We start from the raw sequence: 110,946 nt of genomic DNA on the forward strand, positions 1-110,946 counted from the left end.
CCGGCAGTTCGCCGGCCAGCATCATCGCCAGTACTTCGTGCCCGGCAAGCCCCGCCAGCCGCTCGCGCGGCAGCGGCTGCGGCATCTGGACGGCGGCCTGTGCGCTCATCGGATCATCCCTTTGTTGTATATACACATAATGGATTGCGGATCGGCGTCGCGATACCCCGCCCTACGCCGCCGGCCTGACCGCGCGCGCCGCCCGGCGCAGGGAACGGAAGTCCTCGCGGATCATGTCGCTCTGTTCGCGCTTGAGCTGCGCCTGCAGCGCGTCCTGCGCCTGCTGCCAGAGCGGCAGTGCCGCGGCGATCCGCTCCTCGCCTGCGGCGGTCAGGCTGTGGATGACGCGCCGCCCTTCGCCTGCCTCGGCGCGGACGAGACCCGCAGCCGTGAGCCGGTCGAGGTTGCGCGCCAGCGTCGAGCGCTCGACGCCCACCATCTCCGCCAGCTCGGAGGCCGAGCCCGCCTGGGCGCTGGCGATGGTGCAGAGGATGGAGAACTGGGTCACCTCGATGCCGACCGGCGCCAGGAAGGCGTTGTAGGTGCGGGTGAGCAGGTTGGCGGTGCGGCGGACCGCGCGGCCGAAGCACGAGCCGCCGATTTCCAGCAGCTTCTGACGGTCGACCCTTGTGCCTTCTCCGCTCATGATTGTGTATCTACAACATGAACGGAGCCTTGCCAAGTCCAATGCCGCGTCAGGCCTTGAAGATGAACGTCGCCCCCACCGCGATCAGCGCGAAGCCGATCGCATGGTTCCAGGTCAGCGCCTCCTTCAGGTAGAGTACCGAGAAGCCGGCGAAGACGAGGAGCGTGATCACCTCCTGCATCGTTTTCAGTTCCGCCGCCGAATAGACCTGGTGGCCGATGCGGTTGGCAGGCACCGCGAGCCAGTATTCGAAGAAGGCGATGCCCCACGAGGCCGTCACCGCCATCCACAGCGGCGAGCCGGTGAACTTGAGGTGCCCGTGCACCAGGCGAAGGTCATGAAGACGTTGGAGGCGACGAGAAGCAGGACCGGCAGGACGTAGGGAGAGACCAGCATCGACATTCGGAGGAAACCTTGTGGGGGGAAGAGCGCGAGATGTCGTGCAGCGGTCGGTGACTGTCAATCGCCGGGGTCTTGCATCCGCGCAAAATCGGCTATGGTCGCGCGAGGAGGCCTGCGATGCGGCGCATAAGCGACAAGGACTGGGACCTGGCTCTCTCGCCGGACACGATCCGCGAGTTGATCCTCAAGGCGCGCGCGGTCAGCGCCGGCATGAACGCCGACTACGAGGACGGCGCCGAGCACGAGGTCGAACTCGACGATCGCGGCCACGACACCCACCACCACGACGGCCTCGCCGAAGAGGAGATCGAGGACCTGACCGCCCGCGAACTGCGCGCCGCGATCCGCGAGCTGAACGAGGACGAGGCGGCCGAGCTCGTCGCGCTGATGTGGATCGGCCGCGGCGACTTCGAGCCCGCCGAATTCAAGCTGGCCGTCGAGGAAGCCAAGGGCCGCGCCGACATCAAACCCTGGCGCTACCTCCTCGACCGCCCCCTGCTCGGCGAATGGCTGGAGGACGGCCTGCAGGCGATCGGGGCGTAGGTGTGCCTGACTATTCGTTCTTCAAAGGCAGCCGGTACGGCGTTGGGATCATAGAGCGCGACGGCGCGACCTACCTTCGGAATCTTCTGCGGGACGAGCCGAACGGGGAGACGATTGCGGAATCCCTCCTTGCCCGGATTGATCGAAATGAGCCCGTTGACGTTCCGGCAGAGTTCTTCGCCGCTGGCATCGGCTGGCCGCAGATGATCAAGACCCTGCGAACGATCTACGGGGTCTCCATTCCGCAGGCGCAGGACATGGCTCTACGACACGCCGGCTGGCTGCGCTGGGTCAAAGTCCGCTGCGCAACGGATCGATCCTGCATGAAACAGGCGCACTTTGCGGCGCTGAACGGGTCGCTTCCGGGCTGGCTTACGCTCGAGAACGGCAAGCCGACCTTTATCCGATAGCCGCTGCATCCCCTGGCCTGCCGGCCAGACGAGGGTCCATTGGCAGGGCGGATACCTCGGACGCACCACCGCCCCGTCGCTTTTCTCACACACCATGCCGGAACGGCCGGCTCCTCCGCTCGCCGCGCAGCGCTAGTCTGTCCCAATCAAGGGGCGGCCATGCAGGTGTTCGACTTCATCATCGTCGGTTCGGGATCGGCAGGCTCGGTCGTCGCCGAGCGGCTGTCGGCCAGCGGGCGGTTCAGCGTGCTGGTGCTGGAGGCCGGCGGCACCGACCGGCGCTTCTACGTGCAGATGCCGCTCGGCTACGGCAAGACCTTCTTCGATCCGGCGGTGAACTGGAACTACAAGGCCGAGCCCGACCCGGGGCTGGCGGGTGCCGCCGACCACTGGCCGCGTGGAAAACTCCTCGGCGGGTCGAGCTCGATCAATGCGATGGTCTGGATCCGCGGCGCGCGCGAGGACTTCGACGACTGGCGCGACGCCGGCAATCCCGGCTGGGGCTATGACGACCTTTTGCCCGCCTTCAAGGCGATCGAGGACAACGAGGCCGGCGCCGACAAGTGGCGCGGCACCGGCGGCCCGGTCCACGTCACCGACATGAGCCCGGCCGTCCATCCACTCACCCACCGCTACATCGAGGCAGGCAGGCAGGCCGGCCTGCCCTTCAATCCGGATTTCAACGGTGCCGCCCAGGAAGGCGTGGGCATCTACCAGATCACCACCAAGGGCGGCCGGCGCATGTCCGCGGCCCGCGCGTTCCTGCGCCCGGCGATGAAACGCGGCAATGTCCGCGTCGAGACCAGCGCGCTCGCCACCCGCATCCTGTTCGAGGGCGCTCGCGCCGTCGGCATCGAGTACGAGCAGAACGGACGCAAGCAACAGGCCCGCGCCGGCCGCGAGGTCATCCTCTCCGCCGGCTCGGTCAATTCCCCGCAGCTGCTGCAGCTCTCGGGCGTCGGCCCCGGCCCGCTGCTCCAGTCGCTCGGCATCCCGGTGATACGCGCCAACGCCAATGTCGGCGCCAACCTGCAGGACCATGTCGGCATCAACTACACGTTCAGGGCCAAGGTGCCGACGCTGAACTCGATCCTGCGGCCGTGGTGGGGCAAGGGCCTGGTCGGCGCGCGCTATCTGTTGACGGGCAGCGGCCCGCTGTCGCTGTCGATCAACAATGGCGGCGGCTTCTTCCGCACCGACCCGGCCCGCACGCGGCCGAACATGCAGCTCTATTTCCAGGCCTTTTCGACCGTCATCCCCCGCGCCGGCGAACGCCCCATCCTCGCACCCGACCCGTGGCCCGGCTTCTCCATCGGCCTCTCCAATGCGCGGCCCTCCTCGCGCGGCGAGATCATGATCCGCTCGGCCGACCCGCGCGACTATCCTAGGATCGTCGCCAACGCCTATTCGACCGACGACGACGTCGCCGAGATGCTGGCGGCGGTGAAGTTCGTGCGGACAATCGCCACGCAGCCGGCCATCGCCGAAGTGATCGCCGAGGAAGTCCTGCCCGGCCCGTCGGTTCAGTCGGACGCCGACCTGACCGACGATTTCCGCAAGCGTTCCGGCACGGTCTACCACCCCTGCTCCACCTGCCGCATGGGCCCGGACCCGGCCACTTCGGTGGTCGACCCCCGCCTGCGCGTCCACGGCATCTCAGGCCTGCGCGTCATCGACGCCTCGATCTTCCCCGGCAACATCACCGGCAACACCAATGCCGCGTCGATCATGACGGGGTGGAAGGGCGCGGGGATGGTGCTGGAGGATCAGGGATAATTGTAGAGCAGCAAGATGGAACCGCCCCCTCACCTGGCCGAGCGAAGCGGAGGCCGGGTGAGGGGGAGCGCCGCCAGAAGAGAGGAACAGCCATGAAACTCACCGACGTCAAAACCTGGGTTGTCGGCAACCCTCCCCCGGCATCGGCGGCAAGTATTTCATCTTCGTCCGCCTCACCACCAACAGCGGCGTCACCGGCTATGGCGAGGCCTACAACGCCACCTTCGGCCCGCATGTCACCGCGCGGATGATCGAGGACATGGCCGAGCGCTATTTCATCGGCCAGGACCCGCACGACATCGAGCTGTTCTTCCGCCGCTGCTATTCCTCCGGCTTCACCCAGCGGCCCGACGTCTCCGGCATGGGCTGCTTCTCGGCGCTGGAGATGGCCTGCTGGGACATCATCGGCAAGGAGGCCAACAAGCCGGTCTACAAGCTGCTCGGCGGCCAGGTGCACGAGACACTGCGCTCCTACACCTACCTCTACCCGCATTCCGGCAGCGTGCACTCAGAGGATGCGGTCGGCAAAAACGTCTACAACGACCCCGACATGGCGGCGGAATGCGCGCTCGAATATGTCGAGCAGGGCTTCACCGCGGTGAAATTCGATCCCGCCGGCCCCTACACCGCCTTCGATGGCCACCAGCCGCGCCTGGTCGACATCGACCTCTCCGCCCGTATGGTCAAGGCGGTGCGCGAGGCGGTCGGCACCCGCGCCGACATCCTCTTCGGCACGCACGGCCAGTTTACCGCCTCCGGCGCGTTGCGGCTGGCCAAGGCGATCGAGCCCTACGACCCGCTCTGGTTCGAGGAGCCGGTGCCGCCCGACATGCCCGAAGTGATGGCGCAGGTTGCCCGCGGCACCTCGATCCCGATCGCCACCGGCGAGCGGCTCACCACGCGCTTCGAGTTCGCCCGCGTCATCGAAAACCGCGCCGCGACCATCCTCCAGCCCGACCTCGGCCGCTCCGGCGGCATCCTCGAGACCAAGAAGATCGCCGCCATGGCCGAGGCGTATCACATCCAGGTCGCGCCGCACTGCTATTGCGGCCCGATCGTCGGCGCGGCCAACATCCAGCTCGCCGTCACGCTGCCCAACTTCCTCATCCTCGAATCGCTGAAGCAATGGGACGGCTTCCACGCCACGCTCCTGAAGAAGAAGATCGAGTGGCAGGACGGCAACGTCATCCCGTCAAGGGAGCCTGGGCTCGGCGTCGAACTGAACGAGGCCGTCTGCGAGGCGCACCCCTATGACGGCCCGCACCTCCACCTGCAGATGATGCAGACGCCGCTGATGCCATGAGATACGCCTTCGTCGGTCTCGGCCATCTCGGCGGCCACCTCGCCGCCAGCCTCCTGCGCAACGGTTTCGACGTAACGGTCTTCGACCGCGGCCCGGAGGCGGTGGCGCGGCTGGTCGCTCTCGGCGCGACGGCAGCGACAAGCCCCGCCGACGCGGCGCGCCGGGCCGGCAACGCCATCACCTGCCTGCCCTCGCCCAAGGTGAGCGAGGCGGTGCTCGCCGGGCCGGAGGGTCTGCTGGACGGACTCCCCGCCGGCGGCACCTGGATCGAGATGTCGACGAACGGCCGCGAGGAGATCCTGCGGCTGGCGAAACTGGCCGAAGCGAAGGGCGTGCATACGCTCGAATGTCCGGTCACCGGCGGCGTCCATCTCGCCGCCGCCGGCAAGATCACCGCGCTGGTCGGCGGCGATGCCGGTCTCTACGAACGGCACCGCGCGGCGATCGAGGCGATGTGCGCGAGATCTTTCCTGATGGGGCCGGTCGGTTCCGCGGCCGTCATCAAGGTCATCACCAACATGCTGGCCTTCATCCATTTGGTCGCCGCCGGCGAGGCGCTGATGCTGGCAAAGCAGGGCGGGCTCGACCTCGCCCAGGCCTATCACGCCATCTGCGCCTCGTCCGGCACCAGCTTCGTCCACGAAACCGAGAGCCAGCTCATCCTGAACGGCAGCTACGACATCGCCTTCACGATGGATCTCGCGCTCAAGGATCTGGGGTTTGCAACCGGCATGGGACGCGAGTTCGGCGTCCCGCTCGAACTAGCATCGAAGGTTGAGGATATCTTCCGCGACGGGAAGGCCGCCTTCGGCGGCGATGCGTGGTCGACCAAGATCGTGAAGTTGCTCGAGGACAAGGTCGGCACAGATCTGCGCGCGCCGGGCTTCCCTGCAAGACTTGTGTAGCTTTTCCAATCGCTTGTGCCGACAGCCGGAATCACCCCGGCAGCGATTTGATTCACTGCGTGAGAAGCGGGGATTGATGTTTTCCCGTTTCGTCCACCGCGCCGTCCGGCACAGCCACGTTACGCGGGCAGGTGAATCGTCTATCCTGCATCGATCGCAAGAGGACGCCCGCCCATGACCCTCATCCAGAAACTCGGCATCGCCTATGCCGTGATGTTTTTCGCCGTCGTCGGCCTGAACTACCTGCCCTTCATCCACGACGAAAACGGCATGATGTTCGGTCTGTTCTCGCTGCAATGGTACGACGACCTGCTGCACGGCTTCTCGGGCCTGTGGGTGCTGATCGCCGCCATCGTCTCGCACCGCGCGGCCGTGCTGTTCTTCAAGATCTTCGGCTCGATCTACCTGTTCGACGGCATTCTCGGCCTGGTCACCGGCTCGGGCTGCCTCGACGGCGGCATCTTCATCGACGGCTTCCGCTCCTTCTCCGACGTCGAGTTCCCCACCCGCTTCTTCGCCAACCTGCCGCATCTCCTGATCGGCGGCATCGCGGTCTATATCGGCTTCGTGCTCGCCAGCCGCGTGTCGCAGAAGCTCGCGGCGGCCTGAGCCTCCATGCTGCGCATTCTCTGGCGCGTCGTCCGCGCGGTCCTCATCCTGCTTGCGGTGATCGTGGCGATCCCCTTGCTCGGCCTCGCCTATGGCTGGCTCTCGACCGACGCGCCGCAGCGCGACTCGATCGTCACCCGCTCGCCCGAGGTCGCGGCGGTGTCGCAGCGCCTCGCCACCGAGATCGCCGGCTACAAGCGGCCGGAGGAATCCACCTTCCTCACCTATCCCGAATGGTCGATCGTCTATTCGGCGCGCGAATATGCCGACTTCGTCCAAGACCACAATCCGGCGGACTTCCCCTACCTCGCCCATGTCGGGCGCTTCTGGAAGGACTACGCCGCGATGATACGCGCCAGCGCGGACTATCCGTTCAACTTCCAGAACCATCTGATGCTGATGGTCATCGGCACCAGCCATACCATCGAGCACATCATCCAGTCCGTCTACGAGAACACGATCGGACGGCTGAGCTGGTCGTTTGGCCACGCGATCGGCGAGGACGCGGTGCTGGCGGGCATCGCGGCCGACTATGCCGATTTCCTCGACCAGACGCCATGGGCCGCTTCCCCTATGCCGAGCGCCGCCGCGAGCTCAACGCCCTACCCGCTGCACCTGGCTGGGCCGCCGTGCGCTCGTGGGAGCGAAAGATCAGCTACGGCTTTGCACTGACGATCAAGCAGGCCTATGCCGACCTGATCGCGTCGGGCCTCTCCGCAACATCCGACCCCGCTTTCCTCGACATCCACGTCTGGGCGCAGGGACCGGTGGCGGAGGCGATCGAGGGCGAGCCGGACACGACGCTGGAGCGCGATCTTGGCGCCGACGGCGCGGTGTTCGTGACCAGGCGCTATCAGGTCTTCACCGACATGATCCCCCGCCTGATCGAACGCGGCGTGAGCTTCGTCGAGATCGGCGGCAACGACGACATCCTGGTGACGGTCCTGTCCAACGAAGACATCGACGCGCCGGACGGGGCCTCGACGCTGTTCTCCTACCAGCTCCCGACCGACCCGACGACGATCCGCACGGGCATGGCGGTCCCTGTCGGCGACCTGCACGAGACGATCCAGGACCTCGTCAACGCCGGCGCCCGGCTGGAGCACGTCTACGACTACTGACGCGGCGCCGAGCTTGGCGCGTATCGACGCGGCGCAATCACCCTCTCACCGTCCCGGCCTGCGGCCGATCCACCTCTCCCCCTGCTCGGGGAAAGGAGACGCCAATCGCCGACGCTGCCACTCCTCGCCCCCTGCAAGGGGGAGAGGTGGATCGGGCGAAGCCCGAGACGGTGAGGGGGGCTGCGGCGCTCCGTCGAAGGCTCCAGAACCAGGACAACCATCCGTTGTCCTTGGAGCAGCATGACCTGTCATGCTAAGCTGCCAACATGAACACGCCCGAGCGCGATTTCCCGAAGGCGGTCCTGACCGCGCCGATGACCGGCGAGGAAATCGACGCCATCCAGGCGGTTGAAGGCCTGCACCTTTCCCCCGCATGAAGGCGCTCTTCGAACAGGCAGAGCGCGAAAGCTGGTCGTCCGAGAAGCGGCGTCGGCGCATTCTCGAAATACTCGGCGTCACATTGTCCTGACGTGCGCTACGGTTCGGGAACAGACCCCTACTGCTATCCCGGCACGACCGTCCTCAAGAACAGAGCCGGAATCCGCGACCGGGATGCCTTGGCCGAGTTCGAGACGACGATGGTTCGCGACCGCATGGAGAGCGGTCCTCCCCCCGGCAAGCTCGACAAGGCCCACGACTATGCCCTTCACCGCCACGTCTTCCAGGACGTCTACGACTGGGCCGGCAAGCCGCGCACCATCCGCATCGGCAAGGGCGGCAACTGGTTCTGCTATCCCGCCTTTATCGAGGGGGAGCTGGACCGCCTGTTCGGCGATCTGAAGAAGAAGAAACACCTCGTCGGCCTGCCGCTCGACGGCTTCGCGCGCGAGGCCGCCCACTTCATCGCCGAGGTCAACGCCATCCACCCCTTTCGCGAGGGCAACGGCCGCACCCAGCTTGCCTTCCTGCGCCTGCTTTGCCTCAATGCCAGCTGGCGCTTCGATGCGTCCGTGCTGGAGCGCGAGCGCGTCATCGGCGCGATGATCGCAAGCTTCGACGGCAAGCCCGACGCGCTGACCGAACTCGTCCGCGACATCGCGTCGCCAGAACCATAAGCCCGGGAGGCACCATGTTCGAAACCACCATCGCCGGAAGCCTGCCGAAACCGTCCTGGCTCGCCGAACCCGAGAAGCTGTGGGCGCCGTGGAAACTCGAAGGTGCGGAGCTCGAGCAGGGCAAGCGAGATGCCGCACTGATCTGGCTGAAGGAGCAGGAGGATGCCGGCATCGACATCGTCACCGAAGGCGAGCAGTTCCGCATCCATTTCGTGCACGGCTTTGTCGAGCATGTCGGCGGCATCGACTGGCAGAAGAAGACCAAGATGGGCATCCGCAACAACCGCTACGTCGTCGACGTGCCGACTGTCACCGGCCCCCTGACGCGCAAGCGCCCCGTTCACAAGGCGGAAGCCGAATTCGCCCGTGCTCATACGAAGCACAAGCTGAAGTTCACCCTGCCCGGCCCGATGACGATCTGCGACACGGTGGCGGACGAGCATTACGGCCGCCGCGCCGACATGGCGATGGCCTTCGCTGACCTGCTCAACGCCGAGGCGAAGGAACTGGAAGCGGCGGGCTGCGACGTGATCCAGTTCGACGAGCCGGCCTTCAACGCCTTCACCGAGGAGGCGGTCGAATGGGGCATCGCGGCGCTGGAGCGTGCCGCGGCGGGCCTGAAATGTAAGACCGCCGTCCACATCTGCTACGGCTACGGCATCAAGGCCAATATCGACTGGAAAGCGACGCTGGGCGGTGAGTGGCGCCAGTACGAAGCCTTCTTCCCCTCGCTCAACGCCAGCCGCATCGACCAGGTCTCGCTCGAATGCGCCAATTCCCGCGTCCCGCCGGACCTGATGGCGCTGTTGAAGGACAAGACGATCCTCGTCGGCGTCATCGACGTGGCCACGAACGAGGTCGAGACGCCGGAACAGGTCGCCGCCACGATCGCGACCGCGCTGAAGTTCGTCGACCCCGAACGCCTGCAGCCCTGCACCAACTGCGGCCTGGCGCCCCTGCCCCGCAACATCGCCGCCGAAAAACTCCGCGCACTCGGCGCCGGCGCAGACCTAGCGCGGAAGCGGCTTTAGCTAGGCGCCAAACAGCCTTCGGTCCCAATAGACCGGCTGGTGGAGGCTCGTTGTAATTGTGGCAAACTCTGGATGAGCGGGATTGATCAGGATATTGCGCTCGATGCGCGCGATCACAGAGGGGACCAGCAATACGAGGCTGCGCCCCTCCAGGCACCACGTCGCCCCGAAGCTTCGACTGACGGTAGGCAACATCTCATCCCAGCCCGGAAGCGAAGGTTCTGATAGAACTTCGTAGCTCGCGCCCCTGGGTATCGTGACCTCGATGTAGTGCTGATTAGGTGGCAACACGCCACTGCCGTGCACGAGCTTTTCGAGCAATGCTGTCGAGAAATGCTCGCTCGTATAAATCACCGGTGTCGGACGAATATTCCAGCGGCCCGGCGCAATCGTCGAACCCGTGGCGTCGAAAATCGGATAGGTTCCCGTCGGATCCCCGATCCGGAACGCCGTCAGCGTCCGGTCGAGACGCTGCGCCATCACGCGGCGGTTCCGTATTTCAAACCTCCCAGGACGTCGATAACCAACTCAGCGCCGAACTCGCTTTGGATGATCAGATCGACGGGCCGTCTATCGCCCAGCATCGCGTGCGGCCGGAAGAGGAATTCGCGTGCGCCTTCTTCTGTTTGCCAGACATCCAATGCGAGCGCCCAAATTCGCGCTATCCGAGCCAGACGCGTCCCCTCGTCAAACGAAAGCCGGCGCGACGCCTTTCGTCGCTCGTAGGTGGCCTTCGGCACGAGACGATACTTGAATTGCGCGTCATATGGGGCGAGCAGTTGTGCGATGCGCTCGACCGAATTGGGAGGCAATCCGTCTTCGATCCTTGAGATCAGAACATAGGGCGACGTAGGCCTCTTGTCCGGCAGACCCAATATCTTTGCGACGCTCTCGACCGACAACATGCCGTCAACCTCATTTGAGACTAAAGATAGCCCCAAATGAGACAGGTATCAAGCAGAAAGAAGCCCTTCCCTCAGCGCGATCGACACCGCGTCGGTGCGGTTGCGGGCCTTGAGCTTGGCGCAGACCGAGGCGACGTGGAACTTGGCCGTGTGCACCGAGATGTCGAGCCTGCGCGCGATCACCTTGTTCGACGCGCCCTCGGCCAGGAGTTCCAGCACCTCGCGCTCGCGCTGGCTGATCGGCGCCTGCGGCTCGAAGGCCGGCGGCGTGTCGGCGCGCCGCTCCGCGCTGTCGGCCTTCCTGATGGTGTAGCCCGCCGCAGCCAGCCGCGTCGCCGCCGCCACGAGATCGGCCGAGGCGTCGTTGGCCAGCACGGCGCGGGCGCTGGAGCCAGCGTCACGCGCGGGGTCCTCGCTCAGCATCACGAGCGCCAGGCCGCTCTGCGAGCGGCGCACGATCCGGCCGGGCGCCGGCGCGCGGAAATAACGGGAGCCGTCGACCGCGGTGACGGCGTCTTCGGCGAGATCTGGGGGTGCGTAGTCGAGAAGCATGGGATGTCCTTCTTCGCGGAGGGCGACCGCGGCAGCGGACGCGAGAGGATCGTAGGCTCCAATGTAGGTCGGATAGCCGGTTATGTAAGGGTGGGGAAGAGGCGGCGCGACAGCGGAGGAGCGAAGCACCAGTCTTGCGCAGCCGGAACGGATGCGAAACTGCCCGTTCGGGCAGGTCGCCCGGGCCTAGAACATCGCCCGCACGGTGCGGTCGAGCAGGTCCCTTCCGCCCGGCTGCCAGCCAAGCGAGCGCAGCAGGGCGCAGTCCATCGCGTTGACCGGCTCGCTGGAGCGCGGCGGCAGCTGATGCGGCGAGCCGGTCGCGGCCTGCACGATCGCCAGAAGGTCATTCCGGTCGAGCAATATGTCCGACACGTTGAGCACGGGCGGCGGCTCCGGCGCGTCGAGTGCCGCGAGAACCGCGGCCGCGACGTCGTCGCCATGCACTTCCGTTGCGCGGCGCGGCTCGACTGGCCAGCCAGTCAAGTAGTCATCGAAGAGATCGGACCATTTGTGCGGCCGCCCTGCCGCGTCAGGCCCGTAGACGCCGGTGACGCGCAGGCTGACGCCGCGAAAGCCGTCGTCCGACATCGCCGCGAGCGCCCGTTCCGCCGCGAGCTTCACCTCGCCGTAGAGCGTGTCCGGATGCGGTTCCATCTGTTCGGTGAGGTTCGCGCCCGGCGGCTGGACGCCGTAGACCGCGCGGCTCGACAGGAACACCGCGCGCTCCACGCCGGCCCGCTTCGCCGCCTGGAACAATGCGACCGATCCATCGAGATTGCGGTGGCGGAAGGTTTTCGGATCGTCGCCCTCCCCGCCCCGGTAGCGGCCCGGCACATGGTCGAAGGCCGCATGGACAAGCCGCGTCACGCCGTCGAAGGCGGCGGACATATCCCTGCCGGGATCGAGGCTGCCCCGCACGAACCCGACCGGCGCGGAGAAGCAGCCCGGCGCCCGCCCCATCACGCGCACATCGTCACCCCGCCGCAGCAGCGCCTCGACGACGAAGCCTCCGACGAAGCCCGTTCCGCCGGTGACGAGGACTGTCATGCGGACCCGGTCGATGGGGCCGCAAGTGAAACCAAGTCCGGTATCCCCCGTCCCTCGAAATACGCCCGCCACAGCTCGATCAGCGGCTTGAGCTTCTCCGCCTTGTCGTGGTCCTCCCACGGCTTCTCGTATTGATAGTGCACCACGCGCACCGAGTTCCAGTCCCACAGACCGGGCAGGTTGAACCAGACGTACTGCAGCATGTTGAACGTCACCGGCAGCCCGTGCCAGTCGGGGAAGAAGGTCTCCAGAAACGTCTGGTCCGTCCGCCGCCAGAACGCCTCCGGCGCATCCAGCCGTTCGAGCATCGCCTCGAACGTCGCCCGCGACGGCCTGGCCACGAACACGCCCGAGTTCAGCCGGTGGAAATCGGCCAGGCTCTCATAGACGTTCGGCGCGGCCGAGAATTCGGGATATCCGAACAGCTTGTCGATCGAACGCAGCGCCAGCGTGTCGGCGTCGAGGAAGACGATGCGCTCGTACTCCTCCATCTGCCACAGCCTCAGCTTGGCGAAATTGTCGAGCAGCGTGTGGAATGCGGGCTTCGTTCCCTTGGTGAAGGGTGCCGCGCCATGCAGCTTCGCCCGCTGATGCCGTTCGTTGAACGCATCGGAGGTCGCCAGCAGCTCGACCGGCACCAGCCGCGCGCCCAGCCGCGCCACCGGCTCCAGCGACTCACCCGCCACGCCGCCCGTGTGCAGCACGAGAATGTCGGCCTCGGTGCCGGTCAGCTTCAGCGAGCGGACGAGCGCCGTCGCGCCCATCGCATAGTCGGCATTGGTGACGAGGGTGGCATAGGCGTAGCGGGTCATGGGCGGCCGCGCCTACCCCACGCTCCTCAACCTCTTCCCTTCCGGATCCCGCTCCAGCGTCGGCGCGATGTCCTTGGTCCAGGCCGACACCGCCGGGATGCGGCTGCGGTCGACCCGGTAGGCGAACTTCTTCGCCACGTCGACCACTTCGCTCAGCAGCCCTGCCTCCAGCGTGATCGGGTCGAGCCCCAGCGCCAGGAACTGGTCGTTCTTCACCACCAGATCGTTCTCCGCCGCCTCCTTGCGCGGGTTGGGGAGATAGGCCACCCGCCCGCCGCCGATCCGCGCCACCATTTCCGCGAGGTCGCGCACCCGGTGCGTCTCGGTCATCTGGTTAAAGATCTTCACCCGCTCGCCGCGCTTCGGCGCGTTCTTCAGCGCCAGCTCGATGCAACGCACCGAATCCTGGATGTGGATAAACGCCCGCGTCTGCCCGCCCGTGCCATGCACCGTCAGCGGATAGCCGATCGCCGCCTGGATCAGGAACCGGTTCAGCACCGTGCCGTAGTCGCCGTCATAGTCGAACCGGTTGACGAGCTGCGCATGCCTGCGCGTCTGGTCGGTATGCGTGCCCCAGACGATGCCCTGGTGCAGGTCGGTGATCCGCACCCCGTCGTTCTTGGCGTAGAACTGGAACAAGAGCTGATCCAGGCACTTGGTCATGTGGTAGATCGAGCCGGGATTGGCCGGGTAGAGGATGTCCTGCTTCACCGTCTCGCCGGCCATCGTGTCGATGCCGACCGGCAGGTAGCCTTCCGGAATAGCCGCGCCCACCGTCGAATAGCCGTAGACGCCCATCGTGCCCAGATGCACCAGATGCGCGTCGAGCCCGGTCTCCACCAGCGCGTTGAGCAGGTTGTGCGTGGCGTTGACGTTGTTGTTGACCGTGTAGTTCTTGTGCCGGTCGCTCTTCATCGAATAGGGCGCGGCGCGCTGCTCGGCGAAATGAATCACCGCATCCGGCCGGTTCTCCGCCAGCCACTGCTTCAGGATCTCGTAGTCGCCGGCGAGGTCGATCAGGTGGAAATGGATGCGCCGCCCCGTCTCCTGGTGCCAGATGCGGGTGCGCTCCTGGATCGAATCCATCGGCGTCAGCGACTGCACGCCGAGCTCGGTGTCGATCCAGCGCCGCGAGAGATTGTCGAGGATGTGGATGTCGTGTCCGGCAGCGGACAGGTGAAGCGAGGTGGGCCAGCCGACGAAACCGTCGCCACCGAGGACCGCAATTTTCATCGAATCGTCCCTCTCTAGCAATCCATGCCGGTTAGCAGCGGAATGTGACAAAAAGTATGTCGGCGTATGTCAGCCGATCCGCAGCGCCACGACGCCGGCGACGATCAGCAGCGCGGCAACGATGCGCCAACCGGTGACCGCCTCGCGCAGCACCACGACCGAGATCAGCATCGCGAAGAGGATGGAGGATTCGCGCAGTGCCGCCACCGCCGCGATCGGCGCCTGGGTAAACGCCCATGCCGCGACCCAGTACGAACCGGCCGCGAGCCCTCCTGCCAGCGCGCCCGTCCGCCATTCCGGCGCCATCACCGTCAGGATGCGCTTGCCGCGCAGCATCAGTGCCAGCGTCAGGCACCACAGCCCGTCGAGCACGTAGAGCCAGGCGATGTAGCTGGTGGCTGACGCGGCACTGCGCGCGCCGGCCCCGTCCGACAGCGTGTAGGAGGCGACGAACAGCGAGGTGATCAGCGCGTAGGTCACCGCGCGGCGACTGAATCCGGCCGTCGGGTCGCCGCCCTTGAACGACATCGCCAGCGTGCCGAGCGACAACAGCCCGATGCCGAGCATCGCCACCGCCCCCGGCCGTTCCGCCAGCAGCAGCGCCGCCCCCAGCGTGGTGATCAGCGGCGCCGTGCCGCGCGCCAGCGGATAGGCCTGCGCCAGATCGCCGGTCTCGTAGGCCTTCACCAGGAACCAGCGATAGCCGGTGTGGAAGGCCATCGAGGCGAGGATGTAGAGCCAGGTCACGCCCTGCGGCACCGGCACGAGAAACAGCACCGGCAGCGCGAACACCCCCCATACCGATGAACATCAGCGTCATCGAGGCGAAGCGGTCGAGCCTCACCTTCACCATCGCATTCCACGACGCATGCGCGGCGGCGGCGGCGAGAACAGCGAGGAAGACAGTGAGGGACATGCGCTGATCCGGTCACGCCGAACGCACCGACGCGCGCGCTGTTTAGCAGCCGGCTACGGAATTGGGTATGCGCCAGAGGACGTGGCGATGGGGGTAGTTTATGTTAGCCCAGATCGAACAGGACAATCTTTCTCAAGGATCAAAGGCGGGACGTCGGCAATCAACTAAACGTTGTTTCGTGTGAGCGGCATCAAGCTGATTGTCCTTATTCAATTTCGCTGGATTCCAAGCTAGGTCCTGATCGGCCTTCACCGAGCGATAACAAATACCACATGCACCGAACAATACGTTCCTCATCTCGCTGGTCAGGCATGCGAGCGTAGTCTCCACCCATTGCGGCAAATCCTCGCGAAATCCGGAAGTGGCAACGCACCTCAAATTGCTATGAACGGTGTAGCTGCCACGCGGATGGCCATCCGATCGCCTAATGTTCACGCGGACGAGTTGGTCTACCATCTCCTATCGCAGATAAGTTAGCGTCCTAAATTTGCCTGGTCCGACTTGCTCAAAAAGGCCGGTCGTGTTGCCAGGATTGCCGACACGATGTTTTGGCAGGAAAACGCTGTAAGTGTTGCTAGCCCAACCAGGGCAAGCCTCCTTAACATCAGCAGGACCGAATGGCTCTCTCAATCGACCAGAGGCCACTGCAGCATAAATCTCTGTGGCAAATTGCTTCATACTCATTAATACCACAAATATTGATACTTGTCACGTATTTACTGTCGATCCACGCACGCTGCCTCTCTCTGATTACCCGATCCTTCTACCTTAATCCGCTCTCACCCCTCCATCTCCACCCGCACCGGAAAATGGTCCGACGCGCGGTTCTGCACATCCGCCGATACCGCCCGCACCTTCCCCGCCAGGCCTTGCGTGACGAAGCAATAGTCCAGCCGCCGGAACTGCATCGCCCCGTCGAACATCCGTTCATGCGTGTGGAACGCGTCCGGCGCATGGCCCGCCGCCACGGCCGCATCGACAAACCCCGCCGCGACGATCCGCCGGTATTCCTCGCTCCCCGGCAGCATGTTGAAATCGCCCATCCAGATCGCGTCCGCCGGCGCGTCCGGCTCGTTCTCGCCGTTCGACCATGCCCGTTCCGGCTCGTCGTCGCGCCCGCTCCACGGCCCGCCCTCCTCCGGCACCCGGCGATGGCGGGTGACCAGCCAGTCGATCTGGTCCAGCCGCTCGTCGGCCGAAATATGCGCCAGATGCAGCGAGAAGACGCGCAGCGGCCCGGCCGGCGTGCGGATCAGCCCCTCCAGCGCCGGGTTCTGCGTGTTGAGCCGATGCGTCATCCGTCGCATCGGCAACAGGTGCAGCCGCGACCACACGATCGGCCAGCGCGAGACCAGCATCGTGCCGAACTGCCGGCGGCGGTTGACGACGCACCCGCCTTCCACCGTGCTCGCATCCATGTCGAAGGCCGGCCCGTAGACCCAGTAACGGTCGGGCAACAGCCGTGAAATCAGCTCCGGCTGGTCGTCCTGGCCTGTGCGCGGCCAGTTCCGCTCCACCTCCTGCAGCGCGATGATGTCGCCGTCTGCAACGCTCGGCACCGCGCGCGACAGGTCGTAGCGGCCGTCGAGGCCGAAGCCATACTGGATGTTGTAGGAAATGAGCTTCAAGACGAACGCCTGCACTGCCGGACCACGATCAGTATCCCGCCCCGATCAGCCCGCACAAGGGCGACTGATCCTTCCAAGGAGTCGAAAGAAGCAATGTGGCTCCGGCGCCCGGCACAATGTTCCGCATGGTCGGGCATGCCGCCTGTCTCGCTCGCCCGCGCAACGCCCATCGGACGCGATCGTCATCCCGGCGACCGGAGGTCAGCCGGGATCCATTCCTCTCTCCGGTTACACGCCGAAAACGCCCCACAGTCGCAGAAGGGGTCAGCGCCAACCCGCCAAGGCCAATCGATCCCGGCTGACCTCCGGTCGCCGGGATGACGATCGCGCGAGGGGCGAGCGCCGACTTGGGAAAGCCTCGGCGGTCGGTTCCGGGACATCCATTCGATGGATCGATTTCCGCCCGTTTCCCGCTAACCCCTTGTTCCCGTTGGCCCGCCGAATCTTTTCATCCACCCTTTTCCAGCATACCCGAAACTGTGTCCGGTGAAACGGGAGCCGGCGATGGGCTGGAGGGCGAAGGCAGGGAGGGAACAGGCGTTAAAGGCGCGGATCGTCATGCGCCTGTTCTCGATCGCCGACATGGCCGAGCAGGCCGCCGGCCGCTCGTTCTGGGTCCGCTGGTGCGTCCTGTGGGCCGCCTGGCAGGCGAATGAGCTGCTCAGGGGCTATGTCGAAGGCTCGCTCCGGAGCCCCGCACGCGGCACCTGGACGCCTGTCCCGATGCCGGCCGGCTTCGGCAGCAATCCCTTCGATGCCGAGGACATCGCCGATTCGCTCAGGGCATTCGGACTCTACATGCAGGCCATCGCGGAGCAGCTGTGCCGGCTGTCGTTCCTGCACCGTGGGCTGGCCTCCGACGAGGCCGGCAATGAGGGTGGCGCGTCCCAAGTCCTCAATGCACCCGTCCAGAGGCTTGCCATAGCCGCCTCCATCCCGGTCGAGCTGCACGACACCTCCTGAGAAGCACTTGTCCTGCACCCGTGCAGGACAGGTGAGTGCCTCAGACCAATCCTGCCTTCTTCCGCGAAAAAACACGCCGCGGTCGACGATCCCGCACGTCCGCGCCTATGCGATTTGACCTCCGGCACTTGCCCCTTTATACGCCCCCGACCCGTGCGCCTTAGCGGCGCCAATCGAAAGCCTCGACATGACTGCCTCCCTCGACATCGCTCCGGCGCTGGGCGCCGCCCTTTCGGCGCGCGGCTATGACACCCTCACCCCGGTCCAGGCCGCGATGCTTGAGCCACGCGCCAAAGGCCGCGACCTGCTGGTCTCGGCCCAGACCGGCTCCGGCAAGACGGTCGCCTTCGGCATCGCCATGGCGTCGGAGCTGCTCGGCGGCACGGAGCGCTTCGGCGAGGCGGCCGCTCCCCTCGGCCTCGTCATCGCGCCGACCCGCGAGCTCGCCATGCAGGTGCGCCGCGAGCTAGAATGGCTCTATGCCGAGGCCGGCGCCAGGATCGCCTCCTGCGTCGGCGGCATGGACATGCGCACCGAGCGTCGTGCCCTTGAACAGGGCGCGCACATCGTCGTCGGCACGCCCGGCCGTCTGCGCGACCACATCACCCGCGGCGCGCTCGACCTGTCGTCGCTGCGCGCGGTCGTGCTGGACGAGGCCGACGAGATGCTCGACCTCGGGTTCAAGGAAGACCTCGAATTCATTCTGTCGGAATCGCCGGACGACCGCCGCACATTGCTGTTCTCGGCCACCGTCCCGGCCCCCATCGAGGCGCTCGCGCGAAAGTTCCAGAAAAAGGCGGAACGACTCGAAATCGCTTCGGAAGGCGACCAGCACGAGGACATCGAATACCGCACCATCCTGGTCTCTCCGTCGGAGCGCGACGCGGCCGTGGTCAACACGCTGCTCCATTTCGACGCCACCAACGCGCTGGTGTTCTGCTCTACCCGCGAGGCGGTGAAGCGGCTCGCCGCCCGTCTCGGCAATCGCGGCTTCCGCGTCGTCTCGCTGTCGGGCGAGCTGTCCCAGGCCGAGCGCTCCAACGCGCTGCAATGGATGCGCGACGGCCGGGCCCGCGTCTGTGTCGCCACCGACGTCGCCGCGCGCGGCATCGACCTGCCGAACCTCGACCTCGTCATCCACGCCGACCTGCCGTCCAATCCCGAAACCCTGCTGCACCGCTCGGGCCGCACCGGCCGCGCGGGCCGCAAGGGTGTGTGCGCGCTGATCGTGCCGCATCACCGCCGCGGCAGCGCCAACCGCCTGCTCAAGATGGCCGGCCTCAAGGCCGAGCCGATGCAGGCGCCGGGCGCCGCCGACATCGACGTCTTGATCCGCGCGCGGGTTCTCGACAACCCCGCTCTCGGTGACGAGGCAACACCGGAAGAGCTCTCGCTCGGCGCCGATCTCGTCGCCCGCTACGGCGCGGAGCGCATCGCGGCGGCACTCGTGAAGCAGCTGCTCGCGCAATACCCCTCGCCCGAAGAGCTCTCCGACGGTGCGCCCGCCCCCTACGATCCAAAGACCGGCGAACGGCCGCAGACGCGCTTTGAGAGCGGCACCTGGTTCGTCGTCTCGATCGGGCGCAGGAAGCGCGCCGAGCCGCGCTGGCTGCTGCCGCTGATCTGCAAGGCCGGCAACGTCACCAAGGCCGCGATCGGCTCGATCCGCATCCTCGAGGACGAGACCCGCTTCGAGGTAGCGCCCGACAAGGCGGACGCCTATGCGCAGGCGATCGCCCGGCCCGGCGCCGTCGAGAAGGGCGTGACGATCGCGCCGTTGTCGGACGACGCGCCCCCTGCCCCGCCGCGCGAGAAACGCACCTCCTTCAGCGACAAGCCGCGCCCGAAGAAGCACTTCGACAAGAAGCCTCCCGCCTCCGCCCCGGGAGCCGCCCGCGCCGAAAAGCGCAAGCTCAAGAAGGCGCGCAAGAAGCTGAAGGCGGAGTAGCGTCGGCCTCCCACGGACAACGGCAATATTACTTTACACGTCGCCGCGAACTCGCCGCGATTGCATCGAAATCCCGCCGCCATCCTTGGCCATCCCTTCCTTGAAGAGAAGGGACTGAGGCCATGATCAAGGAAAGTCTGGTCGCAATGGCGCTGATCGGCTGCGATTGCGACGCCAAGATGTGCGAATACATCCGCACGACGGACCAGCAGTGGGCGACCGTCGCGGAATGTGAGTCCGACATCCAGAAGCGGGTGGTGCGCCAGCAGGACAATTATCCGCTGGTGATCGCGGTCTGCCGCGACTCGTCCGAGACGCCCACGATGGCCTCCGCCCAGCCCTCGCCCACCGAGCAGGTGCAGCTGGCAGCAAGCTCGATCGTGGCCGAAGGGCGGCAGGGCGAGGTCTCGACCGACCCGCTCGGCCGCGTCACGACCGTGTTCAAGACGCTCAACGGCTATGTCTCGGTGCGCGACACGGTCGGCAGCACCTGGTCCAGCGCCTCGCAGCACGCGCTCGACACGATGTCCTGGCTGAAGGCGTCGGTGACGCCGGAGTGGTTTTAGGCCAACCCCGCCGCCGCCTTGAGCCCCCGATAGAAGGTCGACGTGAACAGCTCGCGCGGATCGTATTCGCGCTTCTTCGCCAGGAAGGCCGGCAGCTCCGGATAGGCCGCCATCAGTTGCGCGCGGGTGTAATGCAACTGGTAGGGCAGGAAGAAGCGGCCGCGATGCTTGAGGGTCAGGTCGACGAGCTCGCGCGTCAGTGCCCGCATCTTCGCATTGCCGTCCTCGTCGGTCCGCTGGTTGACGTAGAGCACCAGCGAGAACGCGTCCTCCTTCGCATAGGTCAGCGCCGTATCCTCCGCATGCACGACGCGGATCGACGCGTTGAGCAGCGGCAGGTCCGACGTGCGCAGGATCTCGCGGGCGCCGGCGATGAAGGCGTTATACTCCGCCCGAGGGAAGAAATACTCGTGCAGGATGTCTGTCTCTTCCGGCAGGTCGTTGAAGAGATAGGGCACGCTGTCGTGCATCGGGTTGTTGCGCGAGACCAGGCACGCCTCGCCCTCCGCCATCGCCGCCGTGCGCGGCACGGTGCAGCTCTCGAACTCCGGCTCGAGCTCCTTTTCCATATACCATTTGAACGACTGGAAGATTTCGCCGCGCTTGGCGAGGTTCATGATCAGCCGCTTGACGCCAACCATGCCCGGCTCGCCGAGCGGCCCCATGTCGGCGGGTGCGGTGTTGGCCACCTTGTCGTAGCGATAGACGATCATGTCCTCGAGGAAGTTCGATCGCGCCGTCGACAGGTGCCCGTAGAACAGGCCGAGGTCAGGATCGCCGATCATCTCGCTCTCGAACAGTTTCGGGAAATCCTCCGAGCGGATGATCGCGCGCGAGGTCTGGTAGACCGCGTTCGGGTACGATCTCCAGCACCGCCTTCAGCACCACGCCAAACAGACCGTAGCCGCCGACGACGTGGCGGAAGAGGTCGGCGTTCTCGGTTCGCGAACAGGTGAGCTTCGTGCCGTCCGCCAGCATCACCTCCAGCGCCTTGACCGACCCGACGATCGAGCCGGCCTGGTGGTCCATGCCGTGCGCATTGACCGAGATCGAGCCCCCGACGGAGAAGATGTCGGTCGACTGCATCGCCTTCACCGCGAAGCGCGGATGCAGCACATTCTGGATCTCGTGCCAGGTAGCGCCCGGGCCGACCGTCACGGTCATCGCGGCCTCATCGACCTCGATCGCGTTCAGCCCCATCATGTCGAGCACGATCGCATGATCGTCGAACGCCTGCCCGCCCATCGAGTGGCGGACCGCGGCAAGCGAGATGGAGAGATTGTTGTTGCGTGCGAAGGCGAGCGCATCGGCGACGTGCTTCTCCTCGCTCACCTTGACCACGCCGTAGACCGGCGTGCGCGACAGGGCGCTGACGTCGTTGATCGTGCCGCCCTCGGAGGCCCAGGGCAGCGACGGGTCGTAATAGGGATTGTCGAAGTCCGGCTCCTGCGGCAGCGGCATGCCGTCGAGGTCGGCGATGCGCCCCGCATCCTTCGCGCCCGACGGCGCCCGCATCAGCCGCGCCGCCGTAGCGCCCGCCCACACCGCGCCGCCGCCGACGATCGCAAGACCGAGAAGTGCGCGCCTGGAGAACCGGAAACGTCTCGCTTGTTCCGCCATGAACTCTCCCCGCAGATCGATCGAGCCGATGTCGCAGCGCGATGTAACCGGGAAATGGCGGTACGCAAAGCCGGCGCAACGATCGGACCCGTTCGCGGCATGTTGCGCGAGGCAAGCCTGATGGAATAGGCATGAGGTATAGAGTTCATGGAGGAGAATTCGGAATGAACCCATCAGGACAGGTCGCGATCGTCACCGGCGGCGGCTCCGGTCTCGGCGAGGCGACGGCGCGCGCGCTTGCAGCCAAGGGCGCGAAAGTCGCGATCTTCGACGTCGGCATGGAGCGTGCCGAGAAGGTCGCCAAGGACATCGGCGGCATCGCGGTGAAGTGCGACGTCTCCAGCGCCGAGGGAGGCGAGAAGGCCTTCGCCGAGGTGAAGGAGAAGCTCGGATCCCCGCGCATCCTCGTCAACTGCGCCGGCATCGGCATCGCCGCCAAGACCACTTCGAAGGACGGCGCCCACTCGCTCGACCTCTACCGGAAGGTGATCGAGGTCAACCTGATCGGGTACCTTCAACATGATCCGCCTGCTCGCGGTCGGCGCCGAGACGCTCGACCCGCTGGAGGGCGGCGAGCGCGGCGTCATCATCAACACCGCATCGGTCGCAGCCTATGACGGCCAGATCGGCCAGGCGGCCTATTCGTCCTCCAAGGGCGGCGTGGTCGGCATGACGCTGCCGGTGGCGCGCGACCTGTCCCGCGCCGGCATCCGCGTTATGACCATCGCTCCGGGCATCTTCAAGACGCCGATGCTTGCCGGTCTGCCGCAGGACGCGCAGGATTCGCTGGGCAAGCAGGTGCCCTTCCCGCCACGCCTCGGCGAGCCGGCCGAATACGGCGCGCTGGCGGTCCACATCGTCGAGAACCAGATGCTCAACGGCGAGGTGATCCGCCTCGACGGTGCGATCCGCATGGCGCCGAAATAGGACGGCTTGCAGGTCCGCCCGGTTGTGAAATAAGAGGAGCGTATCACTCAGGATTTCTTGCGAGGCGACATGGACGACAAGCCGAAAGACGTGGTCCGGGAAACGGACGCCGACGCCATCCGCCTCGCGAAGACCCTGCTGCGTGCCTCGCGCTACGGCGCTCTTGCCGCCATCGACCCCAAGGACGGCGCACCGCTGGCGAGTCGCGTCGGTGTGGCGACTGACACGGACGGCAGCCCGCTGATCCTCGTCTCGGGCCTGTCGGCCCACACCGCCGCGATCGTCGCCGATCCGCGCTGCTCGTTGCTGCTCGGCGAGACCGGCAAGGGCGATCCGCTGGCGCATCCGCGCATCTCGATCTCCTGCCGCGCCCGCCGCTTCGACCGCGACACGGCGGAATGGGCACAGGCCGAGCGTCGCTATCTGAACAAAAACCCGAAGGCGAAGCTCTATGTCGGCCTCGGCGACTTCGCCTTCTTCCGGCTGGAGATCGAGAAGGCGAGCCTCAACGGCGGCTTCGGCAAGGCCTATCTCCTGACCCGCGAGGATCTTCTATCCTCCGGCCCGATCGAGGATTTCTCGAAGTCGGAGCAGTCGGCCGTCGATCATATGAACGAGGACCACGCGGACGCCATCGCCAACTACGCAATGCACTATGCCCGCGAAGAGAACGGCGACTGGCGCATGACCGGTTATGATCCGGACGGCTTCGACCTCACTCTGGGCGACAAGGTGTTGAGAATCTTCTTTCCGCAACCCTTGTCGATCCCGCGCGACGCGCACATGAAGCTGGTCGAGATGGCCAAGGAAGCCCGCATGGCTCTCGGCGAAAAAGCAGCAAAAGCGGAACACGTGCATTCACACTCTTGACCTTCCATCTACTGGAAGCCCTATCTCCTGACCATCAGGAGAAAAGACCATGCAATTCACGTTGAAGATCGAAGGCATGACCTGCGGCGGCTGCGTCCGCTCGGTCGAGAAGGCTTTGGGCAGCGTCGGCGGCCTGAAGGCGGCCAAGGTTGACCTCGCTAAGGGCGAGGCGGTGGTGGAGACGGAGGGGGCCGCGGATCCGGCGCGCTTCGTCACGGCCGTCGAGGACGCCGGCTACGACGCCCGGCTGGCCGGCTGACCAACGCCTGAGAGAAATGCCATGACCAAGGTAGCGCTCGACATCACGGGCATGACCTGTGCCGCCTGCTCGGCCCGTGTCGAGAAGGTGCTCTCGCGCGTCAACGGCGTCAGCCGTGCCGACGTGAACCTGCCGCTCGAACGCGCCAGTCTCGAGATCGACGGCGAGATCGATGCGGCAAAGCTGATCGCGGCGGTCGAGCGCGCCGGCTACGGCGCGACGCTGCGCCCGGACGACCGGGCCGCGCAGCGCAAGGCTGACGAGGCGCGCGAGGCGGCGCGCCGGGCGGACGAGCGGCTGACGCTCATCCGCTTCGCGGTCTCCGCCCTGCTGTCGATCCCCCTATTGATCGGCACGCTGCCGATGATGCTCGGCACAGGCCATTCATGGCTCGACCCCTGGACCCAGGCCGTACTGGCCACCGGCGTCATGCTGATCTCCGGCATCCGTTTCTACCGCGAGGCCTGGTCGGCGCTGCGCGGCGGCGGCGCGAACATGGCCGTGCTCGTCTCGCTCGGCACATCGGCCGCCTATTTCTATTCGCTCTGGATGGTCTGGTCCGGCAATGTGCACGGCCATCTCTATTTCGAGGCAGCGGCAGTCGTGCTGACGCTGATCATGCTCGGCAAGTATCTGGAGGCGCGTGCCAAGCAAGGCGCGTCGGCCGCCCTTGCCGCGCTCGGCAAGCTGCAGCCGCCGCAGGCGGAGCGTAAGACCGCTTCGGGCACGGAGGTCGTCGCCTCGGCGAGCCTATCGCCCGGCGACGTGGTGATCGTGCGGCCGGGCACCCGCGTGCCGGCCGACGGCCTGATCGTGGCAGGTGCTTCCAGCCTCGACGAATCGCTGGTCACCGGCGAGAGCCTGCCGGTCGAGAAGAGCGAGGGCGCGGCCGTCGTCACCGGCACCGTCAACGGCGACGGCGTGCTTGAAGTGCGTGTCTCGGCGGTCGGCGCCGATACGCGGCTGGCGCGGATGGCACAGCTCGTCGAGGACGCGCAGCTGTCCGAAGCGCCGGTGCAGCGCCTGGTCGACCGCATATCGGCGGTCTTCGTTCCCGTCATCATCGCGGTCGCGGCGCTGACCTTTATTGGCTGGTGGATCGCCGGCGACATGGCCGCCGGCTTCGACGCGGCGATCGCCGTTCTCGTCATCGCTTGTCCCTGTGCGCTCGGCCTCGCCACGCCGACGGCCCTGGTGGCCGGAACGGGCGCCGCGGCCAAGGCCGGCATACTGATCCGCGACATCGGCACGCTGGAGAGGGCCGAGGCGATCAAGGTCGTCGCCTTCGACAAGACCGGCACGCTGACACTTGGCCACCCCGAAGTGGTCGAGGTCGTCGCCGCAGACGGCGACACCGCTGCCCTGCTGCGCAAGGCGGCGGCCGTCGAGACCCGCAGCGAACACCCCCTCGCCCGCGCCCTCGTAGCACGGGCAGCCTCCGAAGCCGGCGACGGCCTCGCGGCCACGGGTGTATCCGCCACGCGCGGCAAGGGCATGAGCGGCACCGTCGCCGGCGCGTCGATCGCCGTCGGCAATGCAAGGATGATGACCGAGCTTGGCATCGCGCCGGATCGGCTCGATGCGCTCAAGGCGCGGTTCGCGAAGACGGGGACGCTGTCCTTCGTCGCGGTGGACGGAGCGCTCACAGGGGGCATCCTGTTCGCGGACCGGCCGCGCCCGGAAGCAGCGACGGCGCTGCGCGCGCTGGCCGGGGAAGATGTCCGCACCGTCATGCTCACCGGCGACAACGAGGAGGCCGCGCGTGCCATCGCAGCCGACATCGGTCTCGCCGACTTCCGCGCCTCGCTGCTGCCGGAGGACAAGACCGAGGCGCTGCGCGGCCTGACGGACGATCCGAAGTCGATCGCCTTCGTCGGCGACGGCCTGAACGACGCGCCGGCCTTGGCCGCCGCCGGGCTCGGCATCGCCATGTCGTCCGGCACCGACGTCGCACGCGAGGCGGCGGCCATCACGCTGATGCGGCCGGACCTGAGGCTGGTGCCGGCCTCGCTCGACATCGCGCGGCGCACGCGCCGGACGATCATGCACAACCTCGCCTGGGCCTTCCTCTACAACGTGATCGGCATACCGCTTGCCGCACTCGGCATGCTGTCGCCGATCCTCGCGGGCGCGGCGATGGCGTTCTCGTCGGTCTCCGTGGTAACGAACTCCGCGCTTCTCGCGCGCTGGAAGCCCCACGACCTCGACTGACCCGCAGTGCAACGCCTGATCCGCATTTCCGACCCCGGCGATCCGCGCATCGCCGCCTTCCGCGACATCCGCGAGCGCGACCTCGTCGGCCGCGAGGGGCGTTTCGTCGCCGAGGGGCGCGTCGTGCTCAACGTGCTTCTCTCGGCGGCGCGCTACGAGACGGAGGCGGTGTTGCTGCTCGAAAACCGGGTGGGCGGGCTGGACGAGTTGCTGCCGATGATCCCCGACCGTGTTCCGGTCTACGTCGCGGACGCGGCGACCATGGACGGCATCGCCGGCTTCCACATCCATCGCGGCATTCTGGCGATCGGCAGGCGGCCGATGCCACAACCCGTCGCCGACCTCCTGTGCGGCCTGCCGGAGAATGCGCTGGTGGTGGCGCTCGCCGGCATCTCCAACCACGACAACATGGGGTCGATCTTCCGCAACGCCGCCGCCTTCGGCGCCGATGCGGTGGTGCTGGACCCGACGTCTTGCGATCCGTTCTACCGCAAGGCGATCCGCGTCTCCGTGGGCGCGATCCTCAAGACGCCCTTTGCGACCGCAACAAGCCTGGACGACATGATCGGCGGGCTGAGTGCGGCGGGGTTCCAGGTTCTGGCGCTCTCGCCGCGCGGGGGGATGGACATCGACGAGGTTCCGGGGTCGGGGCGCACCGCGCTCCTGCTTGGCAGCGAGGGCCACGGCCTGCCTGACGCTCTCATGTCACGCTTAACGACGGTGCGCATCCCGATTGCGGAAGACTTCGACAGCCTGAACGTGGCTGCAGCGTCAGCGGTTGCCCTGCACCGTCTCTGGCGCGGCTGAACCGGCGGCGGAGGCCGCCTTCTGCAAGGCCTTGACGCGATCGGCCAGGCTGACGATCCGCGATGCGCCGCCGTCCTGGCCCGCATCGGCGGTGTCAAGGATCTGCGCGATCGGCGAACCGGGGCCGTCGAGCATCGCGGTCAGGTGCACGACCTCGGCCGCCAGATCGTTGATCTGTTCGCGCAGCAGCGCGCTGTCGCGCCTTTCCGCATCCCAGTCCTGTGTCTTTGATCGTTCGAACGCCTCGACCTCGGAGCGCAGTCTCTTGTTCTCGCGCGTCAACAGGCCAAGCCTGTCGGCCTGGCGGTCGCGCTCCCGTTGCAGGCTGCCGATCGCCTTGTCGATGTCGCTGCCTGTGCCGCCGGAGAGCAGCGTCGAGAGCTGGAGCTGCAGTTCAGCCACCTCCGCCTCCAGCTTCACACGATCGGCCTGCGCCTGGGTCAGCTTCGCATCGAGGTCGCTTCCACCCTGGGAGGCGGACTTGATCTCGTCGCGCAGCCGCGCCAGTTCCTTCTCGCGGCGCGCCAGCTTCTCCTCGCGATCGGATACCGTGGACATCAGGCGCTCCAGCTTGCTGTCGAGCTCGGCCGAGCGCCTGCGCTCGTCCTTCAAGGCTTCCTGCGCCGCCTTGCTCTCGGCGGCGATCTCGCGCAGGCGCTTCTCGGCATCCTTGCGCTCGCTCTGCAGCAGGCCGACATTGCCGGCCAGCCGGTCGAATTCGGTTTCGCGGGCCACCAGTTCGACCTGGCGGTTGCTGGCGGTCAGCGTCGCCTCGTCATAGAGCTGACCGAGCCTGTCGATCTCATGAGCCCTGTCCTCCAGCAGATCCTCGGCCTCCGCGAGCCGTGCCGTCAGGCGCTGCAGCTGTTCCTCGCGGTTGCGCAGCTCCGCGCGAAGCTCCCCTGCCCGCGCATCAAGTTCGGTGATCGTCCTGTCGCGGTCCGTGCGTTCCTCGGCGAGCCGCCTCAGTTCGTCGCGGTTGCGGTTGATCTCGATGATCTGCGCCGAAGCCTTGTCGCGGAAGTTCTTGATGCTCATCTCGAGCCGGCGCGTCGACATGGCGAACTCTGCGCGCATGCGGTCCTTGTCGGCCTGGATCTCGTTGACGGTCAGCGGCAGCGACGCTTCCAGCCGCCTCCGGGTGAGGCTGACGGCCCGTCGCCAGATCGCCGGCGCGACCATCAGGGCGAGAAATCCTGCGGTCAGAAAGCCCAGCGAAAAGAACAGGATGGACTGGATCAAGAGGTTCGTTCCGGGCGGTTCGGCCGTGTCCCCAGGCGCCCGATCCTTCAGGAAGACGCGCCTCTCCGCTCCCTTCGGACCGGCAGCGTAGATGTGCCACATCGGGACCGGACGAATCCAGCCCCGATGCGATTTACTTTCGCTTAACCCTAACGCGGCAGCTCAGAAGGGATTCCAGGTCGGCCGGTCTGTAACCTTGAGATAGCCGACATTGACGCCGAGCCGGGCACCTACGCCAGTGCGCACCGGCACGAGTAGCACGCGGCCGTTCTTCATCACGTTGAAGCCGAGGCCGGCGACCATGTAGGCCGACCCCGCCACGCCGCCGAAGCGGCCGTAGACCGCATCGATCGAGTCGAGATTGTAGACGAGGATCATCGTCATCGCGAGCCCTGCCCGCCGAAATCCCAGCCAACCGACGGACCCTGCCAGAACACGCGGTGGTCGCCGGCATTCTTCGTGTAGAGCGTGCCTTCGCCATAGGTCAGCCCGCCGACCAGCGCGCCCGACCCTTCTTCGCCGAGCACATAGCCGTTCGGCAGTCCGTAGGAGGCGAAAATCTTCTCGACGACGGTAGCGAGGCCACCCGACGTCGCGCCGAAGAACTTGTGTCCGGAATCGACGATCTCCTGAGCCGTGTATTCGTTGGCGCGCGCACTCGCGGCGAAGGCCACGGCAAGCACCGCGAACGCAGCAGCGATGGACAGGGCGCGCATGCCGCGCGCGAGGATCTTAACAAGCATTACAACCATTCTCCCTTCTGGGAGCACCCTGTTCCGACGCCTGGCTGCCGCGGCTCTTCCGGCCGCATGGCAACGATCCGGCAACCCTAGTCGCTAATCCTTTTTCAACCATTAATCCCTCAAATGATCATGTTTCTTTCATGACCTCCGGCGGCACACGCAGCCGTTTGTTGCCGAGTTTCGGGTCTCCGGTATATCCGGAACATGCGGGTTTCATTGTTGATTCGCGGTCCGCGGCGGCGTGGGCATTGATTGTTTCGCACGTTGGCGCATCAGGGGAATTTTCGAGAATGGCGGACCTCTTCACCCTTTCGGCTCCGGAACTCGCCGCGCTTCTGTGCAGTCGGGTGTGCCACGACATCATCTCGCCGGTCGGCGCGATCAACAACGGCCTGGAACTGCTGGACGAAGGGGGAGCGGACGAGGACGCGATGAGCCTCATTCGCACGAGCGCACGCAACGCCTCGGCGCGGCTGCAGTTCGCCCGCATCGCCTTCGGTGCTGCCGGTTCGGCCGGCATGCAGATCGACACCGGCGACGCCGAGGCCGTCGCGCTCGCCTACGTCAAGAACGAGAAGCCCGACCTCGAATGGATCGGCAAGCGGGCGCTGCTGCCGAAGAACAAGGTCAAGCTGATCCTCAACCTGATCCTCGTCTCGATCGGCGCCATTCCGCGCGGCGGCAAGATCCGTGTCAACCTGGACGACCTCGACACCGCGCCCGTGTTCACCATTACAGCCGCGGGGCCGATGGTGCGGGTGCCACCGAAGTTCCTCGAACTGCATTCGGGCGCCAAGCCCTCCGAGCCGATCGACGCGCATTCGGTGCAGCCGTATTACACGCTGCTGCTCGCCCGCGAGGCCGGAATGGAAATCTCGATCCGCGCAGGCGCAGAAGAAATCGTCTTCAGCGCCCGTTGAGGACGGCTGGAGAATATTTCTCCGCCAGACAAGTATATTTTTAAGCATCGCCTTTGACGGTTTTTTACCGTCGGCCGTCTAGCATGCCTGCGGATCATCCCGGAACGGCGCCGCTCCGGGAAGAGCAAGCCAGGGACGGACCGATGAAGCGCTGCATGATCGTCGATGACTCCAGTGTGATCCGCAAGGTCGCCAAGCGCATCCTGACCGGGCCGGAGATGGTCGTGGTCGAGGCGGGCACCGGCGCCCAGGCCCTCGACATGTGTGCAGCTCAGATGCCCGACATCATTGTCGTCGACGGCGGCCTGCCGGACATGCCGACCGTGGAGTTCATCCGTTCGGCCATGGCGATTCCGTCAGCCGTGCGGCCGCGCATCATGATCTGCATCCCGCAATTCGACCTCGGCGCAATCATGCGCGCAAAGAGGGCCGGAGCCGCCGGCTATCTAATGAAGCCGTTCAACCGCCCGCAGTTGCTCGAACGTTTCCGCCAGATTCAGCAGGCAGCGTAAGGGAGCACGGGGAAAATAAAGCGGCCGGCCGCGTCAACCGCAACCGGCGCAAGGGGATCTATCTCCCCTGTTCGCTACTCAGCATTTCGCCAGTTTATGCGGTGGCGCGCAGTTCTTCAGGCTCGCGCAGAACATAGCCGCGGCCCCAGACAGTCTCGATGAAGTTCTGTCCGCCCGATGCCGCGTCGAGCTTCTTGCGAAGCTTGCAGATGAACACGTCAATGATCTTGAGTTCCGGCTCATCCATCCCGCCATAGAGATGATTGAGGAACATCTCCTTGGTGAGCGTCGTGCCCTTGCGGAGCGAGAGGAGCTCCAGCATCTGGTATTCCTTGCCCGTCAGGTGAACGCGCTGGCCACCCACTTCGACGGTCTTGGCGTCGAGATTGACTATCAGGTCGCCGGTGGCGATGACCGACTGGGCATGCCCCTTTGAACGGCGGACGATGGCGTGGATGCGCGCCACGAGCTCGTCCTTGTGGAAAGGTTTGGTCATGTAGTCGTCGGCGCCGAAGCCGAGCCCGCGCACCTTGTCCTCGATTCCGGCCATTCCGGACAGGATCAGGATCGGGGTCTTCACCTTGGAGAGGCGCAGCGTCCGGAGCACCTCGTAGCCCGACATATCCGGGAGATTCAGGTCCAGTAGGATGATGTCGTAGTCGTAGAGTTTGCCGAGATCGACGCCCTCTTCACCGAGATCCGTCGTGTAGACATTGAAGCTTTCCGACTTGAGCATCAGCTCGATGCTCTGGGCCGTTGCACTGTCATCTTCAATCAGCAGGACGCGCATTTCATTCCCCTTCTCCGCCGCCGTGCCGGAGCACCAACCGGCCCAGGACAGTGATTGCCTGATTCAGAGGCTGCCATCGAATGGTTAACAAAATCTGATTCCATTATGCAAGTGCAATCAGACGCTGGGAACTTTTCACGGCACGCTTTTGAATCCAATCGTGAATCACCAACCGAACTTGTTAAACCGACACATTAGGAAATCGACCGAACCTGGTGTTTCGGATTCGCTGTTGCGAATATCGGTCCCCACCGATCGATTTTTACCGGCCCTTAAGCCATGGACCGTATGATTAACAATGCGCGTAAACGAAAGGTTACCAGGATCGTCCTGCCTTAAGATTTTGTTTGGCACGATGGTTCAACCTGTCGGAGGAAGCGCACGGGCCGCCCGCTCGGGAGGTTCGAGCGTGTGGTTGAGTTGTGTACGTGTTTCTGGAGTTCACCATGATTAAGTCACGCGAGAATCTCGTCCGACTGAAGAAATTCCAGGCCAGCGAAAAACGCCGCCAGCTTCTTCAGATCGAGATGATGGTGGCCGACTTCGAGCGGATGGCAAACGAGCTCGAGGCGCAGATCGCCTCCGAAGAGCGCAAGGCTGGCATCACCGACGTCAATCACTTCGCTTACCCCACTTTCGCGAAGGCGGCGCGCCTGCGCCGCGACAATCTCAAGACGTCGCAGCACGATCTCCTCCAGCAGAAGGCTGGTGCCGAAGCCGCCCTCGCCGAGGCCGAGGCCGAACTCGCCAAGGCCGAGATGCTGGAAAACCGCGATACGCGCCAGCGCGAACTCGAGGCCGATGCGCGCCGCGCCGTCGGCTGAATCGCCCTTGGGCTGATCTATCGCGCGAGCCGCTTGCGCGAACCTTACGCCCGGAGCGCCGTTCCGCTATAGGGACCGGATGCGGTTTCTGCTCCCGGCCGTCCTGTGCGGCGCAACCTTTTCCTTCGCGCTGGGCATCACCCTGCCGCTGATCCGGGTAGACCGTTTCCTGATCCTCTCCGACGAACCGTCCCTCGTCGCCATGGTCGCAAGCCTGTGGAACGCCGGCGAATGGGCGATTGCCAGCCTGATCCTCGCCTTCTCGATCGTCTTCCCGGCAATGAAACTTTACCTGCTGCACGCGGCCGCCTTTTCGGCGGCAGACGACGGCCACCGGCTGCCCGGGTGGTTCCGCAGCCTGTCGAACTGGTCGATGCTGGATGTCGTGCTGGTGGCGCTGGTGATCTTCGCGGCGAAGACGAGCGGCTTGGCGACGGCTATTACGCAGCCCGGCCTGTGGTTCTTCGCCGGATCGGTGGTGCTGACGGTCCTGGCCGCGGCGCTGGTGAAGTCACGAGCCGCGGCGAATTGAGTCCGGGGATCAGTGCCGGTATTGCTGGATACGCGTAGTGCGCAGCCCCGCGAGGCCGTATTCGTCGATCGAGGCCTGCCAGGACAGGAATTCCTCGGTGGTGAGCTTGTAGCGCTGGCACGCCTCTTCGAGGCTGAGGAGACCGCCGCGGACAGCGGCCACGACTTCGGCCTTGCGGCGGATGACCCAGCGACGCGTGTTCGACGGGGGCAGGTCGGCAATGGTGAGGGGACTGCCGTCCGGCCCGATGACATACTTGACGCGCGGTCTGATCAGATCGGTCATCATACTCTCTAAACAACGCACTTACACTCGATCCAGAACACAATACCGCCACAGGTTTAAAATTTGCCTAAGCGGAAAGATCGAATTAGATCACTTCCAACATGTTGTTTTTATTGATTTTTCGAATTTTACAGCATCCCGGGACGACAGTCGCGTGGCACATTGCGGGGGCTTGACCTATATTGTCGCCAGCGGCAAACCGGCGTCTCCACGGCCATGCAGCGATGACAAAGAACAGCCTCGACCTACCCGGACGTCCCGAAGACACGCGCGTCGTCGTCGCGATGTCGGGCGGCGTGGATTCTTCCGTCGTGGCGGGGCTGCTCAAGCGCCAGGGCTATGACGTGGTCGGCGTAACGCTGCAGCTCTACGACCACGGCGCTGCGACCCACAGGCCGGGCTCCTGCTGCGCCGGGCGCGATATTGACGATGCGCGCCGCGTCTCCGAGACGCTCGGCATCCCGCATTACGTGCTGAACTACGAGCAGCGCTTCCGCGAGGCGGTGATCGACCCGTTTACAGCGAGCTACGCCGCCGGCGAGACGCCGATTCCCTGCGTCGCCTGCAACCAGACGGTCAAGTTCGCCGACCTGCTGGCGACCGCGCGCGACCTCGGCGCGGACGCGCTCGCCACCGGCCACTATATTCGCTCGCGTGCGAACGGAGCCCATCGCGCGCTCTACCGGCCGGTCGATGCCGACCGCGACCAGAGTTATTTCCTCTTCGCCACGACGCAGGAGCAGATCGATTTCCTGCGCTTCCCCCTCGGCGACCTGCCGAAGCCGCAGGTGCGCGAGCTCGCCGCCGAAATGGGCCTGTCGGTGGCCCAGAAGCAGGACAGCCAGGACATCTGCTTCGTGCCGCAGGGGCGCTATTCGGACATCATCGCCAAGCTGAGGCCCGACGCCGCCGCGCCGGGTGACATCGTGCATCTCGATGGCCGCGTGCTCGGCCGCCACGAAGGCATCCTGCACTACACGATCGGCCAGCGGCGCGGCATCGGCGTGGCGACCGGCGACCCGCTCTATGTCGTGCATATCGACGCAGCGCATGCGCGCGTCGTCGTCGGTCCGCGCGAGGCGCTGGAGACGCGCAAGGTGATTTTGCGCGACATGAACTGGCTGGGTGACGCACCGCTCGAGAATTTGCCCGCCGAGGGCGTCGAGCTCTTCGCCAGGGTGCGCTCGACTCGGCGTCCCGCGCCCGCTATCCTGCGCTGGACGGAGGGACGGGCGGAGGTAGAGCTTTCCGCCGGCGAGCAGGGCGTGGCCGCGGGCCAGGCCTGCGTGCTCTACGACGGCGAGAGAGATGGCGCGCGTGTGTTCGGCGGCGGCTTCATCGCCCGCTCGCAGCGCGCGCCCGAGGCCGAGGCCATGCTGCGCAGAATGGGCGTGGAAGGCTCGCGCCTGTCCGCCTGAGGCTACTCGGCCGCGATCGCGGCGTTGTGCCCGACATAGCCGGCGATCTCCTCGCAGATGCGATCCTGGTCGGCTTCCGTGAGATAGGGGTGCATTGGCAGGCACAGGATGCGCTGCGGCAGCGCCTCCGACACCGGCAGGCCGCCAGGCGCGCGCGGGAACTTCTCATACGCCACCTGCAGGTGCAGCGGCTTGACGTAGTAGATGACCGACGGAATGCCCTGCGACTGGAGATGCGCCTTCAGCCCGTCGCGCACCGGAGTCTCGATCGCATACTGCGCCCAGGCCGAGCGGTTGTCCGCCGGCATCCGCGCCGGCTTGACGATGCCGGCGAGACGCTCGGCATAGCGCTTCGCGACGGCCTCGCGCGCGACCATCTCGTCTTCCAGGATGGCGAGCTTCTCGATCAGGATGGCGGCCTGGATGGTGTCGAGGCGGGAATTGAGGCCGACATGGACGTTGTCGTACTGCGTCTCGCCCTTGCCATGGAAGGCGAAGGAGCGCAGCCGCTCGGCAAGCGCGTCGTCATTGGTGAACATCGCCCCGCCGTCGCCGTAGCAGCCCAGCGGCTTGGCCGGATAGAAGCTGGTGGAGGCCACGTCGCCGAAGGCGCCGCACTTCACGCCCTTGCGCACGCCGCCGACGGCCTGCGCCGCATCCTCGATGACCATAAGGTTCTCGCGCGCGGCGATCGCGCCGATCGCGTCGTAGTCGGCGGCGAGCCCGAACAGGTCGACCGGGATGATCGCACGAGGCTTCAGGCGCCCCTCCGCCTTGACCATGGCGATCGCCGCCTCGAGGCTTTCGATGTCCATGTTGTAGGTGTCGGGATCGATATCGACGAAGACCGGCTCGGCCTTGGCCAGCGCCACCACCTCGGCCGTCGCTGCGAAAGTGAAGCTCGGCACGAAGACGGCGTCGCCGGGGCCGATTCCACTGGCATAGAGCGGCAGGAGCAGCGCATCCGTGCCGTTGGCGCAGGCGATCACGTTCTTCACCCCGACATAGTCGGCGAGCTGCTTTTCGAAGGCGGCAACCTCCGGCCCGAGGATGTATTTGCCTTCGTTCACCACTTTGTCGATCGCGGCCTTGAGACGGTCGTTGATACGTGCGCGCTGGGCTGCGAGATCGATGAACTGCATGGGTCGCCTTTGTCGGGTCGTGTGGCGGGGCAGCCGAAGGCTGCCGGCGAAGATGCCGTCATAGTTCGATCCGCCCGCATGCGCCAGTGGGGCGGTTTCACACACGTCCCTGCCCTGTAAGGCTGGGTGATCGCGTCAGTCGTGCGTTACGGTGCCGGCGGTGAGAATCCTCAGCACGCCGATCGCCTCCTCGCCGCTGGTGCGCGGCTCCGCCCGGGTCTCGATGCAGGAGAGGAAGTGCTGCAGCTCGCGCGTCAGCGGCATGCCCTCGCCCACCGGCACATAGGTCGGCTCGTTGGCCGTGAAAGCCCAGTGGCCGCTGTCCTGCCAGACTGCGTGGCGGTAGACGGCGAGCTTGCGCTCCCACGGCTCGACGTCGTCGAACACCGCCATCGACTTGGTGCCCACCACCGTCAGCCGGCGCTCGCGATAGGGGTTGAGCCGCGAGGTGAAGAGATGGCTCCTCAGCCCGTTGGGAAAGCGCATGTGCAGATGCGCGAAATCGGAGAGATGGTCGAGCAGCGCCGCTCCCTCCCCGCGCACCTCGACAGGGGCCGCCCCGGTGATGGCGAGGATCATCGACAGGTCGTGTGGCGCGAGGTCCCACAGCGCGTCGTTCTCGGTGTGGAACTTGCCGAGGCCGAGGCGGTGGGAGTGGATGTATTTGATCTCGCCGAGGTCGCCGCGGTCGATCAGGTCCTTCAGCGTCTCGAAGGCGGGGTGGAAGCGCAGAACGTGGCCGGTCATGAAGATGCGCCCCGCCGCCTTGGCGGCGGCAACGGAGCGCTCGGCGTCCGGCACGGTGAGCGCGATCGGCTTCTCGACCAGCACATCCTTGCCCGCCTCGACGGCGCGGATCGCCATCTCGGCGTGGAACTGCGGCGGCAGCGCCATCACGATGGCGTCGATGTCGTCGCGGGCGAACAGGTCGTCGGGCGCGATCGCCAGCACCTCCTGCTCGACGGCGAATCCCTCGGCGCGGGCCGGATTGGCGTCGGAGACGGCATGAAGGGCGCCGAGCGACTTCAGGGTGCGGATATGGTTGCTGCCCCAATATCCGCAGCCAAGGACTGCTATGCGCGGCGCCATGCGTATCGTTCCTGGAAAATGCCGGCAGACACATAGCCAGCGAATGGGGCGAACTCAACCCCGCGCCCGAGAAGACGTTACGTCAGCGGCTGTGCACCGCACGGTCGGCAGGCGGCATTGTCCGGGAGACACTGTCTCGCAGGGTTTTGCCCAGCCTTCCGGCAGCGCTCCGATCCGGCGTGCAATTGGCTGGAGCCGCGCGCCTTGGAATGCTTGACATCCCGTTCCGGCCCACACTATATCCCGCCCGTCCCAGCAAGGCCCCGCGCCCTGCCGCATGCGACCTGGGGCGGAGTAGCTCAGTTGGTTAGAGCAGAGGAATCATAATCCTTGTGTCGGGGGTTCAAATCCCTCCTCCGCTACCATCGATTTCTTGATTGAAATTCACATATCAAGCGAAACACGGGGCGCAGTTTCCGGCCGATATGTCGCATCCTTATCGCTGTCGGGCGGGTTCCTGTCCTTGTCGCACCGGCGCGGCAAGCGCACGAACACATCGAGCGTCACTGGCTAATCAGCCGCTGCCATCATCGACATCGCCGACCTTCGATCGGTCGGCACCCCATGATTTCTGATGAAACACTTCATCGGACACATCGCCGATCTCGCGCTGCCATCCACCCTCATCGCCTAGACAGAAGTTTATACTACTGTAGTATTGTCATACACGTTATAGGTAGATTTGGGCTATGGATTCCTGGGACTACATCATCGTGGGGGCGGGATCGGCGGGCTGTGTGGTTGCGAACAGACTCAGCGCTGATCCTTCCGTCAGGGTGCTGCTGCTGGAGGCTGGCGGAAAAGACGACGCGATGCGCTACAAGGAGCTACGACGACCTGGTTCCCTCTTCCACAGGATCGAGAGCAATGTCGCTGGCACATCCGATGTCTACGGCAAGGACGGCGCGATCCCGATTTCACAGACGCGCGGCCGCCATCCGCTTGCAAAGGTCTTTCTCGCGGCAATGGCCGAGCTCGGCACGCCCACGAATCCCGACTACAATGGTGAGGAGCAGACCGGCGCTCGATCACCCATGTGAACCAGTCGGGCGCTGGCGTGTGAGCGCGGCGAGCGGCTACCTTAAGCCTGCCGCCAACCGGCCAAACCTGGAGGTGCTGACCGGGGCGGCAGCACGGCGCATCGTCGTGGACGGCAAGCGTGCGGCGGGCGTGGAATACGAGCGCGCCAGCCGGGTCGAGGTCGCGCATGTGCGCGGCGAAGTCATCGTCAGTGCCAGCGCGATCAACTCGCCGAAGCTGCTGATGCTGTCGGGCATCGGTCCCGGCGCGCTCTTGCAACGCCACGGTATCGAGGTGATCCGCGACAGCGCCGGCGTTGGACGCAACCTCTAGGAGCACGCCTGCACCCATATCGTCGGGCTGGTCAACATGCGGAACGCCAACATGGACGTGGGCAAGCTTTCGAGCCTGCGCCACGTAGCCCAGTTTGCCTTCTTCCGTTCCGGCCAGGTCAAAGCGGTCGTCGATCCAGAATTCAGGGGGCACGGCATCGAGGCGTTGAGGTGATCGATTCCTCGATCATCCCTCAGATACCCAGCGGCAACATCAATGCGGTCAGTTCAGTCGTAAGCCTTCATCTCGGTCAGAACCTCGTTCGCAGCCTTGAAGGCATCGAGGCCGGCAGGGATGCCGCAATAGACCGTGGCGTGCAGCAGAACTTCCTTGATCTCCTCGACGCTCACGCCATTGTTGATGGCACCACGCACGTGAAGTTTGACTTCGGCGGCGCGATTGAGTGCCGTGAGCATGGCGAGGTTCAACATGCTGCGCGTCTTGAGATCCAGCGTGTCGCGACCCCAGGCATAGCCCCAGCACCATTCGGTTGTGATGTGCTGGAAGGCCATCATGAAATCGTTCGCCGCATTGATCGAGCGATCGACATATTCGGGGCCGAGAACCTGCCGGCGCAGGGCAAGCCCCTCGGTAAACAGATCTCCGACCGTCTTGTCCTGCGTTGTCATTGGGATCCTCTTGTTCTTTGACATACAAAATTACAGTATGGCGAAATCCGGATTCGCAGCGGATTGCCGGCGAAGGTTCGATGTCGACCCGTAGGGCGATATCGACGCTGCCCCGAAGGAGCGTGTGAATGGCACTGACGACAATCGCGACCGACGACATGTCGATGAAGGTCCAGACTCTGCCTGGCCTGCGGGAGCAGGTGGCGGAGCGGCTTCGCCTGGCGATCGCGACAGGAAAGTTCCCTGCCGGTGCGCGCCTCATAGAGCGTGAACTGTGCGAGATGATGGGCGTGTCGCGCACTTCGCTGCGCGAGGCGCTGCGCGAACTCCAGGCCGACGGCCTGATCACGCTGCAGCCGAACAAGGGGCTGAGCGTGAGCGTCGTCAGCGCGGAGACCGCTCGCTCGATCTACGAAGTCCGTGCGATGCTCGAAGGTCTCGCCGCCCGTCTGTTCGCGCGCAATGCCACCGAGGAGCAGCTCGCCGACCTCAGGAACAGCGTCGACCGTCTCGCCGAGGTCTACGACAATTTCTCGTCCGAGGCCTTCATCGCGGCCAAGACCCGCTTTTACGACATCCTGCTCGAGGGTGCCGGCAATCCCGTTGCCGCCGACATGCTGCGTCGCATCCATACAAGGGTGTCGCAGTTGCGGGTCGTGTCCCTCTCGAGCTCGGAACGCGCCCAGCAATCCATTCGCGAACTGCGGGAATTCCTCGACGCCCTCGAGAAGAGGGACGAGGAGCGTGCTTGGCAGGTGTGCGTGGCGCATGTCGAAGCGGCGGCGAAGGCCGCGCTGAAGACAATCGGCGCGGCAGCGTCCTGATACGTCCGTTCGCGCGGGGGTCGCGGAAAGCATCTCGGCCTACATCGACTTGACGGTGATGCCGCCGTCCGCGTGCAGCACTTCGCCGGTGATGAAACTGGCGTCGGGTCCGAGCAGGAACGCGATCGCCTTGGCGATCTCATCCTCCTCGCCGAGGCGTCCGAGCGGTGTTTGCGCCCGACGCTTGGCGTAGCCCGCCTCGTCGACGATCGCACGCGCGCCGGGTGTGGGCACCGCACCGGGGGCGACGGCGTTGACCCGCACGCCCTTCGGGCCGAGCTCGACCGCGAGCTGACGGGTAAGCGCCACGATCGCCCCCTTCACCGACGTGTAGGACGACGTGTTGGCAGTGCCGAGATCGGCGACCGGCGAAGCGAGGTTGACGACGGACACCGGCTTGTCGCCGCGATGGGCGAGCAGCGCCTGGACACCCCAGAAGGCACCCTTAATGCCGACGGCGAACATCCGGTCGAGCACGTCCTCGGTCACGTCCTCGACCGGTCCATAGCGAATGAAGATCGCATCGTTGACGATGCCCGTCAGCGGGCCGAACGTCGCCGCGAGCGAGGCGGCCGCGTCGAACACGGCCTTGCGGTCGGATGCGTCGGCGACGATGGCCAGCGCCTTGCCGCCAGCGGCCTTGATCGCATCCGCCGTCTCGTTGGCGAGATCGGGGGCGATGTCGAATACACCGACAGCGGCCCCACGAGACGCCAGAAGCCGCGCCGTGGCGCCCCCGATACCGCGGCCTGCGCCTGTGACCAGAATGACCTGACCGCTCAGATTCTCGGACATCTTGTTCCTCCCCTTCCGATCAGGATTGTGCCGGGCCCGGCACGCCGCCGTAGAGACCCCAGAGCTGGGTTGCGAGCGTGCCGGCGTCGACCGGAAGCTCGATGCCGGTGATGGCGCCGGCATCGTCGGACAAAAGGAAGCCGATCGCGTTCGCTACCTGCTCGGGCTTCACGAGCCTCCCGAGCGCCGTCTGGCGGATCATGGTATCTGGGTTGCGCTCGCCGCGCGCGTAACTCGCCTCGACGGCCGGCGTGCGGGTGGGACCCGGGCAAACGCAGTTGACGCGCACACCCTGGCGACCCCATGCGACCGCAAAGTTGCGCGTCATGTTGATGATGGCGGCCTTGGTCGGGCCGTAGGCCTGCAGCGGGCTTGAATTGAAGGCAGTGATCGAGCCGACGGTGACGATGGAGCCGTTGCCGCGTTCCAGCATGCCGGCGCCAAAGGTGGTGAGTGTGCGGAATGTCCCCGTCAGATTGACGCGCAGGATCGCCTCCCACTCTGCGAAGTCCTGCGCCTGCGGCATATGCGGATTCTCGAGGTGAGCGGCGACAGCGGCAAGCGCCGAGCAGGGGCCGACCTCGTTCTCCACCCAGCGCGCGGCATCGGCGATCGAGCCGGCATCGGCGAGGTCGATCTCATGGGCGACCGCGCCATGACGGGCGGCGACCTCGCGGGCGAGATCCATGTTGCGATCGAGCACGACGACACGCCAGCCGTCACGCCGCATCCGGGCGACGCAAGCCTCGCCAATGCCGCCTGCGCCGCCCGTAATGGCCGCTACGCGTTCCTGGGAGGACGCGGCCATGGTCAGATCACCTCGTAGAGGGCTTCGATGATGCGGCGCGCGCGTGGACCGTTGTCGCCGCGCGCATGCATCTTGTTGCAGGCGTAAGAGAAACCGATCTTCGCGTCGGGATCGCCCATGCCGATCGAGCCGCCGAAGCCATGATGGCCGAACGAGCGCATGTTCGGGCCCATCCAGACCGACACCGGGGTGTTGAGCAGCACGCCTCGCGCCTGATGGTAAGGGCGCTGCTGCATCTTCTCCGTCTGATTATGTTGCTCGACCAGCATGTCGTCGCGCGTCTCCGTCGACATCAACTTGACGCCGTCCAGTTCGCCACCGCGGGCGAAAGCCGCGTAGATGCGCGAGACAGCACGCGGATTGCCATGGCCGGAGGCGCTGGTGATCTCGGCGCGCCGCCAGGCAGTGGAATTGAGCGTCACAGGAAGAGGCTCATCAGGAAACTGCGTGAAGCCCTTCGCGACAAGCACATCCGGATCGGTGTCGCGCTTGGCGAGCAGCGTGCCCTCGACCGTCGGCATCAGCGTCGCGCAGCGCACGAGGTCCGCATCGGAGAGGTTGCCATATTGGTAATCGGCGCCGAGCGGGCCTGTCACCTCATCCTTGATGAACTGCGGAAACCGCTTGCCGGTAACACGCCGGACGATCTCGCCCAGCAGGTTGCCTTGGGTATGGATGTGGTAGGCCGCAACCGTGCCGGGCTCCCACAGCGGCGCCTGCTTCTCCAGTGCCCCGACGATGGCGTCGCAGTCGAACACTGCGCCCTTCCACATCGGATCGAGCACCACCGGCAAGCCGGCGGTGTGGTCGAGAAGATGACGGACAAGGACACCTTCCTTGCCGTTCTGGGCGAATTCCGGCCAGTAGTGCGCAACAGGCTTGTCGGGATCGACCAGGCCGCGATCGATCAGGATGTTAAACGCCATCCCGGCGATACCCTTGGCGACCGACATCATGCAGACGATCGTGTCTTCTTCCCAGGGCTTGGAATAGTCAGCATCGCGGTAGCCGCCCCACACATCGACGACCTTGCGGCCGTCGACATACACGGCCGTGGCAGCGCCGATCTCTTCCTCGACCGCGAAATTCTCCACGAACGCCTCCGCGACCTTGGCAAAAGCCTCATCATAGGTGCCATGCAGCCGAAATTCATGGCCGCGCGCCGATACCGACTTCTCGAACTGCATATTTCCTCCCGGAGCTTTCGGTCGAGCGGATATCAGTTTGTATGACAGTATGTCAACACTACAGTCAGCTTGACTTGGGCTCGAGATCGAGCCGCACGATGTCCGGGAAGCCCGGAATGAGCTCCGGCCAGCGCTCTCTCACCTCAGGATCGTGCCCGGCCACGAGCAGGCTCTCATCCCCGCCTGCCAGTTCCTCGCAACGGATGAATCCCTCGAGCATCTCGCCGACATGATGGACCAGCGGAAACGGTGCCCGCCGCCTTCTGTTTTCGGTGAAATGAAAGGCATCGGACGCGAGCACCAGCGGACCACGCGCCGTTGCCACCCGCACGACCTGAAGCCCGCCGGTGTGCCCGCCGACTCGATGCAGCGTGATGCCAGGGAACAGTTCGACGTCGCCGTCGTGGAAGCGGACGCGCCCTGTGTGGACGAGCCCAACAGCCTCGAGAACATCCTTCAGGTTGAACGGGGCGCGCAGACAGGCGTGGCACATGGGCCGCCCCGTCGCATAGCGCATCTCCTCGTCCTGCAGATGAAAGGTTGCGGCCGGAAAGGCATCCAGTGATCCGGCGTGATCGTAATGGAGGTGGGTCAGCACGACGTGTTCCACCGCTGCACTGTCTACCCCTGCCCGCGCCAAGAGTGCCGCCGGTTCGTGGATGAGTTCGCGTCTGCGCTCGTTCGCGGCCGCCTGGCCGAAGCCGGTATCGACGACGACGAGTCGGCCGTGTCCACGGATCACCCAGACGTAATAATCGAGCGGCATCGGTCCTTCGTGCAGATCCATGCCGGGCATGAAGTTCTCGGCGCGTGGGCGGTCCTGTGCGGTCTGCGCAAACCGCAGCGCCAACACCTCATAGGTCGGTTTCACGCTCTCCTCCGTCATCTCAGCATCCTCGCTTGAATTATCATACCGTCATGTTGTATGACAGCCTGCCATTGTGGCAAGTCGCCGCAAAGGTAGTATCATTGCTGCGCGTCGCGCGGCCCGATCCGTGGGAGGACTCCGATGAAATTTTCACGCCTGATGGCGCCTGTCGTCGCATTCTGCGCAATCGGCGCAAGTGCCGTCTTCGCGCAAGACTATCCTGAAATGACGCTCCGCTATTCGTCCAACATCCCGGAGGTGGTGAACACGTCGAAGGTCGACACCTACTTCTCGTCGGAGATTGAGAAGCGCAGCGGCGGCAAGATCAAGATCCAGCATTTCTGGGCCAACACGCTCGGCGGCGAATCGGAAATCGTCGACCTGGTCGGCTCCGGCGCGGTCGATCTCGGCCTGATCGTCACCGGCAACCAGTTCTCGCGCATGCCCTTCACGGCGGTGACGAACGCCTTGCCATTCACCTATACGGACGGGCCGAAGCTCAACACGCTAACGCGCGACATCTTCACCACCAACGCGACGATCAAGGCGGAACTCGACGCAGCGAACCTGCACCCGATCCTCTACCGTTACCTGCCCGACTACCGTTTCTACTGCACCAAGCCGATCAAGTCGCTGGCCGAGATGCAGAACAAGAAGATCCGGTCCTACGGTTCGTTCGTTCCGATCATGTTTGAATCAATAGGCGTGATCCCGGTGAACGTTGCTCCCGTTGACATGATCCAGTCGATGCAGTCCGGCGCCATGGACTGCACCTACATGTTCAACTCGTCTGCCACGGCCTTTAAGGTCGACCAGGTCGCGAAATTCGGCACCGATCTGTCCTTCGGCGTGATCAGCGCCCATACGCTCTTCATCTCCAAGACCAAGTGGGAAGGCTGGCCGGAGAATGTGCGCAAGCTGTTCGAGGACGTCGCGGCGGATGCAGAGAAGTTTGGTAACGAGCTGATCGCGGGTGACGAAGCGAAGGCGGCAGAGAAGCTTGCTGCGGCCGGTATGGAAATCGTCCACTTCGAGGATCCGGACGCACTCAAGGCAAAGGTTCCGGATATGCTCGATGTCTGGACAAAGAAGATGGAAGAGATGGGCAAGGGTGCCGAGGCGAAGGAACTCGCTGACTACATCCGCGCCAATCGCTAGTCGTTCTTAACGGCCGTGGCGATTCCGGTCGCCGCGGCCTTCTACGTCACCGGATGTTTCGAATGAAATCCTTCTTCATGTGGATCGACGCAATGCTGCGTCGACTGTCGCTCCTCGGCTTTATCGTCGCCTCGGCACTGCTGCTCATCGTCGGCATCATGGGCGCGGCCGATGTTGTTTCGACGAACATCTTCATGAAGCCGATCCCCGGCATGGTGGAACTATCCGGCGCGATTCTCGGCGTCATCGTCTTCCTCGGGCTGGCCGAAGCCCAAGCGCGCGGCGCCAACATCATGATCGACGTTTCGACCCAGAAGATGAGCCCGCGCATGCTGCGCATCTCGACGATCTTCTCGCTCGGGCTCGGCGTGATCTTCATGGTCATGATGGCCTGGCTCACCACGCGGCTGGCGATCTCCGCCTGGACCTATCGCGAGGTGGCGCTCGGGGCACTCGCTTTCCCGATGACCCCATTCAAGGCCGTCGCGGCCTTCGGAGCGTGGCTCGCGGCCGCAGAATTCATCCGTCAGTTCGTGCGCACCATCTTCGTGGGCGTCGAGATCCGGGAAGTGAAATCCGATGTTTGATCCCCTGACACTCGGCCTCCTCGCCATCGTGCTCATGCTGGTGCTGGCGCTGCTCGGCGCCCCGGTGGGCATCGCCATGGGCATCGTCGGCGTGGCCGGTCTGTGGATGACCGGCGGCTCTGCATTTGCGCTGAACACCATGATGAACCTGCCGTTCTCTATGGCCTCCGACTATGCCTTCATCGTCATCCCGATGTTCGTGCTGATGGGTGCGATCGCTTCGTCCTCAGGCATCACCCAGGAACTGTTCGGCTTCTCCAATCTGCTGCTACGCTCGCGCAAGGGCGCGCTCTACCAGGCGACGATCTTGGCCTCCGCGGGTTTTGCGGCGATCTCGGGCTCGACGCTGGTCAACGCCGCGCTATTCACCCGCATCGCGCTCGGTGAGATGATCAAGCTTGGCTACGACAAGGCGTTCGCGGCCGGCGCCATCGCCGCCGCCGGAACCATTGCCGCGCTCATCCCGCCGTCGATCGCATTCATCATCTACGGACTGCTGACCGGCGAATCCGTCGCCGAGCTTTTGATTGCGGGCATCGTTCCCGGCATCCTGACGACGGTCGCCTACATGGTCGGCGTATCGTTCATGGTTCGCACGAAGCCGCATCTCGCCCCCGAGCCGCAGCCCAGAGCCTCGGCCGCCGAGATCGGCAAGAGCTTCCTGAACCTGTGGGCGACCTTCCTGCTGGCGGGCGTCGTCATCGGTGGCATCTATCTCGGCTTTACGACGCCATCGGGCGCGGCCGCGCTGGGCGCCATCGGCGCACTGGTGATCTCCCTGGCGCGTCGTCGCGTGACGGGTGAAAGCCTTGCCGACAACCTGCGCGCGGCCGCCGCGATCACGGCGGCCCTGTTCATGGTCATCATCGGCGGGCTGATCTACTCCCGCTTCTTCCTCGTGGCGGGCACGGTGACGGCGTCGACCGATCTTCTGAAGTCGTTCGAACTGTCCCCGATGATGTTCATGCTGCTTCTGGTCGTCATCTTCGTCGTTCTAGGCACCTTCATGGACGCGCTTGCCATGCAGGTGATGACCCTGCCCTTCGTCTATCCGCTGGTGCTGGCGCACGGCTTCGACGGCGTCTGGTTTGGCGTCATCATGGTCAAGCTCGTGGAGCTCGCGGTTCTCAGCCCGCCCGTGGGAATGAACCTATTCGCTGTCATTGGCGCGTCCGAAGGCAAGGTGAGCCTGCACGACATTCACCGGGGCATCGTGCCGTTCATCATCATCGAACTCATCGTGCTGGCTATCCTGATCGCCTTCCCTGACCTGTCGCTCTGGCTGCCTCGCCAGATGTTCAACTGACCGTTCCGAAAGCTAACGCAATGACTGCCAACACCCGCATCGGTTTTATCGGCCTCGGCGCCATGGGCGAACCCATGGCTGCACGGCTCACTGCCGCCGGCTTCGCGCTCTCCGTCAACGATGCCGACGCAGCGCGAACCTCTCGCGTTGCTGTGGAAACCGGCGCGACGGCGGCGGCCTCGCCGGCAGAACTGGCGGCGAATTCCGACATCCTCGTCACCATGCTGCCGTCGAGCGCAATCGTCTCGGCGGTGCTCGAAGGACCATCGGGCGCATTTGCCGGACTGGCGAGGGGCAGCCTGATCGTCGACATGTCGAGCGGTGTCCCGGAGATGACCCATGCTCTGTCGGAGGCGGCCGCAGCGAAGGGCATCGCCATGATCGACGCCCCGGTATCGGGCGGCGTGTCTCGCGCCAAGACGGGCGACCTGGCGATCATGGCCGGCGGCGACGCCGCGGCGATCGACCGTGCCGAGCCGGTGCTCAAGGCAATGGGAAGCTCGATCATCCGCACCGGCCCGATCGGCAGCGCGCATGCGATGAAGGCGCTGAACAACCTCGTCAGCGCCGGCGGCTTCCTGATCGGCATCGAAGCGCTGCTCATCGGCCAGCGCTTCGGCCTCGACCCGGCACTGATGGTCGACGTGCTCAACGTCTCGACCGGCATGAACAACTCGACCCAGAAGAAATTCAAGCAGTTCGTGCTGTCGCGCAAGTTCGACGCCGGTTTCGGTCTCGACCTGATGGTCAAGGATCTCGGCATTGCGCTTGGCGTCGCCAATGCCACCGCCACCCCCGCCCCCTTCTCCGGCCTCTGCCGCGACGTCTGGGCCGGTGCGCAGAAATATCTCGGACCGGGCCAGGATCACACGGCGGTCGCGAAGTTCAGCGAGCTGATCGCCGGCTCGACGCTCGGCGAAGACGATCGATGAACACTGCGCCGCTCGCGGGACAGACGGTCGCGGTGTTCGGCGGCTCCTCGGGCATCGGTCTCGCCACCGCTGAGGCCGCTCACGCGCTCGGCGCCAAGGTGACGATCGCTTCGAGAACGGAAGCAAGGCTGCGCGAAGCCGCATCGCGGATCGGCGGCGCGCAGATCGCCGCGCTGGACATCCGCGAAGCCGACGCGGTCCGCCGCTTCTTCGGTGAGCGCGAGCCTTTCCATCATGTCGTGGTATCGGCGGCGGAGCTCGCGGTCGGCCCGCTGCGCAAGCGCAGCCTTGCGGAGGAACGTGCGGCATTCGAAAGCAAGTTCTGGGGCGCGGCGAACGTGGCGCATGCGGCGCGCATCCGCAGCGACGGCAGCCTGACGCTCGTTTCCGGCATGATCGGGGTGCGGCCAACGGGCGGCGCCACCATTCTCAGCGCCATCAACGCCGCCATCGACGCGCTGGCGAAGGCGCTGGCTACCGAGATGGCGCCTGTGAGGGTCAACTGCGTTTCTCCGGGCCGGATCGAGACGCCGTGGTGGGATTTCCTGCCGGCGGACGAGCGCCAGGCGCTGTTCGACCGCACTGCCGCGGGCCTTCCCCTGAAGCGGATAGGTCGCCCGCAGGAAATCGCGGCGCAGATCGTCCACCTGATGCAGAACGGCTTCATGACCGGCAGCGTCGTCCTGGTCGACGGCGGCGGCGCCCTGTAATATTGGACGGGCCGTAGCGAGGCTCCGGAAGCCGATCGGCCTATTGGAGCCGTCGACTATCTGTCGGGGAACCGGGCCGCGCGCTTTTCCTTGAAGGCGAGCATCGCCTCCTGGACGTGCTCGGTGGCTGCGAGGCTGGCTTGGGCATCGCGTTCAAGATCGAGTTGCTGATCGAAGTCGTTGTCGAATGCCGCATCGACAAGCCGGCGCGCGGCAAGCTGTGCCGTGTTCGGTCCGGCGGCCAGTTGTTCGGCGATACGGCCCGCTTCGGCGGCAAGCTCCTCGTCAGGGACGCATTTCCAGATCAGACCGAGCGCAGCGGCCCGTTCGCCATCCAGCACCTCGCCGGACAGCACCAGGCCCAGGGCGCGCGCACGACCGAGATGACGCGCGAGGTGCCAGGTCGAGCCAAGATCGGGCACCAGGGCAAGCTTCGGCGTGAAGGTCTGGACGAAACGCCCAGACTTCCCGGCCACGACGATGTCCGCCGCGAGCGCCAGGCCCGCGCCGCCGCCGGCGGCGACGCCATTGACCGCCGCGACCGTCGGGAACGGTGCGTTGCGGATCGCGCGAATAGTGCGGTTCATGAGCGTATCGAGCACCGCGGCGCAGGCGGCAGGCCGTTCCTCGAGAGGCAGGTGGTTCCCCATCATCGGATCGGAGAGATCCGCACCCGAGCAGAAGGCACGACCTGACCCTGTGAGCACCATCGCGCGCACGCTCCGGTCCGCCGCGAGCGTGGCGATTGCATCGGTCAGTTCCTCGAATGTCTGGCGGCGGAGCGCATTCAGCGTCTCCGGACGGTTGAGCGTGATATGAGCAACCGGTCCGGCAATGCTGAGGTCGATATCGGACATTCTACTCCTCGATTTCCTGCACCGGCTGGCGCCGGCGCGACTTCCCGAAGGCGATGGCGGCGAGTTCCGGGCTCAGTTCCGCGCCGGTGTAGGTAATGGGAGGCAGCGCGTTCAACGTCTCCGTCAGTTCCTTGAGGAGCTGCTGGAGCAAATCCATGCGTTCCTTGCCGAAGGCGTTGTAGATCTCCCCGTAGATCCCTTCCGAATACGGTGCGACCGCATCGATCAGGGTGAGTCCCTGGGGACTGATCGAGATCAGCGCGCGGCGCATGTCATCCGGGGCGGGACGGCGGATGATATAGCCGCGCGACTCTATATCCTTGAGGATACGCGACAGCGAAGGCGTCAGAAGGTACGTGACCTTGGCCAGCGCCGTGACCTCGATCTCGTTGATGGAACTCAGGGCGCGCAGCACACGCCACTGCTGTTCGGTGATATTGAAGAGGTGAAGCGAAGTACGGAACCGCTGCATCACCGCTTCGCGCGCCAGAAGCAGCGACATCGGCAGCGATTTGGAGAAGCTTCTCAACTTGACGTTGGCCGGTCGATCCCAGGTTTTCTTATTCATTTACGTTCCCGTAGCTCCCGGCTCTTTATGCCAGGCCGTCTGCACTGCACCGATGCCTGCCTGAATGTGGCAGGCTAGCATACTCGCTCCCTTAGGAAAGCGGCCGCCTGTATTGTACGCTGGCGACCTCAAAGCTTCGTCGGCTTCATGCGGTTCTCCAGCATGCCGAGGGGAACCATGATGACCGAACTCAGGACGAGGAGAACGACGACGGCCGCAAACACGCCGGCGGCGTTGAACTGGACTGCGGCGTGTTCGATCAGGAAGCCCAATCCCCGATTGGAGGAGAGTGCCTCGGACACCACGGTGGTGGTGAGCGCATAGCCTATCGAGGTGCGGAATCCGGTATAGATCCAAGGAAGGATGGCGGGCAGCCGCACCTTGCGCACGATCTCGCCTTCCGTGGCCCCCATCAGCCTCAGCCCGTCCATCGTGTCCCGGTCCACGTCGGCCATGCCGCCGAGCGTGGCGTAGAGGAGGAGGAAAAACACGACCGAAGCCACCAGCACGACCTTCGACAGGAGGCCGATGCCGAAAAGGATGACAAGCAGCGGCAGGAGCGCCACCTTAGGCAGACCGTAGAGCGCCGCTATGAACGGCGACAAAAGCCGTTCGATGCGCGGCGAAAGGCCCAGAATTAGCCCGCAGACGATCCCCAGCGACGCGCCGAGCGCGTAGCCCAGGAAGAGCGTCAGCATCGTCGAGCCGATGTGGATCCAGACCGACCCGCTCGCGAACCAGTCGACGATGACCCTGGAGATGCTGAGCGGATCGCTGATGTAGAAGGCAGGGATCAGCGTGCCCGAGGCGAAGTGCCATGCGACCAGCACGACCGCGAGGACGGCCGCCTGCTGGCCGATCGTCGACAGCCGCATCTCTGTCCCGTGAACAGCCCTACTTGCCAAGGCCGGTCTCCGTCCCGAGCGCGACCTCGTCCTTGAGCTCGTTCCAGAGGTCCTCGTAGAGCTTTCCGAATTCGGGCCTGAAGCGCAGGTTCACCGGATCGCGTGGTCGCTCGAACGGAATCGTCCGCGTAGCCCTGATCCGACCGGGGCGTGAGGTGAATACCAGCACCCGGTCTGCCATGGCGATCGCCTCCTCCAGGTCATGCGTGACCAGGATGACCGTCATGCGACGGCGCTCGACGAGGCGCAGCAGTTCCTGTTGCATGATCAGCCTGAGCTGGGCGTCGAGCGCTCCGAAAGGTTCATCGAGAAGCAGCGTCTCCGGCTCGTAGATCAGCATGCGTGCGAAAGCGGCGCGCTTTCGCATGCCGCCAGACAGTTCCGACGGATAGTGACGCTCGAAGCCCTTGAGCCCGACGAGTTCGATGATCTCGCGCACCCGGTCGACCTGCTCGGCCTTGGGAATACGGCGGCAGGCAAGCTCGAAGGCAATGCCAACATTGTCCTCGACCGTGCGCCAGGGCAGCAGCGTATCCTTCTGGGTCATGTAGCCGACCCGCACGTTCGGGCCGCTCACCGGCTTGCCGTCATAGGTGACGACGCCTTCGGTCGGCTTGAGAAGACCCGCAACCATGTTGAGCACCGTCGACTTGCCGCAGCCGCTTGGCCCGACGAGCGCCGTGAAGGACTGCGACGGCACCTCAATGTCGATGCCGTCGACGGCCCGCACGCGCATGTCGCGCGAAGCGAACTCCACGACCACGTCCCTGAGGCTGATCTTCTCGGCCAGCTGGCGTCCGGCGGGCGCGAGCCCGCGCGTATCAGTCATTGCATTCATCCGTTCACCTGTTGTCTGCCGGCACGCGCCAACGCATCAGCCACCGCTCCAGACGCGCCAAGAGGTCGTTGACCAGCGCACCGAGCACCATCATCAGAAGCAGGACCGTATAGACACCGGTCATGTCGAACTGCTGCGCCGAGCGGGTGATCAGGTGCCCCAGGCCCGCCTGCGAAAGCATCATCTCCCCGATCACCGCGGCGATGAAGGCATAGGGCAGCGCGTTCTTGAGCGCCGCCATGATCCAGCTCGTGCTGCCGGGCAGGACAACCTTCCTGAAACGCTCCCAGCGCGTTGCACCCATCAGCGTCAGCGAATCGAGCAGGTCGTTATCCACCGCGCGCGCGCCCGAAAACGTGTTGAAGAACAGGAGCAGGAAGGACACGAAGGCGACCAGCACGATCTTCGGCTGCATGCCGAGGCCGAACCACATGATCAGCAGCGGCGTCATCGCGACGATCGGCAGTGAGTTGAGCAGCACGATGAAGGGACGGAACACCGCGCCGGCACGTGGCGACCGGCCGACGACGAGGCCCACGACGACGCCAAGCGGCACGCCGATGGCGAGCCCGGCGCCGATCTCGGCGAACGTGACGCCGATGTGCCGGGCGAGATCGTTCGACGCCCACTCTGCCAGCCGCACCATCATGGCGCTCGGACGGCTGGTCCAGCGATCGGAAACGAGCCGCCCCCACGCCTCCCAGACGGCGAGAAGCGCAAGGGCAAGCGCTGCCCTCTGAAGCCAGAGCTCCCGCTCCTCGCTCCTTCGTTCGCTTCGGCGCGCGGGGGTCGCCGCCGTCATTTCAGCACTTCGGCCGCCGCCTTGTCGGCGAACTGGTTGTCGACAAACTGCTCGAAGGTCACGGTCACCGGTTTGTCCGAGGTGATCGAGATCCAGTCGAGAAGCTTCTGGTATTCCTCCTTTGAGATTACGGGCGTGGCGGAGGACTTGCCGCGGTAGCGCGGCTCGAAAGCCTTGTAGATCGCCTCATCGGTGTCGGGGAAATACGATTTCAGCATCTCCCCCACCTTGTCCGGCTCCGCCGCCGTGAGCTTCATGGCCTCGGTCAGGGCATGGACGACCGATCCCACGACTTCGGGCTTCTCCTTGACCAGCGAGCCGGCGGCGATGATCGCCGTATAGGGAACGCCTTCGAGCTCGGGGATGCCGCCTTTGAGCGGATCGACGATGATCGTGCCCACGCCGTCGGCCTCGGCCTTCTCCGGCCAGGGTGCGCCAAGCATGACGCCGTCGATCGCGCCCTGCTCGAAGGCCGCAAACATCGCGCCCGGATTGCCGAGGGGCTGGATCGTGATCGCCTCGTCCGGCTTGACGCCGCGCTTGACCAGCCAGCTGCGCAGCAGCACGTCGGTGGTGCTGCCGATGCCGGTGACGGCGATCGTCACGTTCTTGAGGCGCGACACGACGTCGTCGATCCCCATCCCGGCGGTGATTCCGGTCTTCTCCATGGCCGCCTTGGAAAGGACGAGCTGGATCGGATAGGCATTGAATAGACCGCTGACGGCGACGAGATCGGCGCCGTTCTCCCGGGCGCTGATCGACGGCTGCATGCCGACGACGGCGAAATCCGCGCTGCGGCTGGCGACCGCCGCGATCTGGCGTGAGCCGGCGCCCACATCAACCCACTGGATCGCTATGCCGTCCTTCTTGAACAGGCCCGCCGCCTCGGCGACATAGAACGGATAGAAATGCAGCGCAGCGCCTGGCGTCGCCACCGTGATCGTCTGCTCTTCAGCCGCAGCCTGCCAACCTCCCAGGCTTGAAGAAAGCACCAGGGCCGCCCCTATCGCGGCCATCTTCAATTTCACGAACATAAAGACCTTCCTCCCTAGACGGTCACCTGTCGAAGGTAGCTACTTAACCTGTTATTGATCTACCGGCAAGGCAGCGGCGCAACCAAACTTCGCTTACTCCGCGTCGCCCACGACGATCCCGCCGCCCCAGGCCTCGAACACCTTGATCGTGTTGCTGTAGTCTGCGTCCGGCCCGAGCTGGTCTGCGACGAGGGCGAAGAGATTGGCGACCGTCGAGCCGACGAAGGCCGGCATCTGGGTAGACCGCGCCAGCTTGAGGAAGAGCTGGCTGTCCTTGACGCCGATCGAGAGCGGACCGCCATATTTGAACGTGCGCGGCAGGATCGCGGCGGGAAACTTGTCGACGGTCGCGGAGTTCCGGCCGGTGCTGGCATTGATCACGTCGATCATGGTGCGCGCATCGAGCCCCGCCTTGACGCCGATCGAGACCGCTTCGCAACTCGCGACGAAAGCCGTGATCGACAGCATGTTGTTGACCAGCTTCACGACCTGCGCCTGGCCGGGCACATCTCCAACCTCGAAGACATGCTCGGCAAGCAGGTTCAGTGTTTCCATCGCCGATGCGCGGGTCTCCGGCCTGCCCGCCACGATGGCGGTCAGCGTTCCCTGGTGCGCCCGCTTCGGACCGCCGCTGATCGGCGAGTCGAGGAAGCCAACGCCGCTTGCCTCAAGCTTCCCGGCAATGTGCTCCATCGCCTCCTTGCCGAGGGTCGACATCTCGACATAGGTGCGCAGCGCCGCTCCGCCCGCCGCACCGTCGGCGCCGAAGGCGGCCGCGAAACTCGCCGCCTCGGACGGCAGGCAGGCAATCGCCAGGCTGGCGCGATCCGCCACGTCGCGGGCGCTCGTGGCCGGCTCGCCGCCGAGCGCCGTGAAGGCGGCCATCCGTTCAGCACTGATGTCGTAGCCGGTGACGCTCCTGCCAAGCCCGAGCAGCCGAGCGGCCATGCCGCCGCCCATGCCGCCCAACCCGATGATTCCAATCATCAATTCACCCTCCGCTATGGTTCGGCGTGCCAGGCGCCAGTTTCGTAGAGACACCCCATGCCGGGCGAAATCCCGCTTGATCCGGCCAGCCTGACAGCTGCCCAGCTTCCGACCATGGCGCTGGAAATGACTGGCTTTCCCAGTTCGCGCTCAAGTGCTGCCGTGACCGGTGTGGTGCGCATGCCGGCGCAGGACAACACTACTGCCTCCGCATCGGGAGCATCCATCGCGACCTTCCGGGCGAGGTCCGCGATCGTCTCCGGCGCCACCGCCTCCACCTCCGTCAAGGCGGTGATGCCCAGGCCCGAGATTCGTTCGATCTCGAAGCCGCAGGCTTCGAAATAGCGGCGGAACATTGCGTCGACCTCACCAGTATAGGCCGTCGCCACGGCAATGCGCCGCACGCGCAGCAGTTCGAGAGCCTGGATCATGGCGCTGGTCAGCGTCAGGGCGGGGACGCCGGATGCCTCGCGCATCGTCGCCTCCAGTTCGCCATTGAAGGCCGGCCCCTTGAAGAAGCTCAGCGATGTGCCGAACAGGAGGATCGCCGAGACGCCGCGTGAGGCAAGCACGCGCGCGGTATCCTCGACGCGGCCGACGGCCTCGCCATAGCCTGCAGCCGTGAGCCCGCGCACGCCGAGCCCGGCAACCTCGAACGCGACATCCGGATACATCGCCGCCGCATCCGGCGGGACGCTGCCGTCGAGCGGGGGCACGATGAGTCCCACCTTTATCACGTCATCCGCTCTCGTCATCCGCCGAGCCGCGCCGCAACCGCCTTCGCCGCCCTCACCACCTGGGCACGCAGCCACCGGTTGATTGGTGTCTGGTGCGCACGACCGCTCCAGAACAGATGGACGTCGAAGCTGCGGTCGAACGGCGCGGCGATGCGCACGCAACTCTCAGCCATCGCCGGCGCAAGCGCGGAGGGGGCGGTCAGCACAAGATCGGTTCCTTCAATCAGCCTGTGGATCATCCCGAAACTCGGCAGTTCCAGCTTGGGTATAATGTCTATGTTAAGCGACTTCAGCGTCTCGTGATAGAACGGTTTCCATCCTCCGTCATAATTAACCGTCACATGCTCCGCGCGCGCATATTCTTCCAGCGAGATGCCCTCCCGCGCGGCACGGCTGTTACGATCGACGAAACATGCATAGCGCTCGGTGAACAGAACACGGGTGTAGAGGCCGGCCGTGTCCGCGAGCAGCGGCGAGATCAGAATGTCGCATTCGTTGGCGAGGAGCTGGCGGTGCCCCTGCGTGTGCGACTGGATGATCGAAACGCGCAGGCCAGGCGCTTCGACGCGCAGCGCGCGCATAAGCTCGGGCAGGATCACCGTCCGCTCGTAAAAATTGCAGGAGATTACCAATCGTCCGCGTGTCGTGGCCGGATCGAAATGTTGCGGAGAGGCCAGACGCGCGAAATCGCGCAGCAGGCGTTCCACCTCTGCGACGATCTCCTCACATCGCTCCGTCGGCAAGATGCCCCGCCCTGCGCGCACAAAGAGTTCGTCGCCAAACGTCTCACGCAGCCGGCCGATCGTGTAGCTGACCGTGGACTGGTTGAGCCCCAACCGATGCGCCGCCGCCGTCAGCGATCCGGCCTTGTGCACGGTGATCAGCACGCGCAGCGCGCGCAGGTCCAGATTTCCATCGAATTCTTCCATAGATTGGATCGATACCATGCACTTGTTCGACAGATAAGCCCATGGTTCGTCCTCGCAAAAGGCAGCGCCAGGCGCGCCGTCGCGGAGGAGAGCCCGATGTCGACCGCCCCGAGCGTCGAGGACATTACCCTCGTCGATCTCTATGCCGACCCCTACCCGGCCTATCGGCGTCTGCGCATGGAGGCGCCCGTCGCATGGGTGCCGGCGGCGCGGATACATCTCGTGACCCGCTTCGACGACATCATTGCCATCGAGCGTGACGCCGGGACTTTCCCCGCGCTTGACCTGCGATCACTTCAGATCAAGGCGATGGGGCATACGCTCATGCGCAAGGATGGCGAGGACCACAAGCGCGAGCGCGCCGTGCTTGAGCCGACCTTCCGGCCGGGCACGGTCAAGAATCACTGGGAGCCGATCTTCGTGCAGATCGCGGACGAGTTGATCGACGGCTTCGCCGAACGGGGCGAAGCCGATCTCTTCGCCGAATTCGCCGCCCCCCTGGCCTCGCGTTGCCTGATGGAGATCCTCGGGCTGACGAATGTCGACTGGCGCGATCTCATCGTCTGGTCGCAGAGCCTGATGGACGCTGTGGGCAACTATGGCGACGATCCCGACATCTGGGCCAAGGGCCTGGCCGCCTCGCGGGCGATCGACGCCGCTCTCGACGAGCGCATCCCTCAGTTGATGGAAAATCCCGATCCTTCGGTCGTGTCCGCCATGGCCAACGCCGGCGAGCCGCTAACGATCGACCAGATCAGGGCGAACGTGAAGGTGATCGTCGGCGGCGGCCTGAACGAGCCGCGCGACGCCACCTGCACGGCGCTTTACGGCCTGCTCCACAATCCGGCCCAACTGAGCCAGGTGCTTGCCGACGACGGCCGCTGGAAGGATGTGTTCGAGGAAGCTGTGCGCTGGATCGCCCCAATCGGCATGTATCCGCGCCGTGTGGCCAGGACAGTCGAACTCGGCGGAGCAGTGCTGGAACCGGATGACCAGATCGGCCTCGTCGTGGCCTCGGCCTGCCATGACGAGACACGGTTCCAGGACGGCCATCTGTTCGACATCAACCGCAAGCGCGCTCCGCATCTCGCTTTCGGTTCCGGGCCCCACTTCTGCCTCGGAACCTGGGCGGCGCGGAAGCAGGTTGGCGACATTGCCGTGCCGAATATCCTGCGCCGCCTGCCCAATCTGCGGCTCGATCCGGACCGCGAGGCACGTCTTGGCGGCTGGGTGTTCCGCGGTCTTCTGAATCTTCCCGTGAAATGGGACAACTGAGCAAAGCCATGCCGAAGATCACGATCGTGGACCATCATGGCAACGAGCACGCTATCGAGGCGCAATCCGGCGAATCCGTCATGCAGCTTGCGATTGCAAACGGGATAGACGGCATCGTCGCCGAGTGCGGCGGCAACTGCGCCTGCGCCACCTGTCACGTCTATGTCGACGAGGCGTTCCTGGCCAGCATTCCGCCGCCCCTCGATCACGAAGAGGACATGCTGGGCTTCACTGCGGCCGAGCGCCGCCCGGGAAGCCGCCTTTCCTGCCAGATCGTCCTGTCCAACGAGATGGATGGGCTGATCGTCAGCATTCCCGACACCCAGGTATAATCGAAAAACACCCCTCAACGTCTCTTGCAAGCCGGACGCGACCAATCTAATAACCTGTTAAATAATTCGTCGCGAGGCAGCGGGAGGGCATACCTTGATCGACATCGGCGACCATCTTCGCGTTCGCAATCTGATCACCGACTATGTCTGGAAGCTCGACATGGCCGATATCGAAGGCGTGCTGGATCTATTCCTTCCGGACGGGATCTTCGAGGACACCGCCGGCAAGGTGTATCGAGGCCGCGAAGAGATCGGTGGCTACTTCCGCATGCTGACCAACCTGCCCGCTTTCCGTGGCAGGCAGCACCACATCGACAACCTGCGCATCGAACCCGATGCGGGTGGCGGCTATTCGGTGCGATCTTACTGGACCGTCACGAAATGGCGGACCGCAGAGAACCACATCAAGGTGATCGAGAGCCTCGGCCACTCGCTCGACGTGCTGGTCCGGCATGGTGACGGCTTTCTTTTCGCCGAACGGCGCGTTCATCACTGGCGTGACGCCGACTGCCCCTGGGTTCCCGACGGCACCGCTGTCTGACCGTTGCAATGACGGGGCGGGCCCGCCCGTCATTTATCGAAGAACCAGGTTTTCGCCGTAGCGACGACGCCCAATCGGGAGGTAACCGCGTGCAGCATTATCAGATGTATATCGGAGGGCGCTGGGTCGAGGGATCGACCGGCGAACGTTTCGAAACGATTGACCCCTACACCGGAAAGCCGTGGGCGACGATCGCGCGCGGCACCGAGGCGGACGCGGCCCTCGCCGTGGAGACGGCTTATGCGGCGATGCGTACCGGCCCATGGGCGACCATGTCGGCGAGCGCCCGCGGCGCCCTGCTCCGCCGCCTCGGCGACGCGATTGCCGAAAACGCCAAATTCCTTGGCGAGGTAGAGACGCGCGACAACGGCAAGCTGATCGCGGAGATGGGACTGCAGGTCCGCTACCTGCCGCAGTTCTGCTATTATTACGCGGGTCTCGCGGACAAGATCGAAGGCACGGTGCCGCCTGTCGAGCGCGCGGGCTACTTCAACTACACCCGCAACGAACCGATCGGCGTCGCTGTCGCGATCACGCCCTGGAATTCGCCGCTGATGCTCGGCGTCAACAAGGTCGCAACGGCGCTGGCCGCCGGCTGCGCGGTGGTCGTGAAGCCGTCCGAGTTCACATCCGCCTCGACACTGGAACTTGCGCGGCTGGTCGAGAAGGTGGGCTTTCCGCCAGGCGTCTTCAACGTGGTGTGCGGCTATGGCCAGGACGTCGGGGCAGCACTCGTGCAACACCCGAAGACCGCCAAAGTATCCTTCACCGGCAGCGAATTCGGCGGGCGCACCGTCTACGAAGCAGCCGCGCGCGGCTTCAAGTCGGTGACGCTGGAACTCGGCGGCAAGTCACCGAACATCGTCTTCGACGATGCCAAACTGGACGATGCCGTGAAAGGCGCGGTGTCGGGCATCTTCGCCGCGTCGGGCCAGACCTGCATTGCCGGCTCGCGCCTTCTGCTGCACGAGACCATCCACGACCAGTTCGTCGAACGCCTGCTCGCCTACGCGAAGACGGCGCGCATCGGCAATCCGATGCTGGAGGACACGCAAGTCGGCCCGGTGACGACGCCGCCGCAGCAAAAAGATCCTCGACTACATCGACGTCGCGAAGTCGGAAGGCGCCGAGCTGGTTCTCGGCGGCGGGGCCTCCGATGTCGGGGAATGGTTTGTCCAGCCGACGATCTTCACCAATGTCGACAACCGGATGCGGATTGCGCAGGAGGAGGTGTTCGGCCCTGTCCTTTCGGTCATCAAGTTCCGGGACCAGGAGGAGGCGATCGCGATCGCCAACGACACGATGTATGGCCTGGCCGCCGGCGTGTGGACGCAGAACATCCGCCGCATGTTCACCATGGCCAACGCGATCGAGGCGGGAACCGTGTGGGTCAACACCTATCGCGCCGCCAGCTACACGACGCCGTTCGGTGGATACAAGAATTCGGGAGTTGGCTACGAAAGCGGCCTGAATTCGATCCGGCAGTATCTCAAGACCAAGAGCGTGTGGATCAATTTCGATGCGGATGTCCCCAATCCGTTCGTCATGCGGCTGACCTGAGCGCGGTCTGTCGACGGCGGGACACTGCAAGGAGACAGCATGGGCATCGTTCATCACGAGATCGACGAAGGCGTTCTGGTTCTCACACTCGACAATCGGGGCACCAACAGCATCGACCTCGACATGGCGCAACAGCTCGCCTCGCTCGTCGAGGCGCGTGGGCCGGATATCGGAGCGATCTTGCTGACGGGCAAGGGCGACGGCGCCTTCTGCGCCGGCTCCGATCTCGGCGAACTGAAGCGGGCGCATGATGCCGGCAACGGCCCGGCTGAACTGCTTGGTGCCGAGAACCGCGCCTTCGACCTGATCGCCTCGCTCGACATTCCGACGCTCGCCGCGATCAACGGCGTCGCGGTGGGCGGCGGCGTCGAACTCAGCGCCTGCTGCGACATCGTCTACGCATCGGAAACCTCCAGTTTCTCGCTGCCGGAAATCCGTCTGGGCGTGTTTCCCGGCATCGGCGGGACGGTAAGAATCCCGCGCCGCATCGGCTACAGCCGCGCCATGGAGCTGATGCTGACCGGCCGCACCGTCAAGGCGGCGGAGGCGTTGCAGATCGGCCTTGCCCACAGGCTGATCGCACCGGCCGACGTGCTTGTCGAGACGCTCAAGCTCGCCCGGCGCTTGGCGAAGGGACCGCCACACGCCATCGCGACGCTGAAGGCTACCATGCGTCGGGGGTGGGAGATGCCGGAGCGCGAAGCACTCGAGGATGCCCTCGCGGTCGCCGTCGCGCTCGGCGGATCGGCCGAGGTAAGCGAAGGTCTGCGCGCCTTCTTTGCCAAGGAAGAGCCGCGCTTTCCCCGTCGCGGATCGGAACAGCACTAAGCCGACGCTTTCCGAGGAAGGCCGGGAGAGGAAACTGACATGAACAGCGCAGAAAAGCGCTTCACCTACGTCATCGTCGGCGCCGGCTCCGCAGGCTGCGTCCTGGCGAACCGGCTCTCGGAGGACCCCGCCAACTCCGTATGCCTGATCGAGGCGGGCCCGGCCGACCGGAGTCCGCTGATCCATGTGCCGCTTGGCGTGATGCGGCTGATCAACCATCCGCGGCTCAACTGGAACTTCACGACCACGCCGCAGAGGCACGCCGCCGACCGCAAGATCGCCGTTCCGCGCGGCAAGACGCTCGGCGGGTCGAGCTCGATCAACGGAATGGTCTATACACGCGGTCAGCCAAGCGACTACGACGACTGGGCCAATCTCGGAAACCCGGGGTGGTCGTTCCGCGAGGTGCTGCCCTATTTCAGGCGGTCGGAGAACAATCGCGATTTCCGCGACTCGATCTACCACGGCACCGAGGGCCCGGTTCAGGTCGGCTTCCTGGACCAGTACAACCCTCTGTCGGAAATATTCTTCCAGGCTGGTGAGGCGCTGCAGTATCGCCGAAACGAGGACTTCTGCGGCGAGACGCACGAAGGCTTCGGCCGTCGCCAGGCATCGATCGCAAGCGGCCGCCGCAGTTCCACGTCCACGGCGTATCTTGCGCCCGCCCGCCGTCGCCCGAACCTCGAGATCCTGACCGCAGCCCTGGCCCGCCGCGTGGTCGTCGAGGATGGACGCGCCACCGGCGTCGAGATCGAGGTTGGCGGCGAGGTTCGCGTCGTGCGAGCGGATCGCGAGGTGATCCTGTCCGCCGGGGCGATCGGCTCGCCACACCTCCTGCTCCTCTCCGGGATCGGCGATGGCGACGACTTGCGTGCGATGGGCATCGACGTGAAGCGCCACCTGCCGGGCGTCGGACGCAACCTACAGGATCACATAGCGGCAGCTGTGCAGTATACGAGCCCGACCACCGTGCCATACGGCTTGTCCTGGAAGAGCCTGCCCTGGCTCGCCTGGAACGTGGTGTCCTATCCTTTCACCGGCCGCGGCCTGCTCGCCAACAACATACTCCATTCGGGCGCCTTCGTCCGCAGCCTCCCAGGCCTGGCGCGGCCGGACGTCCAGCTCATTCTCGTTCCCGCGATCAGGGACAAAAAGGGCCGAATGGGGCGCGGGTTCGGTTTCGGCATCCTGAGCGTCCTGCTGCGCCCGAAGAGCACCGGCCGCGTCTTCCTGCAGAGCGCCGATCCGAAGATCGCACCTGGCATCGACCCCGACTTCCTCGCTGAATCGGACGATGTCGAGACGATCGTTCGCGGACTGCGCATTGCGCGCCGCCTCGTCGAGACAGAGCCTTTTGCACCTTATCGCGGCGCCGAAATCGACCCCGGCCGCGAGGTCGAGAGCGCCGACGGCATGGCAGCCTATGTGCGTGAGAAATCACACACCGCCTATCACCCGGTCGGCACCTGCACGATGGGCCCAGGCAAGGAAGCGGTGGTGGACGCCGAGCTGAAAGTCCACGGCATAGCCGGCCTGCGCGTCGCCGATGCCTCCATCATGCCCACCCTGATTGGCGGCAACACCAATGGGCCTGCGATCATGGTCGGAGAGAAGGCCGCGGACATCATTCTCGGCAGGCCGCCGCTGCCCGCCGACGACCTGTCCTGAAATGAAGATCGGGACGATGCGAGGGGATCGTCAGTAGCCGCCGGATCGCGGGGTCGCGGCTGCGTCGTCATCGCGGAACTGCTTGATAAGGGCATTGGTCGCCCCCACGAGCAGACCGACGTCGCTGCCGACCGCGACGAAGGTCGCGCCGATCTCGAGATAGCGCCGCGCCAGCGCCTGGTCAGAGGTCAGGATGCCGGCGGCCTTGCCATGGGACTGGATGCGACGCAGCGCATCCTCCACCGCGGCCTGAACCTCCGGCGCGCCCGGCCTGCCGAGGAAGCCCATGTCGGCCGCAAGGTCGGCGGGCCCGACGAATACGCCGTCGACGCCGTCCACCGACGCGATAGCGTCCAGCGCCTCGAGCCCGGCCCGGTTCTCGACCTGGACGAGAAGGCAGACCTCTCGATCGGCGGTCTGCAGATAGTCGCCGATCCTGTTGAAAGCAGAGGCGCGCGCGAGGGCCGCGCCGACACCCCGCACGCCGTTCGGCGGATAGCGAACCGCACGCACCAGCTCGCGAGCCTGCTCCGCCGTCTCGACCATGGGAACGAGGATCGTCTGGGCGCCCAGGTCCAGCACCTGCTTGATCAGCCAGGTCTCGCCAATCGGCACGCGCACCACCACCTGGCTAGACGACCCTCGCTGGATTGCCTGGATCTGTGCGAGCATCGTTGGAATGCTGTTCGGTGCATGCTCGCCGTCGATCAGCAGCCAGTCGAAGCCGGCTCCGGCGCAGAGTTCGGCCGTATAGGCGTTCGCCAGACCGAGCCAGAGCCCGATCTGTGCGCGCCCATCCGTCAGGGCGCGTTTGAACCTGTTCTCGGGCGCGGGCATGTGAATCTCACTCGAAAGACAGCGTCAGCTGGCCCAGGGGACCATAGTCCGCGCGGATGAAAGAACTGGAGGGGGCCTCGATCGGACGGATGAAAGAACCGGACAGCACGATCTCGCCCGCCTCGATCCGGTCGCCATAGGTTGCGAGGCGATTGGCAAGCCACGCCATCGACAGAGCCGGGTCATCGAGAACGCCGGCGCCGAGACCGGTCTCCTCGACCTCGCCGTCTCGATAGACGATCGCGCCGGCCCAGCGCAGGTCGATGTCATCCGGCCGCCGTCGTTCGCCTCCAAGCACGATCCCGGCATTGGCCGCATTGTCGGCGATGGTGTCAAACACCGTCCGCGTCTTCCTGGTCTCCGGATCGACGCGCAGGATGCGCGTGTCGAGGATCTCCAGTGCCGGCTGGACGTAGTCGGTGGCGCGGATCACGTCCTGGCGCGTCACGCCTGGACCCGCGAGCGGCGCCTTCATGACGAAAGCGAGTTCGGCCTCGATCCGCGGCTGGATGAAACGCCCCTTCGGCACCGTCCCGCCATTCTCGAACAACATGTCATCGAAGAGCACACCGGAATCGGGAATGTCGATGTTGAGCGCACTCTGCATCGCCTTCGACGTCAGGCCGATCTTGCGTCCGATGATCCGGCGTCCGTCGGCGAGCTTGCGCTGCACCCAGGCGGACTGCACGGCATAGGCGTCGTCCATGTCCATGCCCGGATGCTGCAATGACAGAAGCCCGATCTGGACGCGCGTCCTCTCGGCCTGGTCCAGAGCGTTGGCGGCGGCGGCGACGGCTTCCGGGGACATCATGCCGTCACCTCGTCCACAATCGTGTTGCGCAACAGGCCGATGCCGTCCGCCTCGACCTCGACCACATCGCCCGGCTTCAGCCATATCGGCGGATCGAAACGCGCGCCGGCACCGGTTGGCGTACCGGTCACGATGACGTCGCCCGGCACCAGCGTCGTGAAGGTCGAGATATAGGAGATGATATGACGGAAGGAGAAGATCATCCGCCCCGTCCGGTCCCGCTGCCGCACCTCGCCGTTCACACGTGTAGTCAGCGCTATGTCGGCGATCTGGCTCTCGTCCTGGAACGGCACGAGCCACGGCCCCATGGAGCCGGACCGATCGAAGTTCTTGCCTTGCGTGACATTGAATTTCGCATGGCGAACCCAGTCCCGCAGCGTGCCCTCATTGCAGAGCGAGAGCGCCGCGATGTGGTCCAGCGCGTCCGCCTCCGCGATGCGCCGGCCGCCCTTCCCGATCACGATGACGACCTCGCCTTCATAATCGAGCTGCTTCGACTCCGCAGGCCGCACGATCGGCTCGCCGTGTCCCACGAAGGATCGCGGAAACCGAATGAACAGCGACGCCTTGGCGGGTGCCGCCTGACCGTCCTTATGCTCCTCGTTCCGGTCCGGATAATTGACGCCGACGCAGATGATCTTTTCGGGCGCCGGAACGGGAATCTCGTAGGTGAACGCGCCATTCTGAAAATCGGCGACCGCGCCCGCACCCTCTTCCGCGATCAGATTGAGCGCACCTGCCTCGATCACCTCCCTCAGCGTCGGCCATTCAGGATGGCCGGCGGAGAGATCGACGGCCCCGTCATCTCTGATCAGCCCATATCGGACCCGCCCGTCGGCACGAAAGGTGGCGAGCTTCGGGCGGGTCATGTCATTGCTTTCGGTCACGGCGCGACGATCGGCTGCGCACGCAGCGACGGCTCGCCGATCGCGACGTTCTGGAAGGCCGAGCCCTCCTCAAACCAGCTCTTCGGCGCTGGCGCCCCCCAGAGTGTCTGGCGCTGCGGATCTTTCAGGTCCCATTTGATCGGCTCCAGATCCGGGTCCACCGTGAGATAGTCCGAGCAATATATCTCCACGCGATGGCCGTCCGGGTCGCGGACATAAAGGAAGAACGCGTTCGAGATGCCGTGCCGCCCCGGGCCGCGCTCGATATTGGCGAGATAGCCAGTGGTCGACATCAGGTCGAGCAGATCGATGATATTCAGCGGCGTCGGCACCCAGAATGCGACGTGGTGCAGGCGCGGGCCGCGGCCGTTGGTGAATGCCATATCGTGGACGCCGCCCTTGCGGTGCATCCAGGCGGCCCAGAGCCGCTTCGTGTCTTCGTCCTCGGTGTATTCAGTCACGCGGAAGCCGATGTCGTTGTAGAAGGCGACAGACGCATCGACATCGGTGGAAAAGCAGTTGAAGTGATCGATCCTGAGCGGCTTCACGCCCTTGTAGAGCGCATATTTCTGATGGATCGGCGGCAGCCGTTCCATCGTCGCGTAGAACTCGAGCGGGATTCCCTGCGGGTCGTAGGTGCGCAGGGTGCGATCCTGCCACGGACGCTCGACCCATTCGGTCTTCTGGCCACGCGCCTTGAACCAGTCGTGCGCCTTGTCGAGATCCTCCTCGGCATAGACCTTGAAAGACAGCGAGTTCGCCGACGGCTCGGACTGCCGGCGCAATCGACGCAGTGATGGTTGCGTTCCTCCATGCCCCGCAGCGTAAGAAGGTCGCCGTCCTCGTGGGTGACCTGAAGCCCGATCGTCTCGGCCCAAAACGCCTTGCTTCTGGCAAGATCGGTTACTCCCAGCTCGAGGTGGCTCAGTCGTACCACGTTGAACGGGGGGTATAGGTTGCATGCTGGCAACGGCATGTGTTCGTCCCTTCTCCTAGAGCTGCGTATCGGCCCTTGCCGATACGGTCAGCCGCCCAGCTTCGTGATCGAGTGGCGGCCTGTCGCGAGGGCGATATTTTTGGTTTCCATGTAGAAATCGAACGACCAGTCGCCGCCGTCGCGGCCGATGCCCGAGTTCTTGACGCCGCCGAACGGCGTCGGGAGATGGCGCACGTTCTCGGAGTTTACCCAGATCATGCCGGCCTCCAGCCCATCCGTGAAACGAAGGGCGCGCGTCAGGTCGGAGGTCCAGAGATAGCCTGCGAGGCCATACTGCACGTCGTTCGAGAGCGCCAACGCCTCGGCCTCGTCCTTGAACGGTATCGCTGTCAGCACCGGTCCGAAAATCTCCTCGCGAGCGATGCGCATGTCGTTGCGCGCGTTCGCGAAGAGGGTCGGCCGAACATAACACCCCTTGCCGAACTCGCCGTCGACGATCTTCTCGCCGCCGGTGACAATCGTCGCTCCCTCCTCGCGGGCGATGTCGAAGTAGGACACCACCTTCTTCTCATGCACGGGATGCACCAGCGGGCCGATCACCGTGTTCGGATCAAGCGGATGGCCGATCGGAATCCGCTTCGCCTTCTCCGCGACCATCTCGACGAACTTGTCGTAGACGCTCTCCTCGACGAGCAGGCGCGAAGACGAGGTGCAGCGCTCGCCGTTGAGCGAATAGATCATGAAGACGGCCGCATCCGCCGCGCGCTCAAGATCGGCGTCGGCAAAGACGATGACGGGGTTCTTGCCGCCGAGCTCGAAATGCACCCGCTTCAACGTCGGGGCGCCCTGCGCCATGATCATCGAGCCGGTGCGGCTCTCGCCGACGAAGCCGATCGCCTTGATGTCCGGGTGCTCGGTCAGCGCCTTGCCGGCGGTCTCTCCAAGACCGTTGACAAGGTTCCAGACCCCCTTCGGCAGCCCTGCCTCCTCGGCGATCTCGAGCAAAAGGCTCGCGGTCAGCGGCGAGAACTCTGCCGGCTTGTGGACGATCGTGCAGCCGGCAGCGAGCGCCGGAGCGATCTTCCAAGTCGACAGCATGAAGGGCGTATTCCACGGCGTGATGATGCCCACCGGCCCGATCGGAACACGCGTCGTGAAATTAAACTGGCCGGGACCGCGCAGCGCCCGCCCGTCCCTGGCCTCCGGCGCACGGTCGGCAAAGAAACGGAAGTTCTCAGCGCCGCGCAGCGCCGCCTTCGACATGAACTTCAGCGCCTGGCCGGTGTCCATGCATTCGATGAACGCGATCTCCTCAGCGCGTGCGACGATCGCATCGGCAACTCGATGGAGCAGCTTCTTGCGCGCATCGCCATCCATTGCCGCCCATGCGGGGAACGCGGCCCTCGCTGCCTTCGCAGCGTCATCTATGTCGGCAGCTTTGCCGTGCGCGACCTGCGCCAGCGGCTTCAGGTCAACCGGGCTGATCGATTCGAAGGTGGAGCCGTCCACGGCCGGAACCGCCTTGCCCCCGATATGATTCTGCACGCCCTGTTCGCGGAAACGTGCAAGCCAAGCCTCCGCTTTCTTGAGATTGTCTTGAAGGGTCATTCCGAGACTACTTTCTGGCGCAAACGTGCGTGGATCGAATTCTTCTTCCAGCTCAGGACTGGATCAATCTCCCGGATTTCGAGCGACAGAGCGAAATGCGGCTCGTCGAGAAGATGACCCAGAAGCCGGGTTGCGGTCGCAAACAACGCATCGCCGGCAGCTTTCTTGTCTGCCTCGCTGCGGCCGGCTCCAATCCGGAACTGCATGTCGACGAAGGCATTGGCCGGCAGCATGTCGGCCACGGCGTAGGATCTGCACGCGAACGCCCGGACACGGATGCCGCCGCGCTCGAAGAACGGAAACGCTGCGATCTGCTCGTCGAGCGCCCGGCAAAGACCGGCGATCTCAACCCTGTCGTCGAGATTGTCCGAATATTCGATCGTAAGATGTGGCATCGATGACCCAGGAAATGCAAAGGGCGATTGTTAACCTGTTAATCTGTAAATCGGGAAAGTCAAGACAACCAAAGGCTTGTCCCGGCTCCCGTCGTCCAGACCGCACGGAAGCCACAGGCCACCGCACGGTCTGGATGCCGTCGCTTTACTTCTGCAGCCACACGGATTTCAGATCGAGCCCGACCGCATAGCTCGGCGGGACCTTCCAGCCGTTCACCTTCTTGTCGAACACCACCTCGCGATATGTTCCGAACGTGGTGATCGCGTACTGAAGCTGGATGAAGCGATCGAGGAACTGACGCGCGATCTTCAGCCGCTCGTTCTCGTCCAGCGTCTTGTCCTGCTTGCGGAACAACGCGACCAGTTCGTCGTCCTTGAGGCCCGAGAAGTTGCCGTCGCCGCCTGGCACGAACTTGGCGAGCACATCAGTGAGATCGTCCGTGGTCGGCGCAGAGAAATCCATCGACAGGTCGAAATCTCCGGAGGCCATCCGCGCGGTCTGGTTCGCCACCGGCTGCTGGTCGAGCGTCACCGTGACACCAATCTGGCGCCACTGGTCGATCAGGAAGATACCCATGGGCTCGTAGGGCGCCTTGATGTTGGGTGCGAGCAGGGTGAGCTTGAGATCGCTGACGCCGGCGTCGGCAAGAAGCTTCTTCGCCTCCTCGCGCTGGGCGGCGATGTCAGGGCTGAAGCCGGGCACCTTTTCGATCTCGGCAGGCGACAGCACGGCCGCATGCCCTTCGCGGAACAAGACGTTCTCACCATCCTGGGCGTAGACTCCCAGCGCCTTGAGGCCAGCGCGGCGATCGATGGCAAGATTCAGCGCCTGGCGTACGCGCACGTCGTCGAGCGGCTTGTGCCTGACATTGACCTGCACGACGTTGACCGTCGTGGATGGGGTGATATCGAACTTCACCGTGTCGCCGCGGGCCTGCTCGATGCGCTTCTTGTCGGGCGCGGTGATCAGGCGCATGTAGCCGTCCACCTGATCGCTGGCGATGGCATTGACGACGGCCGGGCTGCCCATGATCGCGAAATCGATCCCGTCCAGATAGGGAAGGCCCTTCTCGAAATAGCCGTCGAACTTCTTCGCGCGCCACGAGGCGCCCGGGACGAACTCCTCGAACACGAAGGGGCCCGAGCCCATGATCGTCTTCGCCGGATAGGACGGGTCCTCCTTCAGCTTCTTCGCCGAATAGATACAGTTCCACGGCGCGGCAAGCGTGGCGAGGAAGCCCGCGGAAGGCTCGGACAGCACGAAATCGATCTTGTCAGGCGCTGTCACCTCGATCGATTTCAACGCACCGAACCGCCCCTTGCGGACCGACACCACACCTTCCGGCGGATTGGCGATCCGCTCGAACGTCGTCTTGATATCGTCGGCGGTGAGATCCGTGCCGTCATGGAACTTCACACCGCTGTTGAGCGTGAACGAGTAGCGCATTCCGTCGTCCGAGACCGCCCACTCCTTCGCGAGACCGGGCGAGATCTTCGGGAACGTGTCCGGCTGGAACGACAGCAGCGTCGAATAATGCGGCGCGATATACTGCAACTGCGTGGACGACGTGAGCGCGCCGCAGTCGAAGGTGGCAGGCTCGCCGACGCCAGCCAGCCTGAGGACGCCGCCGGGCGTCGGCTCCTGCGCGAGCACAGTTCCAGAGGCCAGCCCCCAGACCACCGCGACGGCGGCTGCGGAGCGAAGACCGCGATAGATTGTCATGTTAACTCCTCCCGAGGTCAGAATGACCTACCTTTATTAACACGTTAATTTTTAGAATCAAGTGATGGCGTGTGCGCCATCACTGCTGGAATCGTGGATCGAGCCAATCGCGCAGCCCGTCGCCGAAGAGATTGAAAGCAATGACCGCGAGGCTGATCGCCGCTCCGGGGAAGATGATGAGCCATGGCGCGGTCTCGAAGAAGTCGGCCGCGTTGCCCGACAGCATCAGGCCCCAGCTCGGCGTCGGCTCTGAAATGCCGAGCCCGAGGAACGAGAGCGTCGATTCGAGAAGGATGGCCTGTGCGATATAGGACGACAGCATCACCAGATAGGGTGCGACGAGGTTGGGCATCATGTGGCGGAAGACGATGCGGCCGTGCGAATATCCCGCCGTGATCGCCGCATCGACGAAGGGCTGCTTGCGGACGGAAAGCGCGGCCGCCCGCAGAACCCGCGAGACCGGCGCAATCATTGGAATGGCGATTGCCAGAATCAGCGTGACGTCGACACCGTAGATCGGGTGACGGCCAAGGATTGCAACGATCACCAGCGCCAGTACCACCAGCGGAAAGGCGAGCAGCAGTTCCAGCACGCGTTGCAGGATCGCGTCGAAACGCCCGCCGAAATAGGCGGAGAAGATCCCGACGATCGCGCCAAGCGAGCAGCCAAGCACTGCGGAAATGATGCCGATGGTCAGCGCGGAGCGCGCGCCGTGGATCAGTCGCGACAGGATATCCCGGCCGAAGGCGTCTACCGAACCAATGGACGGCGTCCGGCGGCGTCAGGATACTGCCATAGTCGACGTCGAGCGGATCGAACGGAGCGAGTTGCCGCGCGAAGATACTCGCGCCCAGGAAGAGCACGATGAGCAACAGGCTCGCGGCAGCGATGGGCTGCGAACTGCAGAACGACAGCAGCGCCCTCAGAGCTCGGCCTGATCCTGATCTCTGGGAAGCGACGATAGCAGACATGACACCTACCTGACGCGGATGCGCGGGTCGACCACTGCATAGAGCAGGTCGACCAAGAGGTTGATGACGATGTAGATGGTGGCGAACAGCATCACCATGCCCTGGATAAGCGTGAAGTCGTTTCGCGTCACCGCCTCGATGAATAGCTTGCCGAGCCCGTTGATGTTGAAAACTTGTTCGGTGACGACCAGCCCGCCGATAAGAAAGGCGAACTCAAGCCCGACCACGGTGATGGCCGGCAACAGGGCGTTGCGCAGCGCATACCCACACGACCGTGCGCTCGCGCACGCCTTTCGCCCGCGCCGTCCGGATGTAGTCCTCGCCCAGCACGTCCAGCAGCGACGAGCGCACCATGCGCGCAAGCACCGCCGAAAACCGCACGCCGACAACAAGCGAAGGCCAGATCAGTTGGGCCAGGTTCGCGAACGGATCGACATAGATCGGCACGTAGCGGATCGACGGCAACCAGTGAAACGTCTTGAGCAGGACGAGCAGGAGCAGCATGCCAACCCAGAAGGCCGGCAAAGCGAGGCCGGCCATCGTCACGAGGCGGATGACATAGTCCGTGGCGGTTCCCCGTCTGAGCGCCGACAGCGTGCCGAGAGGCACGGCGATCAGCAGCGCCAGCAGTGTCGCCATCACGGCGATCTGGAAGGTCGGGCCAAAACGGATGCCGATCTCCTGCGTCACCGGGCGCTCGGTCCACATCGAATTGCCGAAGTCGAGCGTCGCGAACCCCGTCATCCAGTCGCCGAACTGCACAGCCAGCGGCTTGTCGAGACCAAGCCGCTGGCGCTCGGCCTGAACGGTCTCCTCCGACACCGCACCGCCGTCCGACATCAGCTTCACACGCACGATGTCCCCGGGCACCACGCGGAGAAGAAAGAAGGTCAGCACCGCGACCCCAAGCAGGGTGGGAATGGCCAGCAGCACGCGCTTGAAGATGTAGGCGAGCATGAGCGTTACACCTTGATGCAGGCTGCAAAATGCCCAGGCCGGATTTCGCGCAGGGCCGGAACCGTCTGGCGGCACTCAGGTCCCGCCTTCGGACACCGAGTATGGAAGACGCATCCGCTCGGCGCGTTCAGCGGGCTGGGCAGGTCGCCCTTCACCGCCTTGAAGACCTTCGCACGTTCCTTCACCGGATCTGGCGTCGGCGCCACCTCCATCAGTGTCGCCGTGTAGGGGTGGATCGGCCGCGCATAGAGTTCGTCGCGGTCGGCGATCTCCATGATCCGGCCGAGATACATCACCACAACGCGGGTCGAGATATGACGCACGACAGCGAGGTCATGCGCGATAAAGAGATAGGTCAGGCCAAGGCGGCGCTGAAGGTCCTCAAGCAGGTTGATGATCTGCCCCTGGATCGACACGTCGAGCGCCGATACCGCCTCGTCGCAGACGATGAAGGATGGCTCCAGGGCGAGAGCGCGCGCGATGCCTACGCGCTGGCGCTGGCCGCCCGACAGCTGGTGTGGATAACGCTCGGCGACCTCCGGACGCAGCCCGACCTGCGACAGGAGCTCCGACAGGCGCGCCTCACGCGCTGCTCGATCCGGCGCCAGCCGATAGACTTGCAACGGCTCGCGGATGATGTCGCCCACCGTCATGCGCGGATTGAGAGAGCTGAAGGGATCCTGGAAGATCACCTGGATCTTCCTCCGCAATTCTGTCAGTTGCCGGCCGCTGGCGGCGTGAACGTCTTTTCCTTCGAAGGTGACGGTGCCCTCGCTGGGCTCCTCGAGACGGAGCAGCAGTCGGCCGACCGTCGACTTGCCACAGCCAGATTCTCCGACAAGGCCCAGCGTCTCGCCCTTGTGGATGTCGATGCTGAAGTTCTGTACCGCTCGAACATGCGCGGTCGGACGGCCGAAGCCCGAGGCGACTGGAAACGTCTTGACGAGGTTTCGGATTGAGATAAGCGTCTCCCCCCCGGCCACGTCGGGGGGTTGCCCCTCCCCTCCTTCCGACGGCCAGCCGATCCGGCCCGCCGCAAGTTCCGCATGGCGGCGACAAGCCGACAGCGTTCCGACATCGGTCGCAGTAAGTTGCCCAGCCTCGGAACAGGCTTCCTCTCGCAACGGGCAACGCGGCGCGAACCGGCACCCGGTTGGAAGCTGGGCGAGGTTTGGCGGCAATCCCTCGATCGATTCAAGCCTGGCGCGGCGCGGCTCGTCGAGCCGCGGAACCGACCGAAGCAGCCCCTGCGTATAGACGTGGCGCGAACGGGTGAAGACGTTCATCGCATCACCGACCTCGACGAGCTGGCCCGCATACATGACCGCGATCCGGTCTGCGTAGCGCGCCACGACCGCGAGATTGTGCGTGATCACGATCAGGGCGACGTTGAGCCGCCGGGCAAGGTCACGCATCAGGTCAAGGATCTGCACCTGGACGGTCACGTCGAGGGCCGTGGTCGGTTCGTCGGCGATGATCAGCTTGGGGTTGCAGGCAAGCGCAATCGCGATCATCACCCGTTGCCGCATTCCACCGGAGAACTGGTGCGGATACTGCTTCAGCCGGCGTTCCGCGTCCGGAATGCCGACCATGCCGAGCAATTCGATCGCGCGCGCATCGGCCTTCTCATCCGACAGGCCGAAATGAACCTTGAGACTCTCGGTGATCTGGAATCCGATCGTCAGGATCGGATTGAGCGACGACATCGGCTCCTGGAAAACCATGCCGATGTCCTTGCCGCGCACCTGCCGCATCTCTTCCGGCGAAAGCTGCAGCAGGTCGCGTCCGTCGAATCTGACGCTTCCGCTCGATACGAGCGCCGTCTGCGTCGGCAACAGGCGCATGATGGAGAGCGCGGTCACCGACTTGCCCGATCCCGACTCGCCCACGATCGCCAGGAATTCGCCGGCCGACACTTTGAGGCTCAGATCGTCGATGGCGCGCACCGAGCCGCGCGCGGAGCGAAACTCCACGGTCAGGTTGCGGATGTCGAGGAGTGGTTCGCATGGGTCGAGCCTGACAGCATCAGAGACCCCGGGCGAGAGCACGACGCTGGCGTTCATGATCCGTTACCGCCAAGGCAACGGGACCATGCAGCGGTGGCTCCGGGAAAAGAATAAGACAGCCTTGCCTCCCAACAAAAGCGTCGACGCCGGCGGGTTCTCCCGACCTTCCGGACATGCGCGCCCTGTGTAGCCGCCGCGGCGCCCGGAAGCAATAATAATAACACGTTAAATATAGAATCGGCAGACCGGGGGCAGGAATCGATGCTAGCCTCCGAAGCTTCCCGCCTGGGTGGGCACGTGGACGAAGTTTCGGTCGAAGCTACAACAGCGCGTGGCCGTCCTTTCGCGAACGGATGTGCGTTACCTCGCCGATGAAGACGTGGTGCGTGCCCACTCGATGGGAATCGACCAGCCGGCAGTCGAACGAGACGATCGCATCGGCGAGCGCAGGACTTCCGGACGGAAGTTCGATCCAGTCGGCGGACGCATAGCGAGCCGCCATGTCGGGCTGCGCCCCCGCGAAGGAGGAAGCCAGCCCCTTGTGCTCTCCCGTCAGCACGTTGACGCAGAAGCTGCGGTTCTCAAGGAACAGCTGCGCCTGAGTGGATCGGCTGTTCATGCACACCAGCAGCGTCGGTGGCTCGTCGGTGACGCTGCACATCGCTGTTGCAGTGAAACCGCCGCGACCGGACGGGCCGTTGGTGGTGATCACGTTCACCGGCGCACAGACGCGCGCCATTGCGTTGCGGAACTCGGTGCGGTTGACGACCTCGTCCATCGTCCTGGTCTCACTCGGCAGCGAGCGCGCTACCGCCGGACGACTTGTCGAGCGGCGGCAGCCAGGTATCTCCGGTCCAGCCGTTTTCGTCGTAGTCGGCCATGCAGCGATCCACCAATGCCTCCATTTCCTTGAGGCGCCCGCCGCGCTCGGCGCCCTTGAGCACCTGGAGGCGAACCTCCTCGGGCGCGCCGGCATAGTTGAGTTCGTAGAGCGCATGGCGGCCGCCGAACTCGGTCCCGGTCGCGTCCCACAGCAGCTTCATGATCTTGATGCGCTCGATATGCCCCATGTTGTCGGACCCGCGCACATAGCGGGCGAGATACTTGTCGATCTCGGGATTGGCGAAATCCTTGGCAGAGGACGGCAGGTAGATCAGCCCCGACGCCACCGTCCGGCGCACGATGTCGATGACCTTCGGATAGGCCTCCGACATGAAGGTGCGATAGCAGAGTGCGGCCTCGAGGTTGGGCAGCACGGCACCGCCAGCCCAGGGGATGGGGTTGTAGGCCATCGCGTTGGAAAACGCCCAGAACTGGTGGCGGATGGCGATCACCTCGCCCAGCAATGCCTGATTGCCGCGGAACGCGTCGCCGCCGGTCGCCCGTAGCGCCTTGGCGAGCAGTCCCGCGAGGAAATCGAGCTTCACGCCGAGTCGCGTGCAGCCCTGGAAGCAGTAGCCGTGCATGAAGCCCGACGCCGGATGGAACGACAGGATCTTCCCGGCATCGCGCAGGACAAGCACGTCCTCCCAGGGGATGAACACGTTGTCGAGGACCAGGATCGCATCGTTCTCGTCGAAGCGGGACGAAAGCGGATAGTCGAACGGATGGCCGACCGTGTTGGCGGTTTCCTCGTAGGAGACCCGGCAGAACATCTTGATGCCGGGAGCATTCATCGGAACGATGAACATCACCGAAAGCGACGGGTCTTCCGTCACGGTCGCCGAACTCTGGGCGAGGAAGTTGTAGTGCGTCAGCGCGGACGACGTCGCGACCACTTTCGCGCCCGTGACGTAGATACCCGCGTCGGTCTCCTTCGTGATGTGGACGAAAACGTCCTTCACCGCCTCGGCCGGCTTGTGGCGGTCGATCGGCGGGTTGACGATCGCGTGGTTCATGAACAGGACGGTTTCCTGCGCCCGCTTATGCCAGGCGAGCGCGTTCTCCTTGAACGGGCCGTACCAATCGGCGTTGGCGCCGAGCGTGTTCATCAGCGCAGCCTTGTAGTCGGCCGTTCGACCCATCCAGCCATAGGACATCCGCGCCCACTCGGCGATCGCGGCCTGCTGGGCGACGAGGTCCTGGGAGGATTTGGCGACGCGGAAATATTTGTGCGTGTAGCCGCCCGAACCGGTGTCGGTGGGCGACGTCAGGATCGGCTTGGTTTTCTCGTCATGCAGTGCGTCATACATGCGCGCCAGCGAGCGCACCGAGTTGCGCATGGCAGGATGAGCCGTCACATCGGCAACGCGCTCGCCATTGATGTAGACCTCGCGACCGTCGCGCAGGCTCGCCATATATTCGGCGCCGGTGAATGGACGCGTGGAATCCGCCCTGAAATCTTCCGATCGCATCTCTTTCCTCCCTGATGCCGTCCGCGAACATGTGTTCGAGCCGGGTGAAAATACGAGGTCGCCACCTGGCCAGCCATGGACAAAACACCCTAACCGGTTGTACTTTTTTCTGTAATGAACACGTTAGGGACTGTTCCGACCTTTTTCGTCTACGGTGAGGCACCAAGGCCGTTCGGGCTCGGCTTCGTGCATGCGGAGACCGTCATGGCGAGAAGAGACCTGCATTTCGGCCGGGTCGAGCCGCATCTGCACGACCGTCTGGCCCAGATAACCTTCTGGACGAAGGGGCATGGCAGCTATCTTATCGAGGACGAGGTCTTGGATTTTTCCGCGCCGGCGGTGAGTTTCATGCCGAGTGGTGTGGTTCACGGCTTCACCGTCGCAGCGGACGAGACGGACGCCATCGTCATCTCCATCGCCGATGGCGCGCTATCGTCGATCGCCGGGATGGTCTCGCTGCCTTTGTCGGCGCCGATAATGATACGCGACGCCGCCGATCCGGCCCTATGGGATCGCCTGTCGCGGATCATGCACCTCGTGCTGGACGAGTACGCGCACGCGGCCGCGTCCACCGAGGCCGTCACGATGCCACTTGTCGCAGCAGCGCTGGGACAGATCGCTGTCCTTGCGGCCGCGGCGCCCGCACCGGCCGTTCCGCCGCAGCGACACCTTGCAAACCGGCTGCGTGAACTCGTCGACGCGCATTTCAGGGACAACTGGCCGATTGCGACCTATATCGACGCGCTGGGCACGACGTCGCATCTGCTGGCAAAAGCGAGCCTCGCTTCCTTTGGCGTGCCGGTGAAGGAGCTTATCGCGGAACGGCGTCTGCTGGAGGCCAAGCGACTGCTGCTGTTCACCGTGCGCTCGGTCGAGGATATCGCCTACGAGATCGGTATCCGCGACGCGGCCTATTTCTCGCGTGCCTTCCGCAGGCGCATGGGCCAGCCGCCGGGAGAATGGCGGCGGTCTCAGTCAGAGGTTCTGGGCAGCGCCCTCGCTCGGCCTAGCGAGGATGGTTGATTTTCCGGCCTGCCGTCAGACCACCAGAAGGGTCGATGTAGCGGCGGCCACCGGGCGGCCGCCGGCCGAGAGCTCCGCGCCCGCAAACATCACCCGCCGCCCCTGCTTCGATATCCATCCGCGCGCCTCGTAGGTTGCGCCGGCGGCCGGCGCAAGAAACGAGATATTCATGTTCGCGGTGGTGATCGTCGTGCCCGCTTCTCCCGCGGCGAGGCCGGCGAATGCCATGGCGCAATCCAGCATCGCCGTCACAGCGCCTCCCTGGATGACACCCGCGCCCTGCCGGAACAGGTCTTCCGGCGCGTAGCGGAGAAGGAGCTCCTTGCGCGCCGCGTCGAAACCGACGAGTTCGGCGCCAAGCGCCACGAGCAGCGGTGAGGTGTCGATAGGGCCAGCCGGCCGGGAGCCAGCCGTAAAGGCACGGATCGCGTCGAGGTCTGGGTTGGAGATAGGACCGGCCGGCGGCTTCTGGTTCATCCGATCTCCACGCACACCTTGCCGACATGCTTCCCTGAGGCGAGGTATTCCAGGCCGTCGCGCAACGTCTCCATCGTGAAGACGCGCTGGTCGATCACCGGCTTTACGCCATTGCGGGAGATCGCGTCCACAAGGCGCTGCAACGAGGCGCGGCTTCCGGCGGTAACGCCCTCGATGCGCGTCTCCTGCATGGCGACGATCGGCACGTTGAGTTCGGCTTTGGCGCCGGTGACCACGCCGACCATCGCAATCGTGCCGCCGAGCGTCATGGCGCGCATGGTCTGCTTCAGCGTCTCGGCGCCGCCGATCTCCACGGCGACGTCGATGCCGAGGCCACGCGTCGCCTTCTGCACCGAGGCTCCCCATGCCTGGTCTTCCTTGTAATTGAAGACGTGCCGGGCGCCGAGTGTCTTCAGCAGTTCCAGTTTCTCGGGGCTCGACGAGGTCGCATAGACCTCCGCGCCGGCCATGACGGCAAACTGCAGGGCGAACAGCGACACGCCGCCGGTTCCCTGGGTCAGCACGCGGTGGCCGGGTCCCACCCCGCCCTTCTCGATGACGGCGTTCCAGGCCGTCGCCGCCGCGCAGGGCAGGCTGGCGCCCTCGAGATAGCTCAGATTGTCGGGAAGCTTCACCAACGCGTCCTGGCGGAACACACGCTTCTCCACCGCGACGCCGTCGAAGCGGCCGCCGAGGTCGCTACCGACGCACTCCATGCGCAGCGGCCCCGCCTGCCAGTCCGGGAAGAAGCAGGAGATGACGCGGTCGCCGACCTTCCACCCCCGCACCTTGTCGCCGACGGCCACGATCTCGCCGGCGCCGTCCGAGAGCGGGATCAGCTTCTCCTGCTTCTGCATGCTGCCGTAGCCGCCTTTGACGGCAAGCAGGTCGCGATAGTTGAGCGAGGCCGCCTTCATCGCGACCAGCACCTCGCCGGGACCGGGTGCGGGATCGGGCAGTTCCACCACCGCAAGGTTCTCAAGACCCATCTGGTCGACGCGTGCGGCTTTCATGGTCGTCTCCTCGTTCTTTCTCTGGGCAATCACAGGCTGTGGAAGGTGGTGCCGTCCCGCGCCATCCTGTCAAGCAGAGCCGGCACGGCGAAGCGTTCGCCGAAGCGTGCCTCCAGTTCCCTGCACTGTTCCACGAAGGTCCGCGCGCCGATCGTATCGATGCAGGCGAAAGGCCCACCGAGATGGATCGGATAGCCCCACCCGGTCACCGCCGCCATGTCCGCCGTGAGCGGATCGGTCACCGTGCCGTCCTCCAGAGCGCGTGTCGGCCTCGAGCGATTGGGTGTTGAGCAGTCTACGACGCACGACCTTCGGCTCAAGTCGGGTCGGCGGGAACAGATCCTTAAGACCCGTCCAAAGGACCGGTCCGTCGGGCGTGTAATCGTAGATGCCCTTGCCGGCGAGCTTGCCCTCGCGCCCGGCGGCGATCAAGCGGTCGAGCGCTTCGATCGCGCGGGATCCCTTCATCGAGACAGGCGTCCCCTCGCCGCTCATCGAGGCCATGATGTCGCGCAGCAGCGGCAGCTTCGTCAGCTCCGCGAGAGTGGCCGGACCGATGGCGAAGCCGATGTCCAGCATGACGTTGTCGATGATCTGCGGCGCCACGCCTTCCGCGACAAGCGTCATCGCCTCGCTGGACAGGCTTGAGACGATGCGGCTGGTGTAGAAGCCAAGGCCGTCGTTGACAACGATCGGCGTCTTGCCGAGCAACTTGGCGATGAACCGCGCCTCGCCCTTAGCCTTCGCCGACGTGTCCGCCCCGTGAACGATCTCCAGCAGCTTCATCGTCTCGACAGGCGCGAAGAAGTGCATGCCGATGACCCGGCCGCGATCCGATAGCGGCTGTGCCAGGCGGGCCATCGGAATGGTTGATGTGTTGCTGGCGATAATGACCCCCGGCCGGACTGCTGCCGCCACCTTGCCGAGCACATCGTGCTTCACATCCAGGCGCTCGAATACCGCCTCGATGACGAAGTCCGCATCCCCCAGGGCGGCGTAATCCGCGCCGGTTCCGACCCGCGACAGCAGCGCCTCGCGTGCCTCGGGCGACATCCGGCCCCGCTCCACCTGCCGACCGGCGATCGCCGCGATGCGGTCGAAACTCTCGCGCGCCTTGTCTTCCGAGACGTCGATGAGCCTCACGGAGAGACCGGCCCGCGCGGCCGAGAAGGCAATACCGTTGCCCATCATTCCGCCGCCGACCACGCCGAGCGTCTTGATGGCGTCGCCTGCACCCGCCGGAGGATTGGGCCGCGCCGCGCGCGGACCGTAGAAGCCGGAACGGATGCGATTCTTCGCCTCGGGTGATGCCGCGAGCTTGATGAACTGGCGCCGTTCGATCGCAATTGCCGGGTCGATTGTACGTTCCAGACCGTGATGCAACGCATGGAGGATGGCAAAGGCCGCCGCGTCGGTGCCGGCGGAACGCTGCCGCGCCTTGGCCCAGGCACCGGCAAAGAACATGCGGCCCTTCTGCGAGTTCGGGTCGTCGCCCGGAAGCTGATAGCCTTTCTGGTCCCAGGGCTGTCCCGCCTTCGGGTTGGCCTTGATCCAGCGGACGGCGGCCGCGATCAGGTCCGCAGCCGGAACGACCTCATCGACAAGCCCGGCAGAATGCGCCTCGGCGACGCCAAGCGTCTTGCCGCGCAGGATCAGGTCTGCGGCGGCCGCGAGCCCGATCAGGCGCGGCAGCCGCTGCGTGCCGCCGCCACCGGGCATCAGCCCGAGGCCGGCTTCCGGGAGGCCGACCTGCGCATCCTTGCGATCGGCCGCGATGCGGCGGTGACAGCCGAGCGCGAGTTCGTAGCCGCCGCCGAGCGCGGTGCCGTTGAGTGCCGCGACGACCGGCTTTCCGCCAGTCTCGAGCCGTCTCAACGCTGCCGTGAACGGGTCGACGATCGCTGCCACCTCATCAGGCGTCCTGGCGGCGCGCAGTTCGTCGAGATTGCCGCCGACGGCAAAATCGTCCTTCGGCGAAGTGACGACGATTCCGGTGACGTCCGGATTGCCGAGCAATTCGTCCACGACGCGGCTGAATTCGAGGTTGAAGTCGCGCGACAGCGTGTTGACTGGGCCCGGCGTAGAGATATCGAGCCGGACGATCCCGTCTTCCAGCTTGGTGGTCGTGATCACGCTCAGGCTCCGAAACGTTCGATGTAGGTGGCGACGCCCATGCCGAGACCGACGCACAGCGTGACCACGCCGTTGCGCGCGCCGGTCCGTTCGAGTTCGTCGATCAGGGTGTTGGTCAGCATGACGCCAGTCGCGCCGATCGGATGGCCAAGCGCGATGGCGCCGCCGTTGACGTTGACCCGGTCGTGCGAAACGCCGGTGCGCTCCATGAAATGCAGCACCACCGACGCGAAGGCCTCGTTCACCTCGAACAGATCGACGTCGGCCAACGTCTTGCCAGCGCGTTGAAGCGCCTTTTCCGTGGCGTCAGCGGGCGAGGCGAGCATCAGGCATGGGTCCATCGCCGTGCTGGCGAAGGTGCGGATCACCGCGCGCGGCGTCAGTCCCAGTTTCTCGCCGGCCTCGCGTGTTCCGATGAGCATCGCGGCGGCGCCGTCGACGATACCGGAGGAATTGCCGGCAGTGTGGATGTGCGCGACGTTCAGCACTTCGGGATAACGTTGGCGAACGACTGCGTCGTAGCCGCCCTTCTCGCCCATCGCCTTGAAGGCCGCCGGCAGCTTGCCGAGATCCTCTGCGCTGGTGCCCGGACGCATATATTCGTCGCGGTCAAGCATGAGCGTGCCGTTGACATCCTGGACGGCGACGATCGAACGGTCGAAGCGGCCTTCCTGCCAGGCCCGCGCGGCGCGCGCCTGCGATTCAGCGGCATAAGCGTCCGCTTGCTCGCGGCTGTGACCGCACAACGTGCCCAGAAGGTCCGCAGCCATGCCGAGCGGCGTGAAATGCGCCTCATTGTTGAAGAACGCGTCGCTGCCGTTGGGGCCGCCGGTGCCGGCAATCGGGATGATAGACATCATCTCAATGCCGCCTGCGACGATCAGATCCGCCTGTCCGGCCATGACGCGCCCGGCAGCCGCGTTGACGGCATCCAGCCCGGACGCGCAGAAGCGACTGACCGTCACACCGGGAATGCTGTCTGGCATTCCGGCATGAAGCACCGAAGAGCGCGCAAGATTGGCGCCCTGGTCGTTGACGCCGTCCCCGCATCCGAAGATGACGTCGTCGGGTGCGGCCTTTGCGAAGCCCGTGCGCCTGTCGAGTTCCTTGAGCACCGTCGCACCGAGGTCGATCGGCGAAAGCGTATGCAACGCGCCGTTCGGGCGGCCTTTGGCCCTTGGGGTCCGAACGGCGTCGAAAATATAGGCCTCGTGCACGACTTCTCCTCCGGACGGGCTGGCTCGGCGAGCTTATTTCACGCGTTAAGTGTATAAGTCAATCCGTCGAGCGCAGTTCGCCGGCACGGAATGCAGGGCGGCCCTATGGACCGAAAGAACTAAATGAGTTAAGCAATTTTCCTGTCCGACGTGCCGCTCGCCGGGACCGGACGCTCCCGATCTCGCGGGCGGCGTAACGTTGGGTTCGCCTCCCGCATTTTTTTCCAAAGAGGACAGAGCCGGATGTCAGACATCACATCGAATCCGCTGCCGATGAACCCGCCGCAGCTTGGACTGGAGTTCGCATTCCGGATCAGGCTGGAGTTGGGGATTCGCAAGAAGATAGGCAAAATCCCCAGCGGCGGCGTGCGCGGTTTCGTCTCGGCTGCTGGCGGCATCGTCGACGGACCTCGCCTCACCGGTCGCGTCGTTCCCAATTCCGGCGGCGACTGGGCTCTCTATCGCGAGGATCACACGGTGATGTTCCACGCGCACTACATGCTGGAAGCCGACGACGGCACGATGATCTACATGCGCAACAACGGCTACCGGTATGCGCCGCCCGAGGTCGCCCGCCGCCAGGAAGCCCTGGAACCGGTCGATTTCTCCGAATACTATATGCGGCTGTCGCCGACCTTCGATACGCCGGTCGGCAAGCACGACTGGCTGACGCGCCACGTCATCGTCGGCTGCGGCGAGCGCCACGCCGAATATTCCGTGTTCCACTACTATATCGTCAAATAGGACGTCCCCGAGGTGCGCGGCCGCCCTGGCCACGCGCCTCTCAGGGATCAGAGCACCTTGTAGTAGGTGATCCGGTTGCCTTCCTCCATCCGCTCTCCCATGCCGATGAAGACATGCCGCGACAGCCAGTCGTGCTTGCCGGGCGCGGTCTCGAAGGTGGGGGTGCATCGGAAGTAATATTCCGAAGGATCGACGAGATCGCCGGGCCGCAGAGCGTAAAGGCGCTCCATGACCTCCGGAGAGGCATGGCGATAGCCGCGATTCTGCAGGTAGATCAACGTCCCGTCCTCTTCCCGCATATGGTAGCGCGCATCGAAGCAGAACACGCCGTCTGTGCGCACATGCGGCCACTCGCCGCCGCCCGGGATTACCTCGCCGCGGATGTTCGGCCCCTCGAATCGGCCGCTCTCCACCGCGACGCCCAGCCGGCTGCCACCGACCGGCAGATCGGGCACCTCGAGCCGCGGCTTCTTCAGCCGCAACGTCACCTGCATGGCGAATTCGAGTTCGGGGGCCTTCATGAATTCTGATCCATCCTGGAAGCGGGATATGATTGCGGCGGCACACCTAAAGCATCTCGAAGACGTCGATACGCGCGCCCTCGCGGCTGAGCCGGCCGCTGCCTACGAAAACGGAACGCGCCAGCCACTGGTGCGGGCCGACGGACGTGTCGAACTGCGGCGTGCAGCGATAATACAGCGATCCTACCGGCGGCGTGCCGGCGCGAAACGCACCCAGATCGCCGCGAAGATAGCCGCGGCTGCGCATATAGATCTGCTCTCCATCGGCCGCACGGATCATGTAGCGGGCGTCGCTCTCCACTGTTCCGTCGGGGCGCAGTCCCGGCCAGTCGCCGGCCTGGTCAGCCACCACGCCGTCGAGGCGCGGGCCGAACACCTTGCCGCCGCTCGCTCTCAGGAAGCCTTTTTCTCCCGCGACCGTCTCGTGGAGCAGGCTGAGATCGAAATCGATCTCCAACGTGAAGGCCCATTTCAGCCCAGGCATCGCAGGTGTTTCCGGCACTGTCTCGATCGCCTCAGATTGCACGTTCCATCACCATCCAAAATTTATTAACTTGTTTCTTATCTTGCGGTGACACACAATGTCCAGCGCCTCGGCCTGCTCCCGCACAGGCCGTTCGGGAGGAGAAAACATGCCGAAGCCGCAATATGTCGCCCTCAACGTGCCCGCTCCGGCGGTCAACGTCGAGCGCCGCGGCGACGGCGTCCTGATGCTGCGCTCGCCTGACCCGCTGCGCGCCTATCCCGACCGTCTCACGGACCGTCTGTTCGAGACGGCAGCGGCTCATCCGGAACGCGTCCTGATCGCGCAGCGCGTCGACGGTGGCGACTGGCGGCGCGTCACCTATGGCGAGGCAGCGCACCTCGTCCGCGCGATCGCCGGCGCGCTCCGCCGACGCGGCCTCGGCCCCGACCGGCCGATAGTCGTCCTGTCGGGGAGCTCCATCGAACATGGCCTTCTCACCTTCGCTGCGCTCCACGCAGGCGTGCCCTACGCCTCCGTCACACCCGCCTATTCGCTGCTCTCGACCGACTATGCCAAGCTGCGCCATGTCGTGAATCTGCTCACCCCCGGCCTCGTCTTCGTTCAGGACACCACCCCGTTTGCGAGCGCCCTCGCCCAGGCTGTGCCGGCCGATGTCGAGGTCGTCGCGGTGAAGGGAGATCTTCCGCACGGCGTGACCGGGTTCGACACACTGCTTTCCGGCCCGATGGACGACGATGCGCAGGCCACTCGCCCCGGTCCCGACGATCTGGCGAAATTCCTGTTCACCTCCGGGTCGACCGGCATGCCCAAGGCTGTTGCCGTGACCCACCGCATGTGGTGCGCGAACCAGCAGATGTTCATCCAGGCCATGCCGTTCCTCGGCGAACAGCCGCCCGTCTTCGTCGACTGGCTGCCCTGGCATCATACGTCGGGAGGCAACCAGACAATCGGCATGGCACTCTACCTTGGCGGCACGCTCTACATCGACGACGGCAAGCCGACGCGCGAAGGCATGGCGGAGACGGTGCGCAACCTCCGCGACGTGACGCCGACGGCCTGCTTCAGCGTGCCCAAGGGGTTCGCCGAGCTGATGCCGCGCCTCGCCGCCGACCCCAAACTGGCGAAACGGTTCTTCTCGTCGGTTGGCGTGTTCTTCTATTCCGGCGCCGCCTTGCCGCCGCCGTTGCTCGAGCAGATGGACACCCTGTCGGAGCGTTCGATCGGCAAACGCGTTCCGGTGATGAGCGCCTACGGGGCCACGGAGACCTCGCCTTTCTCGCTGATCGCCAACTGGCCCTCCGAACGTCCCGGGCTGGCCGGTCTGCCGATGCCGGGCGTGGATGCCAAGCTGGTTCCCTTCGGCGACAAATACGAGGTGCGGGTGGCCGGTCCTCATGTCACGCCGGGATACTGGCGCCAGCCCGAACTCACCGCGAAACTGTTCGACGAGGAGGGCTATCTCTGCCTCGGCGATTCGGTGGACTTCCTCGACCCCGAACGTCCGGAGCGGGGCCTCGCCTTCTCGGGGCGCATCGCCGAGGATTTCAAGCTCACCAGCGGCACCTGGGTCAATGTCGGCCAGTTGCGCGACCGTTTCCTGAGCGCGAGTGGACTCGTCGTGCGCGACATCGTCGTAACGGGCGAGAACCGGGACGAGGTCGGCGCGCTGGTGTTCCTGTCGCCGCAGGAAGCAGCGGACATGGCCGGTGACGCCTCGCTGCCGCTCGCTTCGCTGGCGCGGCACCCCGCGATCCGTGCGCACATTCAGGCGGTGCTGGACCAGTTGGCCGAACAATCGACCGGCTCGTCCACTTTCATAGCCCGGGTGGCCGTCTTGCCCGACGAGCCTTCTGCCGCGGCAGGAGAAGTCACAGACAAGGGGTCGATCGGCCAACGCGCCACGCTCGCCAACCGCCGAGCGCTGGTTGATGCACTGTATGACGCCCCGGCGAGCGTCCACGCCGTCGAAGCCGCCTCCCCGGTCCCGCGCCGCGCCCGCGCAGGCTGAGATCTCAAGTCAGGACGCACCGTGCTCGCGGCGCCAGCGCCGCGAGGATTTCCGGCTCACCCCGCATGCGCGGCGCGCAGCGCTTTCTTGTCGATCTTGCCGGCACTGGTCAGCGGCAGGGATTCGCGCTGGATCACAACCGTCTTGGGGCACTTGTAGCTCGCGATCTCGCTCTTGCAGAACGCGATGATGTCGGCCTCGGAGCAGGCGGGCGCATCCTGCGAAAGCGCGACGACGGCATGAACCGCCTCGCCCCACAAGGGATGCGGCACGCCGATCACTGCGACTTGCGACACGCCCGGGAAGCGCGAGATGACGTTCTCGACCTCGGTCGAATAGATGTTCTCGCCGCCGGAGATGATCATGTCCTTGAGGCGGTCGACGATGTAGACGAAGCCTTCCGCGTCCATGTAGGCCGCGTCCTCCGTATGCATCCAGCCATTCCGGATCGCCTTCGCGGTCGCCTCCGGCATGTTCCAGTAGCCCAGCATGACCGTCGGGCCCCGGCAGATCAGTTCGCCCACCTGGCCGGGAGGCAGGTCGTTGCCGTCGGGATCGACGATCCTGATTTCCAGGTTGGGAACGGCCTTGCCGCACGACTTGAGCCGCTCGCCGCCAATGTCGGGCCGGCGCCACCGCATCGGCAGCATGGTGATGAGGGGCGAAAGCTCGGTCATGCCGTAGCCGTGCAGAAACAGGATGTCGGGCCACAATGCCACCGCGCGCTTGAGCGTGCCCTCCGGCATGGGCGACGAGCCGAACTGGATCTGCACCAGCGACGAGACGTCGAATCCCCCTTCTCCGCCCGCGAGACCAGCATCTCGACCATCGTCGGGACGAGACAGATATGCGTGACCTTGTGCCTCTGGATGATCTCGAGGCACGACTCGACCGTGAAGCGCGGCAGGAAGACGTGCGTGCCGGCCGCGAGCGTCAGCCCGAAGGTCGACATGCCGTCTGCCAGATGCGACATGGGGCCAGCGTGGAGATAAACGCTTGCGTCGTCATAACCGATGGTCTGCAGCGCGCTCATCGCGTCGGCGCACAGATTGTCGTGGCTGAGCATCACGCCTTTTGCCCGGCCTGTGCTGCCGCCGGTGTATATGATCATGGCGAGGTCGTCGCCGCTGTGCCCGGCATCCTTCGCCGGCGCGGCCTCGGCCAGGATGCCCTCCAGCGAGGCTAGACCGGACGTTCCGTCGTCATCCATGACCACGACGTGCTCGATCGCCTCCTTCACCGGCCCCAACTGGTCGTAGAGTGCGAGGTGTTCGCGGTCGAGGAACATGATACGGGCGCCCGAATCCTCGAGGCGGAAGTCGATCTCAGCCGGCGCAAGACGCATGTTCATCGGCGTTGCGACACCGCCGGCCCACCAGATCGCGTAATAGAGATGGAAGTATCGGTCGGAGTTCATCGAGAGGATCGCGACCCGCTCTCCTTCGGCCAGCCCCATGGCCTTCAGCGCCCCCGCCAGCCGCTTCACACGGTCCAGCACTTGCGACCAGCTATACGCCCGGTCCTCGCAGATGGTGGCAATCCCGTTCGGATTGATCTGGGCGGCCCTGCTCAGGCCCTGGCTGATGAACGATCTCAACGTCTTCCTCCGACTCTGCTTCTATCCGCGTTGCGGACGATCCTCAGGCTGCACCCGGCACGCCGCCATAGAGCGACCACAGCTGAGCCGCCATGATGCCGCCGTCGACCGGCACTTCGATACCGGTAACTGCGCTTGCCTGGTCTGACATGAGGAAGGCAATCACATTCGCGACTTCCTCCGGCAGCACCTGGCGGCCAAGCGCCGTGAAGCGCAGCCGCGCGACCGGGTCGCGCTCGCCGCGCGCATAACTGGCGGCGAGCGCGGGCGTGAGCGTGGGGCCGGGCGAAACGCAGTTGACCCGCACGCCGCTTCGCCCCCATGCCACGGCCAGGCCGGCCGAGAAGCTGGCGATCGCTGCCTTGCTCGTGCCGTAGGCAAAGAGCGGGGACGAGTTCATCCCGACCATCGAGCCGAGCGTGACGATGGACCCGCGCTTGCGCTCGACCATGCGCCGGCCGAATGCCGTAGCGGTCCAGTAGGTCCCGTCGATATTGGTCTGCAGGATCGCGCGCCAGGCTTCGGGGTCCTGATCTTCGGGCGCGTGCGGATTCTCGAAGATCGCGGCGGCGGCGATGAGACCCGAACATGGCCCGACTTCGCGGTCGACGAAGTCGGCGGCTGCCTCGATGCTGTCGCGGCTGCCGACGTCCATAGCGTGCGACAGGCAGCCGAGCCGGGCAGCGACTGTCGCGGCGGCCGCCGCATCGCGATCGAGCAGCACGACCGTCCAGCCCATCTCGATCAATCTCACCGCGCAGGCTTCGCCGATGCCGCCTGCCCCGCCCGTGATCGCAGCGATGTTCTGCATCTACGCCTCCTCTGTGTCAGCCCGCTTCGACCGCCACGCCCGTCACCGGATGACGGTAGTGGAAAGGCGGGACGAACTGGTCTGGGAACGTCTTGTAGTCATAGGTCGGCGGCGCGTCCGGTGGGAAGGATGGGTCGAGCGCGCTGCTGGGCAGCCCAGCCTTGGCCCATCCCTGATCGAACGGCGTGTAGTAGGTCGGAAACCAGATCAGCGAAGCGATCATCCAGACCCCATTCACCTTGCGGTAGACGCATTCGTAAGGTCCCTCGGCCCAGATCGCGCTCTTCCCGTGCTCTGCCACCTGGATGAAGGCACGCCAGCGTCCCTGGGCGGTGGTGCCGTCCTGCGAGAGCGTGACGATGCCCTGCAACTGCATGTGGTTCATCAACTGTCCCGGCGCGAGGCCATCACGCTTGCGACCAATGAGGTCACGCAGGAAGGGATAGATCCGCTCGCGCCGATAGACGCCACGGGCCGCGATCTCGATAGTACCATCCGGCGCGAACAGGTCCGCGATGGCCTGCCAGAACCCCTTGTCGAGATAGTAGCCGTAGGCACGCTGCAGGCGTTTCACCGCCTCGATGTCCTCGCCCCGCTCTAGGCGGCGCTCGGCCTCGGCAAGACGAGCTTCCAATGCAGAGATACGATCGTCCATGATCCCTTCCTGTGGCCAGGCGGGCCGGCGCAGGCCGGCCCGCTCGCGCCATCACTTCGCCATTTCGGCCTTGAGTTCGTCGAGCAGCGTCTGCCCGTCGAGGCCAAGGCGCTTCATGCCCTCGAAAATACGGGCGGCCTGCGGCTCTGCGGCCTTCTTCCACAGCGCGAGTTCTTCGTCGGTCGGCCTGTAGAGCGTATGGCCTTCGAGATTGGCGAACTTCTCGCGCCCGGCGCGTTCGAATTCCGCCCACGGCGTCGCCAGCTTCGCCGACCATTCCGGCGTGCAATGCCCGTCGACGGCCTTCTTCTGGTCGTCTGAGAGCCCGTCATAGAAGCTCTGGTTCATCACGAAGGCGTTCGGCGCGGTGTACATGCCGACATCGAGATGATAGGTCAGCTTCGATTCCGCCTTGGTGAGGAACACCGAGTTCCACGGGAAGGTGATGCCGTCCACCACGCCACGCTCGACCAGTTCTCGGATCTCGCCCATTGCCGCCTGGACGGTGCTGGCGCCCATGCCCGACAGATAGTTCGCCATCGTGCCGTTGGCCGGACGGATCTTGGTGCCAGCCATGTCGGCGGGAACCTTCGGCTGCTTGCCCGCCATGTGAAGGATGCCCGGGTCGTGCAGGATGACCATGCAGAGCTTGACGTCGCCCATCTCCTTGTCGGCATATTTCTGATACCAGCGGTGGAGACTTCCGCTGCCCTTGCCGACTTCCTCGAAGGTAAACGGAATCTCGGTCAGCGTGATGATCGGGAACCGGCCGGGCGTCAGGCCGGGAGGCGCCATCGACATGTCTGAAATGCCGTCGCGGGCCATGTCGTACTGGTCCACCGCCTTGCCGAGCTGTTCGGAGGTATAAATCTCGACCTTGACCGAGCCGCCGGTCGCCTCCGTCAGCGACTTGCCCCACGCCTCCAGGGCTCCCACCATCGGATGGACTGCCGGCGGATAGAAAGACAGTTTCAACGTCTTGTCTTGCGCCAGGGCAGACCCGGTTACAAGGCTGGCCGTGGCGGCGAGCGCCAGGCTGAACAATTTCAGTCTCATTTCAGTCTCCTCCTTCTTGTTTGGTTCGTCACATGCGGCCCGCGATCAGGTCGCTCGCCTTTTCGGCGATCATGATGACGGGGGCATTGGTGTTGCCGCCGACGATGGACGGCATGATCGAGGCGTCCGCGACGCACAGGCCGGACACGCCACGCACGCGAAGCTCGGGATCGACCACGGACGGCGGATCAGCTCCCATCCGGCAGGTACCAACGGGATGGAACGCGGTCGCGGCGGTGCGGCGCACGAAGTCGCCAAGGTCGGCGTCGCGCCACTCGGGGCCAGGGACAATCTCCACCCGTCCGTATCGTGCCAGCGCTCGGCTGGTCGCCAGGCGTTTCGCGATGCGCAGCCCTCGGACAATGGTCGCGACGTCCGCACTATCCGAGAAAAGACCGAAGTCGATCAGCGGCTTGTCGTCCACGCGCACTCCGGACAGCCGCACCGAACCGGTCGACGCCGGATGCAGCGCGACCACGCCGATCGAGAAGCCGTGGCCGACGCCGAGCGTGCCGCCCGGCTTGCGCAAGGCCGGGCAGAAGACGAGCTGCACGTCCGGCCGGTCGAGGTGCGGCAGGGTTCTCACATAGCCGGCAGCCTCGAAGATATTGGACGCGAACATTCCCTCGCGGCGCAGGACGTAGCGCGCTGCCTCACCGGCGAGGTGCGGAAGCTTGGCCAGCGAGATGCCGTAGGAATCTCGGGTCGATCCCTCCCACACGACCTGGGACGACGGATGATCCGCGAGATTCTGCCCGACCTGCGGCCGATGGCGCACCACCGGTATCCCCAGGCGAAGGAGATCTTCGCCGTGGCCGATGCCCGACCGCATCAGGATCGTCGGCGACCCGAAGGTTCCCGCCGCCAGCACGACCTCGCGACGCGCCCGCACCCTTCGCCGAACCCGGCCGCAGAGCTGAACGCCCGTCGCGCGCCCGTCCTCGATGGTGACGTGCGATACATCAGCGCCTGTCACGACCCGCAGATTGGACCTTCGCCGCGCCGGACGCAGAAAGGCTGTCGCCGTGGTGACCCTCGCACCGCGCAGGATGTTCACCTGGCGCAGGCCGAAACCGTCCTGTTCCGCTCCGTTGATGTCGTCGTTGCGGGCAAAGCCGAGTTCGGCCGCGGCCTCGAGAAAAGCGCCGGCGAGCGGATTGGGCTGCCTCGCCGTCGCGACCGTGAATGGCCCGCCCTTGGCGTGGAAGGGGCCGTCGAGATCGAGATTGTCCTCCGAACGGCGGAAATAGGGCAGCAGGTCTTCGTAGCCCCAGCCGACATTCCCCATCGCGCGCCAGCCGTCGTAGTCACGCCGGTGACCGCGTGTGTAGACCATGCCGTTGAGGCCGCCGCTGCCGCCGAGCATACGCCCGCGCGGAACCGGGATCTCCCGGCCGCCGAGCCCGTGCTGCGGCGTCGACACGTAGCCCCAGCCGAGCTTCGGGTGATTGATCAGGCCGACCATGCCGACGGGAACATGAATATACGGGTGGCGGTCTTCGGGCCCCGCCTCCAGCAGGCAGACCGAGTTCCGCGGGTTCTCCGACAACCGGTTCGCGAGCACGCAGCCCGCGGTGCCGCCACCGACGATGAGGAAATCGAATGTCTCGTCGGCAGCATCTCGCCCCATCATTAGAGCGACACCAGCACCGACTTGATCTCGGTGTAGATCTCGACGCCCTCGCGGCCGTATTCGCGGCCCCAGCCGGACTGCTTGAAACCGCCGGCCGGAAGACCCTGGTCGAGACCGCCCCCGTTGATCTTGATCGTCCCTGCGCGAATACGCGAAGCAAGCTTGTGCGCGGCACTGAGATTGCTGGTGAAGACGTTGGCGGCGAGCCCGTAGCTCGTGTCGTTTGCCTCTGCGGCGAGCGCGTCGAGGGTCGTGTCGTCGAACGAGACGGCGCACAGCACCGGCCCGAAGATTTCCTCGCGCCGCACCGCCATGTCACGGCGGGTGCGGCCCAGGATCGTCGGTTCGACGAAATAGCCGGGACGGTCGACGGTGCGGCCGCCGACGATCGCCTCCGCGCCGTCCGATAGGCCGGAACGGATGTAGCCGGCGACGCGGTCCTGCTGCACATCCGACACCAGCGGGCCGATCTCGGTTGCAGGGTCGAGGCCCGCCCCCACCTTGAGCGTCCTCGCCCGTTCCGCGACGCCCTTGACGAGGTCGTCGAAGACCGATGCGTGTGCGAAGAGGCGCGAGCCGGCGGTGCAGACCTGGCCGGAATTGAAGAAGATGCCATTGGCGACGCCGGGAATAGCCTTGTCGAGATCGGCGTCAGGCATGACGATGACCGGCGACTTTCCGCCCAGCTCAAGCGTCAGCCGCTTCAGATTGTCGGCCGCGGCCCGCACGATGATCTTGCCCACCTCGGTCGAGCCGGTGAACGAGATCTTGTCGACATCCCGATGGGCTGCGATCGCCGCGCCCGCGTCTTCGCCGAAGCCGGTGACGATGTTGACGACACCGGCGGGAAAGCCCGCTTCCTCGATCAGTTCGCCAAGCCGCAGCGCCGTCAGCGGCGTCTGCTCCGCCGGCTTCAGGACCATGGTGCACCCTGCAGCCAAACTCGGCGCCAGTTTGCCGACGGCCGATGCGATCGGCGCGTTCCACGCCACGATATGGCCGACCACTCCGACCGGCTCGCGGACCGTGTAGCCGAGCCATTCGCCCGGCAACGACATCGGCGGCGTCTCTCCGTTGATCTTGGTCGCCCAGCCGGCATTGTAGCGTAGACGCTCGGCAGCGAACGGCACGTCCATACCAAGCGAGACCCGCAACGGCTTGCCGTTGTCGAGCGTCTCCAGGATCGCCAGTTCCTCCCGGTGGAGATCCATCAGTTCGGCCAGACGCCACATCATCGCCGCGCGCTGCGCCGGGGTGATCTTCCGCCATGGGCCTTCGAAGGCCTTGCGCGCGGCCGCAACGGCGCGATCGATGTCCGCTTCCGTGCCGCGCGGAACGGAGCACAGCACCGACCCGTCGGAAGGATCAAGCGTATCGAAGTTCCCGCCGTTTTCCGCTTCGACCCAGCGGCCGTCGATCATCATCCTCTTGGGCCGCGCGATCCACGCGCGGGCCTTGTCGATGGCGAGGGAGGTTACCTGCATGTTCATGGCTGCTCTTCCGGTCGGCTGTTTGCGGGCTGACGGCCCCAGAGGCTGTCGAGATATTGGTAGACACGCGTGAGATCGGTATCGCCGATCGTTGCCAGGGCATTCCCCAGCACGCGGGCGAAATGCCGCGGCGTGGTCTCTCCGAAGCCTACTGCCTCTGCGGTCTCGGCCGCGATCCGCGCATCCTTGGTCGCCAGCGCCAGGCTGAAATTGTGCGCAAACCGCTCGGACAGGATCTGCTGCGCCAGCACGATCTCGGTCGAGAGATTCTTCGCATAGGAGACGTTGAGGATCTCGACCATCGTCGCCGGCTTCAGCCCGAACCGTTGGCCGATCAGCAGCGCCTCGAAGTCGAGCAGCATCTGGCTGGTGCCGATATAGTTGACCAGCGTCTTCATTGCGTGGCCGGAGCCCGAAGGGCCGGTGTGGAAGACGGTGCGGCCCATGCCGCGAAGGATCGCATCTGCGCGGCGCACGGCATCCTCCGGGCCGCCGGCCATCATCGTCAGCGTTCCGGCGCGCGCACCGGGAACACCGCCTGAGACCGGCGAATCCACCATCGCGAAGCCGAGCTCCCGCAGATCCGCTGCCAGCGATTGGGTGTCGGACGGAGCGCAAGATGAGCAATCGATTATCAGCATGTCGGGCCGTGACACCGCGATCGGCCGCTCCCCATCGCCCTCGCCGAGCAGCGCTCGCCGCACAAAACTCCCATCGGGCAGCATCAGCACCACCGCCGCCACATCGCTCAGCGCATCCGTGGGCGATGTGGCTGCCGCCTGCCCGGTCGCCTGCTCGAACTCGCGCCTGCGCTCTTCGGATAGGTCATGCGCCTTTACTGTGAACCCGTTGCGGGCAAGCGTCGCAGCCATGCCGCTGCCCATGGCTCCGAGGCCGAGAAATCCCACCGGCCCCGGCGCCGCGATTATGTCGGTCATTGATCCTTCTCTCAGTTCATCGAATTCGGAATCGCCAGCGAGATCCACGGGAACAGGACCAGGATGATGAGCCGTAGGATGTCCGACGCGATGAACGGCATCACGCCGCGATAGATCTGCCCTAACGAAACATCTCTCGAGATCGAATTGATGACGAACACGTTCATGCCGACCGGGGGCAGGATAAGTCCGAGCGTCACGACCATGACAATGATCACTCCGAACCAGATCGGGTCGAAACCGAGCGCCACGATCACCGGATAGATGATGGGTACCGTCAGCAGGATGATCGCCAGCTCGTCCATGAGCGCGCCCATGATGAGGTAGACGACCAGGATCAGCGCGAGCACGCCATAGGGGCCGACCGGCAGGTGCACGAGAAGATCCGTCAGCTTCTGGGTCGTCTGCGTCACGGTGAGGAAATAGCCGAAGAGATAGGCGCCCACGGCGATCACGAAGATCGATGCGCTGGTCTGCAACGCCTCCACGAGACATCGCAGTATCCGCTTCGGCCCAAGCCGGCCGCGCAGTATGCCGATCACCATTGCGCCGACCGCACCGACGCTCGCCGCCTCCGTGACAGTAACGAAGCCGCCGTACATGGCTCCCACGACAACAGCGAAGAGAAGAAGCGTGGCCCAGATGTCCTTCAGCGAGTCGATGCGTTCGCTCCAGGGACTGCGCGCGCCCACGGGGCAAAGCTCTGGCCGGAAGTGGATCACGATCCGTGTGGTGGCGATATACATGACGATGGCGAGAAGGCCCGGCAGGATACCCGCCATGAACAGCTTCGACACGTTCTGGTCCGTCAGGATGCCGTAGAGCAGCATGACGACGGACGGCGGGATCATGATGCCCAGCGTTCCGCCTGCAGCGATCGCGCCGGCCGAGATCCCGGGATCATAGCCCTGTTCGCGCATCTCCGGCAGCGCAACGGTGGTCATCGTCGCGGCCGTAGCAACCGACGAGCCGTTGATGGCGGCAAAGCCGCCGCAAGCCAGAATGGTGGAGATGATGGACCCGCCCTTGAGATGCCCGAACCAGGCCTTGTTGGCGCGGAACAACTCGCGGCTCATCCCGCCGGCCGTGGCGAAGATGCCCATCAGCACGAACATCGGTATCACCGAGAGTGTGTAGTCGGTGACGGTCCGGAAAGGCGAGTTCATCAGGAGATTGAGGCCAGGCCAGAAGCCGTTGACCCCGGCGAAGCCGATCACGCCGGCGATACCCATCGAGAAGCCGATAGGCACGCGCAGTGCCATCAGGGCGAACATGATGACGAAGCCGCCGATGGCGATGAACGTGTTGCTCATGAAAACTCTCGTCAGGCTGTGAGTGTGCCGCGAACCAGGCGATAGGCGCGCACGAATGCGACGATCGACGCGAAGGCGGCGCCTGCGGCCGCTGCCGCGAGGAACAGCCACACCGAAAGTTGAAGCTCGTTTGTGACTTCGAAACTTGCCCTGCTGCGCAGGACCTTCAGAGTGAGCATGTAAGCCATCGTGCCCAGAAACAGGCCCGATACGACTGCGGCGCACACATCGATGCGGAGCCGGTTCAACGCATTTGCCGCATCCCAGAGGATATCGACATTGATGTGCCTGCCCGCATAGGTCGCGCTGGCGATGCCCCAGAAGATGGCTACGCCCTGCGCGTAGCCGGAGAGGGAGTAGGCATCCGGAACCTGCACTCCGAACAGGTAGCGCAGAGATGCCTCGATGAAGGTCAGCGCGACGACACACCCTAGCAGTAGACCGGACACGACGTCGATGGCGGAGAGAAAACGTGAAAGCATGGCGTATGCCCGTCGCGCTGGAAGATCAGAAGCCGGCGCCGTATTCGGCGAGCTTCTTCTTCAGTTCATCGAGCAGCTTGTTGCCGTCGAGCTTGTAGCGGGACACCGCCGCTACCGCCTTCTCGCGAATGCTGTCGCCGGCCGCGACCCACTGCTTGGTTTCTTCCTCGCTCGGCTTGTAGACGACATGACCGGGATCGGCGATCAGATCCGCCTTGGCCTTGAGCTCGCGCTCCGCCCACGGCGTCGACAACTTCTCGGACCATTCTGGCGTGCAGTGCGAGTCCACCGCCGCCTTCTGCGCATCCGTCAGCCCGTCATAGAACGGCTTGTTGAGAACGAAGCCCTGCGTGCCGATATAGATCGGCAGGTCGACGTGATATTTGAGGCTGTCCTTGGAGTTGATGACGGACAGGTCCCAGGGGAAGGTGATGCCGTCGACCACGCCACGCTCGACGAGCTCGCGCACCTCCGGAAGGGCCGCCTGGACGGTCGTCGCCCCCTGCCCCGTGACATAGGCCACCGAGGTGGCGCCGGCCACGCGGAGCTTCTTTCCGTTCATGTCGGCAGGCGCCTTCACCTGCTCCGACTTCATGTGCAGCGTCGCCGGATGATGCATGGCCATGACACAGAGCTTGACCTCGGGCATCTCCAGATCGGCGTAGTTGAGATACCATTCGTGCAGCGCGCGAACGCCCTTCGTGCTGTTGCTGAAGAGGAACGGCACCTCGTCGAGCAGGAAGATGGGGAACTGGCCACTGTTGTAGGCCGGCGCGACCATCGTCATCTCGGCGATACCGTCGCGCGCCATGTCGTATTGATCGACAGCCTTGCCCAATTGCTCGGCCGGGAAGAGCGTGACCTTGATCGTGCCGCCAGACGCTTCCGTCAGCGACTTTCCCCATTCCTCGAAGGTCTTGACCAGAACATGGGTCGGCGGAATCCAGAATGAGACCCGGATCTCCTTCTCTTGCGCGTAAGCAGGCGTGATCATCGCGGCGGCAACTAGGCCGGCCACCAAAGCGCTTCTCATGTGTAGAATCCTCCCGTTCGCAACGGCTGGGGCCGTCACTGATTTAACATATTAAGTAATTTTTGCGCTGTCAAACCGGAAAGGCCGGCATCCTACCCATTTGGAACGACCAGAAACGCTGGGACAGAGCCCATAGAGGCACGTTCTGCACAGATCCGGAGACAGACCTGTCGGATACGCCAACTCGTTAACATGCTGTCTTTCCGAGGGTCGATTGGGATGCAGCAACTCCCGAATACGGATCGCAGGGAGCGGACCTGGCTGCGATCTCCAAAACGGCCCTCAGCCGCGCAGCGTTGCCGAGGATCAAGTTCGGAACGGCAACCGGCCTTATAGGACCAGGTGCCGCGCCACTGAGTTGGCTTCGAAGGCGACGTTTATCTGCACTGTCGCACGCGCTCCCCCCGCCATGTACTCGTCGACAACATCAGGATGGCCCGGCGCGGTCGGCGGGGATGACTTCGATCTGGCGCTACTTGCCCAGCAGCGTTTCCACCGGTTGTTTCAACAGCCGCAGCGCTGCCGAGACGCGCTCGCGCTGGGCGGCGAAGCGGCTAGTGGGGATCGGCACCGAGACGGCATAGCAGTCGCCCTTCAGGTCGACGAACCCGAAGCCGACGGCTGAGATACCCAGCGTGTGCTCATCCTCGTCAAAGGCAAGGCCGCTTCGGCGTATGTCGGCCAGCATCGCGATCACCTTCTTCGCCTTCTCGGGGCCGACCTCTGCGCTGACCAGTTGCAGCGCGGCGTCATCGTCCATAAGCGCCAGGCATGAGCGGCCATTGGCGGTCGTGGCGAGCGGAAAGGCCTCTCCCACCGCCGAGATCGCGCGCAGACGGTGCGAGCCGGACACCTGATCGATGAAGACCATCCTGCCGTCGCGCAGGACGGAGAGATCGACCGTTTCCTCGGTCTGCGCCGAAAGACGCTGGAGCAGCGGCCGCATCAGATCGACTACATTGAATCGCGCGGCCTCCGACAGCGCGTGAAGTTCGGGGCCGAGCCTTATCCCGGTGCCGCCGCTGGAACTGATGACCAGGCGCTCCGCCAGCAGAGCACGGACGATGCGCTGCACCGTCGAGCGCGGCAGACCGACGCGCTCGGCAATCTGGCCTAGGCTCATGCCAGACGAACCCTTCAAGGCACGCAAGACAGCCGCTGCGCGGGCGATGACCTGAATGCCGTTTCGATCCTCGGCAGGCGAGGCGCTGGAAGTTCGACGAGATATCACCTTTGTCCTCTTCATCCCGCAATGCGGTACATATTGACCGCAATACAAGTCAGGCATAGCGTTTGGCAATACATGCTCTGGGAGGAGCATCGGAAAATTTCATGCGTGCTGCACCGCCCGGAGACACCCGGGCGAACGGAGAGAATTGTCCATGTCGATAACTGTTCGCGGAATCGAGTTTCAGTCCAACCTCGACAACCCGATGGGCATCGAGTTCTACAATCTGTCGCACCGTTTCGGCTTCCAGTGCCCGAACTGGCCCTATTTCCGCGACGTGCGCATCGAGCGTATGCACTACATGGCCAAGTCTGGCGTGCTGTCGCAGACGATCACGACGACCATGCACGTCACCACCCACATCGATGCACCGGCGCATGTGGTTCAGGGCACGCCTTTCATCGACGAGGTGCCGCTACCGCATTTCTTCGGGTCTGGCATCGTAGTGTCGCTGCCAAAGAAGAAGTGGGAGCCCATCACAGGCGACGATCTCGAGAAGGCCTGCGGCAAGGCGATCCGCAAGAACGACGTGCTGATCATCAACACAGGCTGGCACAAGGTATACGAGGACGGTGACTATTTCGCCTATTGCCCCGGCTTCGTGCCGTCGGCCGCCGACTGGATGATCGAAAAGGGCGTCAAGGTGGTCGGTCACGACACGCAGGCCAACGACCATCCCCTGGCCACAGCGATCGGCCCGCAGCGCAACGGGCCACTGCTGCCTCACTTGGCCGCAGAATATAAGGAATGGTCGGGCGGCCGCGACTGGCAGGACGATTTCCCCGAATGGGAGCCGGTTCACCAGAAAATCTTCAAGGCCGGCATTCTCGGCATCGAAAATGTCGGCGGCGATCTCGACGCTGTCACGGGAAAGCGCTGCACCTTTGCCTTCTTCCCGATCAACTGGGACCGCGGCGACGGCTGTATCATCCGCCTGGTCGCAATGATCGACCGAGGCCAGAACTACCGTATCGAGAAGGGCGAGGCCTTCTGATGCTGACCAGACGCTTTGCCGACGCCAAGCCCTACGACGCGCCGAACCACCGCGGAGTCGTCGGGCTGAGGCTCCAGGGCTTCGAGCCGGGCGGACCGCGGAACCAGTGGGTCGGCCTCTCGCAATTCCTCCCGGGAGGTGGTGCCGGGCCGGACTCCACGCCGTTCGAGAAGGTCTATGTCGTGCTTGATGGCGAGATGACCGTCATCGCGGACGGCGTGGAGACCGTGCTCGGACCGCTCGATTCCTGCACCGTCGCCCCGCACGAGTTACGCGAGATCGTCAACCGCGCCAACCGCGTCTGCACCATGCTGGTCATCATCCCCTATCCGCCGGGACATATATCGTGAGCGCGCTGAAGAACCCGCTTTCGCTGTTCGACATCGCCGGCAGGGTGGCGATCGTCACCGGCGCGTCTGGCGCATTCGGGGTCGTGGCGGCCGAGACGCTCGCCGGCGCCGGCGCCAAGCTCGCGCTGGTCGCCGGCAATGCCGCAGCGCTCGCCGAGACGGCCGCGGCCTGCGGTGAAGCTGAAACGCTCTGCCTCAACGCTCGGCCGTGGGACGAAGCAGCCTGCGACAAGATCGTCGTCGAAACGGTCGCGCACTTCGGCCGCGTGGACATTCTGGTGGTCGCCTCCGGCAAGAACGACGTTGCGAAAATCAACGACATGGCGCCCGGCCGCTTCCTTGACGTGATGGATGCGAACGTCACCCAGTCCTGGCTGATGGCGCGCGCCGCAACCAGACAGATGCTGGCACAGGGCGACGGCGGCAAGATCGTGCTGATGTCATCGGCACGCGGCCTGCTGGGCCACCCGGCCGGGGTACACCGCATATTGCGCGTCAAAGTCTGCAGTCGACGGCCTCACCAGGGCCTTGGGCTGCGAGCTCGGTGCGAGCGGCATCACGGTCAACGCCATCGCGCCGACCGTCTTCCGCTCGCCGCTGACGGCGTGGATGTTCGAGGACACCGACAACGCCCGCGCCGTGCGCAACGGCTTCCTCGCCCGCGTGCCGAAGGGCCGGCTCGGCGAACCCGAAGATCTAGCCGGTCCCCTCCTCTTCCTCGCCTCCCGTGCCTCGGACTTCTACACGGGCCACATCCTCTACGCCGACGGAGGATACACGTCCGGATGAGCACGCGGCACAAAACCATCGCGGTCGTCGGCGCCGGCCTGATGGGGCATGGCATCGCTCAGGTCTTCGCGTCCGCCGGACACTCGGTACGGGTCTACGATTCCCATGCGGAGTCGCTCGCCACCTTGCGGTCGCGCATCCGGGCCAATCTCGATCAGCTCGGAATGGAGAACGGCGCGGAAGATCGGGTCAGCGACCATGTCGACCTGGCCGAAACCGTGCAAAACGCCGAGATCGTCATCGAGGCGGCGCCCGAGAAGCTCGAACTGAAACGCGCCCTCTTCGCCGACCTAAGTACGCCTGTCGCGCCCGGACGCACTCCTGGCCTCGAACACGTCCGTCATCCCGATCACGCAAATCGCCGAGGGGCTGAAAACGAGCGATCGGATACTCGGCACGCATTGGTGGAATCCGCCCTTCCTCGTACCACTGGTCGAGGTTGTCGGCACGGCAACGACGGATCCGAAGGCAATCGATCGGATGATCACGCTGCTTCGCGCGGTCGGCAAGGAGCCGGTGCATGTCAAAAAGGACGTGCCCGGCTTCGTAGGCAACCGCCTCCAGCACGCACTATGGCGCGAGGCCATCGCCATCGTCGCGGATGGCATCGCAGATGCCGAGACAGTCGACGCGGTCGTCAAGGCGAGCTTCGGGCGCCGGCTTGCCGTGTTAGGCCCGATCGAGAACGCCGATCTCGTCGGCACCGACCTCACGCTCGACATCCATAAGGTGGTGCTGCCGCATCTCGATCGTTCGCCCTCGCCCTCGCCTTATCTGTCGAAACTCGTGAACGAGAACCGGCTCGGGATGAAGACGGGGGAAGGTTTCCGCGCCTGGACGCCGGCAGAGGCCGCGGCGCTGCGCGCCCGGGTATTCGACCACTTGAAGAAGTCCATCTCTGGTCTGGGAGGATCGAATGCATAATCCATTTCGGAAGGTGCTGCCGCGGAGGACGTTTCTGGCAGGGTTGACCGCTACGCTCGCAGCGCCGGCTGTGTTGCGTGTCTCGAAATCGTTTGCCTCGAGCGAGCCGGTGCGCATCGGCTTTGTGACCCCGCAAACCGGGCCGCTTGCCTTCTTCGGCGAACCCGATCCGTTCATCTTGAAGCGGTTCGAAAAGCTGATTGCTGCCGGCATCGCGACGAAGGACGTTACCCGTCCGGTCGAATTCGTCATCAAGGACAGTCAATCCAGCGCCAACCGCGCGTCGGAAGTAGCGAGCCAGCTCATCCTGGACGACAATGTCGATCTGCTGATCGCTGCCGGCGGCCCGGACACCGTCAATCCCGTAGCCGACCAGGCAGAGGTGAACGGCGTGCCGATGGTCGCCAATTCCTGCCCCTGGCAGCCCTTCGTCTTCGGACGCAACAGCACGCCGGAGAAAGGCTTCGACTGGAGTTGGCTGTTCGCCTTCGGGCTTGAGGACGTCATCGCCGCCTACTTGGCGCTCTGGCAGACCATCGAGACGAACAAGAAGGTTGGCATGATGTTCGCCAATGATGCGGACGGAAATGCCTGGGGCAACGCCGAATTCGGCTTTCCAGCGGCGCTAGCCAAAGCGGGTTACCAGGGTGTGGATGCCGGGCGCTATACGCCCATGGCCGACGACTTCACGGCGCAGATCACCGCGTTCAAGAAAGCTGGCGTTGACATTGTCGTGGCGACGATGGTCCCTCCGGAATTCTTCGCCTTCTGGACTCAGGCGGCTCAGCAGGGGTTCAAGCCTAAGGTCGCATCCATCGGCAAGACGCTGCTCCTGCCCAAGACGCTGCAGACGATCGGCGGTATCGGCAACGGCCTCTCGGCCGAGGTGAGCTGGCATCGCACCTATCCCTACAGATCGGCGGCCACCGGCGAAACGCCCGAAAGCCTCTGTTCGGCCTGGGAGCAGGAGACGGGGCGACAGTGGATACAATTGCTCGGATCCAAACACGCGCTGTTCGAGATCGCGCTGGACGTGCTGGCGCGCTCCGGCGACCCGTCAGACCGTGACGCGGTGGTAGGGGCTATCAAGGCGACCGACCATGAGACCGTGGCCGGGCGCGTGAAATGGGAAGGCTCGCCTATCAAGAACGTGACCAAGATGCCGATTGTCGGCGGCCAGTGGATGAAGTCGGGCGACAAGTTCGAACTCATCATTCGTGCGAACCCGACGAAGGAACCGATCGCCGCATCGGGCGGCCTGGTCGCCTTGTGAACAGCTCCATGCGATTCGAGGACGCCAACCAACTCTTTCAACCCGGCTATCTGCCGGTTGAGTCCGGGATCATCGATTTCGAGGACGGCTACCGTACCGTCTGCGCGTTGACGCGCATGCCGCGCTGCCGCGCCAAAATGGTGGCTTGGTGGTTCGGCTGGCTAGGCGGCACCGAGCAATACAAGATCTGGCATCCTCGCGATCATGTGTTCAGCGATTGGGAAAACCGCACGCCTGGCAGCTACATCGGCGCAAGTCATCTCGTGCACGAATATATGGCGGGAAGCGACGGCCCGCTGATGAAGCTCAGGATCAATTTCCGCGACCCTTCCGAGTTCCTGGACGCCGACGCGTATGATGACTTCGACGGCGTCGCCATCTGCGCGCGGACAGGCTCACTGGAGTCTCCGGTGGACCATGGCCGCACGATCCATTTCGTTCGCAACACATCCTTCGGCTGCGAGATGCGTTCGCGCTTCTTCCTCGGCGATTTGGCGAGCCGGGATGCGACCGCTCCCTTCTCGAAGGAGAAAGCGGCGCAATTGCGTGCCGAGCGCGTTACCCACGAGCTTGCGAGACGCCTGCATCAGCACGCTACGGAGGAGATGGGCTACCTGGCCGAATTTCTGCCTGTCCTCTATCGCCAGGCCACCGGCGACACGGAGCTCTAGAGATGCGCTTCGAAGCTATCAACGATCTGCTCGACCGAGGCTACCTGCCGCTGGAGTCCGGCGTCGCTGCCTATGACGACGGGTTCAGAACCGTCTGCGCGTTGACCCGCATGCCGGGCTCGCGCGCCAAGATGGTGGACTGGTGGTTCGGCTGGCTGGGTGGAACGGAGCAATACAAGCTCTGGCACCCCGACGATCATCTGTTCAGCAACTGGGAGGAGCGGCAGGCGGGCACGTACATCGGTTCCAGCCATCTGGTACACGAGTATCTCGGCGGTGCAGATGGCCCGGTCTACCGGCTGCGCATCAATTTCCGCGACCCCACGGAGTTTTTCGACGCGGCACGCTATCGAGGGTTTGGCGGTGTCGCGGTCTGCGCCAAGATTGGCTCGCTGGACGCGCCCATCAATCTCGGCCGCATGACACACTTCGTGCGGGACACCGACTATGGCTGCGAGATGCGCTCGCGCTTCTTCCTCGGCCACGTCGAGAGCCGCGACCCGGCGAAGCCGTTCACGCAAGAGGAAACGGACACAATCCGCCGCACGGCGGTAACTGAAGAACTGGCGCGCCGGCTGCATCGGCACGCTACGGAGGAGATGGGTTACCTGGCCGAGTTCCTGCCGATCCTCTACCGCCAGTATAGCGGTGACACCTCTTACTAAGACCAATCGTCATCTCTGGGAGGAGAACATGACTTCTGGACGCAATACCCTGCCCGCCCTGTCACGTCGGGCCTTCATGGCCACGGCGGCAACCGCACTCGCCATGCCTGCGACATTGCGCGGCACACGCGCCTATGCCGACACGCCTACGTTGAAGGTCGGTCACGTCAGCCCGCGCACCGGTCCGCTCGCCGGCTTCGCTGAAGCCGACGATCACATCCTCGGCGGCATCTCCAAGGCGTTTTCCGCTGGCATCGAGAATAACGGCAAAAGCTGGGCGGTCGAGATCATCTCCAAGGACAGCCAGTCCAATCCCAATCGTGCGTCCGAAGTTGCGTCGGAGCTGATCCTCAAGGACGAGGTGGACATCATCGTCGCCGCCTCGACGCCCGACACCGTCAATCCCGTCTCCGATCAGGCCGAGGTAAACGGTACGCCGTGCATCACCACCGACTGCCCGTGGCAGCCCTATTTCTTCGGGCGCAACGGCGTGCCGGATAAGGGTTTCGAATCGACCTACCATTTCTTCTGGGGACTGGAAGACGTCATCGCCTCGTTCCTTGCGCTTTGGAATCACGACGGGGTGGCCAAGAAGGTGGGCGGCCTGTTCCCGAACGACGCCGACGGCAACGCCTGGGGCGACGCCGAACGCGGATTTCCCAAGCCGCTCGAAGGCGCCGGCTTCAAGCTCACCGACCCCGGCCGCTACCAACCGCTCTCCGACAATTTCACGGCGCAGATTTCCGCCTTCAAGGATGCCGGCGCTGAGATCGTGACCGGCAATATGATTCCGCCGGACTTCACGAGTTTCTGGAGCCAGGCAGGCCAGCAGGGCTTCAAGCCGAAGATAGTGACGATCGGCAAGGCGCTGCTGTTCCCCTCTGTCATCGCCTCACTCGGTGAGCGCGGCGTCGGGCTGTCGTCGGAAATCTGGTGGACGCCAAACCACCCCTTCAAGTCGAGCCTGACCGGCGAGAGCGCGCGTCAACTCGCCGACGACTATACCGCCGCGACCGAACGTCCCTGGACGCAGCCGATCGGCTTCAAGCACGCATTGTTCGAGGTGGTTGCCGACGTAGTCAGGCGCAGTGCCGATCTCGAGGATCCGGCTGCCATCGTCGAGGCGATCCGGGCCACCGCGATGGAGACGATCGTCGGACCGGTGGACTGGTCGAAGGGTCCGGTCAAGAACGTGACCAAGACCCCTCTAGTCGCCGGCCAGTGGCAAAAGCAGGGCGACAAGGTGGACCTCGTGGTGACGACCAACGCCAACGCGCCGCAGATACCGACAGGCGGTGACCTTATCCTTCTGGCGTGACGAAGCTGGCCGGGCGTTTGCGTATCCGGCCCTAGCAACGGGAAATTCCGCGTGTCCATTCTCGCCGCCACGGACTTGAGCAAGCGCTATGGCGCCCTACAGGTCACCGACAGAGTGTCGCTCTCGCTCGCGCGCGGCGAAGCGCTAGGCATTATCGGCCCGAACGGCGCCGGCAAGACGACGCTTTTCAACCTGATTGCCGGTACGGTGAATCCGGACGCCGGCAAGATCGTCTTCGACGAACAGGACGTGACGAGCCTGCCGGCCCGGGCGCGGTGCCATCTCGGCATCGCCCGTTCTTTCCAGATCCCGCACCCGTTCACGGGCATGACGACCTATGAGAACGTCCTGGTCGGCGCGACCTTCGGGCGACGTGCCACGGAGCGTGCCAGCGAGACCCGCGCCGTCGCGGTGCTGGAACTGACGGGCTTGAAGCGCAAGGCGAATACCTATGCCGGCGATCTGACGCTGCTCGACCGCAAGCGGCTCGAACTGGCACGCGCGCTGGCCAGCGACCCGACGCTGCTGCTGCTTGATGAAATTGCCGGCGGGCTGACGGAACCGGAATGCCGGGAACTTGTCGAGACGATCAACGGCATCCGTGCCGAGGGCGTGTCAATCATCTGGATAGAGCACGTGGTGCACGCGCTGCTCGCGGTCGTCGACCGCATCGCCGTCATCGACTTTGGGAAGAAAATCGCCGAGGGCGACCCACGCGCGGTCATGGCAAGTCCGGAAGTGGCGGCGATCTACATGGGCATAGAGGGGGAGACAGCACATGGCTGAGCCGATCCTCGCGCTGAGCGGCCTCAAAGCCGGCTATGGCGACTTCCAGGCGCTGTTTGGCATCGACCTGCAGGTTCAGCCCGGCGAGACGTTGGCGCTGATCGGCGCCAACGGCGCGGGCAAGACCACGTTGCTCAAGGCCGTCACCGGCCTTGTGCCGTGCAAACCGGACATGGTGCGCTTCGCCGACACCGCTATCGGCGGCATGCGGCCGGACCGTATCGCGGCGTTGGGGGTCGGCCTCGTGCCGGAGGGCCGCCGCCTGTTTCGTTCGCTGAGTGTCGAAGAAAATCTGATCATCGGCGGTGAGCGGGCGCTGCCCGGCCCGTGGTCGCTGGAGAAAGTCTACGGCCTGTTCCCGATCCTGAAGGAGAAGCGGAAGAACCCTGGCACCGCGCTGTCGGGCGGACAGCAGCAGATGGTCGCAATCGGCCGTGCGCTGATGGCAAACCCCAGACTGATCCTGTTCGACGAGATTTCGCTCGGCCTCGCTCCGGTTGTCATCCGCGACATCTACGCCGTGCTTCCGGCCATTGTCGCAACCGGCGTTTCGGCCATCATGGTCGAGCAGGACGTGAGCCGCGCGCTTGCCGTGGCACAGCGTTTCGCCTGTCTTCAGGAGGGGCGGGTGTCGCTCGCCGGGCGGCCAGACGAGCATGATCGCGCGGCCGTCACCGCCGCCTATTTTGGGACGGCTCACTGATGGAATGGGTCAATGCAATCCTGCAAGGCGTGTTGATAGGCGGACTCTATGCGCTGTTTGCCGCGGGCCTCTCGCTGATCTTCGGCGTCATGCGCCTGGTTAATATCGCGCATGGCGACATGATTGTCGCGGCCGCCTATCTGGCGCTGGTGGTCGTGCAGGCAACGGGTCTCCACCCGCTCGCCTCGGCGGTGATCGTGGTGCCGCTGATGGCCGTGCTCGGCTACGCCATGCAACGGCTGCTGCTTAATCCGACTATCGGCCAAGACCTGTTGTCGCCGCTGCTCGTCACATTCGGCATTTCCGTCATTCTTCAGAACGGTCTTCTTGTCGCTTTCACGGCCGATAGCCGCCGACTGGCGGCGGGCAGCATCGAGACGGCGAGCTTCCATCTGGCGCCGGGCATCAGTCTCGGCGTGCTGCCGCTGGTGATATTCGCGGCCTCGGTGCTGGTCATCCTCGGCCTTGAGCTCATCTTCTACCGTACCAGTCTCGGCCGTGCTTTCCGTGCGACCTCCGACGATCCCGAAATAGCGCAGCTGATGAAGCTGGACCGCAACCATGTGTTCGGCATGGCGATGGCGCTTTCCGCTGCGGTGGTGGCCATTGCCGGCATTTTCCTCGCCATCCGTACCAATTTCGATCCGTCCGCCGGACCGGCGCGCCTGATCTTCGGTTTCGAGGCCGTCATCATCGGCGGACTCGGCAATCTCTGGGGTACGCTGGCCGGTGGTGTCGTCCTCGGGGTCGCACAGGCGATCGGCGCACAGATTTCGCCCGGCTGGCAAATCCTCGCCGGTCATCTCGTCTTTTTCCTGGTGCTGGCGCTGAAGCCGCGCGGCCTGTTCCCGAGGATGGACTAATGGCGGCCGCTTTTCAGATCGAGCGTTCCACCCGAACGAGCCGCGTCACCGCGCTGGTCTCCCTGGTTCTGCTGGTCGTGTTGATCGCAGCACCCTGGTGGGCCGGGCGGGCCAATATGCGGCTGCTCGGCGAAATCTACTCCTTCGTTGCGCTAGCGACGCTGTGGAACCTCATGGCCGGCTATGCCGGGCTCGTCTCCGTGGGACAGCAAGCCTTTGTCGGCTTCGGCGGATATGCGCTGTTCGCATTTGCCATGTTCCTCGGCGTGCACCCGCTCGTCGCCGTGCCGCTCGCCGGTGTGGCAGGTGCACTCATCGCGCTGCCGATCGCGCCGCTGCTCTTTCGCCTGCAGGGCGCCTATTTCGCCATCGGCACATGGGTGCTGGCGGAGGTGTTCCGCCTCTCCTTTGCACAGGTTTCGTCGCTCGGCGGCGGCTCGGGCACCAGCCTGCCCGCCGGCGTGGTTACCGGCATGGCGGCCGACCGGGCGCTGCGGGAGATGGCAATCTACTGGACGGCGCTTGCCATCGCCGTCGTAGCGGTGGCTTACGTGATCGCGCTGCTGCGCTCCCGCGCCGGTCTGGCGCTCACCGCGCTGCGCGACAGCGAAATCGCCTCCGAGAGCCTTGGCATCGACATCTGGCGCACCAAGCTGACTGTCTACGTCACAGTGGCTGGGCTGACCGCGATGACTGGCGCGATGATCTTCCTGCAGAAGCTGCGCATCTCGCCGGACGCGGCCTTCAGCGTGAATGACTGGACCGCCTACGTCATCTTCATTGCAGTGATCGGCGGCATCGGCACGATCGAGGGACCGATCGTCGGCACCATCCTGTTCTTCCTGCTGCGTGAGACGTTGGCCGATCTCGGCACCACCTACCTGATGGTGCTGGGCGCTGTCGCCATCCTCGTCATGCTGCGCGCGCCCAAGGGCTTGTGGGGATGGGTGTCGCAACGCACGGGCGTGACGCTGGTGCCGGTGCGACGGCGTGTCGTGTTCCGTGACTGATTTCTGGAGAAACGAGACATGGTCGACCTGTCAAAGAAAGTCATCATCACCTGTGCCGTAACTGGCGGTATACATACGCCAACCATGTCGGATGCGCTGCCGTTCACGCCAGACGACATCGCCCGCCAGTCCATCGAAGCGGCGGAGGCGGGGGCTGCCATCCTGCACCTGCATGCCCGCGATCCGAAAGACGGCCGCCCGACTCCGGACCCGGCCGTGTTCATGCAGTTTCTGCCGCGCATCAAGCAGGCGACGGATGCCGTAATCAACGTCACGACCGGCGGAGGACTGAACATGACGGTCGAGCAACGGCTGGCCGCGCCGCTTCAGGCAAAGCCCGAAATGTGCTCGCTCAACATGGGCTCGATGAACTTCGGCATCTTTCCGCTGGCCGAACGCTATTCCTCCTGGAAGTACGAGTGGGAGGAGCCCTATCTGCGCGGCACGGACGATTTCATCTTCCGCAACACCTTCCGCGACATCGAACGCATTTTGAAGCTGCTGGGCGACCAGCACGGCACCAAGTTCGAGCATGAATGCTACGACGTCGGGCATCTCTACAACCTCGCGCATTTCGTCGACCGCCGCCTGGTGAAGCCGCCCTTCTTCGTACAGATGATCTTCGGCATCCTCGGCGGCATTGGACCGGACATGGACAATCTGATGTTCATGAAGCGCACCGCCGACCGCCTGTTCGGCACCGATTACAGATGGTCGGTGCTGGCCGCCGGGCGCTTCCAGATACCCTTCGCCACGCAGGCGGCAATGCTCGGCGGCTCGGTGCGCGTTGGGCTGGAGGACTCGCTCTATATCGGCCGCGGCAGGCTGGCCGGTTCAAATGCCGAACAGGTGGCCAAGATCCGCACCATTCTGACCGAACTGGGCCACGAGGTCGCCACACCCGCCGAGGCACGGAAGATTCTGGGGCTCAAGGGCGGTGACCTTGTGGGATTTTGAAGACAAGCATTATCCGAAGTCGCCAAGAAGTCTGCCGCAACGTCCCGCGTTGCGCGCTTGATCTGATTCAAACCAATCGCGGAACGCCAAACAGATTTCAGTTTGCGATGAAACTCACCGGCAGATGTTCGTAACCTCTGAGGACATTGTTCATCGTCAGGACAGGATGACCCACCTCGATCCGTTTCACCCGCCTCACCATCGAGGTGAGAATGCTGCGGATCTCAAGCCTGGCCAACTGCATCCCCGCGCATGAATGAATGCCGTGCCCAAAGCCGACGTGATCGGTCAGCACCCGCTTCACGTCGAAGGTTTCGGGCTTTTCCCAACGCCGCTCGTCCCGGTTGGCCGACGCATAGAGCATCAGCACCCGCGAGCCTTTCGGGATCAGAGTATCACCGACCAACTTCTCGCTGGCGAGATAGCGGGTAAACCCCCTGATCGGCGACTCCACCCTGACCGCCTCGTTGATCGCATTGGGTATCAGGCTGGGATCGTCGCGGATCATCTGCCACTGCTCGGGATTGGTCCCCAAAAGATACAAAAGGTGACCGGTCGCGAAGATCGTCGTATCGAGACTGGGCCCAAGGTAATCCCGCATCAGCATCTGCACCTGCTCGGGACGAATGAGGCCCTTGTCGGCCGCCTCATACAGCATGGACACCCAGCCGCCCGGCCGCACCTTGTCCCGCGTGGCTTCGTTGACTGTGTAAGCCCGCATCTCCATGACGACGGCGAGCGCATCCTCGCCGCGTTTATTGGCACCGCCGAGCATGTCGAACACCGCACTCGCCCAGCGCAGCATGTTCTCACGCCCGTGTTCCGGCATTCCGACCAGCTCGGAGACGATGGAAACGGGAAGGTATTGCGCAAGGTCCGTCATGCCGTCGAAGGTGCCGCGCCGGACCAGCCGGTCGACGAGATCCTCCGCCGTTGCCTCGATGCGGCCTTTGACTTCGTTCAGCCCGCGCGGACTCAACGGCGCGGCGACGATGCGGCGCAGATGATCGTGAAGCGGCGGATCGGAGGCGAGCAGGTTCCCGGGTGCAATCCTGTTGGCAGCCTCGTTTCCCGATACGCCATTTCCGGATGTGAAAGTCTCGTGGTCTGCGAGGCCTGCGCGCACATCCGCGTGGCGACCGATCGCCCACAGCCCGTTTGCAGGTAGCCAGACCGCAGCTCCCGCATCGCGAATACGCTGGTAGTGCGGGTAGGGATCGCGAATGACCTCGTCGGAATAGATGTCAACATCGTAGACGGACGGGTTGTCCAACCGGCTCGCAGATTTCGTAGAAGCCGACATCGTTTCTCCCTCTCGCGCACACTGCGAACCAAGCAACCTTCATTGCCGTGTCTCGCGCAACATCTCGATCTGAGGTGTTCGACCTGTGGACAGGTTACGGCGGCGCATCCGCAAGCGCTTGGGCAACGTCTGGATTGATCGGCGTGTCGAAGGAATTCAGGATGTCTGCGATGACGACCTTGCGACCCATCGTCGGCCTCTCAATACTGCGAAGCCGGCACGGTGACTTCCAGCCCGTCAAGCGTGTCGCTCACCTTGATCTGGCAGCCGAGCCGGCTGTTCTCCATCCGCGGGGCCCCCGTCCCTTCAAGAAGTTCGTCTTCGAACTCCGACATTGGCGGAATCCGCTCGAGCCAGTCCGGCGAGACATAGACGTGGCAGGTCGCACACATGGCCGACCCTCCGCACTCCGCGACGATGCCGTGAACCCCGTTGTTGCGCGCGATCTCCATGACGGAATCGCCATCCGCTCCGGCTACTGATGTGACCGATCCGTCCTGGCTCCTGAAATGCACCTGGATCATCGTGGCTCCTCAATGGCGTTCCTGTTCCCGACAGCTTTGACCGGGACATCGTCAGAACGATCTTTCCGTTGTGGGTGTTGGTTTCGAGCAGGCGGTGTGCCTCTCAGATGTCCGGCCTGTTGGCCCCCACTGCCTGGGCCTTGATCAATACCTCCCCTGGACCAGGCACGGGCGTGTCGGCCGTCCCGACATAGAGGAGATCCGGACCGCCCGGAGCATCGAACCGGATTGCCCGCATGGTCACGGCTTCAGCCTTCATCGACAATGGGATTGGACAATGTCCCGATCCCGGAGATCTCGACCTCGATGCGGTCGCCCGCCTTCATGAATAGCTTGGGCTCGCGGAACAGACCTACGCCGCTCGGTGTCCCGGTGGCGATGACGTCGCCGGGCACCAGTTCGCACACGGTGGAGAGGTAGGCGATGAGCTTGGGGATATCGAAGGCGAGGTCCGAGATCGGCGTCGACTGGAGGACGGCGCCGTTGAGCCTCGTCACCATCGACTGCGCGGCGGGATTACCGAATTCGTCTGCGGTAACCAGCCACGGCCCCATCGAACCACTGCGATCGAAGTTCTTGCCGGCCCAGAACTGAGTCGTGTGGCGCTGGTAATCCCGCACCGATCCGTCGTTGAAGCAGGTATAGCCCGCGACGTGGTCCATCGCACGGGCCTCAGGAATCGCCCGCCCGGCACGGCCGATGACGACGGCGAGTTCTCCTTCGAAGTCGAACCATGTCGAGACCGAAGGGCGCACCATCGGCTCGGCATGTCCCACCAGCGAGGATGGATAGCGGGTGAAGATGGAGGGATGGCTGGGTGCTTCGCGTCCAGTCTCCTTGATATGGGTCATGTAGTTGAGCCCGATGCAAAGGATCTTGTCGGGGTTC

The 110,946-nt window shown here is 64.7% G+C and carries 110 protein-coding genes, 1 tRNA gene and 13 pseudogenes (2 of these 124 only partly in view); 58 read left to right on the top strand and 66 right to left on the bottom strand.

The window, feature by feature from the left end:
- The 3 genes and pseudogenes from LRS09_RS02275 to LRS09_RS02285 all read right to left on the bottom strand — a co-directional run.
- On the bottom strand, positions 1 to 109 hold the 5' portion of the coding sequence (locus LRS09_RS02275) for a PaaI family thioesterase (RefSeq protein ID WP_257804002.1). 374 nt of this gene lie to the left of the window's left edge; only the first 109 of its 483 coding nucleotides appear in the window; its start codon is at positions 107 to 109; its stop codon lies off the left edge, out of view.
- 63 nt (positions 110 to 172) lie between these two features.
- Positions 173 to 646: a MarR family winged helix-turn-helix transcriptional regulator gene (locus tag LRS09_RS02280; RefSeq protein ID WP_257804003.1), complete on the bottom strand. Its 474-nt coding sequence runs from the start codon at positions 644 to 646 to the stop codon at positions 173 to 175.
- Positions 647 to 695: 49 nt separating this feature from the next.
- A pseudogene (locus tag LRS09_RS02285) lies at positions 696 to 1,048 on the bottom strand (DMT family protein).
- A gap of 117 nt (positions 1,049 to 1,165) precedes the next feature.
- On the opposite strand from LRS09_RS02285, the gene LRS09_RS02290 reads away from it, so the two are divergent.
- The 10 genes and pseudogenes from LRS09_RS02290 to LRS09_RS02335 all read left to right on the top strand — a co-directional run bounded on the left by LRS09_RS02290 (position 1,166) and on the right by LRS09_RS02335 (position 9,801).
- A complete protein-coding gene (locus LRS09_RS02290; RefSeq protein WP_257804006.1) occupies positions 1,166 to 1,591 on the top strand; it encodes a DUF3775 domain-containing protein in 426 nt (141 codons plus the stop codon).
- A 2-nt stretch (positions 1,592 to 1,593) separates the two neighbouring features.
- Entirely contained in the window at positions 1,594 to 2,001 is a 408-nt protein-coding gene (locus LRS09_RS02295) for a hypothetical protein (protein ID WP_257804007.1), read from the top strand.
- A gap of 159 nt (positions 2,002 to 2,160) precedes the next feature.
- Positions 2,161 to 3,777, top strand: coding sequence for a GMC family oxidoreductase (locus LRS09_RS02300; protein WP_257804008.1), 1,617 nt, complete (start codon positions 2,161 to 2,163; stop codon positions 3,775 to 3,777).
- 92 nt (positions 3,778 to 3,869) lie between these two features.
- A pseudogene (locus tag LRS09_RS02305) lies at positions 3,870 to 5,080 on the top strand (mandelate racemase/muconate lactonizing enzyme family protein).
- On the top strand, positions 5,077 to 5,985 hold the full coding sequence (locus LRS09_RS02310; protein WP_257804009.1) for an NAD(P)-dependent oxidoreductase: 909 nt from the start codon (positions 5,077 to 5,079) through the stop codon (positions 5,983 to 5,985). Before LRS09_RS02305 ends, LRS09_RS02310 begins: the two are co-directional and overlap by 4 nt.
- 174 nt (positions 5,986 to 6,159) lie before the next feature.
- Positions 6,160 to 6,594, top strand: coding sequence for a hypothetical protein (locus LRS09_RS02315; RefSeq protein ID WP_257804010.1), 435 nt, complete (start codon positions 6,160 to 6,162; stop codon positions 6,592 to 6,594).
- Positions 6,595 to 6,600: 6 nt separating this feature from the next.
- Positions 6,601 to 7,266 carry a hypothetical protein gene (locus tag LRS09_RS02320; RefSeq protein WP_257804011.1) on the top strand — a complete coding sequence of 222 codons (666 nt, stop codon included), beginning with the start codon at positions 6,601 to 6,603 and terminating at the stop codon, positions 7,264 to 7,266.
- Positions 7,224 to 7,715 (top strand): hypothetical protein, encoded by a 492-nt coding sequence (locus LRS09_RS02325; RefSeq protein WP_257804013.1) that lies wholly within the window; start codon positions 7,224 to 7,226, stop codon positions 7,713 to 7,715. Before LRS09_RS02320 ends, LRS09_RS02325 begins: the two co-directional genes overlap by 43 nt.
- A gap of 470 nt (positions 7,716 to 8,185) precedes the next feature.
- Positions 8,186 to 8,770: a Fic family protein gene (locus tag LRS09_RS02330; protein WP_257804015.1), complete on the top strand. Its 585-nt coding sequence runs from the start codon at positions 8,186 to 8,188 to the stop codon at positions 8,768 to 8,770.
- Between the two features lie 14 nt (positions 8,771 to 8,784).
- Entirely contained in the window at positions 8,785 to 9,801 is a 1,017-nt protein-coding gene (locus tag LRS09_RS02335) for a methionine synthase (RefSeq protein ID WP_257804016.1), read from the top strand.
- On the opposite strand, the gene LRS09_RS02340 is transcribed toward LRS09_RS02335, so the two are convergent.
- The 8 genes from LRS09_RS02340 to LRS09_RS02375 form a co-directional block, all read right to left on the bottom strand.
- Entirely contained in the window at positions 9,802 to 10,284 is a 483-nt protein-coding gene (locus LRS09_RS02340) for an RES family NAD+ phosphorylase (protein ID WP_257804017.1), read from the bottom strand. It abuts the gene before it with no gap.
- Positions 10,281 to 10,706, bottom strand: coding sequence for an antitoxin Xre/MbcA/ParS toxin-binding domain-containing protein (locus tag LRS09_RS02345; RefSeq protein ID WP_257804018.1), 426 nt, complete (start codon positions 10,704 to 10,706; stop codon positions 10,281 to 10,283). The genes LRS09_RS02340 and LRS09_RS02345 overlap by 4 nt, the downstream gene beginning before the upstream one ends.
- A gap of 48 nt (positions 10,707 to 10,754) precedes the next feature.
- A complete protein-coding gene (locus LRS09_RS02350; RefSeq protein WP_257804019.1) occupies positions 10,755 to 11,258 on the bottom strand; it encodes a LuxR C-terminal-related transcriptional regulator in 504 nt (167 codons plus the stop codon).
- Between the two features lie 186 nt (positions 11,259 to 11,444).
- Entirely contained in the window at positions 11,445 to 12,308 is an 864-nt protein-coding gene (locus LRS09_RS02355; RefSeq protein ID WP_257804020.1) for an NAD(P)-dependent oxidoreductase, read from the bottom strand.
- Positions 12,305 to 13,120: a glycosyltransferase gene (locus LRS09_RS02360; RefSeq protein WP_257804021.1), complete on the bottom strand. Its 816-nt coding sequence runs from the start codon at positions 13,118 to 13,120 to the stop codon at positions 12,305 to 12,307. The genes LRS09_RS02355 and LRS09_RS02360 overlap by 4 nt, the downstream gene beginning before the upstream one ends.
- A 12-nt stretch (positions 13,121 to 13,132) precedes the next feature.
- Positions 13,133 to 14,353: an NAD-dependent epimerase/dehydratase family protein gene (locus tag LRS09_RS02365; protein ID WP_257804023.1), complete on the bottom strand. Its 1,221-nt coding sequence runs from the start codon at positions 14,351 to 14,353 to the stop codon at positions 13,133 to 13,135.
- A 69-nt stretch (positions 14,354 to 14,422) separates the two neighbouring features.
- Positions 14,423 to 15,145 carry a DMT family transporter gene (locus LRS09_RS02370; RefSeq protein ID WP_257804024.1) on the bottom strand — a complete coding sequence of 241 codons (723 nt, stop codon included), beginning with the start codon at positions 15,143 to 15,145 and terminating at the stop codon, positions 14,423 to 14,425.
- 903 nt (positions 15,146 to 16,048) lie between these two features.
- Positions 16,049 to 16,897 (bottom strand): endonuclease/exonuclease/phosphatase family protein, encoded by an 849-nt coding sequence (locus tag LRS09_RS02375; RefSeq protein WP_257804025.1) that lies wholly within the window; start codon positions 16,895 to 16,897, stop codon positions 16,049 to 16,051.
- Positions 16,898 to 17,401: 504 nt separating this feature from the next.
- On the opposite strand from LRS09_RS02375, the gene LRS09_RS02380 reads away from it, so the two are divergent.
- The 3 genes from LRS09_RS02380 to LRS09_RS02390 all read left to right on the top strand — a co-directional run bounded on the left by LRS09_RS02380 (position 17,402) and on the right by LRS09_RS02390 (position 20,374).
- A complete protein-coding gene (locus tag LRS09_RS02380; protein ID WP_257804026.1) occupies positions 17,402 to 17,860 on the top strand; it encodes a hypothetical protein in 459 nt (152 codons plus the stop codon).
- 187 nt (positions 17,861 to 18,047) lie between these two features.
- Positions 18,048 to 19,808: a DEAD/DEAH box helicase gene (locus LRS09_RS02385; protein ID WP_257804029.1), complete on the top strand. Its 1,761-nt coding sequence runs from the start codon at positions 18,048 to 18,050 to the stop codon at positions 19,806 to 19,808.
- A 122-nt stretch (positions 19,809 to 19,930) separates the two neighbouring features.
- A complete protein-coding gene (locus tag LRS09_RS02390) occupies positions 19,931 to 20,374 on the top strand; it encodes a hypothetical protein (RefSeq protein WP_257804030.1) in 444 nt (147 codons plus the stop codon).
- On the opposite strand, the gene LRS09_RS02395 is transcribed toward LRS09_RS02390, so the two are convergent.
- The gene (locus tag LRS09_RS02395; RefSeq protein ID WP_257804031.1) at positions 20,371 to 21,159 is read right to left on the bottom strand and encodes a hypothetical protein; all 789 of its coding nucleotides are present in this window, start codon (positions 21,157 to 21,159) and stop codon (positions 20,371 to 20,373) included. The genes LRS09_RS02390 and LRS09_RS02395 overlap by 4 nt on opposite strands.
- Entirely contained in the window at positions 21,143 to 21,994 is an 852-nt protein-coding gene (locus LRS09_RS02400; protein ID WP_257804032.1) for an FAD-binding oxidoreductase, read from the bottom strand. Before LRS09_RS02400 ends, LRS09_RS02395 begins: the two co-directional genes overlap by 17 nt.
- A gap of 164 nt (positions 21,995 to 22,158) precedes the next feature.
- Here LRS09_RS02400 and LRS09_RS02405 point away from each other — a divergent pair.
- From LRS09_RS02405 to LRS09_RS02425, 5 genes and pseudogenes are all read left to right on the top strand, one after another.
- Positions 22,159 to 22,921, top strand: a pseudogene (locus tag LRS09_RS02405) (3-hydroxyacyl-CoA dehydrogenase).
- Positions 22,922 to 22,990: 69 nt separating this feature from the next.
- The gene (locus LRS09_RS02410) at positions 22,991 to 23,791 is read left to right on the top strand and encodes a HugZ family protein (protein ID WP_257804033.1); all 801 of its coding nucleotides are present in this window, start codon (positions 22,991 to 22,993) and stop codon (positions 23,789 to 23,791) included.
- Between the two features lie 49 nt (positions 23,792 to 23,840).
- On the top strand, positions 23,841 to 24,050 hold the full coding sequence (locus tag LRS09_RS02415) for a heavy-metal-associated domain-containing protein (RefSeq protein ID WP_257804035.1): 210 nt from the start codon (positions 23,841 to 23,843) through the stop codon (positions 24,048 to 24,050).
- Between the two features lie 21 nt (positions 24,051 to 24,071).
- Positions 24,072 to 26,261, top strand: a complete 2,190-nt coding sequence (locus LRS09_RS02420; RefSeq protein ID WP_257804036.1) for a cation-translocating P-type ATPase — start codon at positions 24,072 to 24,074, stop codon at positions 26,259 to 26,261.
- A gap of 6 nt (positions 26,262 to 26,267) precedes the next feature.
- The gene (locus LRS09_RS02425) at positions 26,268 to 27,068 is read left to right on the top strand and encodes an RNA methyltransferase (RefSeq protein ID WP_257804038.1); all 801 of its coding nucleotides are present in this window, start codon (positions 26,268 to 26,270) and stop codon (positions 27,066 to 27,068) included.
- Here LRS09_RS02425 and LRS09_RS02430 read toward each other — a convergent pair.
- Both LRS09_RS02430 and LRS09_RS02435 read right to left on the bottom strand, forming a co-directional pair.
- Positions 27,033 to 28,310 (bottom strand): hypothetical protein, encoded by a 1,278-nt coding sequence (locus tag LRS09_RS02430; RefSeq protein WP_257804039.1) that lies wholly within the window; start codon positions 28,308 to 28,310, stop codon positions 27,033 to 27,035. The two genes, LRS09_RS02425 and LRS09_RS02430, sit on opposite strands and share 36 nt — an antisense overlap.
- A 162-nt stretch (positions 28,311 to 28,472) precedes the next feature.
- A pseudogene (locus tag LRS09_RS02435) lies at positions 28,473 to 29,053 on the bottom strand (DUF1134 domain-containing protein).
- A 290-nt stretch (positions 29,054 to 29,343) separates the two neighbouring features.
- Here LRS09_RS02435 and chpT point away from each other — a divergent pair.
- On the top strand, positions 29,344 to 29,973 hold the full coding sequence (chpT, locus tag LRS09_RS02440; protein WP_257804040.1) for a histidine phosphotransferase ChpT: 630 nt from the start codon (positions 29,344 to 29,346) through the stop codon (positions 29,971 to 29,973).
- 143 nt (positions 29,974 to 30,116) lie between these two features.
- Positions 30,117 to 30,485, top strand: a complete 369-nt coding sequence (locus tag LRS09_RS02445) for a PleD family two-component system response regulator (protein WP_257804041.1) — start codon at positions 30,117 to 30,119, stop codon at positions 30,483 to 30,485.
- Positions 30,486 to 30,579: 94 nt separating this feature from the next.
- Here LRS09_RS02445 and ctrA read toward each other — a convergent pair whose 3' ends face one another.
- Positions 30,580 to 31,275 carry a response regulator transcription factor CtrA gene (gene ctrA, locus LRS09_RS02450; protein WP_085466168.1) on the bottom strand — a complete coding sequence of 232 codons (696 nt, stop codon included), beginning with the start codon at positions 31,273 to 31,275 and terminating at the stop codon, positions 30,580 to 30,582.
- Positions 31,276 to 31,724: 449 nt separating this feature from the next.
- Between ctrA and LRS09_RS02455 the strand changes: the two genes are divergently transcribed.
- Positions 31,725 to 32,099, top strand: coding sequence for a flagellar export protein FliJ (locus LRS09_RS02455; protein WP_085467809.1), 375 nt, complete (start codon positions 31,725 to 31,727; stop codon positions 32,097 to 32,099).
- A gap of 79 nt (positions 32,100 to 32,178) precedes the next feature.
- Entirely contained in the window at positions 32,179 to 32,631 is a 453-nt protein-coding gene (locus LRS09_RS02460) for a paraquat-inducible protein A (protein ID WP_257804047.1), read from the top strand.
- A gap of 9 nt (positions 32,632 to 32,640) precedes the next feature.
- Here LRS09_RS02460 and LRS09_RS02465 read toward each other — a convergent pair whose 3' ends face one another.
- Positions 32,641 to 32,916, bottom strand: coding sequence for a DUF1153 domain-containing protein (locus tag LRS09_RS02465; RefSeq protein WP_080920703.1), 276 nt, complete (start codon positions 32,914 to 32,916; stop codon positions 32,641 to 32,643).
- Positions 32,917 to 33,140: 224 nt separating this feature from the next.
- Between LRS09_RS02465 and mnmA the strand changes: the two genes are divergently transcribed.
- Positions 33,141 to 34,334, top strand: coding sequence for a tRNA 2-thiouridine(34) synthase MnmA (gene mnmA, locus LRS09_RS02470; RefSeq protein ID WP_257804049.1), 1,194 nt, complete (start codon positions 33,141 to 33,143; stop codon positions 34,332 to 34,334).
- 2 nt (positions 34,335 to 34,336) lie between these two features.
- Here the strand turns inward: mnmA and LRS09_RS02475 are convergent, their stop codons facing one another.
- Together LRS09_RS02475 and LRS09_RS02480 are read right to left on the bottom strand one after the other, a co-directional pair.
- On the bottom strand, positions 34,337 to 35,476 hold the full coding sequence (locus LRS09_RS02475) for a DegT/DnrJ/EryC1/StrS aminotransferase family protein (protein ID WP_257810104.1): 1,140 nt from the start codon (positions 35,474 to 35,476) through the stop codon (positions 34,337 to 34,339).
- A gap of 135 nt (positions 35,477 to 35,611) precedes the next feature.
- Entirely contained in the window at positions 35,612 to 36,565 is a 954-nt protein-coding gene (locus LRS09_RS02480) for a Gfo/Idh/MocA family protein (protein WP_257804050.1), read from the bottom strand.
- Between the two features lie 288 nt (positions 36,566 to 36,853).
- Here LRS09_RS02480 and LRS09_RS02485 point away from each other — a divergent pair.
- From LRS09_RS02485 to LRS09_RS02500, 4 genes are all read left to right on the top strand, one after another.
- Positions 36,854 to 36,930, top strand: a tRNA-Met gene (locus LRS09_RS02485).
- 324 nt (positions 36,931 to 37,254) lie between these two features.
- On the top strand, positions 37,255 to 37,605 hold the full coding sequence (locus LRS09_RS02490) for an NAD(P)-binding protein (protein WP_257804051.1): 351 nt from the start codon (positions 37,255 to 37,257) through the stop codon (positions 37,603 to 37,605).
- 19 nt (positions 37,606 to 37,624) lie between these two features.
- On the top strand, positions 37,625 to 37,918 hold the full coding sequence (locus LRS09_RS02495; protein WP_257804052.1) for a GMC family oxidoreductase N-terminal domain-containing protein: 294 nt from the start codon (positions 37,625 to 37,627) through the stop codon (positions 37,916 to 37,918).
- Between the two features lie 51 nt (positions 37,919 to 37,969).
- On the top strand, positions 37,970 to 38,092 hold the full coding sequence (locus tag LRS09_RS02500) for a hypothetical protein (protein ID WP_257804053.1): 123 nt from the start codon (positions 37,970 to 37,972) through the stop codon (positions 38,090 to 38,092).
- Between the two features lie 53 nt (positions 38,093 to 38,145).
- On the opposite strand, the gene LRS09_RS02505 is transcribed toward LRS09_RS02500, so the two are convergent.
- The gene (locus LRS09_RS02505) at positions 38,146 to 38,547 is read right to left on the bottom strand and encodes a carboxymuconolactone decarboxylase family protein (protein WP_257804054.1); all 402 of its coding nucleotides are present in this window, start codon (positions 38,545 to 38,547) and stop codon (positions 38,146 to 38,148) included.
- Positions 38,548 to 38,675: 128 nt separating this feature from the next.
- Between LRS09_RS02505 and LRS09_RS02510 the strand changes: the two genes are divergently transcribed.
- Positions 38,676 to 39,371, top strand: coding sequence for a GntR family transcriptional regulator (locus tag LRS09_RS02510; protein ID WP_257804055.1), 696 nt, complete (start codon positions 38,676 to 38,678; stop codon positions 39,369 to 39,371).
- A gap of 39 nt (positions 39,372 to 39,410) precedes the next feature.
- Here the strand turns inward: LRS09_RS02510 and LRS09_RS02515 are convergent, their stop codons facing one another.
- The 4 genes from LRS09_RS02515 to LRS09_RS02530 all read right to left on the bottom strand — a co-directional run bounded on the left by LRS09_RS02515 (position 39,411) and on the right by LRS09_RS02530 (position 43,047).
- Positions 39,411 to 40,166 carry an SDR family NAD(P)-dependent oxidoreductase gene (locus LRS09_RS02515; RefSeq protein WP_257804057.1) on the bottom strand — a complete coding sequence of 252 codons (756 nt, stop codon included), beginning with the start codon at positions 40,164 to 40,166 and terminating at the stop codon, positions 39,411 to 39,413.
- A gap of 19 nt (positions 40,167 to 40,185) precedes the next feature.
- Positions 40,186 to 40,974 carry an SDR family NAD(P)-dependent oxidoreductase gene (locus LRS09_RS02520; protein WP_257804058.1) on the bottom strand — a complete coding sequence of 263 codons (789 nt, stop codon included), beginning with the start codon at positions 40,972 to 40,974 and terminating at the stop codon, positions 40,186 to 40,188.
- A gap of 2 nt (positions 40,975 to 40,976) precedes the next feature.
- The gene (locus tag LRS09_RS02525) at positions 40,977 to 42,161 is read right to left on the bottom strand and encodes a serine hydrolase domain-containing protein (protein ID WP_257804059.1); all 1,185 of its coding nucleotides are present in this window, start codon (positions 42,159 to 42,161) and stop codon (positions 40,977 to 40,979) included.
- A gap of 64 nt (positions 42,162 to 42,225) precedes the next feature.
- A complete protein-coding gene (locus LRS09_RS02530) occupies positions 42,226 to 43,047 on the bottom strand; it encodes an N-acyl homoserine lactonase family protein (protein WP_257804060.1) in 822 nt (273 codons plus the stop codon).
- Between the two features lie 123 nt (positions 43,048 to 43,170).
- On the opposite strand from LRS09_RS02530, the gene LRS09_RS02535 reads away from it, so the two are divergent.
- The 5 genes from LRS09_RS02535 (at position 43,171) to LRS09_RS02555 (ending at position 47,722) form a co-directional block, all read left to right on the top strand.
- Positions 43,171 to 44,187 (top strand): TRAP transporter substrate-binding protein, encoded by a 1,017-nt coding sequence (locus LRS09_RS02535; protein ID WP_257804061.1) that lies wholly within the window; start codon positions 43,171 to 43,173, stop codon positions 44,185 to 44,187.
- Between the two features lie 62 nt (positions 44,188 to 44,249).
- Positions 44,250 to 44,774, top strand: coding sequence for a TRAP transporter small permease subunit (locus LRS09_RS02540; protein ID WP_257804062.1), 525 nt, complete (start codon positions 44,250 to 44,252; stop codon positions 44,772 to 44,774).
- Positions 44,767 to 46,080, top strand: a complete 1,314-nt coding sequence (locus LRS09_RS02545) for a TRAP transporter large permease (protein WP_257804063.1) — start codon at positions 44,767 to 44,769, stop codon at positions 46,078 to 46,080. Before LRS09_RS02540 ends, LRS09_RS02545 begins: the two co-directional genes overlap by 8 nt.
- A gap of 20 nt (positions 46,081 to 46,100) precedes the next feature.
- Positions 46,101 to 47,012 carry an NAD(P)-dependent oxidoreductase gene (locus LRS09_RS02550; protein WP_257804064.1) on the top strand — a complete coding sequence of 304 codons (912 nt, stop codon included), beginning with the start codon at positions 46,101 to 46,103 and terminating at the stop codon, positions 47,010 to 47,012.
- Positions 47,009 to 47,722, top strand: a complete 714-nt coding sequence (locus LRS09_RS02555) for an SDR family oxidoreductase (RefSeq protein ID WP_257804065.1) — start codon at positions 47,009 to 47,011, stop codon at positions 47,720 to 47,722. The genes LRS09_RS02550 and LRS09_RS02555 overlap by 4 nt, the downstream gene beginning before the upstream one ends.
- A gap of 56 nt (positions 47,723 to 47,778) precedes the next feature.
- On the opposite strand, the gene LRS09_RS02560 is transcribed toward LRS09_RS02555, so the two are convergent.
- The 9 genes from LRS09_RS02560 to LRS09_RS02600 all read right to left on the bottom strand — a co-directional run bounded on the left by LRS09_RS02560 (position 47,779) and on the right by LRS09_RS02600 (position 55,379).
- The gene (locus LRS09_RS02560; RefSeq protein WP_257804066.1) at positions 47,779 to 48,579 is read right to left on the bottom strand and encodes an enoyl-CoA hydratase-related protein; all 801 of its coding nucleotides are present in this window, start codon (positions 48,577 to 48,579) and stop codon (positions 47,779 to 47,781) included.
- Between the two features lies 1 nt (position 48,580).
- Entirely contained in the window at positions 48,581 to 49,081 is a 501-nt protein-coding gene (gene hpaR, locus LRS09_RS02565; protein WP_257804067.1) for a homoprotocatechuate degradation operon regulator HpaR, read from the bottom strand.
- Positions 49,082 to 49,275: 194 nt separating this feature from the next.
- Positions 49,276 to 50,052 (bottom strand): ABC transporter permease, encoded by a 777-nt coding sequence (locus LRS09_RS02570; RefSeq protein WP_257804068.1) that lies wholly within the window; start codon positions 50,050 to 50,052, stop codon positions 49,276 to 49,278.
- Entirely contained in the window at positions 50,042 to 50,881 is an 840-nt protein-coding gene (locus LRS09_RS02575) for an ABC transporter ATP-binding protein (protein ID WP_257804069.1), read from the bottom strand. The genes LRS09_RS02570 and LRS09_RS02575 overlap by 11 nt, the downstream gene beginning before the upstream one ends.
- 13 nt (positions 50,882 to 50,894) lie before the next feature.
- Complete coding sequence (locus tag LRS09_RS02580) at positions 50,895 to 51,692, bottom strand: ABC transporter permease (RefSeq protein ID WP_257804070.1); 798 nt, start codon at positions 51,690 to 51,692, stop codon at positions 50,895 to 50,897.
- The gene (locus tag LRS09_RS02585) at positions 51,689 to 52,726 is read right to left on the bottom strand and encodes an ABC transporter substrate-binding protein (protein ID WP_257804072.1); all 1,038 of its coding nucleotides are present in this window, start codon (positions 52,724 to 52,726) and stop codon (positions 51,689 to 51,691) included. The genes LRS09_RS02580 and LRS09_RS02585 overlap by 4 nt, the downstream gene beginning before the upstream one ends.
- A 93-nt stretch (positions 52,727 to 52,819) precedes the next feature.
- Positions 52,820 to 53,713, bottom strand: a complete 894-nt coding sequence (locus LRS09_RS02590; protein ID WP_257804073.1) for an NAD(P)-dependent oxidoreductase — start codon at positions 53,711 to 53,713, stop codon at positions 52,820 to 52,822.
- 14 nt (positions 53,714 to 53,727) lie between these two features.
- Complete coding sequence (locus LRS09_RS02595; protein WP_257804074.1) at positions 53,728 to 54,468, bottom strand: aspartate/glutamate racemase family protein; 741 nt, start codon at positions 54,466 to 54,468, stop codon at positions 53,728 to 53,730.
- Positions 54,465 to 55,379, bottom strand: coding sequence for a LysR family transcriptional regulator (locus tag LRS09_RS02600; RefSeq protein WP_257804075.1), 915 nt, complete (start codon positions 55,377 to 55,379; stop codon positions 54,465 to 54,467). Before LRS09_RS02600 ends, LRS09_RS02595 begins: the two co-directional genes overlap by 4 nt.
- Positions 55,380 to 55,475: 96 nt before the next feature.
- Between LRS09_RS02600 and LRS09_RS02605 the strand changes: the two genes are divergently transcribed.
- From LRS09_RS02605 to LRS09_RS02630, 6 genes and pseudogenes are all read left to right on the top strand, one after another.
- A complete protein-coding gene (locus tag LRS09_RS02605; protein WP_257804077.1) occupies positions 55,476 to 56,654 on the top strand; it encodes a cytochrome P450 in 1,179 nt (392 codons plus the stop codon).
- Between the two features lie 8 nt (positions 56,655 to 56,662).
- Positions 56,663 to 56,986 (top strand): 2Fe-2S iron-sulfur cluster-binding protein, encoded by a 324-nt coding sequence (locus tag LRS09_RS02610; RefSeq protein ID WP_257804079.1) that lies wholly within the window; start codon positions 56,663 to 56,665, stop codon positions 56,984 to 56,986.
- A 94-nt stretch (positions 56,987 to 57,080) separates the two neighbouring features.
- On the top strand, positions 57,081 to 57,527 hold the full coding sequence (locus tag LRS09_RS02615; RefSeq protein ID WP_257804080.1) for a nuclear transport factor 2 family protein: 447 nt from the start codon (positions 57,081 to 57,083) through the stop codon (positions 57,525 to 57,527).
- A gap of 89 nt (positions 57,528 to 57,616) precedes the next feature.
- Positions 57,617 to 59,087 (top strand): annotated as a pseudogene (locus LRS09_RS02620) (aldehyde dehydrogenase).
- Positions 59,088 to 59,126: 39 nt separating this feature from the next.
- Positions 59,127 to 59,915 (top strand): enoyl-CoA hydratase/isomerase family protein, encoded by a 789-nt coding sequence (locus LRS09_RS02625; protein WP_257804081.1) that lies wholly within the window; start codon positions 59,127 to 59,129, stop codon positions 59,913 to 59,915.
- A gap of 39 nt (positions 59,916 to 59,954) precedes the next feature.
- On the top strand, positions 59,955 to 61,583 hold the full coding sequence (locus LRS09_RS02630) for a GMC family oxidoreductase (protein ID WP_257804082.1): 1,629 nt from the start codon (positions 59,955 to 59,957) through the stop codon (positions 61,581 to 61,583).
- Between the two features lie 30 nt (positions 61,584 to 61,613).
- Here LRS09_RS02630 and hpaI read toward each other — a convergent pair whose 3' ends face one another.
- The 12 genes and pseudogenes from hpaI to LRS09_RS02695 form a co-directional block, all read right to left on the bottom strand.
- Positions 61,614 to 62,420: a 4-hydroxy-2-oxoheptanedioate aldolase gene (gene hpaI / locus LRS09_RS02635; protein WP_257804083.1), complete on the bottom strand. Its 807-nt coding sequence runs from the start codon at positions 62,418 to 62,420 to the stop codon at positions 61,614 to 61,616.
- Positions 62,421 to 62,427: 7 nt separating this feature from the next.
- Positions 62,428 to 63,228 (bottom strand): 2-oxo-hept-4-ene-1,7-dioate hydratase, encoded by an 801-nt coding sequence (gene hpaH, locus LRS09_RS02640; RefSeq protein ID WP_374684803.1) that lies wholly within the window; start codon positions 63,226 to 63,228, stop codon positions 62,428 to 62,430.
- The gene (locus tag LRS09_RS02645) at positions 63,228 to 64,100 is read right to left on the bottom strand and encodes a fumarylacetoacetate hydrolase family protein (RefSeq protein ID WP_257804085.1); all 873 of its coding nucleotides are present in this window, start codon (positions 64,098 to 64,100) and stop codon (positions 63,228 to 63,230) included. The genes hpaH and LRS09_RS02645 overlap by 1 nt, the downstream gene beginning before the upstream one ends.
- A 14-nt stretch (positions 64,101 to 64,114) precedes the next feature.
- Positions 64,115 to 65,094 (bottom strand): annotated as a pseudogene (hpaD, locus tag LRS09_RS02650) (3,4-dihydroxyphenylacetate 2,3-dioxygenase).
- Positions 65,095 to 65,142: 48 nt separating this feature from the next.
- Positions 65,143 to 66,663: a 5-carboxymethyl-2-hydroxymuconate semialdehyde dehydrogenase gene (gene hpaE, locus LRS09_RS02655; protein ID WP_257804086.1), complete on the bottom strand. Its 1,521-nt coding sequence runs from the start codon at positions 66,661 to 66,663 to the stop codon at positions 65,143 to 65,145.
- The gene (locus tag LRS09_RS02660) at positions 66,660 to 67,058 is read right to left on the bottom strand and encodes a 5-carboxymethyl-2-hydroxymuconate Delta-isomerase (RefSeq protein WP_257804087.1); all 399 of its coding nucleotides are present in this window, start codon (positions 67,056 to 67,058) and stop codon (positions 66,660 to 66,662) included. Before LRS09_RS02660 ends, hpaE begins: the two co-directional genes overlap by 4 nt.
- Before the next feature lie 145 nt (positions 67,059 to 67,203).
- Entirely contained in the window at positions 67,204 to 68,781 is a 1,578-nt protein-coding gene (locus tag LRS09_RS02665) for an ABC transporter substrate-binding protein (RefSeq protein WP_257804088.1), read from the bottom strand.
- Positions 68,782 to 68,860: 79 nt separating this feature from the next.
- Entirely contained in the window at positions 68,861 to 69,454 is a 594-nt protein-coding gene (locus LRS09_RS02670) for an ABC transporter permease (RefSeq protein WP_257804090.1), read from the bottom strand.
- A gap of 303 nt (positions 69,455 to 69,757) precedes the next feature.
- Positions 69,758 to 70,709, bottom strand: a pseudogene (locus tag LRS09_RS02680) (ABC transporter permease).
- Between the two features lie 5 nt (positions 70,710 to 70,714).
- Complete coding sequence (locus LRS09_RS02685) at positions 70,715 to 72,772, bottom strand: ABC transporter ATP-binding protein (RefSeq protein ID WP_257804093.1); 2,058 nt, start codon at positions 72,770 to 72,772, stop codon at positions 70,715 to 70,717.
- A gap of 207 nt (positions 72,773 to 72,979) precedes the next feature.
- Positions 72,980 to 73,493: pseudogene (locus tag LRS09_RS02690) on the bottom strand (flavin reductase).
- Between the two features lie 10 nt (positions 73,494 to 73,503).
- Positions 73,504 to 75,069: a 4-hydroxyphenylacetate 3-hydroxylase family protein gene (locus tag LRS09_RS02695; protein ID WP_257804095.1), complete on the bottom strand. Its 1,566-nt coding sequence runs from the start codon at positions 75,067 to 75,069 to the stop codon at positions 73,504 to 73,506.
- Positions 75,070 to 75,273: 204 nt separating this feature from the next.
- Here LRS09_RS02695 and LRS09_RS02700 point away from each other — a divergent pair, with 204 nt between their 5' ends.
- On the top strand, positions 75,274 to 76,092 hold the full coding sequence (locus LRS09_RS02700; protein WP_308240269.1) for a helix-turn-helix domain-containing protein: 819 nt from the start codon (positions 75,274 to 75,276) through the stop codon (positions 76,090 to 76,092).
- Positions 76,093 to 76,107: 15 nt separating this feature from the next.
- On the opposite strand, the gene LRS09_RS02705 is transcribed toward LRS09_RS02700, so the two are convergent.
- From LRS09_RS02705 to LRS09_RS02720, 4 genes are all read right to left on the bottom strand, one after another.
- Positions 76,108 to 76,569, bottom strand: a complete 462-nt coding sequence (locus LRS09_RS02705; protein ID WP_257804097.1) for a PaaI family thioesterase — start codon at positions 76,567 to 76,569, stop codon at positions 76,108 to 76,110.
- Positions 76,566 to 77,582 carry an NAD(P)-dependent alcohol dehydrogenase gene (locus LRS09_RS02710; RefSeq protein ID WP_257804099.1) on the bottom strand — a complete coding sequence of 339 codons (1,017 nt, stop codon included), beginning with the start codon at positions 77,580 to 77,582 and terminating at the stop codon, positions 76,566 to 76,568. The genes LRS09_RS02705 and LRS09_RS02710 overlap by 4 nt, the downstream gene beginning before the upstream one ends.
- 69 nt (positions 77,583 to 77,651) lie before the next feature.
- Positions 77,652 to 79,715, bottom strand: coding sequence for a 3-hydroxyacyl-CoA dehydrogenase NAD-binding domain-containing protein (locus tag LRS09_RS02715; RefSeq protein WP_257804101.1), 2,064 nt, complete (start codon positions 79,713 to 79,715; stop codon positions 77,652 to 77,654).
- A 2-nt stretch (positions 79,716 to 79,717) separates the two neighbouring features.
- Complete coding sequence (locus LRS09_RS02720) at positions 79,718 to 80,932, bottom strand: acetyl-CoA C-acetyltransferase (RefSeq protein WP_257804102.1); 1,215 nt, start codon at positions 80,930 to 80,932, stop codon at positions 79,718 to 79,720.
- Between the two features lie 243 nt (positions 80,933 to 81,175).
- Here LRS09_RS02720 and LRS09_RS02725 point away from each other — a divergent pair, with 243 nt between their 5' ends.
- The gene (locus LRS09_RS02725; protein ID WP_085466694.1) at positions 81,176 to 81,676 is read left to right on the top strand and encodes a DUF3237 family protein; all 501 of its coding nucleotides are present in this window, start codon (positions 81,176 to 81,178) and stop codon (positions 81,674 to 81,676) included.
- Positions 81,677 to 81,723: 47 nt separating this feature from the next.
- On the opposite strand, the gene LRS09_RS02730 is transcribed toward LRS09_RS02725, so the two are convergent.
- Complete coding sequence (locus LRS09_RS02730) at positions 81,724 to 82,197, bottom strand: DUF3237 domain-containing protein (protein WP_257804103.1); 474 nt, start codon at positions 82,195 to 82,197, stop codon at positions 81,724 to 81,726.
- 46 nt (positions 82,198 to 82,243) lie between these two features.
- Entirely contained in the window at positions 82,244 to 82,681 is a 438-nt protein-coding gene (locus tag LRS09_RS02735) for a DUF3237 domain-containing protein (RefSeq protein ID WP_257804104.1), read from the bottom strand.
- 148 nt (positions 82,682 to 82,829) lie between these two features.
- Here LRS09_RS02735 and LRS09_RS02740 point away from each other — a divergent pair, with 148 nt between their 5' ends.
- The gene (locus LRS09_RS02740; protein ID WP_257804107.1) at positions 82,830 to 84,692 is read left to right on the top strand and encodes a feruloyl-CoA synthase; all 1,863 of its coding nucleotides are present in this window, start codon (positions 82,830 to 82,832) and stop codon (positions 84,690 to 84,692) included.
- A gap of 56 nt (positions 84,693 to 84,748) precedes the next feature.
- On the opposite strand, the gene LRS09_RS02745 is transcribed toward LRS09_RS02740, so the two are convergent.
- The 12 genes and pseudogenes from LRS09_RS02745 to LRS09_RS02800 form a co-directional block, all read right to left on the bottom strand.
- The gene (locus LRS09_RS02745) at positions 84,749 to 85,183 is read right to left on the bottom strand and encodes a hypothetical protein (protein ID WP_374684893.1); all 435 of its coding nucleotides are present in this window, start codon (positions 85,181 to 85,183) and stop codon (positions 84,749 to 84,751) included.
- A 45-nt stretch (positions 85,184 to 85,228) separates the two neighbouring features.
- Positions 85,229 to 86,289: pseudogene (locus tag LRS09_RS02750) on the bottom strand (class I adenylate-forming enzyme family protein); the annotation flags it as partial.
- Positions 86,290 to 86,332: 43 nt separating this feature from the next.
- Positions 86,333 to 87,100 (bottom strand): SDR family NAD(P)-dependent oxidoreductase, encoded by a 768-nt coding sequence (locus LRS09_RS02755; RefSeq protein WP_257804108.1) that lies wholly within the window; start codon positions 87,098 to 87,100, stop codon positions 86,333 to 86,335.
- 16 nt (positions 87,101 to 87,116) lie between these two features.
- Entirely contained in the window at positions 87,117 to 87,755 is a 639-nt protein-coding gene (locus LRS09_RS02760; RefSeq protein ID WP_257804109.1) for a nuclear transport factor 2 family protein, read from the bottom strand.
- Between the two features lie 51 nt (positions 87,756 to 87,806).
- Positions 87,807 to 88,811, bottom strand: a complete 1,005-nt coding sequence (locus tag LRS09_RS02765) for a TRAP transporter substrate-binding protein (RefSeq protein ID WP_257804110.1) — start codon at positions 88,809 to 88,811, stop codon at positions 87,807 to 87,809.
- 28 nt (positions 88,812 to 88,839) lie between these two features.
- Positions 88,840 to 90,444 carry a GMC family oxidoreductase gene (locus tag LRS09_RS02770; protein ID WP_257804112.1) on the bottom strand — a complete coding sequence of 535 codons (1,605 nt, stop codon included), beginning with the start codon at positions 90,442 to 90,444 and terminating at the stop codon, positions 88,840 to 88,842.
- Positions 90,444 to 91,934 carry an aldehyde dehydrogenase family protein gene (locus LRS09_RS02775; protein WP_308240270.1) on the bottom strand — a complete coding sequence of 497 codons (1,491 nt, stop codon included), beginning with the start codon at positions 91,932 to 91,934 and terminating at the stop codon, positions 90,444 to 90,446. Before LRS09_RS02775 ends, LRS09_RS02770 begins: the two co-directional genes overlap by 1 nt.
- Positions 91,931 to 92,872 carry an NAD(P)-dependent oxidoreductase gene (locus LRS09_RS02780; RefSeq protein ID WP_257804113.1) on the bottom strand — a complete coding sequence of 314 codons (942 nt, stop codon included), beginning with the start codon at positions 92,870 to 92,872 and terminating at the stop codon, positions 91,931 to 91,933. The genes LRS09_RS02775 and LRS09_RS02780 overlap by 4 nt, the downstream gene beginning before the upstream one ends.
- Positions 92,873 to 92,883: 11 nt before the next feature.
- Positions 92,884 to 94,185: a TRAP transporter large permease gene (locus tag LRS09_RS02785; RefSeq protein WP_257804116.1), complete on the bottom strand. Its 1,302-nt coding sequence runs from the start codon at positions 94,183 to 94,185 to the stop codon at positions 92,884 to 92,886.
- Positions 94,186 to 94,196: 11 nt separating this feature from the next.
- A complete protein-coding gene (locus LRS09_RS02790; protein WP_257804117.1) occupies positions 94,197 to 94,667 on the bottom strand; it encodes a TRAP transporter small permease in 471 nt (156 codons plus the stop codon).
- 25 nt (positions 94,668 to 94,692) lie between these two features.
- Positions 94,693 to 95,700, bottom strand: coding sequence for a TRAP transporter substrate-binding protein (locus tag LRS09_RS02795; protein ID WP_257804118.1), 1,008 nt, complete (start codon positions 95,698 to 95,700; stop codon positions 94,693 to 94,695).
- A gap of 472 nt (positions 95,701 to 96,172) precedes the next feature.
- The gene (locus LRS09_RS02800; RefSeq protein WP_257804120.1) at positions 96,173 to 96,946 is read right to left on the bottom strand and encodes an IclR family transcriptional regulator; all 774 of its coding nucleotides are present in this window, start codon (positions 96,944 to 96,946) and stop codon (positions 96,173 to 96,175) included.
- 136 nt (positions 96,947 to 97,082) lie between these two features.
- Between LRS09_RS02800 and LRS09_RS02805 the strand changes: the two genes are divergently transcribed.
- The 16 genes and pseudogenes from LRS09_RS02805 (at position 97,083) to LRS09_RS02880 (ending at position 108,231) form a co-directional block, all read left to right on the top strand.
- Entirely contained in the window at positions 97,083 to 97,922 is an 840-nt protein-coding gene (locus LRS09_RS02805) for a cyclase family protein (protein WP_257804122.1), read from the top strand.
- Positions 97,922 to 98,272 (top strand): cupin domain-containing protein, encoded by a 351-nt coding sequence (locus LRS09_RS02810; protein WP_257804124.1) that lies wholly within the window; start codon positions 97,922 to 97,924, stop codon positions 98,270 to 98,272. The genes LRS09_RS02805 and LRS09_RS02810 overlap by 1 nt, the downstream gene beginning before the upstream one ends.
- 83 nt (positions 98,273 to 98,355) lie before the next feature.
- Positions 98,356 to 98,676, top strand: a pseudogene (locus LRS09_RS02815) (SDR family NAD(P)-dependent oxidoreductase); the annotation flags it as partial.
- A gap of 121 nt (positions 98,677 to 98,797) precedes the next feature.
- Positions 98,798 to 99,061, top strand: a pseudogene (locus LRS09_RS02820) (SDR family oxidoreductase); the annotation flags it as partial.
- A 41-nt stretch (positions 99,062 to 99,102) separates the two neighbouring features.
- Positions 99,103 to 99,303, top strand: a pseudogene (locus LRS09_RS02825) (3-hydroxyacyl-CoA dehydrogenase NAD-binding domain-containing protein); the annotation flags it as partial.
- A gap of 115 nt (positions 99,304 to 99,418) precedes the next feature.
- A pseudogene (locus tag LRS09_RS02830) lies at positions 99,419 to 99,535 on the top strand (3-hydroxyacyl-CoA dehydrogenase NAD-binding domain-containing protein); the annotation flags it as partial.
- A 6-nt stretch (positions 99,536 to 99,541) separates the two neighbouring features.
- Complete coding sequence (locus LRS09_RS02835; RefSeq protein WP_257804125.1) at positions 99,542 to 99,985, top strand: 3-hydroxyacyl-CoA dehydrogenase family protein; 444 nt, start codon at positions 99,542 to 99,544, stop codon at positions 99,983 to 99,985.
- A complete protein-coding gene (locus tag LRS09_RS02840) occupies positions 99,978 to 101,258 on the top strand; it encodes an ABC transporter substrate-binding protein (protein WP_257804126.1) in 1,281 nt (426 codons plus the stop codon). The genes LRS09_RS02835 and LRS09_RS02840 overlap by 8 nt, the downstream gene beginning before the upstream one ends.
- An 8-nt stretch (positions 101,259 to 101,266) precedes the next feature.
- A complete protein-coding gene (locus tag LRS09_RS02845) occupies positions 101,267 to 101,929 on the top strand; it encodes a DAPG hydrolase family protein (protein WP_257804127.1) in 663 nt (220 codons plus the stop codon).
- 2 nt (positions 101,930 to 101,931) lie between these two features.
- Positions 101,932 to 102,594, top strand: a complete 663-nt coding sequence (locus LRS09_RS02850) for a DAPG hydrolase family protein (RefSeq protein ID WP_257804129.1) — start codon at positions 101,932 to 101,934, stop codon at positions 102,592 to 102,594.
- A 28-nt stretch (positions 102,595 to 102,622) separates the two neighbouring features.
- Positions 102,623 to 103,912 (top strand): ABC transporter substrate-binding protein, encoded by a 1,290-nt coding sequence (locus LRS09_RS02855; protein ID WP_257804131.1) that lies wholly within the window; start codon positions 102,623 to 102,625, stop codon positions 103,910 to 103,912.
- A 51-nt stretch (positions 103,913 to 103,963) separates the two neighbouring features.
- Positions 103,964 to 104,698, top strand: coding sequence for an ABC transporter ATP-binding protein (locus LRS09_RS02860; RefSeq protein ID WP_257804132.1), 735 nt, complete (start codon positions 103,964 to 103,966; stop codon positions 104,696 to 104,698).
- On the top strand, positions 104,691 to 105,401 hold the full coding sequence (locus tag LRS09_RS02865) for an ABC transporter ATP-binding protein (RefSeq protein WP_257804133.1): 711 nt from the start codon (positions 104,691 to 104,693) through the stop codon (positions 105,399 to 105,401). The genes LRS09_RS02860 and LRS09_RS02865 overlap by 8 nt, the downstream gene beginning before the upstream one ends.
- Positions 105,401 to 106,264, top strand: coding sequence for a branched-chain amino acid ABC transporter permease (locus LRS09_RS02870; protein ID WP_257804135.1), 864 nt, complete (start codon positions 105,401 to 105,403; stop codon positions 106,262 to 106,264). The genes LRS09_RS02865 and LRS09_RS02870 overlap by 1 nt, the downstream gene beginning before the upstream one ends.
- A complete protein-coding gene (locus LRS09_RS02875; protein WP_257804137.1) occupies positions 106,264 to 107,274 on the top strand; it encodes a branched-chain amino acid ABC transporter permease in 1,011 nt (336 codons plus the stop codon). Before LRS09_RS02870 ends, LRS09_RS02875 begins: the two co-directional genes overlap by 1 nt.
- Positions 107,275 to 107,292: 18 nt before the next feature.
- Entirely contained in the window at positions 107,293 to 108,231 is a 939-nt protein-coding gene (locus LRS09_RS02880) for a 3-keto-5-aminohexanoate cleavage protein (protein WP_257804139.1), read from the top strand.
- A 97-nt stretch (positions 108,232 to 108,328) separates the two neighbouring features.
- On the opposite strand, the gene LRS09_RS02885 is transcribed toward LRS09_RS02880, so the two are convergent.
- From LRS09_RS02885 to LRS09_RS02895, 3 genes are all read right to left on the bottom strand, one after another.
- The gene (locus tag LRS09_RS02885; protein WP_257804142.1) at positions 108,329 to 109,534 is read right to left on the bottom strand and encodes a cytochrome P450; all 1,206 of its coding nucleotides are present in this window, start codon (positions 109,532 to 109,534) and stop codon (positions 108,329 to 108,331) included.
- A 200-nt stretch (positions 109,535 to 109,734) separates the two neighbouring features.
- On the bottom strand, positions 109,735 to 110,058 hold the full coding sequence (locus LRS09_RS02890; RefSeq protein ID WP_257804145.1) for a (2Fe-2S)-binding protein: 324 nt from the start codon (positions 110,056 to 110,058) through the stop codon (positions 109,735 to 109,737).
- 248 nt (positions 110,059 to 110,306) lie between these two features.
- Positions 110,307 to 110,946, bottom strand: partial view of a fumarylacetoacetate hydrolase family protein gene (locus LRS09_RS02895; protein WP_257804147.1) — the 3' portion only. The gene runs 212 nt beyond the window's last position; the window shows 640 of its 852 coding nt (coding positions 213-852); its start codon lies off the right edge, out of view; its stop codon occupies positions 110,307 to 110,309.

Source organism: Mesorhizobium sp. J428 (genome assembly GCF_024699925.1).
GTDB lineage: Bacteria > Pseudomonadota > Alphaproteobacteria > Rhizobiales > Rhizobiaceae > Mesorhizobium_A.

What these genes read in the sequence shown, in the direction of transcription:
- LRS09_RS02280 (WP_257804003.1), bottom strand. Translation starts at nt 646, where the DNA reads ATGAGCGGAGAAGGCACAAGGGTCGACCGTCAGAAGCTGCTGGAAATC.
- LRS09_RS02290 (WP_257804006.1), top strand. Translation starts at nt 1,166, where the DNA reads ATGCGGCGCATAAGCGACAAGGACTGGGACCTGGCTCTCTCGCCGGAC.
- LRS09_RS02300 (WP_257804008.1), top strand. Translation starts at nt 2,161, where the DNA reads ATGCAGGTGTTCGACTTCATCATCGTCGGTTCGGGATCGGCAGGCTCG.
- LRS09_RS02310 (WP_257804009.1), top strand. Translation starts at nt 5,077, where the DNA reads ATGAGATACGCCTTCGTCGGTCTCGGCCATCTCGGCGGCCACCTCGCC.
- LRS09_RS02315 (WP_257804010.1), top strand. Translation starts at nt 6,160, where the DNA reads ATGACCCTCATCCAGAAACTCGGCATCGCCTATGCCGTGATGTTTTTC.
- LRS09_RS02320 (WP_257804011.1), top strand. Translation starts at nt 6,601, where the DNA reads ATGCTGCGCATTCTCTGGCGCGTCGTCCGCGCGGTCCTCATCCTGCTT.
- LRS09_RS02335 (WP_257804016.1), top strand. Translation starts at nt 8,785, where the DNA reads ATGTTCGAAACCACCATCGCCGGAAGCCTGCCGAAACCGTCCTGGCTC.
- LRS09_RS02345 (WP_257804018.1), bottom strand. Translation starts at nt 10,706, where the DNA reads ATGTTGTCGGTCGAGAGCGTCGCAAAGATATTGGGTCTGCCGGACAAG.
- LRS09_RS02350 (WP_257804019.1), bottom strand. Translation starts at nt 11,258, where the DNA reads ATGCTTCTCGACTACGCACCCCCAGATCTCGCCGAAGACGCCGTCACC.
- LRS09_RS02355 (WP_257804020.1), bottom strand. Translation starts at nt 12,308, where the DNA reads ATGACAGTCCTCGTCACCGGCGGAACGGGCTTCGTCGGAGGCTTCGTC.
- LRS09_RS02360 (WP_257804021.1), bottom strand. Translation starts at nt 13,120, where the DNA reads ATGACCCGCTACGCCTATGCCACCCTCGTCACCAATGCCGACTATGCG.
- LRS09_RS02365 (WP_257804023.1), bottom strand. Translation starts at nt 14,353, where the DNA reads ATGAAAATTGCGGTCCTCGGTGGCGACGGTTTCGTCGGCTGGCCCACC.
- LRS09_RS02380 (WP_257804026.1), top strand. Translation starts at nt 17,402, where the DNA reads ATGGGCTGGAGGGCGAAGGCAGGGAGGGAACAGGCGTTAAAGGCGCGG.
- LRS09_RS02385 (WP_257804029.1), top strand. Translation starts at nt 18,048, where the DNA reads ATGACTGCCTCCCTCGACATCGCTCCGGCGCTGGGCGCCGCCCTTTCG.
- LRS09_RS02390 (WP_257804030.1), top strand. Translation starts at nt 19,931, where the DNA reads ATGATCAAGGAAAGTCTGGTCGCAATGGCGCTGATCGGCTGCGATTGC.
- LRS09_RS02395 (WP_257804031.1), bottom strand. Translation starts at nt 21,159, where the DNA reads ATGATCGGCGATCCTGACCTCGGCCTGTTCTACGGGCACCTGTCGACG.
- LRS09_RS02400 (WP_257804032.1), bottom strand. Translation starts at nt 21,994, where the DNA reads ATGGCGGAACAAGCGAGACGTTTCCGGTTCTCCAGGCGCGCACTTCTC.
- LRS09_RS02410 (WP_257804033.1), top strand. Translation starts at nt 22,991, where the DNA reads ATGGACGACAAGCCGAAAGACGTGGTCCGGGAAACGGACGCCGACGCC.
- LRS09_RS02415 (WP_257804035.1), top strand. Translation starts at nt 23,841, where the DNA reads ATGCAATTCACGTTGAAGATCGAAGGCATGACCTGCGGCGGCTGCGTC.
- LRS09_RS02420 (WP_257804036.1), top strand. Translation starts at nt 24,072, where the DNA reads ATGACCAAGGTAGCGCTCGACATCACGGGCATGACCTGTGCCGCCTGC.
- chpT (WP_257804040.1), top strand. Translation starts at nt 29,344, where the DNA reads ATGGCGGACCTCTTCACCCTTTCGGCTCCGGAACTCGCCGCGCTTCTG.
- LRS09_RS02445 (WP_257804041.1), top strand. Translation starts at nt 30,117, where the DNA reads ATGAAGCGCTGCATGATCGTCGATGACTCCAGTGTGATCCGCAAGGTC.
- ctrA (WP_085466168.1), bottom strand. Translation starts at nt 31,275, where the DNA reads ATGCGCGTCCTGCTGATTGAAGATGACAGTGCAACGGCCCAGAGCATC.
- LRS09_RS02460 (WP_257804047.1), top strand. Translation starts at nt 32,179, where the DNA reads ATGCGGTTTCTGCTCCCGGCCGTCCTGTGCGGCGCAACCTTTTCCTTC.
- LRS09_RS02465 (WP_080920703.1), bottom strand. Translation starts at nt 32,916, where the DNA reads ATGACCGATCTGATCAGACCGCGCGTCAAGTATGTCATCGGGCCGGAC.
- mnmA (WP_257804049.1), top strand. Translation starts at nt 33,141, where the DNA reads ATGACAAAGAACAGCCTCGACCTACCCGGACGTCCCGAAGACACGCGC.
- LRS09_RS02475 (WP_257810104.1), bottom strand. Translation starts at nt 35,476, where the DNA reads ATGCAGTTCATCGATCTCGCAGCCCAGCGCGCACGTATCAACGACCGT.
- LRS09_RS02480 (WP_257804050.1), bottom strand. Translation starts at nt 36,565, where the DNA reads ATGGCGCCGCGCATAGCAGTCCTTGGCTGCGGATATTGGGGCAGCAAC.
- LRS09_RS02490 (WP_257804051.1), top strand. Translation starts at nt 37,255, where the DNA reads ATGGATTCCTGGGACTACATCATCGTGGGGGCGGGATCGGCGGGCTGT.
- LRS09_RS02500 (WP_257804053.1), top strand. Translation starts at nt 37,970, where the DNA reads ATGGACGTGGGCAAGCTTTCGAGCCTGCGCCACGTAGCCCAGTTTGCC.
- LRS09_RS02505 (WP_257804054.1), bottom strand. Translation starts at nt 38,547, where the DNA reads ATGACAACGCAGGACAAGACGGTCGGAGATCTGTTTACCGAGGGGCTT.
- LRS09_RS02510 (WP_257804055.1), top strand. Translation starts at nt 38,676, where the DNA reads ATGGCACTGACGACAATCGCGACCGACGACATGTCGATGAAGGTCCAG.
- LRS09_RS02515 (WP_257804057.1), bottom strand. Translation starts at nt 40,166, where the DNA reads ATGTCCGAGAATCTGAGCGGTCAGGTCATTCTGGTCACAGGCGCAGGC.
- LRS09_RS02520 (WP_257804058.1), bottom strand. Translation starts at nt 40,974, where the DNA reads ATGGCCGCGTCCTCCCAGGAACGCGTAGCGGCCATTACGGGCGGCGCA.
- LRS09_RS02525 (WP_257804059.1), bottom strand. Translation starts at nt 42,161, where the DNA reads ATGCAGTTCGAGAAGTCGGTATCGGCGCGCGGCCATGAATTTCGGCTG.
- LRS09_RS02530 (WP_257804060.1), bottom strand. Translation starts at nt 43,047, where the DNA reads ATGACGGAGGAGAGCGTGAAACCGACCTATGAGGTGTTGGCGCTGCGG.
- LRS09_RS02535 (WP_257804061.1), top strand. Translation starts at nt 43,171, where the DNA reads ATGAAATTTTCACGCCTGATGGCGCCTGTCGTCGCATTCTGCGCAATC.
- LRS09_RS02540 (WP_257804062.1), top strand. Translation starts at nt 44,250, where the DNA reads ATGAAATCCTTCTTCATGTGGATCGACGCAATGCTGCGTCGACTGTCG.
- LRS09_RS02545 (WP_257804063.1), top strand. Translation starts at nt 44,767, where the DNA reads ATGTTTGATCCCCTGACACTCGGCCTCCTCGCCATCGTGCTCATGCTG.
- LRS09_RS02550 (WP_257804064.1), top strand. Translation starts at nt 46,101, where the DNA reads ATGACTGCCAACACCCGCATCGGTTTTATCGGCCTCGGCGCCATGGGC.
- LRS09_RS02555 (WP_257804065.1), top strand. Translation starts at nt 47,009, where the DNA reads ATGAACACTGCGCCGCTCGCGGGACAGACGGTCGCGGTGTTCGGCGGC.
- LRS09_RS02560 (WP_257804066.1), bottom strand. Translation starts at nt 48,579, where the DNA reads ATGTCCGATATCGACCTCAGCATTGCCGGACCGGTTGCTCATATCACG.
- hpaR (WP_257804067.1), bottom strand. Translation starts at nt 49,081, where the DNA reads ATGTCGCTGCTTCTGGCGCGCGAAGCGGTGATGCAGCGGTTCCGTACT.
- LRS09_RS02575 (WP_257804069.1), bottom strand. Translation starts at nt 50,881, where the DNA reads ATGACTGATACGCGCGGGCTCGCGCCCGCCGGACGCCAGCTGGCCGAG.
- LRS09_RS02580 (WP_257804070.1), bottom strand. Translation starts at nt 51,692, where the DNA reads ATGACGGCGGCGACCCCCGCGCGCCGAAGCGAACGAAGGAGCGAGGAG.
- LRS09_RS02585 (WP_257804072.1), bottom strand. Translation starts at nt 52,726, where the DNA reads ATGTTCGTGAAATTGAAGATGGCCGCGATAGGGGCGGCCCTGGTGCTT.
- LRS09_RS02590 (WP_257804073.1), bottom strand. Translation starts at nt 53,713, where the DNA reads ATGATTGGAATCATCGGGTTGGGCGGCATGGGCGGCGGCATGGCCGCT.
- LRS09_RS02595 (WP_257804074.1), bottom strand. Translation starts at nt 54,468, where the DNA reads ATGACGAGAGCGGATGACGTGATAAAGGTGGGACTCATCGTGCCCCCG.
- LRS09_RS02600 (WP_257804075.1), bottom strand. Translation starts at nt 55,379, where the DNA reads ATGGAAGAATTCGATGGAAATCTGGACCTGCGCGCGCTGCGCGTGCTG.
- LRS09_RS02605 (WP_257804077.1), top strand. Translation starts at nt 55,476, where the DNA reads ATGTCGACCGCCCCGAGCGTCGAGGACATTACCCTCGTCGATCTCTAT.
- LRS09_RS02610 (WP_257804079.1), top strand. Translation starts at nt 56,663, where the DNA reads ATGCCGAAGATCACGATCGTGGACCATCATGGCAACGAGCACGCTATC.
- LRS09_RS02625 (WP_257804081.1), top strand. Translation starts at nt 59,127, where the DNA reads ATGGGCATCGTTCATCACGAGATCGACGAAGGCGTTCTGGTTCTCACA.
- LRS09_RS02630 (WP_257804082.1), top strand. Translation starts at nt 59,955, where the DNA reads ATGAACAGCGCAGAAAAGCGCTTCACCTACGTCATCGTCGGCGCCGGC.
- hpaI (WP_257804083.1), bottom strand. Translation starts at nt 62,420, where the DNA reads ATGCCCGCGCCCGAGAACAGGTTCAAACGCGCCCTGACGGATGGGCGC.
- hpaH (WP_374684803.1), bottom strand. Translation starts at nt 63,228, where the DNA reads ATGTCCCCGGAAGCCGTCGCCGCCGCCGCCAACGCTCTGGACCAGGCC.
- LRS09_RS02645 (WP_257804085.1), bottom strand. Translation starts at nt 64,100, where the DNA reads ATGACCCGCCCGAAGCTCGCCACCTTTCGTGCCGACGGGCGGGTCCGA.
- hpaE (WP_257804086.1), bottom strand. Translation starts at nt 66,663, where the DNA reads ATGACCCTTCAAGACAATCTCAAGAAAGCGGAGGCTTGGCTTGCACGT.
- LRS09_RS02660 (WP_257804087.1), bottom strand. Translation starts at nt 67,058, where the DNA reads ATGCCACATCTTACGATCGAATATTCGGACAATCTCGACGACAGGGTT.
- LRS09_RS02665 (WP_257804088.1), bottom strand. Translation starts at nt 68,781, where the DNA reads ATGACAATCTATCGCGGTCTTCGCTCCGCAGCCGCCGTCGCGGTGGTC.
- LRS09_RS02685 (WP_257804093.1), bottom strand. Translation starts at nt 72,772, where the DNA reads ATGAACGCCAGCGTCGTGCTCTCGCCCGGGGTCTCTGATGCTGTCAGG.
- LRS09_RS02695 (WP_257804095.1), bottom strand. Translation starts at nt 75,069, where the DNA reads ATGCGATCGGAAGATTTCAGGGCGGATTCCACGCGTCCATTCACCGGC.
- LRS09_RS02700 (WP_308240269.1), top strand. Translation starts at nt 75,274, where the DNA reads ATGGCGAGAAGAGACCTGCATTTCGGCCGGGTCGAGCCGCATCTGCAC.
- LRS09_RS02705 (WP_257804097.1), bottom strand. Translation starts at nt 76,569, where the DNA reads ATGAACCAGAAGCCGCCGGCCGGTCCTATCTCCAACCCAGACCTCGAC.
- LRS09_RS02710 (WP_257804099.1), bottom strand. Translation starts at nt 77,582, where the DNA reads ATGAAAGCCGCACGCGTCGACCAGATGGGTCTTGAGAACCTTGCGGTG.
- LRS09_RS02725 (WP_085466694.1), top strand. Translation starts at nt 81,176, where the DNA reads ATGTCAGACATCACATCGAATCCGCTGCCGATGAACCCGCCGCAGCTT.
- LRS09_RS02730 (WP_257804103.1), bottom strand. Translation starts at nt 82,197, where the DNA reads ATGAAGGCCCCCGAACTCGAATTCGCCATGCAGGTGACGTTGCGGCTG.
- LRS09_RS02735 (WP_257804104.1), bottom strand. Translation starts at nt 82,681, where the DNA reads ATGCCTGGGCTGAAATGGGCCTTCACGTTGGAGATCGATTTCGATCTC.
- LRS09_RS02740 (WP_257804107.1), top strand. Translation starts at nt 82,830, where the DNA reads ATGCCGAAGCCGCAATATGTCGCCCTCAACGTGCCCGCTCCGGCGGTC.
- LRS09_RS02745 (WP_374684893.1), bottom strand. Translation starts at nt 85,183, where the DNA reads ATGCTGGGCTACTGGAACATGCCGGAGGCGACCGCGAAGGCGATCCGG.
- LRS09_RS02755 (WP_257804108.1), bottom strand. Translation starts at nt 87,100, where the DNA reads ATGCAGAACATCGCTGCGATCACGGGCGGGGCAGGCGGCATCGGCGAA.
- LRS09_RS02760 (WP_257804109.1), bottom strand. Translation starts at nt 87,755, where the DNA reads ATGGACGATCGTATCTCTGCATTGGAAGCTCGTCTTGCCGAGGCCGAG.
- LRS09_RS02765 (WP_257804110.1), bottom strand. Translation starts at nt 88,811, where the DNA reads ATGAGACTGAAATTGTTCAGCCTGGCGCTCGCCGCCACGGCCAGCCTT.
- LRS09_RS02770 (WP_257804112.1), bottom strand. Translation starts at nt 90,444, where the DNA reads ATGATGGGGCGAGATGCTGCCGACGAGACATTCGATTTCCTCATCGTC.
- LRS09_RS02775 (WP_308240270.1), bottom strand. Translation starts at nt 91,934, where the DNA reads ATGAACATGCAGGTAACCTCCCTCGCCATCGACAAGGCCCGCGCGTGG.
- LRS09_RS02780 (WP_257804113.1), bottom strand. Translation starts at nt 92,872, where the DNA reads ATGACCGACATAATCGCGGCGCCGGGGCCGGTGGGATTTCTCGGCCTC.
- LRS09_RS02785 (WP_257804116.1), bottom strand. Translation starts at nt 94,185, where the DNA reads ATGAGCAACACGTTCATCGCCATCGGCGGCTTCGTCATCATGTTCGCC.
- LRS09_RS02790 (WP_257804117.1), bottom strand. Translation starts at nt 94,667, where the DNA reads ATGCTTTCACGTTTTCTCTCCGCCATCGACGTCGTGTCCGGTCTACTG.
- LRS09_RS02795 (WP_257804118.1), bottom strand. Translation starts at nt 95,700, where the DNA reads ATGAGAAGCGCTTTGGTGGCCGGCCTAGTTGCCGCCGCGATGATCACG.
- LRS09_RS02800 (WP_257804120.1), bottom strand. Translation starts at nt 96,946, where the DNA reads ATGAAGAGGACAAAGGTGATATCTCGTCGAACTTCCAGCGCCTCGCCT.
- LRS09_RS02805 (WP_257804122.1), top strand. Translation starts at nt 97,083, where the DNA reads ATGTCGATAACTGTTCGCGGAATCGAGTTTCAGTCCAACCTCGACAAC.
- LRS09_RS02810 (WP_257804124.1), top strand. Translation starts at nt 97,922, where the DNA reads ATGCTGACCAGACGCTTTGCCGACGCCAAGCCCTACGACGCGCCGAAC.
- LRS09_RS02835 (WP_257804125.1), top strand. Translation starts at nt 99,542, where the DNA reads ATGATCACGCTGCTTCGCGCGGTCGGCAAGGAGCCGGTGCATGTCAAA.
- LRS09_RS02840 (WP_257804126.1), top strand. Translation starts at nt 99,978, where the DNA reads ATGCATAATCCATTTCGGAAGGTGCTGCCGCGGAGGACGTTTCTGGCA.
- LRS09_RS02845 (WP_257804127.1), top strand. Translation starts at nt 101,267, where the DNA reads ATGCGATTCGAGGACGCCAACCAACTCTTTCAACCCGGCTATCTGCCG.
- LRS09_RS02850 (WP_257804129.1), top strand. Translation starts at nt 101,932, where the DNA reads ATGCGCTTCGAAGCTATCAACGATCTGCTCGACCGAGGCTACCTGCCG.
- LRS09_RS02855 (WP_257804131.1), top strand. Translation starts at nt 102,623, where the DNA reads ATGACTTCTGGACGCAATACCCTGCCCGCCCTGTCACGTCGGGCCTTC.
- LRS09_RS02865 (WP_257804133.1), top strand. Translation starts at nt 104,691, where the DNA reads ATGGCTGAGCCGATCCTCGCGCTGAGCGGCCTCAAAGCCGGCTATGGC.
- LRS09_RS02870 (WP_257804135.1), top strand. Translation starts at nt 105,401, where the DNA reads ATGGAATGGGTCAATGCAATCCTGCAAGGCGTGTTGATAGGCGGACTC.
- LRS09_RS02875 (WP_257804137.1), top strand. Translation starts at nt 106,264, where the DNA reads ATGGCGGCCGCTTTTCAGATCGAGCGTTCCACCCGAACGAGCCGCGTC.
- LRS09_RS02880 (WP_257804139.1), top strand. Translation starts at nt 107,293, where the DNA reads ATGGTCGACCTGTCAAAGAAAGTCATCATCACCTGTGCCGTAACTGGC.
- LRS09_RS02885 (WP_257804142.1), bottom strand. Translation starts at nt 109,534, where the DNA reads ATGTCGGCTTCTACGAAATCTGCGAGCCGGTTGGACAACCCGTCCGTC.
- LRS09_RS02890 (WP_257804145.1), bottom strand. Translation starts at nt 110,058, where the DNA reads ATGATCCAGGTGCATTTCAGGAGCCAGGACGGATCGGTCACATCAGTA.